This is a genomic window from Pseudomonas sp. SMV71 (genome assembly GCF_052042015.1).
Classification (GTDB): domain Bacteria; phylum Pseudomonadota; class Gammaproteobacteria; order Pseudomonadales; family Pseudomonadaceae; genus Aquipseudomonas.
The window spans coordinates 171,197-286,539 of record NZ_JBKGGU010000005.1; the positions used below are offsets into that span (position 1 = coordinate 171,197).

The following is a 115,343-nucleotide window of genomic DNA, read 5'->3' on the forward strand; positions in this document are numbered from 1 at the left end:
GCCCCGGTTGCTGACGTACAGGAACTTGCCATCCTTCGAGGCATGCAACGCCGCGGCCGCCCTGCCCGGCTGAGGCTTGCCGGCCGCCAGGTCCACCAGTTGGCGCTGGGTCAGGCGTCCATCCTGGTAATCGAACACCGCCACCTGGGCGCTCATCTCCATGGTCAGCCAGGCGTGCTTGCCGTCGGCGCTGAACAGCAGATGGCGCGGGCCGCTTCCGGGCGGCAATTGCACGAAGGCCGGGTCGGCAGCGGTCAACGGCAGTTCGGGGTTGGCTTTGGGGTCGTAGCGGTAGATGAACACCTTGTCCGCCCCCAGGTCATTGGCGAACACATACTTGCCATCGGGCGAGGACACCGCCGCGTGCACATGCGCCGACATTTGCCGCTCAGGGTTGACCCGGCTCGGCTGATGGCTGCTCAACTGCACCGGCGGCGACAGCTTGCCGTCAGCCGCGACCGGCAACACCGCCAGGGTGCCGCCCGGGTCTTCGACCACCGAGTAATTGCTGACCAGCAGGTGCCGGCCGTCGCCGCTGAGGCTGGAGTGGGTCGGCTCGTTGCCCAGGGACTGCACCTGGTTGATCAGGCTCAACTCATGGGTCTTCGGGTCAACGGCGTAGCTGCTGACTTTGCCCACCGGGTCTTTCTGTCCCGGCCCGTTTTCGTTGACCACGAACAGCCGACTCATGTCCGGCGAAAGGGTCAGCCACGAGGGATTGTCGGTCTTGATCACTTGCAGCGGTCTGGCATCGAGCTGGCCGGTGCTGCTGTCGAATTGCAGGCGATAGATGCCCTGGCTCTGGCCGGCGGTGTAGGAACCCACCAGCAATTGATGACGCTCCTCGGTGCCCGCCTGGACGCCCATGGCGCCCACGCTGCCGGCCATCAACAGCGGCCAGAGACTACGCATTTTCATCTTCATCGTCCTCATCGTCGTGGCCGCTGGTCGCTTCCACGCACTCCAGGTGGTGATCGCCCGAATCGCTGGTGATGATCCAGTGCTTGCGGGCCGGGTCAAACGTCGCGGCCTGCATCTGCGCCTGTGTGAAGCGCCAATGTTCGAGGGTGCGACCGTTCATGCATTCGACGTGCAGCTGGTCCTGCTCGTCGAGGGAGAAATCGAATGCGTGCAGCCCGTCAATGATCAGCATGTCGCATTTGTGAAGGGCGTCGAGCAGGGTGTCAGTTACGGCAGTCATGGGAAATCAGTCATTCATGGGGAAGTGGGCATGATAGCCCAATGTGGGCATGGGCCTTGGGCCATAACTTCAGACTCGATGTTGACCGGCCTATCGCCATCGCGAGCAAGCTCGCTCCCACAGTTGGATTTCCAGCGAACACAAACTCTATATTCACAAAAGATCCCCTGTGGGAGCGAGCTTGCTCGCGAAGAGGCCAGCACATCCAATCTCAATGCAACGGCCTCACCGCGCCCCTCAGAGCCCCTCGCGCCCCATCACCCCATCCACCAAGCGCAGGATCCCCAGCGGGTTGGCATTCTTCAGCGGCTCCGGCAACAGGCTGTCCGGATAGTTCTGGAAGCACACCGGCCGCAGGAAGCGATCGATTGCCAAGGTGCCGACCGAAGTGCCACGGGCATCGGACGTCGCTGGGTAAGGTCCGCCATGCACCATCGAATCGCACACCTCCACGCCGGTCGGATAACCGTTGAGCAGGATGCGACCGACTTTCTGTTCCAGCAGCGGGGTCAACTCGCCGAACTGTTCGAAGTCGGCTGGCTCGCCAATGATCGTCGCGGTCAGTTGGCCGTGCAGGCCATTGAGCGCAGCGCTGAGTTGTGCCTGGTCGGCCACTTCGACGAACACAGTCGTCGGGCCGAACACTTCTTCTTGCAGCGCCTCGTCACCGTTGATCAGCAGGCTGGCGTCAGCCTTGAACAGCTGCGGCTGGGCCTGGTTGCCCTGCTGCTCGCGCCCGGCCAGGTGCTCGATGCCCGGATGGGCCAGGAGTTTCTGCAGGCCTTTGCCATAGCTTTGCAGCGTGCCGGCGTTGAGCATGGTTTGCGGGGCCTGGTCGCCGATCAACGCAGCCACTTGTTGGGTGAACGCGGTGAACTGCGGCGAGCGGATGCCGATCACCAGGCCAGGGTTGGTGCAGAACTGACCGCAGCCCTGCACCACCGAGGCGGTCAGGTCACGGGCAACGGTTTCGGCGCGGTCTTCCAAGGCCTTGGGCAACACGATCACCGGGTTGATGCTCGACATCTCGGCGAACACCGGGATCGGCTGCGCACGTGCGGCCGCCATGTCGCACAGGGCCCGCCCGCCGCGCAGGGAACCGGTGAAGCCGACCGCCTGAATTGCCGGGTGCTTGACCAGCCACTCACCGACGCCACCGCCGTAGATCATGTTGAACACACCGGCCGGCATAGAGGTTTTCTCGGCGGCGCGGATGATCGCATCAGCCACCCATTCGGCCGTCGCCATGTGACCGCTGTGGGCCTTGAACACCACCGGGCAACCGGCGGCCAGGGCCGACGCGGTGTCGCCACCGGCAGTGGAGAATGCCAACGGGAAGTTGCTGGCGCCGAACACCGCCACCGGGCCCAGGCCGATGCGGTACTGGCGCAGGTCAGGCCGTGGCAGCGGCGTGCGCTCCGGCAGGGCGCGGTCGATGCGCGCGCCGTAGAAATCGCCGCGACGCAAGACCTTGGCGAACAGGCGCATCTGACCGCTGGTGCGCCCGCGTTCGCCCTGGATACGTGCCGCCGGCAAGGCGGTTTCACGGCAGACCACGGCCACGAAATCATCGCCCAGGGCGTCCAGCTCATCGGCAATGGCTTCGAGAAACTCGGCCCGACGCACTGCACTCAGGTTGCGATAGGTCGGGTATGCGGCAGCGGCAGCCTTGGCGGCGGCGTCGACTTCTTCTGCCGTGGCCTGGATGAATTCACCGGGCAGGTTTTCACCGGTGCTCGCATCGACGCTTTGCAGGCGGGTCTGGCCGGCCGCGCTGCGCGCCCCGCCGATATAGTTGTGGCCAAGGATCTGGTTCATCGCAAGTCTCCTCTTAAAGTGTGCCGATAGTACCCGGGTTGAACACCGCGTCCACCGGGGCAATGCCATTGACCAGCGGCGCACCGAACTCGGCCTGGCTGATCTCGAACACATCCCCCGGCTGGGTGCGGATGCCGTCGGCGAACGACAGGGTCGCGGTGCCGAAGAAGTGAACGTGGACGTCTCCCGGACGCAGGAACTGACTGTACTTGAAATGGTGGAATTCCAGGTTTTCGAGGCTGTGGCACATATTTGCCTCGCCGCTGAGGAATTCGTTCTGCCACAGCACTTCGCCGTTGCGCAGGATGCGACTGGTCCCGGACAGATGTTGAGGCAATTCACCGACGCGAAGTTCCGGACCGAAGCTGCAACTGCGCAATTTCGAGTGGGCCAGGTACAGGTAGTTCTTACGCTCCATCACATGGTCGGAGAACTCGTTCCCCACCGCGAAGCCCAGGCGGTACGGTTTGCCGTCGAAGCCGATGACGTACAGGCCGCTGATTTCCGGCTCCTCGCCGGCGTCTTCGGCAAACGGCGGCAGCGGGAACGGATGGCCCGGGCGCACGACAATGCTGCCGTCGCCCTTGTAGAACCATTCCGGTTGCACGCCGGCCTGCCCGGCCTGGGGCTTGCCGCCCTCCACGCCCCACTTGAAGATGCGCATGGTGTCGGTCATGGCGCTTTCGTCGCCGGCCTGCTGGTGCATCTTGTCCCGCGCCGAGGCACTGCCCAGGTGGGTCAGGCCGGTGCCGCTGACCAGCAGGTGCGCCGGGTCCGGGTGATCCAGTGGCGGCAACACGCGTAGTTCAGCGAGCAACCGTGGGTAGTCATGGGCAGCGCCCAAACCCAGGCCATTGACCTGCTGCTCAAGCTTCACCCCCGCCTCGATGGCCGCCAGCGCCAGCTCCCGTACCGTCTGCGCGCCCAACACTTCGCGCACCTGATCGCCCTCGACCACACCGACGCGGCGTTCACCGTTGGGCAATTCGAATTGAACTAAACGCATGGATTTTCTCCTGTGAAACCAATATGAACATGCAGTGAACTGTCGGTCCTCTTGCGCGCTTTTGTGGCGAGGGAGCTTGCTCCCGCTGGGGTGCGAAGCGCCCCCACTCGAAGCGCCAAGTGTATTGAAGCAATACACAATCGCCTGTCTTGCGACTGCTACGCAGTCGAGCGGGAGCAAGCTCCCTCGCCACAAAAGCTACTCCCCACAGTGATTGCAGTGACCTCAGTTGATTAGGATGACCTCAGCTACGCGTCGCCCCCCGGGCGCTGGCCGCGAACTGATCCGCCGGCAGCACGTGCTTGCGTTCCAGCAGCCGATACACCACACCGGTCAGCACCAGGCCGAACACCATCACGCACGACAGGAAATACAGCCCCGACGCCAGGCTACCGGTGTACTCCTTCAGCGCGCCGATCACGAACGGTCCGATGTAGCCACCCAGGTTGCCCACCGAGTTGATCAAGGCAATGCCCGCCGCCGCACTGGCGCCGGCGAAAAAACGTCCTGGCAAGGTCCAGAACACTGCGGTGCAGGAAAACAGCGCGAACGCCACCAGGCACAACGCCGCCAGTTGCAGTACCGGCACCGAGAGCCAGGCACTCAGGAACAAACCGATGGCGCCAAGCACGTAAAGCACGGCCAGATGACCGTAGCGGTCGTTCAAACGGTCAGAGCTGCGCGGGATGATCAGCAAGCCGATGATGCCGAAGATGTACGGCACGGAAGACACGAAGCCGGTCACCAGGTCGCTGCCGCCGAACTGCTTGATCAGCGTCGGCAGCCACAAGCCCAGGCCGTAGATGCTCAGGGTCACCGGCAGGTAGAACAGCGCCAGGAGCAAGACGCGCTTGTCCTTGAGCGCATGCAGCGGGTTGCCGTGGCGGGTCTGGCCGTATTCCTGCAGGTCTTTTTTCAGTTCACCGGTCAGCCAGTCCTTCTCGGCCTGGTCCATCCACTTCACCTGTTGCGGGCCGTCAGGCAGGTAACGCAGCACTGGCCAGGTCAGCAGCACCGCCGGCAGGCCGATGACGATGAACAGCCACTGCCAGCCATGCAGGCCCAATATCCCGTCCATGCCCAGCAAGCCGCCGGACACGGGACCGGTGATCATCATGGCGATGGGTTGGGAAAGAATGAACAGGCCGAGGATCTTGCCGCGGTGGCGCACCGGGAACCATTGGGTGATGTAGTACAGCACGCCAGGGAAGAAACCCGCTTCGGCGGCACCCAGCAAAAAGCGCATCACATAGAAGCTATGGGGGCCCTGGACGAACGCCATGCCGATGGTGATCGCGCCCCAGGTGATCATGATCCGGGCAAACCAGCGCCGGGCACCGAAGCGTTCGAGCATCAGGTTACTGGGGATCTCCAAGAGGAAATAGCCGATGAAAAACAGACCCGCGCCCAGACCGTAGGCCGCATCGCCGATGCCGATGTCGGCGCCCATGTGCAGCTTGGCGAAGCCCACCGCAGAGCGGTCCACGTAGGCGATCAGGTACAGCAGGATCAGGAAGGGAATCAGTTTCAGCGTAATGCGACGAATAAGCCGCAATTCCTGGCTCATGGGACCGGTCTCCGATTGTTGTTGTTATAGAACCTCGGGGGATTTCTCAGGTGAATGAGCACCCGGACAATCCCTCCGTTGAATCGGACTATATAGTAATACTATTTACCCAACAACACTTCCAAACCGGACAAATTGCGCTTATGTTACGCTTCATCTAGAACAATATAGTCATACAATAAGAGAATCGATCATGTCTGATAAGAAACCCTCCCTGCGCTCGGCCCAATGGTTTGGCACTGCCGACAAGAACGGCTTCATGTACCGCAGCTGGATGAAAAATCAGGGCATCGCCGACCACCAGTTCCACGGCAAGCCGATCATCGGTATCTGCAATACCTGGTCGGAGCTGACACCGTGCAACGCGCACTTCCGGCAGATAGCCGAGCACGTCAAGCGCGGCGTGATCGAAGCCGGCGGCTTCCCGGTGGAATTCCCGGTGTTCTCCAATGGCGAATCGAACCTGCGCCCCACCGCCATGCTGACCCGCAACCTGGCGAGCATGGACGTGGAAGAGGCGATTCGCGGCAACCCGATCGACGGCGTGGTGCTGCTCACCGGTTGCGACAAGACCACGCCGGCATTGCTGATGGGTGCCGCCAGTTGCGACGTGCCGGCCATCGTCGTCACCGGCGGACCGATGCTAAACGGCAAGCACAAGGGCCAGGACATCGGTTCGGGCACGGTGGTCTGGCAGTTGAGCGAACAGGTCAAGGCCGGCACCATCACCATCGACGACTTCCTCGCGGCCGAGGGCGGCATGTCCCGTTCGGCGGGCACCTGCAACACCATGGGCACGGCCTCGACCATGGCTTGCATGGCCGAAGCCCTGGGCACCTCGCTGCCGCATAACGCCGCGATTCCGGCGGTGGATGCACGCCGTTATGTACTCGCGCACATGTCTGGCATGCGTGCGGTGGAGATGGTCCGCGAAGATCTGCGACTGTCGAAGATCCTGACCAAGGAAGCATTCGAAAACGCCATCCGCGTCAACGCGGCCATCGGCGGCTCGACCAATGCGGTGATCCACCTCAAGGCCATCGCCGGGCGCATCGGCGTGCAACTGGACCTGGACGACTGGACTCGCATCGGTCGCGGCATGCCGACCATCGTCGACCTGCAACCGTCCGGACGCTTCCTGATGGAAGAGTTCTACTATGCCGGCGGCCTGCCGGCGGTGCTGCGCCGTCTCGGCGAGGCCAACCTGATCCCTAACCCGGATGCCCTGACCGTCAACGGCAAGAGCCTGGGCGAGAACACCAAGGACGCGCCGATCTACGGCCAGGACCAGGTCATCCGCACCCTGGACAACCCGATCCGCGCCGACGGCGGCATCTGCGTGCTGCGCGGCAACCTGGCGCCATTGGGTGCGGTCCTCAAGCCGTCCGCCGCGACGCCTGAGTTGATGCAGCATCGCGGCCGTGCGGTGGTGTTCGAGAACTTCGACGAGTACAAGGCGCGGATCAACGATCCGGAACTGGATGTGGATGCCAGCTCGATCCTGGTGATGAAAAACTGCGGGCCCAAGGGTTACCCAGGCATGGCCGAGGTGGGCAACATGGGCTTGCCGGCCAAGCTGTTGGCCCAGGGCGTGACGGACATGGTGCGGATTTCCGATGCGCGCATGAGCGGCACCGCCTATGGCACCGTGGTCCTGCACGTGGCACCGGAAGCCGCCGCCGGCGGACCACTGGCCGCGGTGAAGGAAGGTGACTGGATCGAACTCGATTGCGCCAGCGGCCGCCTGCACCTGGACATCCCAGACGCCGAACTCGCCGCCCGCCTGGCCGACCTCGCCCCGCCGCAACAATTGCTGGTGGGTGGTTATCGCCAACTGTACATCGACCATGTGCTGCAAGCGGACCAAGGCTGCGACTTCGACTTCCTGGTCGGCTGCCGCGGGGCCGAGGTGCCGCGTCACTCCCACTGACCCCTCAGGAGCAAGTTCCCACAGTGATTTTGAGGCGGTCCGGGAATCCATTCCGCCATCAATCCCCTGTGGGAGCGAGCCTGCTCGCGATGGCGTCGGATCAGTCACCTCGATCTTGACTGACACAATCACCTGTGGCGAGGGAGCTTGCTCCCGCTCGGTTGCGTAGCGACCGCCCCAAGGACTGCTTCGCAGTCCAGCGGGAGCAAGCTCCCTCGCCACAGAAGCTCGCCAGGCCTCAGCGTTTGATCTGATGAATGTTCGCCGCGCCTGCTATCATGCGCAGCACCCCTCTCGCACAGGATCGCTTCGCGTCCCATGGATTACCGCAAACCCTCCGACCGCAAAAGCATGCACGCGCGCATTGTCCAGGAACTGGGCATGCAGATCGTCTCCGGACGTTTCAAGCCGGACGATAAGCTGCCTGCCGAAGCCCTGTTGTGTGAAGAGTACGCCGTGAGCCGCCCGGTGCTGCGCGAAGCCACGCGGGTGCTGGTCGCCAAGGGCCTGGTGTATTCACGCCCGCGTGTCGGCACGGTGGTCAAGCCTCGGCGCGAATGGCACATGCTCGATCCGGACGTGCTGCACTGGCTGATGAAAAGCAGCCCGCAGAACGAGTTCTTCGGCCTGCTCACCAGCGTGCGCAGCATCATCGAACCTGCGGCCGCCGCCCTGGCAGCACAGTTCGCCACCGACGCCGACATCGCCGCGATTCGCGAAGCCTATGAGCGCATGGATGCCGCCCCGACGCCCGAAGCCTTGCTGCAACCGGACCTGGACTTCCACAGCCGCATCGCCGACGCCACCCACAACGACCTGCTCGCCAACCTGTGCAACATGCTGTCGGTGGCCATCGCCGAGGCGCTCAAGCATTCCAACCAACGGCCCAACCTCCATGAACTGGCCATGCCGCGGCACAAGGCGATCCTCACCGCCATCGAGAATCGCGACGCCCTCGGCGCCCGCCACGCCACGCTGGTGCAGCTGGACGACGCCCGCAGCGCATTGAACGTCGTGCTGGGGGCCGATCCCGCCTGATCAGGTCAAAAAGCGCAACGCCTGACTGAGCGGCATCGGTCTTGGCGGGCGGTATTTATGTACCGCCTGCCCACGCCATAGAAGTCGATACTTTTCTCGCCGTCATCCCGACGGCCATGTTTCGTGAAAAGGACTTCTCATGAATACCCCCTCCACCGCTGATTCGATCCCTGCGCTGGCCCAATGTGTCAGCCTGCAATTCGCCGGCCGCCCGACCCTCGAACAGGTCGCCCGACGGATGCTCGAACAGGCCCTCAAGAAAACCGATCCCTGGTTGGACATCGACCTTTCCAAGACCCAACTGGCGACACCGGACGGAACCGCACGCGGCTGGCAATTCCGACCCTTGATGAGCGTGGTCCTCGATTATCTGGCCAGCGGCACTCCCCCGGACTTCAGCCCGAAGGGAACGCTTGACTGCTTCCTTTCCGACGACCCGCCACGGCGCCTCTGGTCAGGCGAACAACGCCTGGACATGGAGGTCATTCGCAGAGCGATTCTTGAACTGCCCTGGAGCGTACCCATTGGCCTTGAAGATGCGCTGGTGCGTTACTGGAGTGACGACATCAGCAGCGTTGGTAAAGCCGATACAAGTGACCCCACCAGTCGCTGGCGCTGGCTCAGCGATGTGCTGCGCAACACCTTGAACCTGCGTGGCCTGCAACAACCCGGCCTCACCGACACCGCGCGCGAAGCCTTGGATCAGATCGTCCGGTGGCCGGACCGCGAGCAACGCTTGTGTCTCAACCGACAGACACCGGTGTACGCCTATCACCTGGAAACCCGGCTCACCACGGGCAGCGACCAGACGGTGCTGCTCGCAAGCGAGGTCCTGTTGACCCGCGCCTACCAGGGCACTGGCGAATTTCTGCTGTGCAGCCCCGGCAGCGCAGTGCAATCCTTCGCTTCCCTGGAGGCCTTCGAACATCATTGGGGAGCACGCATCGCCAGCCAGTACACCGTCGACACCATCACCTGCCAGCGCTACGAGATCAGCGGCAACGTCTTCGAAAGCCAGGCGGCCATGCTGCTGGAGCAGCAACTGGCCGACCTGCAAGCGGTGCAATTGCCAGCCGGGATCGACACGCAGGACCTCAAGCATCTCTACCACGACCTGAGCGACCCGGCCCGCTCGCTGCTGGACACTCCGCGACTTTCGCCCGACATGAAGGCCCGCCTTGAGCCCCTGCTGCCCGCCTGGCTGAAAAACGCCGCCATCGACGACCAAACGTCATTCCAGCAATACAGCTTGGCGCTGGCCAGCGCCAAGCGACGTCACCAGGGCCAGACTTTTCTCGGCGACATCGACGACATCCGGGCCTTTACCATCCATGCCTTGCTCGAACGCCTGAAAAAAGCCAACGACCGCAGCCCTGACCCGCTGCCAGCGAGCCAACTCCAGCCTGACGACGTGGTGCTGACGTTCAGTGTTTCGGCGGGTTATCCCGGCACTATCGGCCTCAGCGAAAAACGGCAGATGAGCCTGACCGAACTGGCCATCCACAACCTCGTCGGCCGTCCCAGTGGCACCTTCAGCCTTAGCCATCGTCTGGGCCACGCGCTGCCGACCTGGTTGACGCCGGCCTTCGTCACCCAACTGATCGAACAGGTCGACATCGGGGCGACCTATCCTCGCTATCTGCGCCAGCATCTGCTCGACGACTCTCTCAGGGCGAAGGAGCGGCAACGGATCTTCGCCGAACAGCTCCCGGCGCAACTGATGCTGGAAGCATTGAAACAGAAGCTGGCACGGGAGAATGGCATGACCGCCCAGGGCCTGCGCCTGCTGGCAGCCGTTCTGCAACCCGACACGGCGAGCCAACGGGCCAACGGTCGTCCGGTGGTCATTCGCCACTTGGCGGTGTTGCGCAAGGCCCAGGCCCAGCCCGACACCGTGGCCAATATGTTCGTCATCGAGGCGCAGGACATCGCCACCGGCCCGCACCTGTTGTATCGGCCATTCTACGCGCCCTCGCTACGGGAGTTCCCGACCCGCGAGGCGCTGATGCAAGCCATTGCTGCTCCCGGGGCCCTGCAAGACAGCATCCTGACCTGGCTGCCCGACGCCGCACGCCCGATCTACGCCAACGGTGGGTTCCTGGAGCCTCACATCGTGCGGTTCTTCAGCGGTGACGAATTCAGCGTTCCGGACAAGCCCGCCCCCGCGACCCTCGCCCTCAACGACGCCCATGGCGAATTGCTGCAATCGCTGCACCACGGTGAGCTCATGCAGTATCTCTATGGCTGCAACGCCCAGGCTCTGGTGACCCAGGCCGACCGGGATTCGGTGTCGAACCGCGAAAGCCGCTGGGCAGTGTTGCTCGAAGGCGGCGGCCTGTTGTTCAACACCTTACTGTTCCCTCTGCTGCGCGGCCCGGCAATGACCACCGTCTGGCTCTGGAACCTGATGGCCAGCGCCCAACAGGACATCCCGGCGCTGATCAGCGCAGACCCGGTGGCCCGGGAGTTTGCCGCGGTCGACCTGCTCGTCAATCTGGCCCTGCTGGTGAGCCAACTGCCTGCCGGCCATGGGCCTGTGGCGCGTGCCGCGCTGCCCGAATCGGTGCAGAAGGAGGCCATGCGTTCGCCCGCGCCGCGCGCCATCGCCGAACAATGGCCCGAAACGGCGGCGCCCACCTTCGTGGAGGGCACCGTGGCCGTGCCGGATGCCCACGCCGAGGCCGCCAGTCGGCGCCTGGACTTCAGTTTCGCCAGGGCCAGCGGCCAACCGACACCGCAACAACAGGCGCTATTGCAACGTTTGCGGGTGCCGTCCCCCAAGACCCTACCCGACCCCATTGAAAACGGCCCGTTCAAAGGCCTGTACGTGATCGACAGCAAATGGCATGCCCAGGTCGAAGGGGCCTTCTATCGGGTCACCCCCGAATACGATGGCAGTGCAACCATCGTCGACCCACTCGCTGCGCTCGACGCCGACAGGAACGGCCCGCCGCTGCGCGTCGATGCCCAGGGCCATTGGCACCTGGATCTGCGCCTGCGCCTGCTCGGCGGTTCACCGCCCAAGCGGGTGGAGGCACAGCGGCGTATCAACCTGGAGCGGGCCAAGCAGTTGATGGATGAATCCAAACGGTTGGAGGCGCAAGACGCCGACAGACAAAAAGCCTTGGACGTGGCCCAGCAAGTCATGACCCGGACCGAGGAAGGCGCTCAATACACCGAGGCCCAGCGGGCGGCCAAACGCCAGATTTTCTATGACCTGCTCAACGAACAGACTGAGATGTACCTGACGCTAGCGAACAGCGCGGCCGAACGCGCCAGTCTGGGCGTCAGCTTCCCGTCGGGCTACATGCATGTGCTCATGGAAAACGTGATCAACAATGCCCGCAAGGCGTTCCTGATCACCGAAAAGGAACGGGCGGCCATCCAGCGAGCCCATCCTCAGTTCCGAGAGCGTGCCAATATGAGTGAGATTATCGCCCGCGACTACGAAGGCTACATGAAGTACCTCGACGCTAAGAGCGACATCAACGACCGAGCGATCCACTGGCTGGAACTCAAGGACAATTACCTTGAGCGGCTATCGAACCTCGATGCCTCGGGCGCACGAGCATTCGAACGGCTGACCCGCAACCGTCCCCTGGATGAGAAGAACGCCATCGGCAGCAAGACCCTGCAACTCTCCACGCTGCCCGTGCTAGCGGTGAGAAACCTGCATTCCGCCCTGCCCGAACGCCTGCTTCGCATTCTCATGCCATTGATGGAGCACATGCGCTCCCATTGCGCCCTGCGAATATTCGATCTCTCCCCGCCGGAGAAACTCGAAGTACTGACCAGCCTGACCGAGCATTACGGCAAGATCCTGGATACGTTGGAGGGAACAAAAGCCCTTTATCTCGATGACATCAACGAATCCTATTTCGACAGGCTGGTCAAAATGATCGAGGGCCTCTACCAGGAGGTCTCCAGGGAACTCGCCGCAGAGATCAAACCCGAACCCAAGCCGCGCAAGCGTATGCCTAAACGGCCCAGGACAGGCACCGGGTTGCCGCAGAAGAAACTGATCAAGACACGCCACAATGGCACTCTGATCGGCGACCTGAAGCCCGCCGGCACGAGCCTGCCGATCGAAGTCGTCGAAATGCGCTCCGAAGGCGACAACCAGATACTCGCCACTTATTCGCGTCATGAGGATGTCTGGGATGTGGTCGATGTACGCCGCCCGACCTCGGTGCCCCAGACGCGATCGATCAAGGCGATCCGGGCCAATGGGCGAGAACTGCTCGACGACCTGGACAAGCGCATGAGCCGCGCCGAAAGCTACAAGACGCACTGCCGTCATCCTCAGGAAATCGAGGAAATCCTGAACAATGAGGCGAGTCACTTCCGCACGCTTTCCGAAGAACTCGACCGGGCACTCACCGCATCGCCAGCCTCCCGCACCCCGGCCAACGAGGAGCTGGGCCGACAGCTGGCAGGCGCCGCCAACCAACTGGCGACCAAGGGCAGCGACCTGCGTATCGAATTGAGCCTGAAATTGCCACCCACCGACGGCAACCTGCGGTTTCTGTTCGAGAAAAACCTGATACAGGTGGCCCGACTCGGAGATCGCACGGCCCTGCAAGGGGCCCGCAAGGATTTCCTGCAGGAATACGCCATCAACGACCGTGACGGCTTCCCGATCTGGTACGCGCATTTTCATTACGCCGCGGCCGACACACCGAAGGACAACTTCAGCGTCGCGCACCTCAAGACCAAGGAGCAACGCAAGGAGCACTACCACTCACTGCTGGCCAAGGCCACCAGCCCCTACGCGGTGGTGAATGTGCATCGAGGGCAGATCAGCAAGTCGTTGGCCCAGAGCCGGTTCTTGCCGTTGGCGCCTTGATCGCCGAACACTGCGAACAACCGTGGCGAGGGAGCTTGCTCCCGCTGGGCTGCGCAGCGGCCCCTTTAACAGTCAACCCGATGGATCTGGTGACCTGGGGCCGAAGGCTTTTGGGGCTGCTGCGCAGCCCAGCGGGAGCAAGCTCCCTCGCCACAGGGGGTCTGCGCCAGCCTTGATCCATCAGTGGGCAAACAACGAATTGCCCTTCTGCCCAGCGAGTTTTTCCGGCTTGATCAGGAACCGCGCCAGCGCCGGCAGCAGCCACAGCGCACCGAACATGTTCCACAGCAGCATGAACGTCAGCATCAGCCCCATGTCGGCCTGGAACTTGATGGCCGAGAAGATCCAGGTGCACACGCCGATGGCCAGGCACAGGCCGGTGAACAGCACGGCTTTACCAGTGGACTTCAGCGTCTGGTAATACGCTTCCTGCAACGGCAACCCGGCCCGCAGGAAGCTTTCCAGGCGACTGTAGATATAGATCCCATAGTCCACGCCAATCCCCACCCCCAGCGCCACCACCGGCAGGGTCGCGACTTTTACGCCGATGCCCATGAATGCCATCAGGGCGTTGCCCAGTACCGAGGTCAGTACCAGCGGCAGCACGATGCACAAGGTCGCCGCCCAGGAACGGAAGGTGATCATGCACATAGTCGCCACGCAGATGTACACCAGGATCAGGATCGTCAGTTCCGACTGCTTGATCACTTCGTTGGTGGCCGCTTCGATGCCGGCGTTACCGGCGGCCAGGATGAACTCCAGGCCGTCGCGGTTGTTTTCCTTGGCGAACGCCTGCACCGCCGTGACGGCGCGGTCCAGGGTCTCGGCCTTGTGGTCGTTGAGGAACACCAGCACCGGTGCCAGGGAACAGCTGTTGTTGTACAGGCCATCGGCCCGGGCAATGGAGTTGTTCAATACGTCAGGGTTGCGCGAGAGGGTTTCCCATTTCAGGTTGCCCTCGTTCATGCCCTTGATCATTTGCTTGGACACGGTCACCAAAGAGATCGCCGACTGCACGCCCTCGGTGTTCTGCATCTTCCACATCAGTTCATCGATGGGCGCCATGGCTTCGTAGCGCGAGCAACCTTCGGCCTTGGTCTTGACCATCACCACCAGCACATCGGAACTGGTGGAGTAATTGCTGATGATGAAATTGTTGTCCTGGTTGTAGCGCGAATCCGGGCGCAGTTCCGGCGCGCCCTGGTCCAGGTCGCCGATCTTCAGGTTCTGGCTGTACCACAGGCCGCCACCGAAGGCGATCAGCGCCAAGACAATGGACACCGGCGCGACCTTGGCACTGGCGAAGTTGGACAACCCGCGCCAGAACGGATGCTCGCGGTTCGCGTCCTTCTTGCTGCGCTCGACGGCGCGCTTGCTGATACCGACGTAAGAAATCGCCACCGGCAACAGGATCAGGTTGGTGAACACGATCACCGCCACACCGATGGACGCACCGATGGCCAGTTCACGGATCACGCCGATGTCGATGATCAGCAAGGTGATGAAGCCGACGGCGTCCGCCAGGATCGCGATCATCCCCGGCAGGAACAGCTGGCGGAAAGTCCGCCGCGCGGCGGTCAGGGCGTTGTCGGCCTCGCTGGACTGCAAGGCGATGCCGTTGATCTTCTGCACGCCGTGGGAAATGCCGATGGCGAAGATCAGGAACGGCACCAGCATCGAGTACGGGTCCAGGCCGAAACCGGCGGCGTGCATCAACCCCAATTGCCAGATCACCGCCACCAGCGTGGTGCTCAATACCGCGATGGTGCTGCGCATGCAGTGAGTGAACCAGTACAGCAGGATCAGAGTGATGACGAAGGCCACGCCGAAGAACATCACCACCATGACCAGGCCATCGATCAGGTCGCCGACCTTCTTGGCGAAGCCGACGATGTGAATCTGCACGTTCGGATTCTGGGCTTCGAACTTGTTGCGGATCTTGTCTTCAAGCTCGTGGGAAAACTTGCGGTAATCAAGGGCGAGCAGTTTGCCCTGGTCCTGCGGGTCCGGGTAGGACTCCAGCAACGGGATGTCGATGATGCTCGACTTGAAATCGTTAGCCACCAGGCGCCCGACCTGGCCGGACTTGAGCACGTTGTTGCGCAGCAGGTCCAGGCTGTCGGCCGAGCCGTTGTAGCTCTGGGGGATCACCTCGCCGCCGGCGAAGCCCTCTTCGGTCACCTCGGTCCAGCGCACGCTCGGGCTCCACAGCGACTTGAGGCCGGAACGGTCGACGCCGGAAATGTAGAACACCTCGTCGTGGATCTGGCGCAGGGTCTCCATGTATTCCTTGGAGAAAATATCGCCATCGGTGGCTTCCACCGAGATCCGCACGGTATTGCCCAGGTTCGCCAGGTCGTTGCGGTGTTCGAGCATCTTCTCGATGAAAGGATGCTTGAGCGGGATCATTTTTTCGAAGCTGGTGGACGGCCGGATCAGCGTGGCCTGCCAGAAAAGGAAGAGGCTGACCAACAGGCAAATGACGATCACTGCCGGGCGGTTGTTGAATATCAGGCGCTCGAGGAAGGTCGCCTTGTCTTGGTGATGACTGCTCATGGGGTCCGCCTTGTTGTTTTTATGCCCGTTATGCAGGCCTGACTCATTTGCTCAGTTCAGCGCCGGTGGCCGTGGTGGCGCGTACGCCGCCCTGCCCCGCCAGGATCAGATTGCCGTTGCCCGCCGCCGTGACCGCCGCCACCGAAATCCGGTCCGGGCGGTTGAACACGCTGAACGTCACGCCGTCGTCGGTGCTGCGCACCACGCTGCCGCCATTGCCGACAATCACGATGGACCCGTCCTCCAGCAACGTGGCCCCGGCCAGGCCGAACTCCAAGGCGCCCCGGGCAGCCTTGAGCTCCACCTGCTCCCAGGTGCTGCCGAAGTCGGTCGAGCGGTAGAGATTGCCACGCAAGCCGTAGGCCAGCAGCGTGGAAGGCTGGGCGGTGCCGATGACGCCGAACAACGAACCTTCGTACGGGCCTTCGAGTTTTTCCCAGGTCTGGCCCCAATCGCTGGAGCGGAACATGCTGCCGGACTCGCCGACAATGAACAGCCCGGCATCTTTCACGGCGGCGATTGCATTGAGGTGGAACTGGTCTTCGTTATCGAGGCGCTCGCTGGCGTCTTCCCAGTGCTTGCCGCCGTCGGTGGTTTCCACCAACGCTCCGTAGGCACCCACGGCGAAGCCGTTGTTGGCGTCCTTGAACCAGACATCCAGCAACGGTGCTTCACGGGTCAGGTCTTCGAACTGCTTGGTCCAGGTGCTGCCGCCGTCTTCGCTGGCGAGGATCTGGGAGTCGTGGCCCACGGCCCAACCGTGTTTGTCATCGACAAAGAACACAGCGGTGAGCAGTTGCCGGGTCGGCACCTTGGCCTGGGTCCAGGAGCGGCCCTGGTCGTCCGAGTACACAACGTGCCCCCGATCGCCCACCGCCACAAGGCGCTGGCCGGCATGGACCACATCGAGCATCAGGGTCTTGCTGGCCTTGGCCGATTCGACCGAATAAATGACATCGGACGTTGACGCCGCAACGGCCAGCACCGGTGCCGACAATACGGCAGAGCCCAGCAGCGAGAGCGCTGAAGCCAGCAACGCAACTCTGCGCAGCACCGGCGGGCGGCAGCGGCCCACAGCCATGACAGGCTCACTCATAGACCTTTCCCCCATTTCTTATTGTTAGGCTTCGTGCGTTGCCTGTTCTGGAGCATAGTCCTGAAACCTGCAATCTAGAGCCACTTCGGAAGCTGACCTATCCTATCGGGCTTTCGAAAGGTCTGACAATCGACGCCACGTTATCTTTTGTTAACCAGGAGGGCTGCGCGGGGAGTGAATGATGGGGTATTCGGTGGGGTGATGGCACGGCCATTACAACGACAGCCTATTTTCTCTATTCAAAATCAATATAAAACCCTGCTACTTCTGACAGTAGCCCGCTTCCCCTTCTTAATCGACACTCCCCACATGAACTGTGAATGACAAATATTGCATTAGCCATCACAAGAGGAGCGAGTGTCATGATCCCCCCTGAAAATGTTAATGATGAAAAAGGATTTGATGTAGAGCCCTATAACAGCTACGCCATGGACGTCCCTACTGTAGTCAAGCTACTGGAAGGAACAGGATATTTCTGGGACATGAATCTACCAGCATTCAATTTCACCAATAAATACAAGGGTGCAACGTTTATAAATTACAAAGTAATGGGGAGCATTGGTCATAGCAATAAATATTCTGCCAGTGTTACGTTCCATGATGACCTAAGATTCTCAAGCACTGAATTCATTAAGGAAACAGAGGAGCCCGCGCCAGGAAATGAAGAAGCCTTGGTCAATGCTCTCAGCCTGAACATTCTACTTGCCAGGCGCTATACGGCGGGTGTCGGCCTAGGGGCACTGGCCATTCATGGCTCTGGAAAAGAACTTAACTTTTCAAAAAGAAGCTTTTAGCCCGGATGGCTCATGAGCCTCGTCGACCAAGTCGAAAGCCTCACAGCACAGGTGTTCGCTGGAAATCTACTGTGGGAGCGAGCCTGCTCGCGATTGGGAGCGCCGCGGTCTGGAAGACAGACCGCGGCATCAAGCTCACGCCAAACTCTTGCTCACTACCTCAAACACGTCGCTGGACAACCCACCCGACGCCAGGATGCGTTCGAGCTCGGCCTTCATCAACGCCTGGCGGGCGCTGTCGTATTTGCGCCAGCGGGTCAGCGGCGCCAGTTGCCGCGAGGCGATCTGCGGGTTGAAGCCGTTGAGCTGGATGACGAGATCGGCCAGGAAGCGATAACCCGAACCGTCGGCGGCGTGGAAGTTGATCAGGTTCTGCCCGGCGAATGCACCGATCAGCGCCCGCACCTTGTTCGGGTTCTTGATGTTGAACGCCGGGTGTTCCATCAACGCCTTGACCCGCGCCAGACCGCCCGGCAGCGGGCTGCCGGCCTGGACGCTGAACCATTGGTCCATGACCAGCGGGTTGCCCTTGAAGTTTTCCGCGAACACTTCCAGGGCACGGGCCTTCTCGGTTTCAAAGGGCGAGTTGACCAACACCGCCAGCGCCGTCAGGCGTTCGGTCATGTTGTCCGCGGTGTCGAATTGCTCCAGGGTGGCACTGAGCACTTCTGGTTTGTCGGTGAGCATCAGGTACGACAGCGCGATGTTCTGCAAGGCGCGACGGGCAAAGTGTTCGGCCTCGGCCACATACGGCGTGCGTTTCGACAGGTCGCGGTTGGCTTCATAGCGCAGCCACAAGGCTTCGAACAGGTTGTCGGCCAACTGCTGGCGAGCGAACTCGCGAGCGGCATGGATCGCCTCGACGTCGGCCACTTCGCTGATTTCCGTCAGATAGGCTTCGCTTGGCAGCGAGAGCATTTCCGCGACCATGGCCTGGTCCAGGGATTCGTCCGACAGCACCGTGCGCAATGCGGTAACCAGACGCGGGTCCAGCGACAGGCTGGCGCCCTTCTGGTGCTGGGCGATCAATTCCTGCAACACCTGCACCGACAATTGCTGGCCGGCATCCCAGCGATTGAAGCCATCGCTGTCGTGCTGCATCAGGAACATCAACTGGTCGCGGTTGTACGGGAAGCTCAGCTTGACCGGCGCCGAGAAGCCGCGTAGCAGCGATGGCAAGGGCTTTTCAGCGATGTCGACAAAGGTGAACGTCTGCTCGGCTTCGGTCACCGAAATCACGCGGGAGGTGCCGCTGGCCGCCGCTTCGCCGCTCAGGCGCAGGGGAATTTCCGCGCCACTGCTGTCCAGCAAGCCCAGCTCCACGGGAATCACGAACGGCAGTTTTTCCGCCTTGTCCGGGGTCGGCGGGCAGCTCTGGCTGAAGGTCAGGCTATAAGTCCTGGCGGCGGCGTCGTAGGACTCGCTCACCACCAACCGTGGCGTGCCGGCCTGGCTGTACCAGCGTTTGAACTGCGTCAGGTCGACGCCGTTGGCATCCTCCATGGCCTTGATGAAATCGTCGCAAGTCACGGCCTGACCGTCATGACGCTGGAAGTACAGGTCGCTACCCTTGCGGAAGCCGTCGGCCCCCAACAGCGTGTGGAGCATGCCGACCACTTCCGAGCCTTTTTCGTACACGGTCAGGGTGTAGAAGTTGGAGATCTCGATGAAACTGTCCGGGCGCACCGGGTGGGCCATGGGGCCGGCGTCTTCGGCGAACTGATGGGTGCGCAGGTACGCCACGTCCTGGATGCGCTTGACGGTGGCGGAGTTCATGTCAGCCGAGAAGCCGGCGTCGCGGAACACCGTAAAACCTTCCTTGAGCGACAGCTGGAACCAATCGCGGCAGGTCACGCGGTTGCCCGACCAGTTGTGGAAGTACTCATGGGCGACGATCGCCTCGACCCGCTGGTGCGCGGCGTCGGTGGCGGTTTCGGCGCGAGCCAGCACAGCGCTGGAGTTGAAGATGTTGAGGCCCTTGTTCTCCATCGCGCCCATGTTGAAGTCGTTGACCGCGACGATCATGAAGATGTCCAGGTCGTACTCACGGCCATACACCTCTTCGTCCCAGCGCATCGACTTCTTCAGGCTGGTCATGGCGTGCTGGCATTTGTCGATGTTTTCCGGCTCGACGTAGATGCGCAACGCCACGGTACGCTGGCTCATGGTGGTGAAGGTGTCTTCGACGCACCACAGGTCGCCGGCCACCAGGGCAAACAGGTAAGCGGGCTTCTTGAATGGATCTTCCCAGGTCGCCCAGTGCCGGCCATCTTCGCCGGGACCACTGGCAATCGGGTTGCCGTTGGACAGCAGCACCGGATAACTGTGCTGCTCGGCCACCACGGTGGTGGTGAACTTGCTCATCACGTCCGGGCGGTCGAGGTAATAGGTGATCTTGCGGAAACCCTCGGCCTCGCACTGGGTGCAGAACATCCCGCCGGATTTGTACAGGCCTTCCAGGGCGGTGTTGGTTTCCGGGTGGATCCGCACGCTGGTGTCGACCGTGAAAGCCTGCGCCTTGGGGTGCAGGGTCAGGTGGCTGTCATCCAGTTGATAATCGCCGGCACCGAGGTCGGAATCATCGAGCTTGACCGAGATCAGCTCCAGGTGCTGGCCGTCGAGCACCAGCGGCGGCAGCCCGGCGCCGCGCTCGGGGTTGCGGCGCATCACCAGTTGCGCATGGACCAGGCTCTGGTCCTCGAACAACTCGAAGGTCAGGTGCGTCTCGTCGATCAGGTACTCGGGGGCCTGATAGTCCTTCAGGTAAATCATCTTCGGTTGTTCGGTGCGCATGGGTCGAGTCCTTCTACTGATGCACGGCGAGCTGGTAAGCCGTGTATTTACGAATGTTGATCACGCCGGTGTCGAAAATCAGGTACTGGCCCTTGATCCCCAGCAGCGTGCCTTCGGCAATCGGGTTCTTGTCCAGGTTGAAGCTCACGATCTTGGCCGGGTACTGCTGCACCGGGTAACGGATCTCGACCGGTTCGACGTCCGCTATGGTCTGGATCGCCTGTAGGCCGAATCGTTCCTGCAAGCCCTGCAATCCCTGGGCACAGCTTTCAAACAGCGAATCGCGGATCTGTGGCAGGTCGACGGCGGCGGCATCGCCCTTGAGCAAGGCGCGCCAGTTGGTCTTGTCCGCCACCTGGCTGCGAAACAGGTCCTCGACGAACCCCGACTGCTGCCGGGTCGCGACTCGCAGGATCGGCAACGCCTGGCTGGCACCCTGATCCAGCCAGCGGGTCGGCAGCTGCGTGGCGCGGGTGATGCCGACCTTCACGCCCGAGGAATTGGCCAGGTACACCACGTGATCGGTCATGCAGAACTGCTCGCCCCAGGCCGGATCGCGGCAAGTGCCGGCCTCGAAATGGCAGCGCTCGGGGCTCATGATGCACAGGTCGCACTGGGCCAGCCTGGTCATGCACGGGTAGCAGTAACCCTGGCTGAAACTGGTCTTGGTCCGGCGCCCGCAGTGGGTGCAATGGATCGCACCGAGAAACTCCAGGCGCACTGTACTGCCGATCAATGGGTTGACCGGCACCTCCGTATCACCCAGGCGAAAGGCGTATTGAACGGTCGGCCCGTCAAGGCGCGCCGACATCTTGCTCATTGCACCGCGGCCAATCTCGATCAATGGATGGCGTCCGACTTAAACAGGATGTTCGGCACTTCGGTGGACTTCGACTGGCACTCCTGCGGGCCCATGTAGCCGGTGCGCTCTTCTTCGGGCAGGTTCTGGATTTCCCAGGCGATCATCGCCTGCAACGACAACTCGCGCTGCTCGGCGGTGAGTCTGTTGCCATCGGCCCATTTACCGATTTCCACCGCCAGCTTCAGGCTGCGGTAGATGTCGGGGGTGATGTTCTGGATCATTTCGTTGAACGAGGACATGGGTTCTCCGCGCGTTCGTTTAGTGACAATAAAGATTAAGTGGGCTATTGGTCATTCGTGGCGAGCGAGCTTGCTCGCGCTGGGCTGCGTAGCGGCCCTCCTTGTGGGTGCTGCGCACCCAAGCGGGAGCAAGCTCCCTCGCCACAGGATCATTGTCGGGCCATTTTACGGCGAGCAAACAGCCCGCCCAACAATCCCGTGAAGCAACCGACGAGCAGCCCGCCGACATGGGCGCCGTTGGCGATTTCACCGAAACCGATCAGCGAGACCAGCCCGGACAGGCACAACAGCAGCCAGACCAGCATCATCACCAGCACCCCGCGGGGCAAGTGATAGGCCGGGGTCGGCGCCAGCAGTTGATAGATCCAGCAATGCCCCAGCAGGCCATAGAGCACACCGGACAAGCCGCCGAACAGCGTGGCCCCGCTGACAACATACTGGACGAAATTGGACACGAGACTGAACAGCAGCGTCAGCCCCAGCAGGTTGATACCGCCCTGGCGCGCTTCGATCCGCCGGCCCAGCTCCCAGTACCACATGCCGTTCATCGCAATGTGCAGGAAGCCGAAGTGCACCAGCATCGGTGTCACCAGGCGCCACCACTGCCCCGCCGCCAGGCTGTCGGCCAGGGGGGTGAACTGGATGTACTCGCCGACAACACGAAACTCCAGGAACGTCAGCCAGCGCAGGGTTTCAAGATTTTCACCCAGCAGGGTCACCGCACCGACGATCAGGCTCAACAGCAACACCAGCGCGGTCACCGGGCTGCGGGTCAGTTGTTCGACGAAACCCGGGCGCCGCGACGTGTTGCCGATAACCGGCAGGTCCAGCTGTCGGTCGGGATCGCCCGCCGGAAAACGCGCATACAAGGCGCGCACATCGTCGCCGACTTCATCCGGCACCCAGAGTACCTGTTCGCCGGCCTCTTCGCTGACGCGGTGCGGCACCTGCATGCGTTGCAGCAGCTTGACGAAGCCGCTCAAGTCTTCGGCCAAGGGCAAACGCAGGACGGCGACAACGCTCATCGCATCACCTCCGGGCGCTCGACATCGACCCAGACGAATTTATGCGGGTCCAGGCGGGTTTCCTGGTCCAGTCGATAGGCCGCCAGCTTGCCGTAGAGCACCGCGCTGTAATCCAGGCAGGCCAGGTTCGGACGGATCGGCGCCGGTTTGCCGCTGCGCCAGTAATGGCCGACAAACAGCATCGGTTCGTCGACGCCGTAGCGCAGCAGGTTGTTCTTTTCTTCCGGGGTCAGTGGCGTGCGGGCCACCGGCTCAGGCAAGGCATCGGGCTGGAACACGATATCGCCGTAGGTCTGCGGGTTGTCTTCCCAGAACTTAGTGCGGAAAAACGCCCGGGTCAGGCCGTCGCCACCGGTCAGGGTCATGCCGTGGGGCAGGCGCATGTCGGTGCCACGCAGCAGACGGTCGAACACCGTGCAGGCGAAGCTGCCCGATTGCGCCGAGGCCTGGAGGAAATGTTCGTCGACGCAGCCGTCCGGGAACAGTCCACGCAACGGCTCGATCAGGCCGGCGTCCCAACAGGCATGCACCACCCGGAAACGGCCGGCGTCGACGAACAGCGGCAGCTCATAGAACCACTTGAGGAAGTCCTGCCAGTCACCGGGGTGCTGCTCGAACTGGGTCAGGGTTTCGTTGAGCAGCCGGGCGTGGCGCGGCGTGTGCTCGCGCACATAGCGCTGGCCGCTGCCGGGCAGCGCCGGAGTGCTCCAGCCCAAGGCGTTGAACTCGTGGTTGCCCATGATGCACAGGGCCTGCCCGGCCACGACCATGTCATGGACGATGTGCAGCGCCTCGCGGATCCGCGGGCCACGGTCGATGATGTCTCCCAGGAACACGGCCATGCGCGACGGATGCCGCCAGACCCCGCCGTGCTTGTGGTAACCGAGTCGGTCCAACAGGCGTTCCAGGGTCAGGGCGCATCCGTGCACATCGCCGATCAGATCGTAACTGCGCGCAGGATCGAGCATCAGTCGCCCCTGCCTCCCAGCCGGCTGCCCCAACCGAGCTTGGTCCGGCAGACTTCGTAGTAGTTGTGATCCAGCGGATGGATCAGGCGCAGTTTCTGCGCTTTCTTGCTGACGGTGATGGTGTCACCCGGCGCGCAGGTGAAATGATTCTGGCCGTCACAGGACACTTGCGGGTAGATCTGCATATCCTTGGACACGACGATTTTCAGCTCACTGTTGCCATCGACCACGATGGGTCGCCCAGACAAGGTATGGGGGTACATGGGCACAATCACAATAGCGTCGAGCTTGGGATGCATGATCGGCCCGCCGGCGGACAGCGCGTAGGCCGTGGAACCGGTGGGCGTGGCGACGATCAGGCCGTCGGCCTTCTGGCTGCAGACGAACTGGCCGTCGATGTACAGCTCGAACTCGATCATCCGCGTGGACTTGCCAGGGTGCAGCACCACATCGTTGAGGGCATCGCCCTGGCCGATGGCCTCGGCGTGACGGCGTACCTCGGCTTGCAGCAGGAAACGGTTTTCCACCAGGTAATGGCCGTCCAGTACCTCGGCGACCTTGACTTCCAGCTCGTCGGGACGGATGTCGGTCAGGAAACCGAGGCTGCCCCGGTTGATCCCCAGCACCGGAATATTGTGCCGCGCCAGCGCCCGGGCGGCACCCAGCAGGCTACCGTCGCCGCCAACCACGATCACCATGTCGCAGACTTCGCCGAGCATCTTGCGCGACGAGGTTTGCAGGCCGTGGCCGGGCAGGACTTCGGCGATGGTGTCTTCGAGGATCACGTGCAGGTGCCGTTCCAGCAGGAACCGCTTGAGGCGGCGAACGGTATCCAACACCTGCGAACTGCCCAGGCGACCGATGATGCCGATATTGCGAAATTGCTCCATGGGGCTCCTGCGAGGGTCTGCGGCGGGCGAAAAACCCGATTATGGGCGAAAGCGCTCCGTAGACAAAATTCTTTAAGCCTTCACCGTAGCGGCTATGCTCGCAAAATGATCCTGTTCCCCGATTTACTCGACCTGCCCCGCCGCCTGCGCCATCCCGAAGTGCGGGACCTGGCGTGGGCGCTGCTGGCCCCACCGATGCTCATCGATACGCCATGGCCGCAACGCCATCCGCTGACCGGCAGCGACTGGGTGCGCGAGCCGGATCGGCTGGAGCATTGGCTGCGGCAACTGGACCGCGACAGCTACCCCTTGCTGCAGTGCCTGTCCCAGGGGCGGACGCGGCGCCTGGGTCTGTATTACGAGCGGCTTTGGCAGTTTGCCGCGCAACATGCGCCGGGCATCGAACTGATCGCTGCGAACCTGCCGATCCGCCACCAGGGCCACACCCTGGGTGAGCTGGACCTGCTGCTGCGCGACGGCGATGGCGTCCATCACCTGGAACTGGCGATCAAGTTGTACCTGGGCCCTCAGGGCGGTAACGGCCAGGACCCCGCGCAATGGCTGGGCCCGGGTAGCCATGACCGCCTGGACCGTAAACTGGCGCACCTGCGCGAGCACCAGCTGCCGATCTCGACCCGCCCGGAAAGCCGCGAAGCGCTGGCGGCACTGGGCATCGAATGCGCGGGCAGCGAGGTGTTTCGTTCCGAGCTATGGCTGGGTGGATACCTGCTCTACCCCTGGCCCGGCAACGCCGAACCGCCGGCGGGCGCCCATCCCCGGCACCTGCGCGGCCGTTGGTTGCATCAACGGGATTGGCCGGCGTTCGTCACCCAGCGCCCGCCGGGGCGCTGGCAACCCCTGCCCCGCGCCGCCTGGCTGGCGCCGGCCCACTATCCGGCCGACCAGACCTGGAGCGTTGCGCAATTGGCGGCTTGGTTGAGTGAGCTGGATCCGATGGCGCCGGCGCAGTTGATGGTGCGTTTGACTGAGAACTCTGGCGGCGAGTGGGAAGAGGCCGAGCGGGTGTTCCTGGTAGCGGATCGTTGGCCGGATGTGCCGGGTAATAGCTGAGTATTGCTGTGTCTGGAGCGACCTCATCGCGAGCAGGCTCGCTCCCACATTGGTTCTGCGGTGTTCGCGGATTTGGCGTGCACCTCAAATCCCTGTGGGAGCGAGCCTGCTCGCGATTAAGCCACCTCAGTCTAGAAAGACAACCGCAAAGCCAACGCCGCCAACGTCACCAACAACACCGGCACCGTCAACACAATCCCGACCTTGAAGTAATAACCCCAGCCAATCCGAATATCCTTGCGCTCCAGCACGTGCAGCCAGAGCAAGGTCGCCAGGCTGCCAATGGGGGTGATTTTCGGACCCAGGTCGCTGCCGATGACGTTGGCATAGATCATCGCCTCCTTCACCGCTCCAGTGGCCTGGCTGGCGTCGATGGACAAGGCGCCGACCAGGACCGTCGGCAGGTTGTTCATCGCCGAGGAGAGCAAAGCGGTCAACAGCCCGGTGCCCATCGCCGCACCCCACACGCCGTTTCCGGCGAAGCTGTCGAGCCAGTGCGCCAGGTACCCGGTCAGCCCGGCGTTGCGCAGGCCATAGACCACCAGGTACATGCCCAGGGAGAAGATCACGATCTGCCACGGCGCTTCTTTCATCGCCTTGCGGGTGGAGATTTTGTGTCCACGAGCGGCGACGCCCAGCAGCAGCACCGCACAGACTGCCGAAATCGCGCTGATGGGAATCCCCAGCGGCTCCAGGGCAAAGCAGCCCAGCAGCAGAATCACCAACACGGCCCAGCCGGCCATGAAGGTGGCCTTGTCGTGGATCGCACTGGCCGGTTCGTCCAGTTGCTGCGGGTCGTAGTCACGGGGGATGTCCCGGCGAAAGAACCACAACAGGATCGCCAGGCTGGCCGCGACGCTGACCAGGTTCACCGGCACCATGACCGCCGCGTAGCGGCTGAAGCCGATGCCGAAGAAGTCCGCCGAAACAATGTTTACCAGGTTCGACACCACCAGTGGCAGGCTCGCAGTGTCGGCGATGAAACCGGCGCCCATCACGAACGCCAGGGTCGCCGCCGGGGAAAAGCGCAGCGCCAGCAGCATCGAAATCACAATGGGTGTCAGGATCAACGCCGCGCCGTCATTGGCAAACAGTGCCGATACCAACGCTCCCAACAACACCATGAACCCGAACAGCTTGCGCCCGCTGCCCCGCCCCCAGCGAGCCACATGCAGGGCCGCCCAAGCGAAGAACCCCGCCTCGTCCAGCAACAGGCTGATGATGATCAGTGCGACAAAAGTGCCGGTGGCATTCCAGATGATCTGCCACACCAGCGGGATGTCCGCGAGATGCACCACCCCGCACAACAATGCCAGCAGCGCGCCGAACGTAGCGCTCCAGCCGACGCCGAGCCCTTTGGGTTGCCAGATCACCAGGGTAATGGTCAGCAGGAAAATCAATGACGCGATGAGCATGCGCAACAGCCTTGAAAGAGCAATGGGTAGGAGATAGTCAGCAGCAACGGGCCACCGGACGGTCAGTCATCGCGCCCAGGCGCTGTACATCCGCCGCCATCCAGCCCGCATTCGCCGCCAGCGCCTGCTCCAGCGAAGAGCGGACCCAGGACGGTAGCTGTGGATGCAGACGGTAATAAATCCACTGCCCCTGACGCCTGTCACTGAGCAGACCGGCGTTGCGTAACTGGGCCAGGTGCCGGGAGATCTTCGGCTGGCTCAGTTCCAGCGCGGCGGTGAGTTCGCAGACGCACAATTCACCTTCACGCGCCACCAGCAGCGCAATACGCGTGCGCGTGTCGTCGGCCAGCGCCTTGAAGACTTCGACGGGATTGTGGGAATCGGGCATGGCAATGAAGAGCCTGGGTGAACGAAGGGCGAATATATGGAAATCCGAATATTCGGTAAAGCCCGGATTGGTCACGCAACGTGCTCTTGTGGCGAGGGAGCTTGCTCCCGCTCGGTCGGTCCGACGTCAGGCGTAGCGACCGCCAATGAAGGGGCCTGCTGCGCAGGCCAGCGGGAGCAAGCTCCCTCACCACGGGGTCTGGCGGGCCGATCAGGCCTTTTTATGCTGTTCCACCCACCGACCATAAGCATCAATGAATTTCTGCAAGAACGGCTTCAACGACTCCGACAGGTTGCCCGCCTCGTCAAATGCCGTTCCGGCGCCGCTCAGGTAACCTTCGGGCTGTTGCATGCAAGGCACATCGAGGAAAACCAGGGATTGGCGCAGATGATGGTTGGCGCCGAAACCACCGATGGCGCCCGGCGAAGCGCTGATCACCGCGCCCGGCTTGCCACTGAAGCAGCTCTGGCCATACGGGCGCGAGCCGACGTCGATGGCGTTTTTCAACGGTGCCGGCACCGAGCGGTTGTACTCAGGCGTGACAAACAGCAACGCGTCCGCCGCACCCACCTGCTGGCGGAACGTGGTGTAGGCCGCCGGCGGCGTCACATCGATGTCTTCGTTATAGAGTGGCAACTCACCTATTTCGACAATACTCAAGTGCAGGTTGGCGGGAGCCAGGTCGGCCAGTGCCAGGGCGATCTTGCGATTGATCGATGCCTTGCGCAGGCTGCCCACCAGAACGGCCACTTTATAAACATTAGTCATGAGAGGCTTCTCGACTGTCGATTCAAAGGAGCCTGTAGTTATAGATGATCGGCGTGACAATTGGACCAGTGGAGCGACGGAAATCGGCCTCTTCGACTATTTTTTTCTTGTAGGAAAACTTCCCGCGCTTGACCAAGGTCTACAGAACCGCAAATCGAGTGATCTATTTCCAGAGGTTCTAAGCAATGGCAGCAGTACTTGTCGGACAATTTCATGCGCGGGACGCCGAAGGTCGCGTCTACTCGGTGCATGAGTTCCAGGAATCGACCCCGTCGCCCGACGGCAGCGGCAAGGAGCCTGTCACTACCTATAAGCTGGCCATCGGCGATCGGGTCAACAAACTCGACGAGGACCGATTCCTGCTGGTGCAATCGGGCATCGAACTGACGCGCGAACCTGAAACGCTGATCGCTTCATAATTGCTCTTATGAGCAGAAGTCATGCCCGGACTTGGGTTAGGATTCGGCCATTCAATGGCACACCCGCCGAACATGGACTTCTTGCATGCGTTTACGCCACATCGAAGTGATCCAGGCGCTGCTGCAAACCGGCCACCTCGGCACTGCAGCGCAGTGGCTGCAATTGCCGACGACGGAAGTCGAGGCGATCCTTCGCGACGCCGAGACGCAACTGGGCTTCATGCTGTTTGCCAGTGTGCGGGGGCGCTTGCAGGCAACACGGGAAACCCTTGAACTGCGCGACGGCATCACGCGGCTGTACGATACCCTGGAACCGGTGCAGCGCTTGGCCAGCAGCCTGAAACATCACCAGGCACCGCCCCTGCGCATCATCTGCACTCCGCCGCTGGCCCAGCAATTGTTGCCCCAGAGCATCGCCGCCCTGCGCCGACGTCACCCGGACGCGCCTTGCACCCTGCTCAGCCAGCCGACCCGCGAAATCGTCCGAAGCCTGTTATTGCGAGTAAGCGACCTCGGCCTGAGCCTGCATGACCCCGAACATCCCGACATTCAGTGCCGGATGATCGCCCAGGGCAAACTGCAATTGCTCGCGCCCCATGGCTGGCTGCAACCGCGACAAAAATACGTTTCGCTTCAGGATCTGGCGGGCCAGCCGCTGGTGGGACTCGATGGGCATGATCCGCTGAGCCCGGCGTTCGAACATAAACTGGGAGCACTGCGCCCGGCGCCGGTGATCCAGATCCGCGTGCAGACCCACCAGATGATGCGCGCCATGGTCGAAGCCGGCGAAGGCCTGGCGATCGTCGACCCGTTCACCGCTTCCGGCGCCAAGGGCGGCGGCCTGGACGTCTGTCCGGTATCACCTGCCGTCCCCATCAGCCTCTATGCGCTGACCCTGAATGGCACGACGCCCTCACCCGCCCTGCAAACACTGCTCGAACGAATTACGGAACAAGCCGAGGCCCTGCTGGGCCACTGATCGACATGCCCAGCGGATCGTCGAACAACCGGTACCAGAACAACGCCACCTCGGCGGTATGCCGGTCGATGCCGCGATAGCGCAGGTGGTCGATGCCGCCCAGCACGTACCCGCAGCGCTCGTAGAGCCGGCAGGCTCCCAGGTTGTTGTTCTGGGTTTCCAGCATCACGCCCGGCAGTTTTTTCTTGCGACTCCAGAAATGCGCGACATCGAGCAATGCCTTGGCCACCCCATGACGACGCGCCGGGGCGTGTACAGCCAGTTCGTCGATGTGGGCAAAGCCGTTCCAGTTGGTGCTGACGACCAGGTGTCCGACCGGCTGGTCGTCGAGATAGGCCATGAAAATCTCGCTGTCCGGCGCATCGCGGAAGCTGCTGAACTCCTCCGGGTCGATGCCGTAGCACTTGCTGTAAGGAACGATGGGCGTCACCGGCCATTGGCTCACGGGCCGGCCGATCTGCGCCGTACCGTATTCGCTGACCTCGAAACTGAAATCACTGCCCCAGATGTAGGCTGCAAAGCCATCATCGACAACGCGCACCGACAACCCGGGGTGCTTGGGATTCATGACCGGCTGCATACAGGAGAAGGTCCTCATTCCTTGAAGCAACCAACGGCGCATTGCCATCCATTGCCCGTGCTGTGCAAATCTTCAGACATCGAATTGGATCCAATAGCCTGCGTGTTACCTCAGGTTAGAAGGTCGCGGCGATTGTGGCGAGTGAAATGAACGATCGCCACGGCGGTTTACTCAAGGCTTCACTCAATCATGTGGCGAGGGAGCTTGCTCCCGCTCGGGCGCCGCGACCGCCAAAGAGGTTTGCGTCGCAGTCCAGCGGGAGCAAGCTCCCTCGCCAGAGGTTCGCCACTCCCCGGATGAATCAGCTCGCTGCCTGATTCTCGACCAACTGCGTCCACAATGCCGGAGCACCCGCCGACTTGGCGATGGCCTCCAGACGTGCGGCGTGTTCGGCCAGGTCGCTTTCGCTGGCGCGGATGATCCGCGACGGTTGACGGTCCGCAGGCAAACGGCGGATTTGCGTGACCTGGCTGCCGGCCCCTTCACCGGCACCGTCCGAGGCGTTACCGGCCAGGGATAGGCTGGTCTGGCCGCCGGTCATGGTCAGGTAGACGTCGGCGAGGATCTCGGAGTCGAGCAAGGCGCCGTGCAGTTCGCGGCCGGAGTTGTCGACGCCATAGCGTTTGCACAAGGCATCGAGGCTGTTGCGCTGCCCGGGGTGCCGCTCCCGGGCCATCATCAAGGTATCGAGGATGGTGCAGTGCCGGGTGATGTCGGCCCGGTCATGCTGGCCCAGCAAGGCGAATTCGTTGTTGATGAACCCCACGTCGAACGCCGCGTTGTGGATGATCAACTGCGCGCCCTGGATGAACTCGAAGAACTCATCGGCCACCTCGGCGAAACGCGGCTTGCCCACCAGAAATTCGTTGGTGATGCCGTGGACGCCGATAGCGCCCTCGTCGCTTTCGCGGTCCGGTTGCAGGTAGACGTGGAAATGGCGACCGGTAAGGCGCCGACCGATCAGCTCGACGCAACCGATTTCGATAATCCGGTGACCATCGGTCACCGGCATGCCGGTGGTTTCGGTATCCAGTACAACAGATCTGTTGGCCATCAGTGCTCAGCTCTCAACGGGTGCATGCTTGCAAAGGGGCGGATGTTAACACGGTCCAGTCGTGATGGAATTTCCCCGGATCCGGCTATTACAAATGAGTACAGGTGAGCAATGGCACTAAGCCAGTGAAATGCTAGCCTCATGCCACTGGTCGTTGCTCAACGCCAGTTACCATAAGGAGCGTGAAATGTGTCTCATCTCTCGACCCCATGAAAAAATACCCGGCTGCGGCGGAGCAAAACTGGCAACGCTCACCCTTGCATTACTGTCCGGTTGTGCATCACTCGATGACCGGCCTGACCTCGGTCGAACCGACGGCGAACAACCCGATCCGGCACGCTATGAGGAAAGAAGTGCTACCTTGAGAGCCGCCGAAAATTGCCACCTGCGCTCGTATCGCCAACAACTTCATGCGCAATCCGGTGCCAGCAATGATAGCTGTACAGGACAAGAACTTACCGGCTACCGTCCGGAACTTGGACTGTCGCTTTCCGGGGGCGGGATGCGCTCCGCTACATTTTCAATTGGCGTTCTGGCTGGGCTGCAGAAACAGGGTCTACTCGACCAGGTAGATATTGTTTCTTCCGTATCAGGAGGCAGTTACGCCAACTTATGGCTCACTCACCAGCTCTATGGCGCAAAACACTACCAGACGCCGGCGGCTGCCACCGACGAGTTGTTCAAAAGCTACTACGTCTATAAAGCCGTAAGAGACAACCCCGACATCGAACCCATGGCCCGGCCTCACCATGCCGATCAAACAAGCCGACGCTTCCAGACTTACATAGAAAACAACAGCTATCTGATTACCAGGACCCAGGACTCCTACTACGGTGCTTTTATCGACCAGAGTAGCTACATCGGCGAGATGACGGGGCGTACCGCACTCTGGGTCCCGTCCGTTCCACTCAATATCATCGCGAACGGCATCTTTCGCTGGCAGGTCAACGTGAACCCGTGGGAATCAGCCTACAAGAAAGGAATCGACCGAACCTTTGGCGCCTACCCGACTGACTGGCATTCGACTTTAGAAAACGCGTCACCCAGCTATAGCGAACTGGCTGGCGCGGCCAAGCGGGGCGAAATACCCTTCTTTATCGTCAACACGACGGCGGCCTATGGCGGGAAAGTGGAATGGCTACGCACCGCTGATTTCGCGGGTTTCAATTCTGACCTGGCAAGCGTCGTCTATGAGTTTTCCCCCCTGGCCTATGGCAATACCGCGTTTGGCTACTGTGATTATCAAGACAAAACAAACCGCCGTACCTATGGGGTACCTTGTTATCCCGCTGAAGCGCCGAAACTCTCCGAAGCCGTCATGATGTCAGGGGCCGCAGTCGACTCCCTCAAGCTATCCGACCTGCCTTTGGTGTACGTCCCGGTAGACGCATTCGCCGACGCCTTGAACTTGTCCCTGGGTCGGTACGTGGCAAATCCGAGGGTCGAGCCGGCCACTCGAGCCTGGCACAAAGTACTGCCGTTTCCCTTTTATTTTGCAACTAACCGTAGATATGACGAAACACGTGACTCGGTGTACCTGAGTGATGGTGGACATTCGGAAAACCTTGGGCTTTACGCCTTGGTTAAAAGACGAGTCAAAAACATCATTACGATTGATGCAGAGCACGAGGCGACCAGCAAGGGAGACCAACGCATGGCCGTGTTTGATGCATTACAGCGCCTGCGCTGCCATCTGGGCAAGGAAGAGGGATTGAAGTTCTACAAGGTGGAGGGCAGTGCTACCGTCCCTGATAGATTTCTGGACTCAGACGCCTGCGAAACTTTCACTCGGAAGGATATCGGGTTTAACTTCGTCAAATCCGACCCGTTCTTCCGTTTCGACATCTGCCCTGACCAGGGATGCACAGCTGAAAACCGGATCCGGGTCCTGTACGTCAAGTTGTCGACCCAAGAAGAGGCAATGCCACCGAACCCGGACTGGAGCGACAGGTTGGCGAACTGCGATGGCGACAATGACTTTTCCTGCGAAGCGATCTGGCTTTACAAGCAGGGATTGTCTGCCTGCAAGCACCAGTGGCTGGGCGAATGTGATCGCTTCCCCCAGGTCGCGACCAAAGATATCAATTACCCCAGAACGCAGGTCAACGGTCATCGGGCGTTGGGCTATGACATAGGGCGTCGTATTACCCTCTCCGAACAAGGCCCGGCTGGAAAACCATTCGCATCCTGGAATCCAAAAACGAGCGCTTCCATCCAATCCACAGGTTTCTGAAGCAGTTGGGCAGACCTTGAACCACGCCAGCCGGGCGAAGGCCGGCGTGGTGCCACGCTCGCGGTCAGCTCTGCTTGTAACCGCGCACCTCATCCACCCCACGATTGGCCAACTGGTCGGCCCGTTCGTTGCCGTGGTGGCCGATGTGGCCGCGCACCCATTTCCAGGTCACGTTGTGGCGGTTGACCTGCTCGTCCAGCAGCATCCACAGGTCGGCGTTTTTGACCGGCTCCTTCGCGGCGGTTTTCCAGCCGCGCTTCTTCCAGTTCGCCATCCACTCGTTGATTCCCTTCATCACGTATTGCGAGTCGGTGACCAGCAACACGTCGCAGGGCCGCTTGAGTTCTTCCAGGCCGCGGATGGCGCCCATCAGTTCCATGCGATTGTTGGTGGTGTTGGCCTCGCCGCCCCAGAGTTCTTTCTCCACGCCCTTGCACACCAGCAACGCCCCCCAGCCGCCCGGACCGGGGTTGCCCTTGCAGGCGCCGTCAGTGAAGAGTTCTACGCTATCGCTCATGCCAATCTATCCAGGAAAAATGCAAAGGCCTGCCGGCCAGGCCCGAAACCGCCTGCAACCGAATTGCCGGCCAGACCATCAGAAAAGGGTTAAGGCTCGATGTGGCGCCGGTTGACCTTGGCCATCGGCAGGGGGATCAACTTGCCCATCGGCTCGCGTCGAACCTGACGCACCGGGCGCAGCCCGACCGCGATCTTGCGCGCGACCAATAGATAGAAGCCGCCGCCGGACAGTTGCCAGTCACCGGCCTTGCGCTCCCAGCCAGCCAGGCGGGCCTGCCACTTGGGTGACGCAAGCGGCGGACGATAGCACCCGAAGCGGCGTTTCTCCAGCGCGAAGCCCAGCAGGTTGAGCCAGTCGCCCACCCTGGAAGCCGAGATACAACGGGCCTGGCGCAAGGCATCCTGAGCAAACACATGCCGCAGCCCCCAACTGCTCCAAGGGTTAAGACCGATGATCAGCAAGTGCCCACCGGGGCGCACGCTGCTGGCGGCCTCACGCAGCAAGCCATGGGGGGACAGGCAGAAATCCAGGCCATGCTGCATCACCACCACATCGGCGGCATGCTCGCTCAGCGGCCAGGCCTGCTCCTCGCAGACGATTTCCACGCCGGGCAACGGCGCTCCCAGCCGTACGTTGCGCTGGACCTGCGGCGCTGACGGCGGGGTCTGTGCCGAAGGCCCATAGTGCACAAGATAGCCGCCGAAGAACCGACCCAGCTCATCTTCGAGCATGCGTCGTTCCTCTTCCAGCAAAAACTGCCCGACCGGGCCGGACAGCCATTCACGGGCGGCGCTGATCAACGCCAGCCAGTCAGGATCAGCCTGAGCGAACGCTTCATCGGTCATTGCATTCTCCAACGCGCCAGGAAGTTCTAAGATGCGCCTTTGTTTACCGCTTGGCGAATTCCGCGATGATACAGATCAGTGCCCTGCCCGCGTTCACCGATAACTACATCTGGTTGTTACAGGATCACTCCACCCAGCGCTGCGCCGTGGTCGACCCGGGTGACGCCACACCAGTGCGAGCCTGGCTCGACGCCCATCCGGGCTGGGTCCTGAGCGATATCCTGGTCACTCACCATCATCATGATCATGTCGGCGGCGTCCAGGCGCTGAAAGACGCCACACAGGCCACGGTCCACGGCCCGGCCAGCGAGAACATCCCGGCACGGGACAGGGCACTGCACGACAATGACAAGGTCAACGTGCTCGGCTGGGACTTCGATGTCTACGCCGTGCCCGGCCACACGCTCGGGCATATCGCCTACTACCATCATGGCCTGCTGTTCTGTGGCGATACGCTGTTCGCCGCCGGATGCGGCCGGCTGTTCGAGGGCACGCCCGAACAGATGCACCACTCCCTCAGCCGTCTCGCCGCCTTGCCCGAGGATACGCTGGTCTACTGCACCCACGAATATACCCTCGGCAACCTTAAATTCGCCGCGGCGGTAGAACCGGACAACCAGAACATCGCCGCCCGCCTGGAAAAAGTCAGCCGGCAACGCGACGAAGGCGTCATCACCCTGCCCTCGACCCTGGCGTTGGAAAAACTCACCAATCCATTCCTGAGGGTGACTGAAACATCTGTTAAACAAAAAGCAGACGAACGGAACGGCCAGCGAAACCAGACGCCGAGTGAGGTTTTTGCAGCCTTGAGAGCTTGGAAAGATAAGTTCTAAGGGACCTACCGGTTGATACAAAAATTCTGAATGGTTGACCTGTTGGGGTGCGCTTTCTAGAATCGGCCGACATTTTTGCCCGGAACTTACTTCCAGCCAATGTCGTCATCTATACGCAGGTCCGCCCAGTCCGACACTTTGACCCGCCTGGCTCAAGCCATCGCGGTGGCTGTGTCCGCCACACTGGCGGGCTGCCAGAGCAGCGGTCAGCTGCCCCAGACCGATACGGCGCAAGTGCCGAAGAACATGGCCGCCCGTGCCAAGCAGAAGCCTGTCTGGCTCAGCGAAAAGCCCAGCCCCCAAGCGCCTCAGGACATCTGGGAGCGCATGCGCCAGGGCTTCCAGTTGCAGGAAACCGCCGGGGTCAACCCACGTATCGAGCAGCAACGCCTGTGGTTCGCCAGCAACCCGTCCTTTCTGGAAGGCGCCGGTGAACGCGGCAGCCTGTACATGCATTACATCGTCGAACGCCTGGAAGAGCGCAACATGCCGCTGGAGCTGGCGCTGCTGCCGGTGATCGAAAGCGCCTACAACCCGATGGCCTATTCCCGTGCCAACGCCGTGGGGCTGTGGCAGTTCATCCCGTCAACCGGGCGCTATTTCAACCTGCGCCAGACCCGCTTCTATGACGGGCGTCGCGACATCACCGCTTCCACCACGGCCGCCATGGATTACCTGACGCGCCTGCACGACATGTTCAACGGTGACTGGCTGCTGGCGCTGGCCGCCTACAATGCCGGCGAAGGCACGGTCAGCCGGGCCATCGAACGCAACGAGAAGCTCGGCCTGCCCACCGACTACTGGAACCTGCCGCTGCCGGCCGAAACCCAGGCCTACGTGCCCAAGCTGCTGGCGCTGTCCCAGGTCGTGCTGTCCCCCGATGCCTATGGCGTGAACCTCAACCCGATTGCCAACGAGCCGTACTTCCAGGTCGTCGAGATCAACCAGCGCATGGACCTGTCCAAGGTCGCGGCGGTGGCGAACATCGATGAAGACGAGCTGTTCCAGCTCAATCCGGCCTTCAAACAACGCACCACCATCGACGGTCCCCAGCACCTGCTGGTGCCCACCTCCAAGGCGCAACTGCTGTCCGCCAGCCTGTCGACCATGCGCCCGGAAGAGCTCATCAGCCAACGCTCGCTCAAACCAGTCTTCGAAACCGCCGACGACAGCGAAGTGGAAGGCGTACGCCGCACCTACCGGGTCAAGCGCGGCGACAACCTGGCCCAGATCGCCAAGGCCAACAACGTCCAGACCAAGGACCTGCAACGCTGGAACAAACTCAGCGGCAACAGGCTCAAGGTCGGCCAGACCCTGGTGATGCAGGACGCCAAGGCCACCAAGGCGGCCAAGAGCACTGGCAAGCGCATCAACACCGTGGTCGCCGCCAACAGCAAGAACGGAAAAACCAAGCAAACCCAATACAAGGTCCAGCAAGGCGACTCGCTGTACGTAGTGGCCAAGCGCTTCAACGTCGAGATGCAACACCTCAAGCGCTGGAATCCACGGATGGGCAAGGCCCTCAAGCCTGGGCAAATGCTTACGGTCTACTCCCCGCACTAAGCGCTGACAGCCTCCCTGTGGCGAGGGAGCTTGCTCCCGCTGGGCTGCGCAGCAGCCCCAAATCAGCCGCCTCGGTGAACCTGATAGATCAAGCCACTGCTTCGGGGGCTGCTTCGCAACCCAGCGGGAGCAAGCTCCCTCGCCACAGCTCCGGTGCCCGGCGGTGCCGTTCAACTGACGCCCCTCCACCCCCGCCTTTTTCCTGCCGATACAAGCTGTTACTGTACAGGCCATAAAAGCCCAAGCCGCCTGGATCGGATCTCAGACTTGATACGTCCCCTCCTCCTGTTCCTGATCAGCCTGGCCTTGAGCTATCCCGCCAGCGCAACCATCAGCGAAAGCCATGGCTACGCGCAGTTCGGTACGCTCAAGTACCCGGCCAGATTTACCCACTTCGACTGGGTCAACCCGCAGGCGCCCAAGGGCGGTACCTTGCGGGTCATGGCATTTGGCACCTTCGATACGCTCAATCCCTATACCTTCAAGGGCAGCAGCCCGGTATCCACACCGAACTTCCTGCAATATGGCATCAACGAGCTGAACGAACCGCTGATGGTCGGCACCGGCCAGTATGCGCCGTCCGGTGACGAGCCGACGTCGAGCTACGGCCTGATCGCCCGGTCGGTGGAGTACAGCGAGGATCGCAGTTGGGTGGTATTCAATCTGCGGCCCGAGGCACGGTTCCATGATGGCGTACCGATTACCGCGTACGACGTGGCCTTCTCCTACCGCACGCTGCTCAAGGAAGGCCATCCGCAATACCGCACCAACCTGCAGGAGGTGCTACGGGTCGACATCCTCAACCCGCTGAAAATCCGTTTTGTCTTCAAGCGCGCCGGCAACCCGCTGCTGATCCTGCGCCTGGGTGAGTTGCCGGTGCTGCCCCAACACTATTGGAAAGACCGCGACTTCAAGGCCACCACCTTCGAGCGGCCCCTGGGCAGTGGTCCGTACCGCATCACCAAGGTGCAACCGGGGCGCCAGCTGGTGTTCGAACGGGTCAAGGATTACTGGGGCAAGGACCTGCCGGTCAATCGCGGCAAATACAACGTCGACCGCATGGAGGTTGAGTTCTACCGCGACAGCGACGTCGCGTTCGAAGCCTTCAAGGCCGGTGAGTTCGACATCTACATCGAGCATCAGGCCAAGAACTGGGCCAACGGCTATGACTTCCCGGCGGTCCAGCGCGGCGATGTGATCAAGGCGCAGATTCCCCATCAGATCCCGACCCAGACCCAGGGCCTGTTCATGAACACCCGGCGCAATACCTTTGCCAACGTCAAGGTGCGAGAAGCCCTGGGGCTGATGTTCGATTTCGAGTGGACCAACCGCACGCTGTTCAGCAGTGCCTACAAACGCACCCTCAGTTACTACCCCAACAGCGAGTTCTCCGCCACTGGCGTTCCCGTGGGGCATGAATGGCTACTGCTCAAGCCCTACCGCGAGCAACTGCCGCCGCGCCTGCTCACCGAGCCCTTCGGGCTGCCCCAGACCGAGGGGCGCGGCATTCCGCGGGAAACCTTGCGCAAGGCGCTGGGACTATTGAAGGAGGCCGGCTGGACTCTCAACGGGCAGCGCCTGCTGAACGCGAACAGCCAGCCCCTGAATTTCGAGATCCTGCTGGTGAACCCGAACCTGGAGCGGATCCTGCAACCCTACGTCGAGAACCTCGCCAGCATCGGCATCCAGGCCCGACTGCGCACCGTGGATCGGGCCCAGTACAAACAGCGGCTGGACCAGTTCGACTTCGACATGATTCTGTTGACCTTGAACCAGACCCTCAGCCCGGGCCTTGAACAATGGCAGTACTTTCACTCCAGCCAAGTCGGGGTCAAGGGCAGCAAGAACTACGCCGGGATCGCCAACCCGGTGGTCGATCACCTTCTGGAAAAACTCCTGGCCGCCCAGACCCGCGACGAACAGGTCGCCGCCGGCAAGGCCCTGGACCGCGTGCTGCTGTGGCAGCACTACTGCATTCCCAACTGGTATATCAACTATCATCGCCTCGCGTACCGTAACCGGTTCGCCTTCGTCACCACGCCGCCCTATACCTTGGGCCTGAGCGCGTGGTGGCTGAAATCTTCGGAGAAAGATCAATGAAGCCTTTTCGCGCCCTGCTTCTACAGGCCGGCGGCCTGCTGTTCGCCGGGCTGGCCTGTGCCGCGCCGCAGCACGCCGTGACGCTGTACAACGAACCGCCGAAGTACCCGGCCGACTTCAAACACTTCGACTACGTGAACCCCGACGCGCCCAAGGGCGGGATCTTCCGCCAGGGCGGTTTTGGCGGCTTCGACAGCCTCAACCCATTCATCAGCAAAGGTGTGCCGGCCGATGACATCGGCCTGATCTACGACACCCTGGCCAAGCAAGGCCTGGACGAACCCTTCACCGAGTACGGCCTGGTCGCCGAAAAAATCGAAAAGGCCCCGGACAACGCCTGGGTGCGCTTCTACCTGCGGCCCGAAGCACGCTTCAACGACGGTCATCCGGTGCGCGCCGAAGACGTGGTTTTCAGCTTCCAGACGCTGACCAAGGACGGCGCGCCGATGTTTCGCGGCTACTACAACGACGTCGCCGAGGTCATTGCCGAAGACCCGCTCAAGGTGCTGTTCAAGTTCAAGCATACGAACAACCGTGAACTGCCGCTGATCCTTGGCCAACTGCCGGTATTGCCCAAGCACTGGTGGGCGGATCGCGATTTCAACAAGGGCAATCTGGAAATCCCTTTGGGCAGCGGCCCGTACCGGGTGGCCGAAGTGAAGGCCGGGCGCTCGATCCGTTATGAACGCGTGAAGGACTACTGGGGCAAGGACTTGCCGGTCAACCGCGGCTTCTACAACTTCGACGTGCTGACCACCGATTACTACCGCGACAACACCGTCGCGGTCGAAGCCCTGAAAGCCGGGCAGTTCGATTTCTGGCTGGAGATGACCGCCAAGAACTGGGCCAACGCCTACAACATCCCCGCCGTCACGGAAGGCCGGCTGATCAAGGAGCAGATCCCCAACGGCAACCCCACCGGCATGCAGGGCTTTGTCTTCAACCTGCGCCGCCCGGTGTTCCAGGACGTGCGGGTGCGCAAGGCCCTGAGCCTGCTGCTGGACTTCGAGTGGACCAACAAGCAACTGTTCAACAGTGCCTATGCACGCACCCGCAGTTATTTTGAAAACTCGGAAATGGCGGCCACCGGCCTGCCCGGCGAAGACGAATTGAAGATTCTCGAACCGCTGCGCGGCAAAATTCCCGAGCAGGTCTTCACCGAGGCGTTCCAACCGTCGGTGTGTGATGGCAGCGGCATGATCCGCGACCAGCAGCGCAAGGCCTACCAACTGCTGCAGGAAGCCGGCTGGCGCATCGTCGACGACAAGATGGTCGACGCCCAGGGCAAGCCGGTAGTGCTGGAGTTCCTGCTGGCCCAGACCGAGTTCGAACGGGTGCTGCTGCCGTTCAAGCGCAACCTGAGCGACCTGGGCATCGACCTGGTGATCCGCCGGGTGGACGTGTCCCAATACATCAACCGCGTGCGCTCGCGGGATTTCGACCTGGTGGTGGGCAGCTTCCCGCAGTCCAGCTCACCGGGCAACGAACAGCGTGAATTCTGGATGTCGGCCGCCGCCGACAAGCCCGGCAGCCGCAATACGATGGGCCTGAAGGATCCGGCGGTGGACCAACTGGTGGAGCAACTGATCAATGCCGATTCGCGCAAGAGCCTGGTGGCCCATGCCCGGGCGCTGGACCGGGTGCTGCAATGGGGCTACTACGTGATCCCCAACTGGCACATCAAGACCTGGCGCGTGGCTTACTGGAACCACATCGGTCATCCGAAAGTCACGCCGACCTATGACATCGGCACCACCACCTGGTGGGTCAAGCCGGACACCAAGCCTGCCGAAGAAGTGGAACAAGTGATCGAAAAACAGAACAACGCTGCTCCGGCGAGCGTGGAGTAAACCGATGCTGGCTTACATTATCCGGCGACTGCTGCTGATCGTTCCGACCCTGTTCGGCATCCTGGTGATCAACTTCCTGATCATCCAGGCCGCGCCCGGTGGACCGGTCGAACAGATGATTGCCAAGCTCGAAGGGTTCGAAGGCGCCACCAGCCGTATCGCCGGCGGCGGTGCGGAAGTCTCGGTAGCCGGTTCCTCCTACCGTGGCGCGCAGGGTCTGGACCCGGCGCTGGTCAAGGAAATCGAACGGATGTACGGCTTCGACAAGCCGGCCCCTGAACGCCTGTGGATCATGATCAAGAATTATGCCCACCTGGATTTCGGCGACAGCTTCTTCCGCGACGCCAAGGTCATCGACCTGATCAAAGAAAAGATGCCGGTGTCGATCTCCCTCGGGCTGTGGAGCACGCTGATCATGTACCTGGTGTCGATCCCGCTGGGGATCGCCAAGGCCACGCGCCACGGTAGTCACTTCGACGTCTGGACCAGTTCGGCGATCATCGTGGGTTATGCGATCCCCTCGTTCCTGTTCGCCATTCTGCTGATCGTGGTATTTGCCGGCGGCAGTTACTTCGACTGGTTCCCGTTGCGCGGGCTGACCTCCAACAACTTCGATGAACTGTCGCTGGGCGGCAAGATCCTCGATTATTTCTGGCACTTGGCGCTGCCCGTGACCGCCCTGGTGATCGGTAACTTCGCGACCATGACCCTGTTGACCAAAAACAGCTTCCTCGACGAAATCAACAAGCAGTACGTCGTTACCGCCAAGGCCAAGGGCCTGACCCGCCGCCGAGTGCTCTATGGCCATGTGTTCCGCAATGCCATGCTGCTGGTAATCGCCGGCTTCCCTTCGGCGTTCATCGGGATTTTCTTTACCGGATCCTTGCTGGTGGAAGTGATCTTCTCCCTTGACGGCCTGGGGCTGATGAGTTTCGAAGCGGCCATCAACCGTGACTACCCGGTGGTCTTCGGCACGCTGTTCATCTTTACCTTGCTGGGGTTGGTGGTGAAGCTGATCGGTGACCTGACCTACACCTTCGTCGATCCACGCATCGACTTCGAAAGCCGGGAGCACTGAGATGAACCTGTCCCCGCTCAATCGTCGGCGCTTCGAACTGTTCAAGGCCAACAAGCGTGGCTGGTGGTCGCTGTGGCTGTTCCTGATCCTGTTCGGGCTGAGCCTGGGCGCCGAACTGATCGCCAACGACAAGCCACTGGTGGTGCACTACGACAATGGCTGGTACTTTCCGGCCCTCAAGCGCTACCCGGAAACCACCTTCGGCGGCGAATTTCCTCTGGAAGCCAACTACAAGAGCCCGTACATCCGTGAACTACTGGCCGCCAAGGACGCCTGGGTGTTGTGGGCGCCGATCCCGTTCAGCTACCAGAGCATCAATTACGACCTGAAGGTCCCGGCCCCGGCACCACCTTCGGCGATGAACTGGCTGGGCACCGACGACCAGGGCCGCGACGTGCTGGCCCGGGTGATCTATGGCTTCCGCATCTCGGTGCTGTTCGCCCTGACACTGACGCTGCTCAGTTCGATCATCGGCGTGATCGCCGGCGCGTTGCAGGGCTTCTATGGCGGCTGGGTGGATCTGGCCGGCCAGCGTTTCCTGGAGATCTGGTCGGGGCTGCCGGTGCTCTACCTGCTGATCATCCTCGCCAGTTTCGTGCAGCCGAACTTCTGGTGGCTGCTGGGCATCATGCTGCTGTTTTCCTGGATGAGCCTGGTGGACGTGGTCCGCGCCGAGTTCCTGCGCGGGCGCAACCTGGAGTACGTGCGCGCCGCACGGGCGCTGGGCATGCAGAACGGCGCGATCATGTTCCGCCACATCCTGCCCAACGCCATGGTGTCGACCCTGACCTTCATGCCGTTCATCCTCACGGGCGCCATCGGCACCCTCACCGCCCTGGACTTCCTCGGCTTCGGCCTGCCACCCGGCGCGCCGTCCCTGGGCGAGCTGGTGGCCCAGGGCAAATCCAATCTCCAGGCGCCGTGGCTGGGCATCAGTGCATTCGCCGTGCTGGCCCTGATGCTGAGCCTGCTGGTGTTCATCGGCGAGTCCGCTCGCGATGCCTTCGATCCGAGGAAGTGAAATGAACCAGGATAATCTGATCGAAGTCCGCGACCTGGCGGTGGAATTCATTGTCGGCGAACGGCGCCAACGGGTGGTCGAAGGCGTCAGTTTCGACATCAAGCGCGGCGAAACCCTGGCCTTGGTGGGGGAAAGCGGCTCGGGCAAATCGGTCACCGCCCACTCGATCCTGCGCTTGCTGCCCTACCCGCTGGCCCATCATCCCAGCGGAAGCATCCAGTACGCCGGCCAGGATCTGCTGGGGCTGAAGGAGAAAACCATCCGCCACATCCGCGGCAACCGGATCGCGATGATTTTCCAGGAGCCGATGACCTCGCTCAATCCACTGCATTGCATTGAAAAGCAGATCAATGAAGTGCTTGGCATCCACAAGGGCCTGACCGGCAAGGTCGCGACCCGTCGCACCCTCGAATTGCTGGAGCTGGTGGGCATCCCTGAGCCGCACAAACGCCTCAAGGCGCTGCCCCACGAGCTGTCTGGCGGCCAGCGCCAACGGGTGATGATCGCCATGGCCCTGGCCAACGAGCCGGAACTGCTGATCGCCGACGAGCCGACCACGGCCCTGGACGTCACCGTCCAGCTGAAAATCCTCGAATTGCTCAAGCAATTGCAGGCACGATTGGGCATGTCGTTGCTGCTGATCAGCCACGATTTGAACCTGGTGCGAAGAATTGCGCATCGCGTATGTGTCATGCAGCGCGGTTGCATCGTCGAACAGGCATCGTGCGAACAATTGTTCCGCGCACCGCAGCATCCGTACACTCGGGAACTGCTGGGCGCCGAGCCCAGCGGCACCCCGGCAGACAATGTGATCGGGCCGCCATTGCTGGAGGTCGAGGACCTGAAAGTCTGGTTTCCGGTCAAGAAAGGCCTGTTCAAACGCACGGTAGACTACATCAAGGCCGTGGACGGTATCCGCTTCAGCCTGCCCCAGGGCCAGACCCTGGGCATCGTCGGCGAGAGCGGTTCCGGCAAGTCGACCCTGGGGCTGGCGATCCTGCGGTTGATCGGCAGCCAGGGCGCGATCCGCTTCGAGGGCCAGGCGCTGGACGGCCTGACGCAGCAACAGGTCCGACCACTGCGCCGGGAAATGCAAGTGGTGTTTCAAGATCCGTTTGGCAGCCTGAGCCCACGGATGTGCGTGAGCCAGATTGTCGGCGAAGGCCTGCGGATCCACGGGATCGGCACCGAAGCCGAGCGGGAACAAGCGATTATCGAGGCACTGAAGGAGGTAGGCCTGGATCCGGAAACCCGGAACCGCTACCCCCATGAATTTTCCGGAGGGCAACGGCAGCGTATCGCCATTGCCCGGGCCCTGGTGCTCAAGCCGGCGTTGATTCTGCTGGACGAACCGACGTCGGCCCTGGACCGTACCGTGCAACGCCAGGTGGTGGAGCTGTTACGGTCGCTGCAAACCAAGTACAACCTGACGTATCTGTTTATCAGCCATGACCTGGCTGTCGTCAAAGCGCTGAGCCACCAACTGATGGTGGTCAAGCATGGCCAAGTGGTCGAACAAGGTGATGCCCGCGGCATATTCGCCGCGCCGCAGCACCCCTATACACAGCAGTTGCTGGAGGCCGCCTTCCTGGCCCCAACGACTGCCGAATAACCTGAAAGAGGAGCAACACATGGGTTTTCTCGCCGGTAAGCGCGTACTGATCGTCGGTGTCGCCAGCAAGCTGTCCATCGCATCCGGCATCGCTGCCGCCATGCATCGCGAGGGCGCTGAGCTTGCCTTCACTTATCAGAACGACAAACTCAAGGGTCGTGTCGAAGAGTTCGCGCAAGGCTGGGGTTCGAGCCCTGAGCTGTGCTTCCCGTGCGACGTGGCCAGCGATGAAGAAATCGCCAAGGTCTTCGAAGAACTGAGCAAGAAGTGGGATGGCCTGGACTGCATCGTGCACTCCGTGGGCTTCGCCCCGGGCGACCAACTGGACGGCGACTTCACCGAAGCCACCACCCGTGAAGGTTTCCGCATCGCCCATGACATCAGCGCCTACAGCTTCGTGGCGCTGGCCAAGGCCGGTCGCGAAATGATGAAAGGCCGCAACGGCAGCCTGCTGACCCTGTCGTACCTGGGCGCCGAGCGCACCATGCCGAACTACAACGTGATGGGCATGGCCAAGGCCTCCCTGGAAGCCGGCGTACGCTACCTGGCCGGCTCCCTGGGCCCGGAAGGCACTCGCGTCAACGCCGTATCGGCAGGTCCGATCCGCACCCTCGCCGCTTCCGGCATCAAGAACTTCCGCAAGATGCTGGCCGCCAACGAGGCGCAAACCCCACTGCGTCGCAACGTCACCATCGAAGAAGTCGGCAACGCCGGCGCCTTCCTGTGCTCCGACCTGGCGTCGGGCATCAGCGGTGAAATCATGTACGTGGACGGCGGCTTCAACACCACCGCCATGGGCAACATGGAAGAGTAATCTTCAGCGCACCGCTGCGTAGAAACGCCGCTTGACCTGGACAGGGCAAGCGGCGTTTTTATGCCTGATTATTTGACTACATCGCAGATTCCCTGTGGGAGCGAGCCTGCTCGCGATAGCGGTGTGTCAGCCAGCAAAAATGTTGAATGTGCCTCAGCCTTCGCGGGCAAGCCCGCTCCCACAGGGATTTTGTTTGGCTGAAAATTGTGCGCACGCCTCAGATCCTGTGGGAGCGAGCTTGCTCGCGATAGCGGTGTGTCAGTCAGCAAAAATGTTGAATGTGCCTCAGCCTTCGCGGGCAAGCCCGCTCCCACAGGGGATTTTGTTTGGCTGAAAATTGTGCGCACGCCTCAGATCCTGTGGGAGCGAGCTTGCTCGCGATAGCGGTGGATCGGCTTGCATCGATCTGAATATGCCGCCGTCGTGGGCACGCCCCACTTTTTTACCGGCGTGCCGCCTGCTTTTGTGCATACATCGCCGCATCTGCATCGGCCAGAAGGTTGTCGATGGACTCATGGTGCGATGGGTCGTATTCGATCTGGCCCACGCTGAAGCGGATGTCATAGCCGCGCTGCAACGTTGCGTTGCGCTCGTCGAGGATTTCTCGCAGGCGGGCCATGATCGCCGTCGTCTCCACATGAGACGACCCCGTGAGCAGCGCCACGAACTCATCGCCGCCCAAGCGGCCAATTACGTCGCTTTCGCGAAAAGCGATGCGCAGCACGTCGGCGAAAGTTTTCAGCGCCGCATCGCCTTCGGCGTGGCCGAACCTGTCGTTGATGGGCTTGAAATCATTGAGATCGAAAAACAGCAGCGTCGCCGGGCGGGACAAGCGTGTGCACACGTTCAGCGCATGTTGGGCCAGCGTCCTGAAGCCGCGCCGATTGGACAGCAGAGTCAGTTCGTCCATGCTCGCCATCTGCACCGCGATCATTTCCTCCTCGGCCATGCGCGCCAGGTCGCGCAGCAGTTCGCGTTCCTCGTCGTCAAGTTTGCGCGGCCGGGTATCGATCAGGCACAGCGTTCCGAGTTTGCTGCCGTCAGCGAGCCCCAACGGCTGCCCGGCATAGAAGCGGATACCAGGACTGTCCGTGACAAACGGGTTGTCGTGAAACCGCTCATCCTGCCGAGCGTCGCACACTTCCATGATCTGGTCCTGCAGGATGGCATGCCCACAGAATGAAACATCGCGCCCGGATTCGCTGGCGTCCAGGCCCGCGTTGGACTTGAACCACTGACGGTTGGCGTCCACCAGGGTCACCAATGCAATCGGCACATTGAACAGACGCCGGGCAAGCCGCGTCAGGCGGTCGAACCGTTCTTCGGGCGCGGTATCGAGCAGCTTGAGCGAGTGCAGGCTGTTGAGCCGAGTGGCTTCATTTTCAGGTTTACCAGGCGCGAGCATCGACAACTCCTGTGAGGGCGGACTGCTGGAGTCTAGTCCAGACCCGTCGCACTTCAAACGACAAAATCCAACGGGCATTTGCCGACGAGGGCTAATACACTGGAGCACGATCCAAGACGAGGACCTTGACCGATGAAGCACGCCTCCCATGACGCTGCCCCACGTTTCTGGCGCGACGCGGCCCTGCCCTTCATCGAGGCCCGGGCAATCGCCGACGGGCGCAAAGTCTGCTATGGGCGCCACGCCCATGATCACTTCTCCATCGGGGCGATCACCGCCGGGCGCAGCACTTATGTCCACGAGCGTTCCCACTTCCAGGTCGAGGCCGGCACAGTGGTGCTGATGAACCCCGGCGATGTCCATGCCTGCAACCCCATCGACGATCAACCCTGGTCGTACGTGATGCTGTACGTCGATACCCAGTGGCTGCGTGACTTGCAACGCCGTATCGGCTTCGACGAAACCCTGGACTTCCAGGCCTTTGCCACGACCCACAGCCGCGATGCCGAGCTGTTCGGCGCCTTGCAGGAGCTGTATGAACGGCTGGTGGACGAACGGCTCGACCCGCGCCACAAACAGGCCGCCGCCGAGGCGTTTTTCAGCGACCTGCAACAGCGACTCAACCCCGCCGGACGCCCGGACCGGGGCAGCCATCCGGGATTGATGCGGGCCGCGCAGTTCATCCATGACCATTGCACCGAAGCCTTGAAGCTCGAGGACATCTGCGCCGCCGCGCAACTTTCACCGTCGTACCTGAGCCGCGCCTTCAAGCGCCATTACGGCATGACGCCCCACGCCTTCCTGGTCAATCGCCGGATCCAGTTCGCCCGCCACCAACTGCGCGAAGGCAAGCTGATCGCCGACGTGGCGCTGGACAGCGGCTTCGCCGACCAGGCGCATTTCCAGCGGGCGTTCAAGCAGCACCTGGCAGCGACGCCGGGGCAGTATCGCGGCTGACGCAGCGATTTCCGAGCCAGACAGATACCCGTGGCGAGGGAGCTTGCTCCCGCTCGACTGCGAAGCAGGCGCCTGGATTGTAAAGCGGGGGTTGCTTCGCAACCCAGCGGGAGCAAGCTCCCTCGCCACAGAAGCCTCGCCACAGAAGCGGATTTGTCAAGGCAATACCAGATAAACCGCACTCACCACCAACAACGCCGCCATCGCCCGGTTGAACAGGCGCATGGTCGACGGATTACCCAGCCAACTGCGCAGAAAGCTTCCGGCATAGGCCCAGCACCCCACCGAGACATAGCAGATCACCAGATAGATCGCCGCGAACTGCCAGACCAGCCGCGCCTCGCCATCGGCGACGAAGGCGCCCATCCCCGCCACGCAGGCCAGCCAGGCCTTGGGATTGAGCCATTGCATCAGCGCGCCGTAGAACATCGAGGGCGCCCGTCCCTCCTCGCCGCTACCCAGATGGCCGTTGTCCATCGCCAGTTTCCAGGCCATGAACAGCAGAAACCCGACGCCCCCCAGTTGCACCACTCGCGTAAGGCCGGGCCAGCGTTGCAACACTTCATGCAATCCGAGGCCCATCAGCACCAACAGCAGGACAAACCCCAGGGTCGCGCCGCCCACATGGCGCAGCGTCGCGCGAAACCCGTAGCGCGCCCCGGAACTGAGTGCCACGATGTTGACCGGCCCCGGTGTGATCGAGGCGACCAGGGCAAATGCCGCCATGGAAAAAATCAGACTCATTGCATACCTTCTTTCAATGTACGTGAGGTAGCGACCAAGGTAAGTGGCCCGAGGCCGAAGGTATTGAAGAAAACTGCCTACATCAGTGGCAATAAAAGCTTGCTCGCGACGAAGTCATCCGCGCCTCATGTGAACCGCACTGCCTGCATAGCGAGCAAGCTTTGCTCCCACAGGAGGCGGTTCCTCTACAACCGCAGGAAATAAAATTCACTGTCGATTTTCCGGTGGAGCCGTTCCGGCCCCGGCCTTATGCTCGACCCATGAACCTACAAGACTCGCTGCTCCCACCCCACGCCGAGATGGTCCGCGCCATGCTCGAACGAGACACCGCCTACGAGGGGGTGTTCTTCACGGCGGTCAAGACCACCGGTATTTTCTGCCGCCCCAGTTGCACGGCGCGCAAGCCGAAACCGGAGAACGTCGAGTTCTTCGCCCATGCCGATGAAGCCATGTCGGCCGGCTACCGCGCCTGCCTGCGCTGCAAGCCGCTGGACGCCGCCGCCATCGCCCCGGACTGGATCCAGACGCTGCTCAAGGCCGTGGACGCCGAGCCGGAGCAACGCTGGACCGACGCCCTGCTGCTGGAACAAGGCATCGAACCGCTGAAGTTGCGGCGCTGGTTCAAGCAGCATTTCGGCATGACCTTCCATGCGTACTTGCGCACGCGCCGCCTGGGTATCGCCCTGGGCGGCATCAAGCAAGGGAGCTCCATCGACCACGCGGCGTTCGATTCCGGCTACGAATCCCTGAGCGGCTTTCGTGACGCCTTCGTAAAATCGTTCCACATCACCCCAGGCCGGGCCGCCCTCAGCGAACCCTTGCTGTTCACGCGCCTGACCACGCCCCTGGGACCCATGCTGGCCATGGCCGAGCAGCGCGGCCTGGTACTGCTGGAATTTCTCGACCGCCCGGCTCTGACCCGAGAGATCGAAGAGTTGCAGCAGCGCTATGGCTACACCGTCGCACCGGGGCACAACGCGCACTTGCAGCAGATCGAAACCGAGCTGGCAGACTACTTCGCCGGCAAGCTCACCGCGTTCACCGTCCCGCTGCACATGCCCGGCAGTGCCTTTACCGTAAGGGTCTGGGCGCAGTTGCAAGCGATTCCCTATGGCGAAACCCGAAGCTACGGCACGATCGCCAGTGCCCTGGGCAGCCCCGGCGCCAGTCGCGCCGTCGGGCTGGCCAACGGCCAGAATCGCCTGGCGATTGTCGTCCCCTGCCATCGGGTGATCGGTGCCGATGGCGCGCTGACCGGTTATGGTGGCGGGCAACCGCGCAAAGCGTTCTTGTTGCGGCTGGAAAAAGCCGCCGTGCAGGTTTCCCTGCCCCTGGCGTTTTGATCGACCCGCAGAGCGAAGAGCCAATGCCCGTGCCGTACCACGATGCCAGTGTCTTCCTGGCAAGCCTCGATGAAGACTGGCAACGCCACGTCGAAGCGGTCGGCCCGTGCCTGCTGCGACCCAAGCCGGCCCGTGATCCCTACGAAGTGCTGGTGCGCTCCATCGCTTATCAGCAATTGCACGCCAAGGCCGGCGATGCGATTTTCGGCAGGCTATTGGCATTGTTTCCCGAGCAGGACTTTCCCAGGCCGGAACAGATCCTGGCGACGGATTTCGAGTTGTTGCGCGGCTGCGGATTCTCCGCCAGCAAGATTGCAACCATTCAAGGCATCGCCCAAGCGGCGCTGGACGGCGAGGTACAGGACTACGCCAGCGCCCTGGCCATGGAGGATGAGCAGTTGATCGAGCGCCTGGTCACCTTGCGCGGGGTCGGCCGCTGGACGGTGGAGATGCTGTTGATCTACAGCCTGGAACGACCGGACATCTTGCCGGTCGATGATTTTGGCGTACGCGAAGGTTATCGTCGGCTCAAGGGACTGGAGCAGCAGCCCAGCCGCCGGCAGATGATCGATATCGGCCTGGCCTGGAGTCCGCATCGGACGGTGGCGGCGTGGTATCTGTGGCGGGTGCCTGGCCGCGGTATGGCGTGATCGTTCATCGCCCCCTTGCGGAGGTGGCTGTGCCGGCCTCTTCGCGGGCAAGCGCGCTCCCACAGGGGCTTTGTGTCAGGCAGATATTCCGTGCCAGTCAGTGGACGGTGTGGGAGCGGGCTTGCTCGCGAAGCGGCCAGTGCTGTCGCAGATGATTTCACTGACTGCAAACACTGTACGTCCAGGCTCTCCTGAGCCCAACCCTTTCCAACCGGAGGCCCCCATGCACTTAGAAGGATCCTGCCACTGCGGCGCGGTATCGTTCAGCCTCAACTGTGTCCATCCCTACCCTTACCAGCGCTGCTACTGCTCGATCTGTCGCAAGACTCAGGGCGGCGGCGGTTTTGCGATCAACCTCGGGGGCGATGCCACGAGCCTGAAAGTACGCGGTCGCAAGCACATCTCGATCTATCATGCGCGGCTCAAGGAAGAAGGTCAGAAACGCGCCCACCGCAGCAGCGCCGAACGGCATTTCTGTTCAGTGTGCGGCTCGGGGTTGTGGTTGTTCAGCCCCGAATGGCCGGAGCTGATCCACCCATTTGCCTCAGCCATCGACACACCACTGCCGGTACCGCCGGAGCACACCCACCTGATGCTCGGCTCCAAGGCGCCGTGGGTCGAGGTCGAGGCGCATCCGCGTGACCAGCAGTTCGAGGTTTACCCTGAGGAGTCCATTGCTCAGTGGCATGAGCGCCTTGGGTTGACGGCTTGAGGCCCTCATCGCGAGCAGGCTCGCTCCCACAGGGGGAATGCATTTCCATGTGGGAGCGAGCCTGCTCGCGATGCGTCGGCACAGGCACCTCTATACCGCCGGCACCCCACTGTGAAACCGAAACTCCACATCCATCGACTCGATCAACTCACGCTCGGCCTCGCGGACCTTGTCGATCACCTGGGCGATGTCCTTGGAATCGCCGTACTGGTAGGCCAGTTTCAGGTACCCCTGGAAATGCCGGGCCTCGCTTTTCAGCAGGCCGAAATAGAATTTGCCCAGCTCTTCGTCCAGATGCGGCACCAGCGCTTCGAAACGCTCGCAACTGCGGGCCTCGATAAAGGCGCCGACCACCAGGGTGTCCACCAGCTTGACCGGTTCGTGGCTGCGCACCACCTTGCGTAGACCCGAGGCATAGCGCCCGGCCGAGAGCTGGCGCAAGCCGACCTTGCGTTTTTTCATCAGGCGCATGACCTGTTCGTGATGCACCAGTTCTTCCCGGGCCAGGCGCGACATCATGTTGATCAGGTCGACGTGGGAATGGTACTTGGCAATCAGGCTCAGGGCGGTGCTGGCGGCTTTGAACTCACAGTTCTTGTGGTCGATCAGCAGCGTCTCCTGGTCGGCCAGCGCGGCCTGGACCCAGGCATCCGGGGTGCGGCAGCCAAGGAACTCATGGATTTCGGGAAGGATCATCGGGCTCACGGTAAAAGGTAATCGAGCGAAGGGCGCCGATTATACCGGCCTGCCCCGAGACCACCAGCCACCGCTGTTGATATGGGTCAAGTCAACGACTCCCGCACAACCACTAGACTGCTCTACAAGGACTATAGTTGAGCAACGCTCGTGCCCTTTCTCGCTGGAGACGCCGATCATGCAAGCCATTCGCAGCATTCTGGTGGTCATCGAACCCGAACATTCGGAAAGCCTGGCGCTCAAGCGGGCCAAGCTGATCGCCGGTGTGACCCAGGCCCACCTGCACCTGCTGGTGTGCGACAAGCGGCATGACCATGCCAGCCTGCTCAGCGTCCTCAAAAGCGCACTGCAGGCCGACGGCTACAGCGTGACCACCGAGCAGGCCTGGAATGAAAGCCTGTACGAAACCATCATCGGCGTGCAGCAGGCCGAAGGCTGTGGCCTGGTGATCAAGCAGCATTTCCCCGACAGCCCGTTGAAAAAAGCCCTGCTGACGCCGAGCGACTGGAAACTGCTGCGCCATTGCCCGACGCCGGTACTGCTGGTGAAGACCGCCGGCTCATGGAAAGACCGGGTGATCCTGGCAGCGGTCGATGTCGGCAACGCCGACGGCGAGCACCGTCACCTGCACAACACCATCATCGACCACGGCTACGACATCGCCAGCCTGGCAAAAGCCCATCTTCACGTGATCAGCGCCCATCCCTCGCCGATGCTGTCGGCAGCGGACCCGACGTTCCAGCTCAAGGAAACCATCGAGGCCCGCTACCGCGAACAGTGCCGGGCGTTCCAGGCCGAGTTCGACATCGACGACCAGCACCTGCACATCGAAGAGGGCCCGGCGGACGTGCTGATTCCGTTCATCGCCCATAAGCTCCAGGCGGCGGTGACCGTGATCGGCACGGTGGCGCGCTCAGGGTTGTCAGGGGTCTTGATTGGTAACACCGCCGAAGCGGTGCTCGATACGCTGGAAAGCGACGTACTGGTGCTCAAGCCCCAGGAGGTCGAGGATCATCTGGTGGAGTTGGCGGTGAAGGAATAAAGCGGATTCGCTCTTGTGGCGAGGGAGCTTGCTCCCGCCGGGTTGCGAAGCGACCCTCGCTCCTGATCTTAAAAATCTCTGGTCCTGAAAAATCCAGGCGTCTGCTGCGCAGCCGAGCGGGAGCAAGCTCCCTCGCCACAGGGGCTGCAGCAGGTCCTCAACTGCGGGGTCAGCCGCCCATCGCATCCTTCAAAAACCCCGGCGCGATGTAACGCTGGTAATGCGCTTCGGACAGCAGGAAAAATTCCCGATCAATGGCATCGCGCAGGTCCGGCAGTTCCCAGTCGCGAAATTCCGGCAGCAACACCATCCCATAGGCTTCCAGGTTATTGATCACCCGAGCGCCCCGGGCGATCAGCTGATAAGCCCAGCAGTATTCCGATTGATGGGCCACGAAGCGAATCTTGCGTGTCTCCAGTTGCTGGCGCAGCAGCCCAGGGTCGAAAACCTCCAGCTTGGCCACCATCACCTGTACCAACAGCTGTTCCAGCCGCATCCATACCGCCCGCTTCTCGTCCTCGTTGTAGCCATTCCAGTGAATCACTTCATGGTGGAACCGCTTGCAGCCACGGCACACCAGGTCACCGTAGACAGTGGAGCACAGGCCGACGCAGGGGGTCTTGATTAGCTGGTTGGGCATGAGAAAAAACGCACACAAAAGCGAGACAGGCCGGCATGTTAGCCCTTTGTCTAAGATTGATCACCCCTCAAACTGGAGAGCCCAACTTACCTTTAATTTTTTTTTCCCGTAGAATCAGCCAGCCTTTTAAGGCGCCAATGTCCGTTAGAAGCTGTTTTCAAAGCGTCACGAGCACAGTCGTTCCTTCAGAGCGGTGTTGGCGAAGGGTCTTTCCAGCGGGGAAAGCCTGACGCCAACCCTCATCAGCTCCCCGTTCTGCAGGCGTAAAACTTTGAAAGCAGCTTCTGTGAGGAGCTCCGGGAACCCTGGCGTAGTGGCTCAAAAAGCCTCCGACGCGCATGGGTACCGTGAGTTTCTGGATGAGCGTCCCGGACACCCATTTGGGACCACTGATGAGGGTAATAACTGTGCTTGAAGCCTACCGCAAACATATCGAAGAGCGCGCAGCACTGGGTATCGTTCCCCAGCCGCTTAACGCCGAACAAACCGCAGGCCTGGTCGAGCTGCTGAAGAATCCTCCGGCTGGCGAAGAAGCTTTCCTCGTTGACCTGATCACCAATCGCGTTCCGCCTGGAGTCGACGAAGCCGCCTACGTCAAGGCCGGCTTCCTGTCCGCCCTGGCCAAGGGCCAGGCCCAATCCCCTCTGCTGGACAAGAAGCGCGCCGTCGAACTGCTCGGCACCATGCAGGGCGGCTACAACATCGTGACCCTGGTGGAACTGCTGGACGACGCCGAGCTGGCGCCAGTGGCCGCCCAGGAACTCAAGCACACCCTGCTGATGTTCGACGCCTTCCACGACGTGGCTGAAAAAGCCAAGAACGGCAATGTCCACGCCCAGGCCGTGCTGCAATCCTGGGCTGATGGCGAGTGGTTCAAGAAGCGCCCGGTGCTGGCCGACAAGATCAGCCTGCGGGTCTTCAAGGTCCCTGGCGAAACCAACACCGACGACCTGTCCCCTGCCCCGGACGCCTGGTCCCGTCCTGATATCCCGCTGCACGCCCTGGCCATGCTGAAAATGGCCCGCGACGGCATCGTGCCTGACGAACAAGGCAAGACCGGCCCGATGAAGCAGATCGAAGAGATGCGTGGCCAAGGCTTCCCGATTGCCTACGTCGGTGACGTGGTCGGTACCGGTTCGTCGCGTAAGTCGGCGACCAACTCGGTGCTGTGGTTCTTCGGCGACGACATTCCTTACGTGCCGAACAAGCGTGCCGGCGGTTTCTGCTTCGGCAGCAAGATCGCCCCGATCTTCTACAACACCATGGAAGATGCCGGCGCCCTGCCGATCGAGTTCGACGTGTCGAACATGAACATGGGCGACGTGATCGACCTGTACCCGCATGCGGGCAAGGTCTGCAAGCACGGCACCGATGAAGTCCTGACCACCTTCGAAATGAAGACCCCGGTCCTGCTGGACGAAGTCCGTGCCGGCGGCCGTATCCCGCTGATCATCGGCCGTGGCCTGACCGAGAAGGCCCGTGCCGAACTCGGCCTGCCGCCATCGGACCTGTTCAAGAAGCCAGAAGCTCCGGCTGAAAGCACCAAGGGCTACACCCTGGCGCAGAAAATGGTCGGCAAGGCGTGCGGCGTGAAGGGCGTGCGCCCTGGCACCTACTGCGAACCGAAGATGACCACCGTCGGCTCCCAGGACACCACTGGCCCGATGACCCGTGATGAACTCAAGGACCTGGCGTGCCTGGGCTTCTCCGCCGATCTGGTGATGCAGTCCTTCTGCCACACCGCGGCCTATCCAAAGCCGATCGACGTGACCACCCACCACACCCTGCCTGACTTCATCATGACCCGTGGCGGTGTTTCCCTGCGTCCGGGCGACGGCATCATCCACAGCTGGCTGAACCGCATGCTGCTGCCGGACACCGTCGGCACCGGTGGCGACTCCCACACCCGTTTCCCGATCGGTATCTCGTTCCCGGCCGGTTCCGGCCTGGTGGCCTTCGCCGCCGCCACCGGCGTCATGCCGCTGGACATGCCTGAGTCGATCCTGGTGCGTTTCAAGGGCAAGCTGCAACCGGGCGTCACCCTGCGTGACCTGGTGCATGCCATCCCTTACTACGCCATCCAGAAAGGCCTGCTGACCGTCGAGAAGAAAGGCAAGAAGAACGCCTTCTCCGGCCGCATCCTGGAAATCGAAGGCCTGGAGACCCTGACCGTCGAGCAAGCGTTCGAACTGTCCGACGCCTCGGCCGAGCGTTCGGCTGCCGGTTGCACCATCAAGCTGTCCAAGGAATCGATTGCCGAGTACCTGCAATCGAACATCACCCTGCTGCGCTGGATGATCGGCGAAGGCTACGGCGATGCCCGCACCCTGGAGCGTCGTGCCCAGGCGATGGAAGCCTGGCTGGCCAACCCGGAACTGCTGGAAGCCGACCAGGACGCCGAGTACGCCGAAGTCATCGAGATCGACCTGGCCGACGTCAAGGAGCCTGTGCTCTGCGCGCCGAACGACCCGGACGACGCTCGCCTGCTCTCCAGCGTGGCTGGCGAGAAGATCGACGAAGTGTTCATCGGTTCGTGCATGACCAACATCGGTCACTTCCGCGCGGCCGGCAAGCTGCTGGATCAGGTCAAGGGCCAGCTGCCAACCCGCCTGTGGCTGTCGCCGCCGACCAAGATGGACGCTCACCAGCTGACCGAAGAAGGCTACTACGGCATCTACGGCAAGGCCGGTGCACGGATGGAAATGCCAGGCTGCTCGCTGTGCATGGGTAACCAGGCACGCGTCGAGCCGAACTCCACCGTGGTGTCGACTTCGACCCGTAACTTCCCGAACCGTCTGGGCGACGGCGCGAACGTCTACCTGGCCTCGGCCGAACTGGCGTCCGTCGCGTCCATCCTGGGTCGCCTGCCGACCGTCGAGGAGTACATGGAATACGCCGGCAAGATCGACAGCATGGCAGCGGACGTATACCGCTACCTGAGCTTCGACCAGATCGCCGAGTTCCGTGAAGCGGCTGCGAACGCCAACATCCCGGTCGTTCAAGCCTAAGGCTTAGACGCTCGACTAAAAACGCCGCCCTTCTTGCGAGGGGCGGCGTTTTTTTATGCCTGGGATTTGATGCCTCAATCGCTCTTGTGGCGAGGGAGCTTGCTCCCGCTGGGCTGCGCAGCAGCCCCAACCACTGCCTGACACACCTGGTCGTCAGACCCCAGGGCCGCTTCGCGCCCCAGCGGGAGCAAGCTCCCTCGCCACTGGGAATGGTGTCGATTGGCAGATTTGGACACGCCACCCCACCATTGTGGGCCGATCAGGCCGTCAGGGAATAAACCAACGCCGTAATCGCCACCAAACCCACCAACACAACGAAGACATTGGAAGCCTGGCCGCGATAGCGGGCCATGGCCGGGACTTTACGGATCGCGTACATCGGCATCAGGAACAGGATGGCCGCGATGACCGGACCGCCCAGGGTTTCGATCATGCCCAGGATGCTCGGGTTGAGCGTGGCGACGATCCAGCACACCACCAGCATGAACGCCGCGGTAAGGCGGTCCAGGGTCTTGGGCGCTGGACGACGGCCACTCTTGACGATCAACCCTTTGAGGCCTTCGCTGGCGCCGATGTAGTGACCGAGGAAGGACTTGGCAATCGCCACGAAGGCAATCAACGGCGCGGCGAACGCGATGGTCGGGTTGCTGAAGTGGTTGGCCAGGTACGACAGGATCGACAGGTTCTGGGCCTTAGCCTCGACCAACTGTGCCGGGGACAAGGTCAGCACGCAACTGAACACGAAGAACAGCACCATCACCACCATCAGCACATGGGCGCGGGACAGGATCTGCGAGCTGCGTTCCTCGGCGTTGGCACCATAACGGCGCTTCTGATCCACCGCGAAGGCCGAGATGATCGGCGAGTGGTTGAACGAGAACACCATCACCGGGATCGCCAGCCACAGCGTGTGCAGCAAGGCCGAAGGCTCAGGCGCAGTGGTCGCCGTGGTCAGGATGCCGCCGTTCCAATGCGGAATCAGGAACACCGCCAGGAACAGCAGCGCAACGATAAACGGATAGACCATCAGGCTCATGGCCTTGACGATCGCCTGTTCGCCGCAGCGCACCACCGCCAGCAGGCCCAGGATCAGCAGCAATGACAACACCGCCCGTGGTGGCGGCTGGATATGCAGTTGATGCTCCAGGAAGCTGCCCACGGTATTGGTCAGGGCCACACTGTAGATCAACAGGATCGGGAAAATCGCGAAGAAGTACAGCAAGGTGATCAATGCCCCGGCCTTCAGACCGAAATGCTCTTCCACCACCTCGGTGATGTCCGCACCGTCACGCCCGGACAACACAAACCGCGTCAGGCCGCGGTGCGCATAGAACGTCATGGGGAACGCCAGCAACGCCAGGACCAGCAGCGGCCAGAAGCCGCCCAGGCCCGCATTGATCGGTAAAAACAGCGTGCCTGCACCGATGGCGGTGCCGAACAGGCCGAGCATCCAGGTGGTGTCGTGGCGACTCCACTGGCTGAGGGTGGCTGGGACGGTCGTTTCAAAACGCTCTTGGACGCTGTTGGCCTGGTCATTCATCCGGTCGGATCTCCGCTTTCCGGTCACGTGCACCCGGCCAGGACGAGTCGGAAAAGCCCGACAGGCAGCGCCCTGGCCGAAACAGGGCCGCGATTGTCCGGGATTAGCGAGCAGAAGCAAAGACTTAGCGGAGGAGCGGTGGTCATGGGTAGAAAAAGTGTTGAGAACGACATGGCTGGACTATCGCCGTTATTCGCCAACTCTTACACTCAGGACAGCACGCACAGCCCCCCTGTGGGAGCGAGCTTGCTCGCGATGGCGGTGGGTCAGCCAGAATCGATATGACTGACACCGCCATCGCGAGCAGGCTCGCCCCCACAGGATTTGCCCGCAAGATCCTCAGGAGCCCAGCATGACCGCGACCGTCCTGGTACTGGTTGAAACCGTCAACGAATACCTGCCCATTCTTGAGCACCAGGGCTATCACCTGGAGTTGGCGCCGACGCCGGCCGAACGCAAGACGGCGATTTTCGAGCATGGGGAGCGGTTCAGCGCGGTGTTGACTCGTGGCCCCTTGGGGCTGACGGCCGAGGAAATTGCCGCCCTGCCCAATCTGCGGATCATCTGTGTGATCGGTGCCGGTTACGAGCAGGTGGACCTGCAAGCCGCACGCCAGCGCGGCATCGTGGTGACCAACGGTGCCGGGGTCAACGCCTCTTCGGTGGCCGACCATGCCATGGCCCTGCTGCTGGCGCTGGTCCGGGATATTCCCCGGGCCGACGCAAGCGTGCGCCGGGGCGAATGGGCGAAGATCATGCGTCCATCCCTGGCCGGCAAGCGGCTCGGCGTGCTGGGCCTGGGGGCGGTGGGGATGGCGATCGCCAAGCGTGCCGCCCTCGGGTTCGACATGAGCGTCAGCTACCATAATCGGCGGATGCGCAACGACGTGCCCTACAGCTTCTGCTCCACGCCCACGGAACTGGCGCGAGCTTCGGACTTTCTGGTCGTCGCCGCCCCCGGAGGCCTGGACACCCGGCAACTGATCAACAAACAGGCCCTCGATGCCCTGGGCCCCCATGGGTTCCTGGTGAACATTGCCAGAGCCAGCGTGGTCGCCACGGCCGAGCTGATCAGTGCCCTGGAACATCGACGCATCGCTGGGGCCGCGCTGGATGTCTTTGATGACGAGCCGCACGTGCCGGATGCACTGAAAAAACTGCCGAACGTGATCCTGACGCCCCATGTCGCCGGCCTGTCGCCGCAAGCCACCCAAGGTACCGTGGAGCTGGTGGGACAGAACCTGAACGCGTTTTTCTCTGGTAAGCCGGTGCTGACGCCGGTGCCGTTACCCGACGCGCCGTACTAAAGCACACCCAGCAATGTCCACAACCGCCGGGACTCGGCATCGGCGCTGATCAGTTCGCCCAGCAGCTCACTCAACGGCTTGTTGCCCCATTCCACGCCGCGCCGGATCAGGTACGGCACCGGGCTATGGGGTTCGGTGCGCGCCAGGTAGCCGGCAATGACCATCAATTGTCGATAGGCCTCCTCGCGATTGGCCGGCTCCTGGAAGACCTGGGCGGGTGCCGCCTGGGGTTCGGCAGTCGGCGTCGTTAGCGCGGATGTCGCCTGCACCGGTGCGACACTGGGTTGTTGTGGATGCATCGCGATGAACTCCTCGACCAGCGCCAACAGGGCCTGGATCACATCCTGCAGGGATTTGTAGCCTGGGGCCAAATTGCCCAGGTAGGCGTCGCTCCAGGCCTCGAGCCGCTGCAAATGTTGCAGGCTCAACATCAGGCTGCCCTGGCGATGCAACCAGAACGACAACGGTGTGGCACGAATCAGTTCGGCGACTTTCTTCTGGTCGGTGCGCGCCGCCTCCGCTGAAGCCTTGGCGTTCTTGCTGTCATTGACCGGCACTTGCTGGCGTTGCAAGCGTTGCCAGTCGTCCAGGCAAAACCCGGCGAAAGCCTGCTCCCGGCCCTCGAACAGGGGCACCCGCGTCAACAGCACTTCGCTGTAGCGTCGGGCCAGCCATTCCAGGGGAATCACCCGCCACGACTGATCACCCTCCTCGGCCTGGGGATGCAACTGCTCGGGATAACGCTCGCACAGCCCGGCCACCAGCGCCAGGCTACCGGGCAAACCCTCCAGCCCCGCCAGGTGCAACCAGGCCTCCCCCAGCCAGGCACTGATCATCAGGTCCTTGCTGCGCTCCCGCAAAAGCGTGGTCGCGAGCCGCTCCAGTTCCGGCCATTGGGCACGCTTGATGGACGACTGCCACACCCCCGTGGGCAGGCTGGTGTCGTCCTCGCGGCGCAACTCGCGCAACTGGTCGTATTCGGTCTCGTAGCGCAGGTCCTGGCCGCAGGGCGATTCGGCACTCAACGGCTCGAGCAACTGCGTGACCAATTCGGGCAACGCTGATATCGGCAGGCTCACAGGCCCTCCTCACGGGTGGCGATGGCAGGACTCGATGGGGTCGCCATGAACGGTGAACGGGGCGCACGGGTCGGCAACGGCGGGATCGACAGCGGCAGCTTCGACCCCTGGCTCATCAGCGAAAGGCGTACGAACATCAGGGTCTGTTCGGCTGTCCGGGCCTGGGTCCGGGCTGTCACCGGCAATTGCAAGGCCAGGGGAAAGTCGGTGTAGTCGACATTCGGCTGACGCTGGGCCGAGCCCAACGAGCGCATCAACCGCAGCAATGCCCACGGCCCCTGGTATTCCCAGCCGGCTTCCAGGTCGCGCACCACCAGGTCCGGTTGCAACGGGTCGTTGACCGGGCGCTGGTAACCGTTGCGGGCCCAGCGCAGGGTCAGGCGCACCGGTTGCCCGACCATCCAGCGCAGGTTCGGCTGCTCGGCGCCGGGGTAGCTGATCTGCTGGTTGCCGGCATTCAGGCCCCAGGCAATCACCTGGTCGGCACCGCGCTCTTCATCGCGGTCGGTGCGCCAGCGCACGTCCATCTCCACTCCCAGGATGCCGCTCTTGTCCCGCACGAACAACGGCCCGAGCCAGGTTCCGGCCTGTTTCAAACGGTTGAGAAAATCTTGCGCCGCCAACCGCTCCGGCGTCTGGCTCAGCGTCAACCCGGCCTGGGCCAGGGGCAGTCGGGTGTCGATCAACTCCAGCAGATGCTGGACCCGTGCCGGATCGGCATCGCTGGCCCGCACATCCGTGGAAAACGGAAAACGCCCCGCCAAGTACTGATTGAAATAGTTCACCAGGTCGTTCCAGGCGGTCGCGGCCTGGTTCTGTTGCAGATACAGGCAGCGTTGCAGGGCACTCTGTTGCAGCGCCACGGTGCGCTGGGCCAGGTCACCGCGTCCGGCGGACAGGCTGGCCGTCTTCAGGATCTGTGCGCAGGAGCTGATGTCCATCTCGATGAAATCCCGGCTCACCAGTTGTTCCAGTTGGGCCGCCGAACTGGCCGGGTTCTGGTTCTTGTACTTGAGCAGTTCATCGTTGAGGGCCATGAACCGCGCCACCTGGTCGTGCTCGCTGGCCGACAGGCTGTCCTGTTGGACGATCAGCCATTCCAGCGCCGGCATCCGCTGCTCGGCGATCTGCACCATGGCGCCGAATTGCTGGTTCAGGTTCAGCTTCAGTTCTTGCGGATCGCTGGCACCGTAGAGCTGCAAACCGAAATTCTTCGCACCGTTCCAACGCTGCAAATCAGCGCGCTGGCTGAACAGCGGCTGCGCATCGATTTCATCCAGGGCGCGCCTGATCTGCGCCAGGGCCCGGCGATTGAGCAGCCGCTGGAAACGTATCGCCAGGTCATTGCGATGCACGTCCATGAAGGCTTTTTGCAGCGCCACGGCCTGGGTCGTCTGCACGTTGAAGCCCATGCCGGGCAATTGCTCGTCGCTCTCGTCCAGGCTCAACCACATGGCTCGCGCCGCCGCGCCTTCAGCCGCTTGCATCAGCGCGTCGCGGTAGTCCGGCGGGATCCGCGGCAGTTCTTCATTGGCGTAGCTTTTGAAACTGGCAAAGTAGTTCAGGGCGACGCTGAAATCATCGCTGCCATCGCCCTGGCCCGTCGAATCGGCGCTGCTGTCCGAAGGATCTTTCTGCAAGGCCAACGCCACGAAGTCGCGCTTGAACAGTGCCTGGACCGCGCCATCCAGTGCGGTGACGTGTTCCTGCAACACCAGCAGGCCGCTGCCCTGTTGCACCAGCAGGTTGTCCCGCGAACCGGTCTGGACGATCCACTGATCGCGAAAACTCTGTTGCAGTTTCGCCGCCTGGCTCTCCAGGTCCTGCTCGATGTCCGGCCCGAGCAAGCTGCTGTGGCTGACCTTGTCCATCAGTTGCGTGTAGCCGGGCACCAGGTCCTGGCCCTTGCCGCGGCCCCAGGCGGAATTGGTCAGGCTGACCAGGGTCTGCAAATCGTCGATCAGCGCCATCAGGTCTTCGAGCTCACTCAAGGAATTGCCGCTGCCGGCCTCCAGCCGTTGCAGGTGCAGCTTGAGATAGCCGGCCTGGCGCACGAAGTTGTCGGCCAGGAAATAATGATCGAGCCAGCGCTGCATCAGGCCGGTGAAGTTATCCGAGATCACCGGGCGTGCGGCCTCCAGGTCCAGGCCTTTGAGGTCAGCGTTCTGGGAGTCGAACAGTACCCGGTTATAGAACCGGGCCCGGCTCAAGGTGCCGGTGTTGAGGTTCAGCGACAAGGCGCTGTTGCTCAATTGCACCAGTTCATCCAGCGGCGCCTTGGGGTTGTTCACCGCCTGATTGAACATCTGGTTGTACTGCTCGAGCCGGGCCGCCAGTTCAACCAATTGCCGGGCTTTCACGTAGCTCTGCCATTGCGCCGGGTCTTCACTCTGCGAGTTTCCCCTACGCTCGGTGTTGCGGATGGCCTTGAGCTGTTCCAGGTCCGATGCCAGCAGATCACGCAACGGCAGGACCCAATGGTGCCGGGCGGTCAGGCGCAGGCCGGCCTGCAACTGATCGTCCAGGTCGGAGAACCACGAGGTCGGGAAGACCACTGAGACGAAGCGCCAGCGCGGGGCCTTTTCCAGCACGTTCCAGTAGTTCTGCACGTTGTGCCGGGTCAGCTCCAGCTGCGGCTTGTCAGGGTCGACGGCGAGGTGATTCTTATGGGCGCTCAGAATCAGGTGGGACAGCTCGCCGGCCTGTTCCACCGAATCCTGCCAGACCCAGATCATCCCCCCCAGCCAGAGCAGGCCAACCACCAGCGCCACGCCGCCGGCCAACCGATGCCAGCGTTGGCGCAAGCGCAGCAGGCGCGGCACCGACTGGGCCAGGCCGCGCTCGGCCACCAGCCTGCGGGCCCACAAATGGCGGGCGAACACGGTTTGCCGCAGGGTACCGTCATTGGCCGCGAGCCCATCGCCGCTGACCGCCGGCGCCTGGCTGGCGGTGAAATACACCCCGCGAAAACGCGGCGCCTCGCCCTGGGCATTGCCTTGGAACACCGGTTCCAACAGGATCTGCAAGGCCCGGCGCAGGCCTTCGAAGCGCTCCGGCAAGCCATACAGATCGGCGCTCAATTGCCCCGACAGCGCGCCGATCTCGATGATCGACTGCGCCAGCGCGGCATGAACCTGGTCCAGCGCCTGGTCACTCCATTGCGACTGCCACGCCGCGTCGGGCGCGTAAGGCGATGACCAGCCCAACATCGACTCGCGGGCCTCGGCTGGCAAGGCACTGACCAGTTCCTGGAAGCCGGGCAGTTCTTCCATTCCGGTGACCACCACATACACGGGCAGGCTGAGACCGAACCGTTGCAACAGATCAATGAAACAGCGCCGGACCTTGAGGCTCAGGTCGGCGGTGTGTTCGCTGTCGTCGAGGCGGGCGAACGGCACGGTCCAGATCACCGCGTCCAACGGTCGCTTGCTGCGCAGCCGCAGGATCAGCCCCAACAGGCGCCACCAGTTGCCCCGTTGCCGGTTCATGCCCTCCTCAGGCAGGAACAACGCCTGGGGCACCACCAGCACCGCGCCTTCGGCATCCGACCACCAACGACCGAACCACGCCGCCTTGTCCGTCGGTTGCAGGCGCCATTGCGCGCACAATCGGGCACCGTCGGTTTCATTGCCGAGCATCATCAACCAGGGCATCTGGTACCGGTCCCGGGTACCCTGCTCCTGCTCCATGTGGCGCACCGCGCCGTAGAAGCTGCGAATGGCCGCGCCACCCTGGGTGCGCAACCACCAGAGCAGCGCGGCGAGGAGCAGCACCAGGACGAAGGCGAGCAGCACCAGTGCAACGAGACTCAGGGTGCTCATGAGTCCTGCTCCTGGACTACCGACTCGTTCAGTTGCAGGACCGGTTCCAGCGCCGAGCGGATGTCACGCCAGAACACCTGCCCCAATCCGGTCAGCAACAGCACCATCGCCAGGATCGCCAACCCCAGGCGCAAGCCGTCGGGCAGCGATGTCTGCGCCGGCATGCGCACCGGTGGTGCCACCGCCGATAGCGCCAGGCGCTGGCTGACATCGATATAATCGGGGTCGTGCTGCCAGGCGAAGGTGAACAGCGCCAGGCGCCATTTTTCGTGCTGGACCTGGCCGGGCTCACCGCGCAGTCGTCCCTGGAAGCCGAGGATCAGGCATTGCAGGTAGACATTGGCCAGGTCCCGGGTGCCGGGCATCTGTTCATCCAGCAGTTTCTTGATGGCGGCAGGCAACCGCTCGCCGGCCTGGCGACTGGAATACATGCGCGATTCAAGGGGGTGTTGCTGCCAGGCCAGTTGCCCGGGCCATGGGCTGAACAGCAAGGTTTCGTCCACCAGCGCCACGAAGGCGTAGACCACAGCCTTGACCTGCTCGGTGGCAGCGTCGCCGACGGTGGCGAACGCCACCCGCCACAAACGCTGGGCGCTGCGCCCGGAAAACTCCACCACGCGGTTGACCAGCGCGGCCGGGTCGCTGTCCTTGGGCAGGTCCTGCCAGTCCTGGGACCATTTAAGCCAGGCCTGACGAAACGCGCTGCTCAGCGGCGCCTCATGCAGACTCCGAACCGCCCCGCCACTTCCGTCAGGCATACGACTCCCCTTTACGATCAGGCACTCTCACCGGCTTGCGCGACGAACAACACCACCTGCCATGGGCCGCTGGCCTGTGCCGACGCCGGCGCGACAATGTGCAACGGCAGCTGGCCGTCGAACCATTGCCCACTGGCGGCCACCACGAACAAGCGGGTGTCGTCGCCCACGCTGTAGGCCACCTGTTCGTTGCGGCTCATGGCCTGATGAGGCAGGCCACTCATGCGTTGCCGGCTCAGCAGCGGGACATGCGGCGCGGAGGCGATGATCGCCCCCCGCAACCACTCGGCGGCGGCCTGCTCGCTGGCGCCGTTGGGCATGCGCAGGCCGATCACCAGGCGCTGGCTCGGTTGATCGTCGGGCAGTTGGATCGAAAACACCGGGTCATTGCGTTCGAAGGCCAGGCTGCGGTAGCCGGCGCGGACCCGCTCCAGGGTGGTTTCCAGCCAGTCGAGCAGCGGCTCGTAACCGCGCTGCAATTCGAGGAAATCCAGCGGGGCGAAGGCCGGGACACCCGCCAGCAGATCGAGTGCCGACCAGCTGCCGGCCAGCCCCAGCAACAAACCGTACAGCGACTGCGGTGTCGCCACTCGGGTGTTCAACGCACCCTCGACTTCCGGCAAACGCGCCCACAGTGCGGTCAGTTGTCGGCGGATCTCCAGCGCATCGTCCTGATTACCGGCCGCTTGAGCCTGGCGCAGCCGACCGGCCAGGAACAGGCACTTTTCCCGGGCCCGTGCGCACAGCCCGGCAACGCGCCGCCCGAGCAACGATTCGGGTAGCAGGACCGGAGTCGGTGGCGTGTAGGGCACCCGCAGAAAGCCACCGCCTTCCTTGCGGATGCGCAACAGCGGCAGGCAGATCGAATCGGCCTTGCTCAGCTGCGTGCACAGCCGTGGGTTGGGGCGCCAGACAGTAATCGATTCCGGAAATTCGCCGCTGGTAAGGTCCGGCAGCGCCTCGCCGACCACCGATTGCAAGCGACCCTTGAGCGGCAGCAGTTGCCCGGCGCGCCACAGCGGGCTGACGGCCAAGTACACGGTCACGGTGGCGTCGTCGGTCTTGTCCACCGCCTCGCTGATGTCCAGCTCCAACGTCGGCCCGATCCCCGCCTGCAAGTTGACCGGCAGGCCATCGGGCAAGGTGCCTTGCAATTGCAACAACCGCACCTGCCCGGCACTCAGCGCCGAAGGGTCGACTTCCAGTTGGCTGACGCCCCAGAACCAGGGGTTGCAGGCCACAGCAAAATGCGCCGCCAGGGCCTCGGCGCGTAGCCCTTGCAATTGAAAATGCTGGGGCAGCAATTGCATGCCCTCGTGCCAGCACACCGCGTCAGGTAACAGACTCATACGACTCCCTTCGACCTTCCAATATCGCCGCGCCAGGGCGGCATGCGGTCACTCAACGCTGGCCTTGCGCTGGTCATCGTTGACCAGGTTCATCTCACGACTGTCGAACTTCAGCCACGCCTCGCGCTGGTCGTCCAGCCGAAGCCGGTGGGCTCCGGGAGTGTTATAGCTGGCGAAGACCAAAAGTCCAGCGGCGCGCCGGCCCTCCAGCGGGAAGGGTTGGCGGTCGATGAACTGCCCCGGGACCAGCTCCAGCCCCCACACCGACAGGAGCTGGCGATAGTCGCGCTGGTACTGTTCACGCCCGGCGAACCATTGGCTGGCGGTAATGCCCGACAGTTGCTTGAGCAGATCAGGGTCGTTCACCGCGATAAAATCCACCGCGATCGGTGTGTCGTCATTGGCACGGGGCGCCACGTCCAGCGTCAGGCTGTCGAGTTCGACGTCAGGGGCGAAAAGCGAGCAACCGCTGAGCGCCAGGCTGAAAAAAAATCCACAAAAAAACCCACGCAAAATGAATCTTCCTTTTCTCAGCGGTCAAAAATTGTTTTCGCTTGCATTTTTATAGACCTGTTCTAGCGTCTTGGGTAGTTCGACCAACACGGTCGAATGGACCAGGTTCGTCAAGGGAATGACAGGTTTTCTGCCCTCCGTTTGCAACCTGCGGATCAGCAAGGGAATGCGATGAGCGGGCCTCCCGATGCATTGCTTCCCATACGCATCGGAGTCGGCCGCCATGGCAGAAAGTACCCAGCACAAGCTCGACAGAATCCGCCCTCCCCGCGTCCAGATCACCTATGACGTGGAAATCGGCAACGCCATCGAGAAAAAAGAACTGCCACTGGTCGTCGGCATTCTGGCCGACCTTTCGGGCAAGCCACTGGAGCCGTTGCCCAAGCTCAACGAGCGGCGCTTCACGGAAATCGACCGGGACAATTTCAACGAGGTACTCGCCTCCATCTCCCCCCGCGCCACGCTCCAGGTGAACAACACCCTCAGCGGCGACGACAGCAAGCTCAACATCGAACTCAAGTTCCGTCACATCGATGACTTCGACCCGGTCAAGGTCGTGGAGCAGATCACTCCGCTGCGTCGGCTGTTCGAAGCACGCCAGCGGCTGCGCGACCTGTTGACCAAGCTCGACGGCAACGACGACCTGGACAAGCTGCTGCGCGACGTGATCGCCAACACCGAAGGCCTGCAAGAAATCAAATCCTCCCGGCCCCAGGACGCATCGCCAGAGCTGCCGACCGTGGCCGCCAACGATGACCCAGCCCCGACCGAACCACAGGCCTGATCGTGCTCATCATTCAAGGGAGATAAAGCCATGCCTGCTTCATCCAGCGCTCAAACCAGCGAGAGCACGACCCAGACCCTGTCCCTGCTGGACAAAATCATCGCCGAAGGCCGCATGGCCCACGACGACAGCCAGCAGGACTACGCCCGCGACATGCTGGCCGAATTCGCCACCCAGGTCCTCGACGAAGGCATGGCCATCGACAAGGACACCGTGGCGATGATCAACGACCGCATCAGCCAGATCGATCAGTTGATCAGCGCCCAGCTCAACGAAGTGCTGCACCACCCCGACCTGCAGAAACTCGAAGCCTCCTGGCGCGGCCTGCACTTGCTGGTGCAGAACACCGAGACCAGCACCCGGCTCAAGTTGCGCTTGCTCAACGTGACGCAGAAAGAGCTGCAGAACGATTTGGAAAAAGCCGTCGAATTCGACCAGAGCGCGCTGTTCAAGAAAATCTACGAAGAAGAATATGGGACCTTCGGCGGGCATCCGTTCAGCCTGCTGGTGGGTGACTACACCTTTGGCCGGCACCCGCAAGACATCGGCCTGCTGGAAAAACTGTCGAATGTCGCGGCTGCCGCCCATGCACCGTTCATTGCCGCCGCCAGCCCACGCCTGTTCGACATGACCAGCTTCACCGAACTGGCAGTGCCGAGGGACTTGTCGAAGATTTTCGAGAGCCAGGAATTGATCAAATGGCGCTCGTTCCGTGAAAGCGAGGACTCGCGCTACGTGTCGCTGGTGCTGCCGCACTTCCTGCTGCGCCTGCCCTATGGTCCGGACACCTTGCCAGTGGAAGGCATCAACTACGTCGAGGACGTCAACGGCACCGACCACAGCAAATACCTGTGGGGCAACGCCGCCTGGGCGCTGTCGCAACGCATCACCGAGGCCTTCGCCAAATACGGCTGGTGCGCGGCGATTCGCGGCGCCGAGGGGGGTGGTGCTGTCCAGGGGCTACCGGCACACACGTTCCGCACCAGCTCCGGCGACCTGTCGCTCAAATGCCCGACCGAGGTGGCGATCACTGACCGGCGCGAGAAAGAGCTCAACGACCTGGGCTTCATTTCCCTGTGCCACAAGAAGAACAGCGACGTGGCGGTGTTCTTCGGCGGCCAGACCACCAACAAGGCCAAGGTCTACAACACCAACGAGGCCAACGCCAACGCGCGGATTTCGGCGATGTTGCCCTATGTGCTGGCGGCCTCGCGCTTCGCCCACTACCTGAAGGTGATCATGCGCGACAAGGTCGGCAGCTTCATGACCCGCGACAACGTGCAGACCTACCTCAACAACTGGATTGCCGACTACGTGCTGATCAACGACAACGCGCCGCAAGAGATCAAGGCGCAGTATCCGTTGCGCGAGGCGCGGGTGGACGTGACCGAAGTCGCCGGCAAGCCCGGGGCGTACAAGGCCACGGTGTTCCTGCGGCCGCACTTCCAGCTCGAGGAACTGACCGCATCGATCCGCCTGGTGGCGACATTGCCGCCACCGGTTGCTGCCTGACGACGCATAGGACCGTGACAGAGAAACCTGTGGCGAGGGAGCTTGCTCCCGCTGGGTTGCGCAGCAGCCTTGGAAAACAGGGCCGCTTCGCGCCCCAGCGGGAGCAAACTCCCCCGCCACAATAAGCTCGCTCGCCACAGGTTCAGTGCTTGTCCTTTACCCATCGGTATCTCTTTTTCAGGAGCTGCACACAATGGATGCAATCATTCTCGACCTCGGCGGCGACATCAAGGGCGACAGCCTGCTGGAGGGCTTCACGGACAAAATCGAGGTCATGTCCTACAGCCACAATGTGGCGATGCAGGTCACCAACGACGTCAGCAACTCGGAGCGCACTTCCGGCCGACCGCACATCGGCGAATTCACCCTGACCAAATTCATCGACAGTTCCACCCCGTCCCTCAATGAATACTGCTGCGCCGGCAAGCCGATCCCGCAAGCGGTGATCACCATCGGCCGCAACGCCGCCGAAGGCAGCGGGCAGATCATGCCGTTCATCGTCTACACCCTCACCAATGTCGTGCTGTCGAACGTCAGCGTCAGCGGCGGTACCGGTGGCAAGCCGGTGGAAACCCTGTCGCTGAACTTCACCAAGATCAAGTGGGAGCTCACCGCCCAGAAAGACGACGGCACCAAGGAAGGCACCGCCGGCACGACCTGGGACCTGGCGGCCAACAAAATGACCAAGTGACGGAGCGCACCCATGGCAGGCTTCGGCCTTCGTCCGCCGCTGTTCGAACGCCTGGCCGGCACGGCGGACGATGCCGGCCGGGTGTTCGACCGGCAGGCGTTGCAGGATTCGGTTCACGCCGAACTGCTGCGCCTGTTCAACACACGGCGCGGGCCGAAAGCGCTCACCGAACCGCCGAGCATCCTGGACTATGGCATCGCCGACTGGACCGCACTTCAACAACAGCGCAGCGATGACCGACGCCAGCTGACCCGGGAAATCCGCCAGGCCATCAGCCAATTCGAGCCACGCCTGCGCCTGGGCGAGGTGGAGGTCTGTCCGGTACCGGGCCATCCGCAGCAGCTGTGCATACGATTGTCGGGCGAGCTGCGCGGCGACTCGCATCCATGGCCCGTGGCCTTTGTCATCGAGCACGCCGGCGACGGCGTCGAGGTACGCCATGAGCGACTCGATTGACCCGCAACTGCTGGACTACTACCAGCGTGAACTGACCTGGTTGCGGCACGCCGGGAGCCTGTTCGCCGAACGCTACCCCAAGGTTGCCCGGCGTCTGGAATTGTCGCCCGGCGAATGCCCCGACCCGCACGTCGAACGCCTGCTCGAAGGATTCGCCCTGCTGGCCGCCCGCCTGCAGCGCCGGCTCGATGACGACTACGCCGAGTTCAGCGACGCCCTGCTCGAACAGCTCTACCCGCTGGCCATGCGCCCGTTGCCGTCGTGCGCCATCGTCCAGTTCGAACCCGACCCCAGCAAAGGCAACCTTGACCAGGGCTATCCGCTGCCCCGGGACACGCCGTTGTTCGTCACCACCGACAAGGGCCAGAGCATTCACTTTCGCACCACCGCCGCGGTGCAGCTGTGGCCGCTGGAAGTCTGCGAAGCGTTGCTGCTGGGCGGCGACGAAGCCCAGGCATTGACCGGAGTAGTCCAGGCGCGCTCGGCCTTGCGCCTGCATCTGCGGTGCCTGGGGGACAGCCAATGGTCGACGCTGGGGATCGAGCAGTTGCGAATACACCTGGCCGCCTCGCCGATGATCAACGCCTGGCTCTACGACCTGCTCGGCGCCCACGCCGTCAAAGTCCTCGCCGGCCCGCCGGGCAGTGTGCCGGAGCCGCTGGCAGGCTTGCCGGGCATCGTCGGCTTTGCCGGCGACCAGGCGTTGCTGCCCGACGAAGATGGCGTGCACCCAGGCATGCGGCTGCTGGCCGAGTACCTGGCCTTTCCCGACAAGTTCGGCTTCTTCGACCTGCCGCTGGCCGGGGCGGTCAGCGACAGCCCGTCGTTGTATCTGTACATCGTCTTCGACCGGGCGCCTGCCAGCCGTTTGCCGCTGCAAGCCAGTGACATCGCCCTGGGCTGCGCGCCGGTGATCAACCTGTTTCCCCGGACCTCCGAACCGCTGCGACCGGACGGCACCCGCAGCGAATATCGCCTGGTGGCTGACAGTCATCGGGAAAACAGCGTCGAGATCCACAGCATCCGTGGCATGCGCGCCACTTCCAGCGAGGGCGTGCGCAACGTGCCGGCCTACTATGGCAGCCAGCACGGCGGCGCTTCGTCCTGCTACTGGCACGCCCGACGGGTCAGCGGCATGAGCCCGAACCGGCTGGGCACCGACCTGATGGTCAGCCTGGTGGACACCGGGTTCGACCCGTTGGCCGAGACCCGCGACTACAGCCTCACCGCCGAACTGCTGTGCACCAACCGCCACCTGGCCCAGAGCCTGCCGGCGGGTACGCCGCTGGGTTTCGAGCGTCCGGGACCGGTGGCCTGGGCGCGCCTGCGCAACCCGCCGAGCCCGCAAAGCCTGCCGCGCCTGGACGGTGAGTCGCGCTGGCGACTGGTGTCGCAGTTGACCCTCAACCACCTGTCACTGGTCGAAGGCCCCCAGGCACTGGATGCGTTGCGCGAGATCCTGGAGCTGCACAACCTGCGGGACGAGGCCAGCGCCCGGCGGCAGATCGAAGGGGTATTCGGGCTGGGTTGCGAGCGGGTCATCGCTCACGTCGGTGAAGACGCCTGGCGGGGCTGGCGCAATGGCCTGGAGGTGCGCCTGCAACTGGATCCGCAACACTTCGTCGGCAGCAGCGCCGTGCTGTTCTCCGGGGTGTTGGCGCAGTTCTTCTCGCTGTATGCCACCGCCAATCGTTTCGTGCGCACCGTGCTGGTCCAGTCCGACAGGGAGGTGAAGACATGGCAACCCCAAGCCGGCAAACCCCTGACGCTCTGAACCTGAGTCAGCGCCTGCGCCGCGATCCGCAACGTTTCGAATGGCTCCAGGCGTTGTTGTTGCTGGAGCGCGAGCAGCCCCAGGCCGAGCCGCTGGGCAGCGGCACCGCGCCCCACGCCGAGGCTTTGCGCCTGCGCGGGCCGTTGACGCCGTTGTTCGCCGCCAGCGAAATCGAAAGCCTGAATCAGGAAGCCGACGCACCACCGGTGCTCACCACGCCCATCTTCGGCCTCGGCGGCCCGGACGGTCCGTTGCCCTACGCCTATCAGGAATGGCTGCAACAACGGGCGCGGGCTCGCGATCATGCCCCGGCAGAATTTCTCGACCTGTTTCAACATCGCCTGCTGAGCCTGCTTTACAAGGTGATGCGCAAGCATCGCATCGCCCTCGGTTTCACCACCCCCGGCGCCTCGGCCGTACAAGCGCAACTGCGCGCCTTGACCGGCCTGCTACCCAAGGCCTTACAGGAACGCCAGGCCGCGCCCGACTCCGCCGTGCTCGCGTGCAGCGCGCTGTACGCCGATGGGCGTCGCTCCCTGGCCGGGTTCGCGGCGATTGTCCGCGAACAGTTCAGCTTGCCCGTGGAGCTGACCGCCTACGAAGGCGGCTGGCGCGAAATACCGCCGGCCAGCCGCAGCCGTCTGCAAGCGGGCGGCCGCAACCTGTGCCTGGGTCGCAGCGCAGTGGCCGGTATCCGGGTCTGGGATGAACATGCCGGCGTGCGCTTGACCCTCGGCCCGCTGAGCGCCGCCCAGGCCAATGCACTGCTGCCCAACGGCGAGACCCACCCGCTGCTCGCCAGCCTCTATGCGTTGTATTTCGGCCCGGACCTCGATTGCACCCTGGTGCTGTTGATCCGTGGCGCCGGTCCGTTGCAGCTGGGCCACCAGGCTCCACCGCGCTTGAACTGGAACGGTGGCCTGCAGCGCCAATCGACCCTTGCCGTGCAACGGATCGAAACCCGCCTTCGTCAGCCGGAGATCGCTTGAAATGGAACTGGCCAGCCTGATCGGACGCCTCAACCCGGACAACCGCCGAGCCCTGGAACGGGCGGCGCAACGCTGCATGCAGCGCAGCCACCATTACGTGGAAATCGAACATTTGTTGTTGGAACTGCTGGACATCGAAGGCGGTGATTTCGCTTGCCTGCTGCCGCGCTTCGGGCTGGAGCGTGACGCGGTGGCCGCGGAAATCAACAAGGCCCTGGAGCTGTTCAAATCCGGCAGCACTCGCACACCTGCGCTGTCGGCGCAGACGATTGGCCTGCTGGAAGACGCCGTGGTCCAGGCCAGCGTGCTGGGCCAGGACAGCATCCGCTCCGGCTTGCTGTTGCTGGCGCTGCTGGACCGCGACGAGCGTCGTAGCCTGTTGCTCAACAGCGCTTCGTCGCTGCTGCGCATCCCGCGCGACGCGTTGCGCACGCACCTGCTGGAATGGACCGAAAGCTCTCGCGAGCATGTCGGTGGCGTGCGGCCGGCCAAAGCGGTTGAAGCCGCGCAGCCACAGGACCCGGTCCTCGACCAGTACACCCAGGACCTGACCGCCGACGCCCGGGACGGGCGCATCGACCCGATCGTCGGGCGTGACGGGGAGATTCGCCAGTGCATCGATATTCTGCTCAGGCGCCGGCAGAACAACCCGATCCTGGTGGGCGCGCCGGGGGTCGGCAAGACTGCGGTGGTGGAAGGCCTGGCCCTGCGCATCGCCGCCGGAGACGTGCCGCCGTCGTTGCAGGAGGTCACGCTGCGGGTGCTCGATCTGGGCCTGTTGCAGGCCGGTGCCGGGGTCAAGGGTGAGTTCGAACAACGCCTCAAGGGCGTGATCGATGCGGTGCGCAGCGCCGAAAAACCGATCATCCTGTTCATCGACGAAGCCCACACGCTGATCGGCGCCGGTGGCGCAGAGGGCGGCAGCGACGCCGCCAACCTGCTCAAGCCGGCCCTGGCCCGGGGCGAACTGCGCACCCTGGCCGCTACCACCTGGCTGGAGTACAAGAAATACTTCGAGAAGGACCCGGCCCTGGCCCGACGCTTCCAACTGGTGCAGGTTGAAGAGCCGGACGAACTCACCGCCGTGGAAATGCTCCGCGGCGTCGCTACCAAACTGGAGCTGCACCATGGCGTGCAGGTGCTGGACGCGGCGATCCACGAAGCGGTGAAGCTGTCTCACCGCTACATTTCCGGACGGCAGCTACCGGATAAAGCCATCAGCGTGCTCGACACCGCCTGCGCCCGTGTCGCCCTCGGCCAGCATGACGTGCCGCCGCCCCTGGAGAGCCTGCGCCACCGCCAGAACAGCCTCAAGGATGAAGTCGAACGCCTGCGCCGGGAACAGGCCACCGGGCTCGATCACCGCGAACGCATTACCCAGCTGGAAGCCGAGTCGAGCAGCAACGTCCAGGCCATCCGCGAGCTGGAAACCCGTTGGGGCGAAGAGCGCGAGGCCGTGCGTGAACTGCTCGATGCCCGCCGTGAATTGCTGACCTTAAGCGAACGCGCCGACGGCGAAAAAGCCGACACCGACATCGATAACCGCATCGATCACCTGGCCGCCGAACTGCTGCGCCTGGAGGCCGGCCTCGACGCCATTCGCCAGGACGATCCGCTGGTGCCCGAGCAGGTGGACAGCAAGACCGTCGCTGCCGTGATCGCTGGCTGGACCGGTATTCCCGTCGGCAAGATGCTCGCCGACGAAGCCCACGCCGTGCGTACCCTCGGCCAACGCATGGGCCAGCGAGTGATGGGCCAGGACAGCGCGCTGAACACCATCGCCCAGCGCTTGCAAGCCTACCGCGCCGGCCTGACCGATCCGCAGAAACCGGTCGGGGTGTTCCTGCTGGTCGGCCCCACCGGCGTGGGCAAGACCGAAACCGCCTACGCCCTGGCCGATGCCTTGTACGGCGGCGAGCGCAACCTGATCAGCATCAACCTTTCGGAATACCAAGAAGCCCACACCGTCAGCCAGCTCAAGGGCGCCCCGCCCGGCTACGTCGGCTACGGCAGCGGCGGTGTGCTCACCGAAGCGGTGCGGCGCAAACCCTATTCGGTGGTGCTGCTGGATGAAATCGAAAAGGCCCACCCGGATGTGCTCGAAGCCTTCTACAACGTTTTCGACAAAGGCCTGATGGAAGACGGCACCGGGCTGGTGGTGGATTTCAAGAACACCGTGATGCTTGCCACCAGCAACGTCGGCGCCGAACTGCTGCTCGACACCCCCGCCGCGCAGCTGGGCACCGACGCCTTCAACGAAACCTTGCACAAGGTCCTGCTGCAAGCGTTTCGCCCGGCGTTCCTGGCGCGCATGACGGTGGTGGCGTACCGGCCGCTGGATGAGGCAACGCTGGAGGGGATCGTGCTGGCGAAACTGGAAAAACTGCGTGGGCGCTACAAGGCCGCGACCGGCAAACAGTTCGAGTTCGATGCCGGGATCGTCAAGGCGGTCCTGGCCAAGTGCAGCGCAGCCGGAGCGCGGGATATCGAGAATGTGCTGATGACGCAAGTGACGGGCAAGTTGGCACAGTGGGTCCTGGAATGAACGCGAGGCCGATGCGGCACGGGGAGATTGTCTGATGAGAATTGGCAGTTTCAATGTCGAGAAAAACGGCAAGTCCTCCACGCTGGAAAAACAGACGCAGGTGGACATCTTTCTCTACAACTGCTGCTCCAGCAATTACTGGGATGCGGACATCGTTTTCCTGTGTGAAATACATTCGGCGCAAATCGATAATTACCGCTCCAACCTAGCTGCCATCTACAAAAACTACAGCGTCTACTCCTTCACCGGCGGCCACTCCAATGCCTACATTGTCCTGGTCAAGAGCTTCGAGAAACTGCAAGTGGTCAGCCAGGGCAGCCTCTTCACCTTGAACAGGGATTTGATCGCCATCGAAGCCCAAAGCGTGAACGGCTACACCGGCTATGTATTCCTCGCCCATTTCAAGTCGGGACAGAACGGTGTGACCAAAAGCCAACTCATATCCTGTACGTCCCTGGGCGGTAAGTGGGTCGCGACCGGCGATCTGAACCTCGATTACCAGAAGGTCGGAGAACTCGATACCCCCGGCCTGGCCTATGAATGCTGGGGCGGCCAACAGACCCAAAGCAAGGGCGGCATTCTCGACTGGGTGTTGGCGTCAGTGGATGTCACCGTCACGCCGGTCGACATCACCGGGCTTGCCCATGTGTTCGATATGTCCGGCCCCGATCACCGCCCGATCCTGTTCGACGTCAAAGGCTGACCGCATGCCCCGCTCCACCGACAGCAACACCACCCTCTCCCTCACCGCCGCTACGCTGGCGGCGCTGTACCCGGATTCGCTGTCCGGCGAAGAGCGCCTCAACGCATTGGGCTCGCACATCCTCAACGGCATCAACGATGGTGCTTCGCTGACCCTCACCACGGCCGTCGCCAGCCATGTCACCACCACCCTGCACAACGACGCACTGTTGCGCCCGATGGATTGGCTGGTCGCCGAGATCCGCCAGCTTCCCGCCGACGCCACCGCCGAGCGCTACCAGCTGCTGCTCCGGCCCTGGCTCTGGTGGCTGAGCCTGGCGAGCAACAACCGGGTGTTCCAGAACCTCACCACCTCGGACATCGTCACGACGATCTTCAAGGCCCACGGCTTTACCGATTTCCAGCTCAAGCTCAGCGGCAGCTACACGCCACGGGAATATTGCGTGCAGTACGCCGAGACCGACCTGGCATTCGTCTCACGGCTGATGGAAGAAGACGCAATCTTCTGGTTTTTTGCCCACGAGGAAGGCAAGCACACCCTGGTCCTGGCCGACAGCAACGATGCCTTCATGCCTATCCCCAATGGGCCGACGGTGAATTATCTGGGACAGAAACCGGGCGAACGTGAACTGCACGGCATCCGCTCGGGACAGGTGTGCCTGCAAGCGGTGGCCGGGGTCTACCAGGCGACGGATTACGAATTCACCACGCCGACCACCTCGCTGTTCAGCCAGGCTGAGGCCGTGGCCGGACCCGCCTCGATGTACGAGCACCCCGGCGGCTATACGGCCAAGGCCCAGGGCGACTTGTTGACCAAACAACGGGTGGACGGCCTGCGCAGCCAGGAGAAACGCTTTGTCGGTGAAAGCGATTGCCGTTGGTTGGTGCCTGGGTACTGGTTCACCCTCGCCGGTCATGAAGACACGACGCTGAATATCGACTGGGTGGTGGTTTCGGTCAGCCACGAAGCCAGCCACGATGGCTATCGCAACCGCTTCGAAGCGATCCCCAAGGCCACGACCTACAGGCCGGCCCGGATCACGCCAAAGCCGCGCATGCACACCCAGACGGCATTGGTGGTGGGCAAGGCCGGCGAGGAAATCTGGACCGACGAATATGGGCGGATCAAGTTGCAGTTTCCCTGGGATCGTACCGGCAAGAACGACGAAACCTCGTCCTGCTGGGTGCGGGTGGTCCTGCCTTGGAGCGGCAAGGGCTTTGGCATGCAATTCGTGCCGCGCATTGGTCAGGAAGTCATCGTCACCTTCATCGATGGTGACCCGGACCGTCCGCTGGTGACCGGCTGCGTCTACAACGGCGACAACGCCCTGCCCTATGCGCTGCCGGCGAACCAGACCCAGTCCGGGATCAAGACCAACTCGTCCAAGGGCGGCGGCGGTTTCAACGAGTTGCGCTTCGAGGACAAGAAGGATGCCGAGGAAGTGTTTCTCCAGGCCCAGAAAGACTTCAACATCAACGTGCTCAACGACACCACCGCCACCGTCGGCCACGACGAAACCCTCACCGTGCAGAACGCCCGCACGCGCACGGTCAAGGATGGCGACGAAACCGTCATCCTGGAGAAAGGCAAGCGCAGCGTGACGATCCAGACCGGCAGCGACAGCCTCGATGTGAAAGACACCCGCACCGTCACCGTGGGTTCGGACCAGAACCACAGCACCGGCGGCAACTACACCAGCAAGGTCAGTGGCAATTATGAACTCACGGTGGACGGCAACCTGACGATCAAGGTCAGCGGCACCCTGACCCTGCAAAGCGGCGGCAGTTTCGCGATCAAGAGCGGCGCGGACCTGGCAGCCCAGGCCAGCACGTCCATCAGCCAGAAGGCCGGCACGGCCTTGAGCAACCAGGCCGGTACCTCACTGGAAAACAAGGCCGGCACCACCTTGACCAACGACGCCGGCATCAGCCTGGTGAACAAGGCCGCCGCCGAACAGACCGTGGACGGCGGCGGCATGCTGACGATCAAGGGCGGCCTGGTGAAGGTCAACTGACGGGAGCGCACGATGGCGTCGAAAAAACTCGAGGTGGAACGGGGCGACAGTCAACTCGATGGGCAGTTGCTGGACGGTCGCCTCGACGGCCCTTTGAAAATAGCGGAAGCCGGGCGCACGCAAGCGAAACTCAACTACCAGCACGGCGAGCTACAAGGCAGCAGCACCTTGTATCACCCGAACGGGAAGGTCTCGGCGGTCTTGCCATTTGTGAACGGCAAGCTGCACGGTATGGCGAGTTTCTATGCCGCCGAAGGCGGGTTGCAGCGCCAGGCCAGCTACCGCGCCGGGCTGCTGCACGGCGAGGCGAACAATTACTTTCCCGATGGACAACTGGCCGAAGCCGAGTTCTACCGCGACGGCGTGCGCGACGGCCACTACCGCCGCCTGCACCCCAACGGCAAGCCCGCCGTTGAGGCTCGCTACCTCAACGGTCAGCTACTGGAACCGGCCCACACCTACGCCGAAGACGGCCGGCCACTGGATGCCGACGGCAAACCGATCTCCCGAGTGCGCTGGTGGTTCCGGCGCTGGAACGACCCGGCGCAGGCCTGAGTGCACCGGGGATCGGTCTTCTTACCGCAGATCCCCTGTGGGAGCGAGCTTGCTCGCGATGGCGGTGGGTCAGTCGATATCGCTGTGGCAGATACATCGCTATCGCGAGCAAGCTCGCTCCCACAGGGGATGCGCATGGATCAGATTTTTTCCCACCACATTTGAGCTACATGATGGCCGCCGGCTTTCCTTCAGGGAATCAACATCTGCACCTGCCCCGGCACCACGATCTTGATCACCCCGGCCCAGGTGCACATCAAGGTGCTGTTGGCGTCGATGGCCGGCATGTTGCCTAGCAGCAAGGTCGGGGCGCCGCCGGGGATCCACGGGGTGGCGGTGGCCGGGATGCAGGGCATGGGGGTCAGCACACCCAGGGCCGCCGCGGTGGCCGCGGCCACGGTCGGGTTGGCCAGGCTCGTGCACATACCAAACGTAGTGACGTTCACCAGCGGAATGTGATCCATGATGTTCGCCGCCGGCATTCCACCTGTCAGCATTCGATTGACCGGCAATACATTGAGCACCGCCGGGGCCGCGCCGAAGCTGCATTGCAAGGTCGCGGTGGCACAGACTTGCGGGCATCCCATCGTGGTAACTCCTCCTTCAAGAGCGACCCCGAAACCATAGCTCACCCGAGCACATCAAGCCCGCTGATCATCCGGCAACACGCTAACCTATAAGACCCTGGCGTACTTGTGACGCCTCCCACGCGCCATTAGATTAGCCAATGATCGATGGCCTCCAAAATAAGCAGAAGGGATAAGCATGGCGTTTACTGATCAGTCCACCCGCGTGCGCGACGGTGAAGAACTCGATGCCAACCTGATCGACCCGTACCTCAAGGCCCACATTCCAGGCCTGACCGGGCTGCCGCGGATCAGCCAGTTTCCCGGTGGTGCATCGAACCTGACCTACCTGCTGGAATACCCCGGGCAGGAGTTTGTCCTGCGCCGCCCGCCGTTCGGCCACAAGGCCAAGTCCGCCCACGACATGGGCCGTGAGTTCCGCATCCTCAATCAACTGCGCGACGGCTTCCCGTACTGCCCGAAAGCCTATGTGCACTGCACCGACGAATCGGTGATAGGCGCCGAGTTTTATGTGATGGAGCGAGTCAAGGGCATCATCCTGCGCTCCGACCTGCCGCCGGAACTGGGTTTCGACGCGGCCCGCACCGAAGCGCTTTGCAAGAGTTTCATCGACCGGCTCGTCGAGTTGCATCGGGTCGACTACAACGCCTGCGGCCTGGCCGACCTGGGCAAGCCCGAAGGCTACGTGACCCGGCAGATCCGGGGCTGGAGCGAGCGCTACGAAAAAGCCCTGACCCCCGACGCGCCGAAATGGGAGGCAGTCAAGGCCTGGCTCAACGACAAGATGCCGGCCGACCACCCGACCTCGAGCATCGTCCACAACGACTATCGCTTCGACAACGTGATCCTCGACCCGCAAAACCCGATGCAGATCATCGGCGTGCTGGATTGGGAGCTGACCACCCTGGGCGATCCGTTGATGGACCTGGGCAACAGCCTCGCCTACTGGATCGAGGCCGACGACCCGGCACCGGTGCAATTGATGCGCCGCCAGCCCAGCCATGCGCCAGGCATGCTGACCCGCCGCGAGTTCGTCGACTACTACGCCGAGCGCGCCGGGATCCGCATCGACAATTTCGATTTCTACTACACCTACGGCCTGTTCCGCCTGGCCGGTATCGTCCAGCAGATCTACTACCGCTTCTTCCACGGCCAGACCCAGGACAAACGCTTCGCGCAGTTCGTTCAGATGAACACACTGCTGGAGCAGATGAGCTTGCAGGTCATCGGCAAATCCACGCTTTAAGCGCACCCAGAACAAGGAAACAGCATGTCCAAGACTCAGTTGTTCGACCTCGACGGTAAGATCGCTTTCGTGTCCGGTGCCAGCCGCGGCATCGGCGAAGCCATCGCCAAGCTGCTGGCCCAGCAAGGCGCCCATGTGATCGTTTCCAGCCGCAAGCTCGACGGTTGCCAGCATGTGGCCGACGCCATCATCGCCGCTGGCGGCAAAGCCACCGCCATCGCCTGCCATATCGGTGAAATGGAGCAGATCAGCCAGGTATTCGCCGGCATCCGCGAGCAGTTCGGACGCCTGGACATCCTGGTGAACAACGCCGCCACCAACCCGCAATTCTGCAACGTGCTGGACACCGACCTGGGCGCCTTTCAGAAAACCGTCGACGTGAACATCCGCGGCTATTTCTTCATGTCGGTGGAAGCCGGCAAGCTGATGCGCGAAAACGGCGGTGGCAGCATCATCAATGTGGCGTCGATCAACGGCATCTCGCCGGGGATTTTCCAGGGCATCTACTCGGTGACCAAGGCCGCGGTGATCAACATGACCAAGGTCTTCGCCAAGGAGTGCGCACAGTTCGGTATTCGCTGCAATGCCCTGCTGCCGGGCCTGACCGACACCAAGTTCGCCTCGGCACTGGTCAAGAACGACGCCATTCTGAAAACCGCACTGGCTCAGATCCCGCTCAAACGCGTGGCCGACCCGAGCGAAATGGCCGGCGCAGTGCTGTACCTGGCCAGCGATGCGTCGAGCTATACCACGGGTGTGGCGTTGAACGTCGACGGCGGGTTTCTCTCCTGACAACGAGCGCCATTGAGGCTTTTGAGAAACCTGTGGGAGCGAGCTTGCTCGCGATGGCGTTGTATCAGTCACACCAGTGCTGCTGACCCACCGCTATCGCGAGCAAGCTCGCTCCCACAAGGGATCCACCGCGATCGAGGAAATGAATATTTATTCCAATATTTGCAATTAGAGAATATTTATTCCATAAAGAGCCCTCCTGAAAATAATTATTCAAAGGGCTCTTCTCATGCATGATCTCGGCATCGGTCTGATTGGCACCGGCTTCATGGGCCGTGCCCATGCCTTGGCATTCAACAATGCCAAAACGGTGTTCGATCTTCCCCTGAACCTCACACTGGCAGCACTGGTCGACGCCGATCCGCAGCGTGCCCGGCAATGTGCCCAGAGCTGGGGCTTCGAGACGGCTCACAGCGACTGGCAACAACTGATCGACGACCCGAAGGTCAATCTGATCGCCATCACCACACCCAACCACCTGCATTTCCCAATGGCCATGGCGGCGTTGGCGGCGGGCAAGCCGGTCTATTGCGAAAAGCCACTGGCGGTGTCCCTCGAACAAGCCGACCAGATGCGCCAGGCGGCCATGGCAGCTGGCGTGGTCACACGAGTCGGCTACAACTACCAGCACAACCCGATGATCCAGCTGGCGCGAGAGCTGATCCAACGCGGGGAGCTGGGACAAATCATCAGTTTCCAGGGCGAGTTCAGTGAGGACTTCATGGCCGATCCGGAATCGCCATGGTCATGGCGCTGCGAGGCGGCCCACGCCGGTGGTACCTTGGCCGACCTGGGCAGCCACTTGCTGGCGATGGCCCGTCATCTCGTGGGCGACATCGAGGCGGTGTGCGCCGACAGCCAGACCGTGCACACTCAGCGCCCAGCCAGCATCGGCAATCCCGAAAAACGCACCATCGCAGTGGATGACCAGATTCACGCCCTGCTGCGTTTCACCAATGGCGCCCGTGGCACGGTGAGCAGCAGCTGGCTCAAGCACGGCTACAAAAACCACCTGAGCTTCGAGATCAGCGGCACCCTGGGCACATTGGCGTTCGATCAGGAACGACTCAATGAACTGCGCCTGTGCCGCGCAGGCCAGCCCGGCTTCCAACGCCTGCTGGCCGGCCCGGACCTGCCGGGCTACGCCGCGTTCAGCCCGGCGGCGGGTCATCAACTGGGGTACAACGAATTGAAAACCCTGGAAGTCCAGGAGCTGCTCATGGCCCTCGCCGGCCTGGGTGGCAGCGGGACTGATTTTGAAGAGGCCTGGGAAGTGGAACGGCTGGCGAGCGCGATTCGAATGGCGGCGCGGGAACAGCGTTGGGTGAAAATCAGTGAGCTATAGCCTCGCACTTAAGTGAACACCCGTGGCTAGGGAGCTTGGTCGGAAAACGGGCATCTTACGCACAGGTTTCGCACGGGCTGACAGCCAACGGGCGCTGACTGGTTGACGCACACCGTTCTTGTGGCGAGGGAGCTTGCTCCCGCCGGGCTACGCAGTAGCCCCAGAACCATCCACCCTGGCGTGTCAGGTTGATCGCATTCAGCCCGTTGGGTCGCTGCGCGCCCCAACGGGAGCAAGCTCCCTCGCCACGAGGAAACGCGTTCAGCCGTAAGTTTGATTTTGTAGTTCGGCCAACCGCCCCGCCAACGCCTTAGCCTGACTCGCCACATCAGTCACAGCCGTACTTTCCCACCACATCCCCCGCAACGGCGCTCCCATGGCGAACAGGCGTTCGGCGGGTTCGCCGCGGGCGTTGAGGACCGCGCCGTCGGCACGGGCGGCGATGCCCAGGGCCAGCGGGCCGGGCTGGATCAAGCCACGAACCAGCAGTTGCTGCGGCAACGGTCGGGCAACCCGGCGCCAGTCATATTCGATGCCACTGGAGTTGATCAACGCAGCGCCGTGCACCACCGTCGCCTCAGCCTCGCCCCGCCGGCGGATGCGAATCCCCAGCGTTCCTTCGGAACACGCCACCAACCCTTCGAACGATGCTGCCTGGATCCGCAACCGCCCTTGCTGGTGCAAACGCGCCACCAGTTCAGCACTCAACGGCGGCGAACGATGGTGATGGCTTTCCCACCACGGGCGGATATGCCGGACGAATTGCCGACGCTGCACATCGCTGGCTTGGCTCCACAGGCGGCCAATATGCGCACGCACGGTGTCCAGCGGCGCCTGCCAATCGATGCCTTGGGCCTGGGCCTGACGGCATTGCTCGCGCAGGGCGCGCATCAACTGGCGCGGGGAACGCAAGCTGTGGTCTTCGGCAAGAAAATCCGCCCAAGCTGGCGGCTGACGGCGCACATGCGGCAACAGCCCATGACGGGAAAACACTTCAATGGGCCCACGGTGCCCGGCCTGTTCCAGGGACACGACGGCATCGACCATGGTCAGCCCCGAGCCGATGATCAGCACCGTGGACTGCGGATCGAGCTGGCGCATCGCAGCCACGTCCCACGGATCCAGGGCCGCGGCGTTCAAGCCGCTGGACTCGGTTTGCGGCGTCCGTGCCGCCGGGAACATGCCCGTCGCCAACACGGCGAAACGCCCGCGCAAGGCCTGGCCGTCATCCAGGGTCAGCAACACCGCACCCTCGACGAATTGCAGATCCACCACCTCCCCGCGCACGTGCTCGGCCACGGAGCCGTGCTGTGCGCCGACCGCCCGGGCCTCGTCCAGGCGTTGTTGCACATACAGGCCAAATATTCCCCGCGGTGGAAACAGCTCGCTGACCGGCACATGCTGCTGGTCCGATTCAGGCCAGCCGCCGGCCTCTATGAATCCGGTGAGCCATTGGGTCAGGTCGTCGGCGTTGTCCGGGTCGACACTCATCCGCGCCGCGTTGCCGTTCAAGGTGTGGCCCAACTCCACGGCACTGTAGGCCTCGCCCCGGCCCAGTTCAGCGCGCGGCTCGACGATCAGCACCTGACGCCGGCCGGGCAAACGCAGCAACTGTGCCGCCAGCATGGCGCCACTCAGGCCGCCGCCGACAATCAGGATATCGGCTTCGCGGGCCGGGCCGCCCTCGTGTTGATCCAGCGCTGTGTCCATACCGCTCTCCAGGGAATCAGATCACCACATTACGGACGAATCTCGCCGCCACCGGACCATCGTTACGATAGGCATGGGGCTGGTTGCTGGCGAACATGAAAAACTCACCGGCAGCGACCCGTCGCTCTTCGCTGCCCAACAATAACGTCAGGCATCCCTCAAAGACGTAGAGCTGTTCGCTCCAGCCCTCGGCGTCGGGTTCCGAATGGTAATGCTCGCCGGGCTCCAGGCGCCATTCCCAAAGCTCGACTTCGCGACTGGCCATGGCTTTTGCCAGCAACACCGCTTTACTGCCCGGGATCGCACCGGCCCAGGCCAGCTCGTTGATGCGACTCGGGTCGCGGGCATCGGGCGCCTGGATCAAGTCACTGAACGCGACGTCCAAGGCTTCGGCGACCCGGTCGAGGGTGGTCAGGCTGACGTTTTTTTCCCCTGCCTCAATGGCCACCAGCATCCGCCGGCTGACCCCGGAGCGTTCCGCCAGTGCCGTCTGGCTGAGCTGCGCGGCGTGCCGCAAACGGCGGACGTTCTGGCTGACGTGTTGCAGGACAGACGCCCGCTGGCCGATATCTTTGTGCACTATATTGCTCACATGCTAGGGCTGCGCATTATACTGCCCAACTTCGGACGCATTGTGCGTCCGCCTCAAGTGGCGCGCAAGGTCATGGCTACAGTGAACTCCCCCCAGGCTTCGTCCCGTTTTGCAAAACTCAGCAGGGCCGAATGCGTGCTCGTGCTGATTACCATGATCTGGGGCGGGACCTTCCTGCTGGTGCAGCACGCCATGACTGTCAGCGGACCGATGTTTTTCGTTGGCCTGCGATTCGCCGCCGCAGCGGGGTTCGTGGCGCTGTTCTCCTGGCGGCACCTGCGCGACCTGACCCTGTTCGAACTCAAGGCCGGTATGTTCATAGGCGTGGCGATCATGCTCGGCTATGGCTTGCAGACGGTCGGCCTGCAAACCATTCCCAGCAGCCAGTCGGCGTTCATCACCGCGCTTTACGTGCCCTTCGTGCCGTTATTGCAATGGCTGGTACTGGGCCGCCGGCCGGGGTTGATGCCGAGCATCGGCATCATGCTGGCCTTCACTGGACTGATGCTGGTCTCGGGGCCGGCAGGCGCTTCGCTGAATTTCAGCGCCGGCGAGATCGCCACGCTGATCAGCGCCATTGCGATTGCCGCCGAGATCATCCTGATCAGCGCTTATGCCGGCCAGGTCGATGTGCGCCGGGTCACCGTGGTGCAACTGGCAAGCACCGCCGTCCTGGCATTTCTGATGGTGGTGCCGACCCAGGAAACCCTCCCGGATTTTTCCTGGCTGCTGCTCGCCAGTGCCGTGGGCCTGGGCGCCGCCAGCGCAGCCATTCAGGTGGCAATGAACTGGGCACAGAAAAGCGTCTCGCCCACCCGCGCCACGCTGATCTATGCCGGTGAACCGGTGTGGGCCGGCATTGCCGGGCGGCTGGCGGGCGAGCGCTTGCCGGCGATTGCCTTGTTCGGCGCGGTATTGATCGTGGCGGCGGTGATTGTCAGTGAATTGAAGATCCGGAACAAAGAGGCAGTCCATGCCAACGTGGAGCTGGAACGTGAGGGCTGAAAACCGGCGAAGTCGGAAAACTCCACCTATCTTGTAGGATTCTGCGACACCCTCGCGGTTGGTGATCCGGGATGCGCCACGTATGATCCCTCATAACCTTCCGCCGAATAGAAGCCTATGTCACTGATAGTTCTATTGCTTTTACCCTTCATCGGCAGCTGTGTCGCGGCGCTGCTGCCGCATAACGCCCGAAACGCCGAATCCTTGCTAGCGGGCCTTGTCGCCCTGGTCGGTGTTGTTCAGGTGGCCTTGTGGTACCCACAGATCGCCGACGGCGGGGTGATCCGCGAAGAGTATTTCTGGCTCCCAAGCCTGGGTCTCAATTTCGTGCTGCGCCTGGACGGCTTCGCCTGGCTGTTTTCCTTGCTGGTGCTGGGCATCGGTACGCTGGTGTCGTTGTATGCGCGCTACTACATGTCGCCGGACGATCCGGTGCCGCGTTTCTTTGCGTTTTTCCTGGCATTCATGGGTGCCATGCTCGGATTGGTGATTTCCGGCAACCTGATTCAGATGGTGTTTTTCTGGGAGCTGACCAGCCTGTTCTCGTTCTTGCTGATCGGTTACTGGCACCACCGTGCCGACGCCCGACGCGGCGCGTACATGGCGCTGATGGTGACCGGTGCCGGCGGCCTTTGCCTGTTGGCGGGGGTGATGCTGCTCGGCCATGTGGTGGGCAGTTATGACCTGGACCAGGTCCTGGCCGCCGGGGACCTGATCCGTGCCCATGCCCTCTACCCTGTCCTGCTGTCACTGGTCCTGATCGGCGCGCTGAGCAAAAGCGCGCAATTTCCTTTCCACTTCTGGCTGCCCCACGCCATGGCCGCGCCGACGCCGGTGTCGGCGTATCTGCACTCGGCGACCATGGTCAAGGCCGGGGTGTTCCTGCTGGCGCGGTTATGGCCATCGCTGTCAGGCAGTGAACAATGGTTCTACATCGTCGGCGGTGCGGGTGCCTGTACCTTGATGCTCGGCGCCTACTGCGCGATGTTCCAGAACGACCTCAAGGGCCTGCTGGCCTATTCCACCATCAGCCACCTGGGCCTGATCACGCTGCTGCTGGGCCTCAACAGTCCGCTGGCGGCGGTGGCGGCGGTGTTTCATATCCTCAACCACGCCACCTTCAAGGCCTCGCTGTTCATGGCCGCCGGGATCATTGACCATGAAAGCGGCACCCGAGACATTCGCAGGCTCAGTGGTTTGGTGCGGCTGATTCCGTTCACCGCGACCCTGGCGATGGTCGCCAGCGCGGCCATGGCCGGGGTGCCGCTGCTCAATGGCTTCCTGTCCAAGGAAATGTTCTTCGCCGAGACCGTGTTCATTTCCGCCACCGCCTGGGTCGAATGGGCGCTGCCGATCATCGCCACCATCGCCGGCACCTTCAGCGTCGCCTATTCCCTGCGCTTCACCGTGGATGTGTTCTTCGGCCCCACCGCCACCGACCTGCCGCTGATACCCCACGAGCCACCGCGCTGGATGCGTGCACCAGTGGAGTTGCTGGTGTTCACCTGCCTGCTGGTGGGGATTTTCCCGGCCCAGGTGGTCGGCTCCTTGCTGGCGGCCGCCGCGCTGCCGGTGGTGGGCGGCACGCTGCCCGAGTACAGCCTGGCGATCTGGCACGGCCTGAATGCGCCGATGATCATGAGCCTGGTGGCGATGTCCGGCGGCATCGTGCTTTATCTGTTGCTGCGCAATCAGTTCAAGCAAGGACACATCAAGCACCCGCCGTTCGTTGGTCGGTTCAGCGGCAAGCGCCTGTTTGAACGCTGCCTGGTACTGATGATGCGCCAGAGCCGACGCCTGGAACGGCGCATCAGCACGCGGCGCTTGCAGGCCCAGTTGTTCTGGCTGGTGCTGGCGGCAGTGCTCGCCGGCTTGATCCCGATGCTGCACAGCACCCTGGTATGGGGCGACCGGCCGAAGATCCCCGGCTCCATCGTGTTCGTCACCCTGTGGTTGCTGGCGATTGCCTGCGCCCTCGGCGCGGCCTGGCAAGCCAAGTATCACCGGCTCGCGGCCCTGACCATGGTCAGCGTCTGCGGCCTGATGACCTGCGTGACCTTCGTCTGGTTCTCGGCCCCCGACCTGGCGCTGACCCAGCTGGTGGTGGAAGTGGTCACCACGGTGCTGATCCTGCTGGGCCTGCGCTGGCTGCCGCGGCGGATCGAGGACGCCCTGCCGCGCCCCAACAGTGAACGGCGGGCGCGCATCCGTCGCCTGCGGGACTTGCTGCTGTCCATCGCCGTCGGCGGCGGCATGGCACTGCTGTCCTATGCGATGCTGACGCGCCAGACGCCCAACGACATTTCTTCGTTCTACCTCAGCCGGGCCCTGCCCGAGGGCGGGGGCAGCAACGTGGTCAACGTGATGCTGGTGGATTTCCGTGGCTTCGACACCCTCGGGGAAATCACCGTGCTGGTGGCAGTGGCCCTTGCAGTGTTTGCCCTGCTGCGACGTTTCCGTCCACCGAAAGAAAGCATGCAGCTTCCGGCGCAGCAACGCCTGTTGGCGCCGGACGTGGTCACCGACCTAGTCAACCCGCGTCACGCCAGCGACACCGCCCTGGGCTTCATGATGGTGCCTTCGGTGCTGGTGAGGCTGCTGTTGCCGATCGCCCTGGTGGTGTCGTTCTATCTGTTCATGCGCGGCCACAATCAACCAGGCGGCGGCTTCGTCGCCGGGCTGGTGATGTCGGTGGCGTTCATTCTCCAGTACATGGTGGCCGGCACCCAATGGGTCGAGGCACAAATGAGCCTGCGACCGCTGCGCTGGATGGGCACCGGGCTGCTGTTCGCCACGGCGACCGGACTGGGGGCGATGGCGGTGGGTTATCCGTTCCTGACCACCCACACCTGGCACTTCAAGCTGCCGTTGCTGGGGGACATTCACCTGGCCAGTGCGCTGTTTTTCGACATCGGCGTGTATGCGGTGGTGGTCGGCTCGACGCTGTTGATCCTCACCGCCCTCGCCCACCAATCGGTGCGGGCACACAAACCGAGCCTGCAAGCCAAATCCGCCCCTCTCAACGGAGCCACGGCCTGATGGAAGAAGTCATCGCAATCGCAATCGGGGTCCTGGCCGCCTCTGGAGTCTGGCTGGTGTTGCGGCCACGGACCTTCCAGGTGGTCATGGGCCTGTGCCTGCTGTCCTACGGCGTCAACCTGTTCATCTTCAGCATGGGCAGTCTGTTCATTGGCAAGGAACCGATCATCAAGAACGGCGTGCCCCAGAACCTGTTGCATTACACCGATCCGCTGCCCCAGGCGCTGGTGCTGACCGCCATCGTGATCAGCTTCGCCATGACGGCGCTGTTCCTGGTGGTATTGCTGGCCTCCCGAGGCCTGACCGGCACTGACCACGTGGACGGTCGGGAGCCCAAGGAATGACCTTGACGCCTCATCTGATCGCCGCCCCCATCCTGCTACCGCTGCTGACCGCCGCGTTGATGCTGATGCTCGGGGAAAAACACCGCCCGCTCAAGGCTCGCATCAACCTGTTTTCCACCCTCCTGGGCCTGGGCATCGCCGTGCTGTTGCTGCTCTGGACCCGGGACCAGGCCTTGCCGGCGTCCATCGGCGTGTACCTGCCCGGCAACTGGCAAGCGCCGTTTGGCATCGTATTGGTGGTGGACCGGCTGTCGGCGCTGATGCTGGTGCTGACCGGAATCATCGGCGTCAGCGCCCTGCTGTTCGCCACCGCCCGTTGGGACCGGGCCGGGGCGAGTTTCCATGCGCTGTTCCAGATCCAACTGATGGGGCTTTACGGGGCATTCCTGACTGGCGATCTGTTCAACCTATTCGTGTTTTTCGAAGTGCTGCTGGCGGCATCCTACGGCCTGATGCTGCACGGCTCGGGCCGGGCGCGAGTGTCGTCGGGCCTGCATTACATCGCGATCAATCTGCTGGCCTCCTCGCTGTTCCTGATTGGCGCAGCGCTGATCTATGGTGTCACCGGCACCTTGAACATGGCCGACCTGGCCTTGAAAGTGCCTCTGGTGCCGGAAGCCGACCGCGGCTTGCTGCACGCCGGCGCAGGCATCCTGGCGGTGGCGTTCCTGGCGAAAGCCGGCATGTGGCCGTTGAATTTCTGGCTGGTGCCGGCCTATAGCGCCGCCAGCGCACCCGTGGCGGCGCTGTTTGCGATCATGACCAAGGTTGGCGTCTACACCCTGCTGCGCCTGTGGACCCTGCTGTTTTCCGGCCAGGCCGGCGCCTCGGCGTATTTCGGCGCCGATTGGCTGGTCTACGGTGGCATGGCGACCATCGTCTGCGCGGCCATTGCCATTCTCGCCGCCCAGCGCCTGGAGCGCATGGCAAGCCTGAGCATCCTGGTCTCGGCCGGAATCCTGCTGTCGGCCGTCGGCTTTGCCCAGCCCAACCTGGTGGGCGCGGCGCTGTTCTACCTGGTGAGCTCAACCTTGGCGCTCTGCGCACTGTTTCTGCTGGCCGAGTTGATCGAACGCTCGCGCTCGGCCAATGAGTTGTCCCTGGACGAGGATTTCGACACCCTGCCAAGGCCGCTGGAATCCCTGCAACCGCCCAAAGGCACCAACCTCGATGACGAGCAGAAGGCCGTGGTCGGGCAGGTCATTCCATGGACCATGGCCTTTCTTGGCTTGAGTTTCATCTTCTGTGCGTTGCTGATTATCGGCATGCCACCGCTATCAGGCTTCATCGGCAAGCTGGGGCTGTTGAACGCCCTGCTCAATCCCCACGGCCTCGGGGCGAGCGCCGGTGAGCCGGTGTCATACCAGGCCTGGGGCCTGCTGGCGCTACTGATCCTGTCGGGCCTGGCCTCGTTGATCGCCTTCTCCCGCTTGGGCGTGCAGCGTTTCTGGACGCCCCAGGAGCGTCCGTCACCGTTGCTGCGACCGTTCGAGTGTCTGCCGATCATCGTGCTGCTGGGCCTGGGCATCGCCCTGACATTCAAGGCCGAGCCGTTGCTGCGCTACACCCAATCCGCCGCCGAAGCGCTGAATACGCCGGAACATTACGTGATGTCGGTGCTCGCCACCCGTGCGGTGCCCAGCCCCGAGGCCCGTGCCGCCTTGCAGGAGCTGCAACCATGAAGCGCCTGTTTCCCGCACCCTGGTTGTCCCTGGCGCTCTGGTTGTTGTGGCTGGTGTTGAATCTGTCGCTAAGCCCAGGTCATCTGTTACTCGGGGCCGCCTTGGGTTTCCTGGCGCCGCTGATGATGCGTCCGTTGCGCCCCCGCCCGATCCGGATCCGCAAGCCATGGGTGGTGCTGCGCCTGTTCCTGCTGGTGGGCCGCGATGTGTTGATCTCCAACCTGGCGGTGGCGTGGGGCGTGCTGAACGCTGGTCGTCGCCCGCCTCGCCCGCAATTCGTCAAGGTGCCGCTGGACCTGCACGACGCCAATGGCCTGGCCGCGCTGTCGATGATCACCACGGTGATACCGGGGACGGTCTGGTCGGAGCTGGCCCTGGATCGCAGCATCCTGTTGATGCACGTGTTCGACCTGCAGGACGAGGCATCATTCATCGCGCACTTCAAGGCCACCTATGAGCGCCCGTTGATGGAGATTTTCCAATGAGCCCGTTGCTATCCAACGCGATCCTGTTGAGCCTGTTCCTGTTCTCCCTGGCGATGGTGTTGACGCTGTGGCGACTGTTCCGGGGACCTTCGGCCCAGGACCGGGTATTGGCCCTGGACTACCTGTACATCGTGGCCATGCTGATGATGCTGGTGCTGGGCATCCGTTATGCCAGTGACACCTATTTCGAAGCGGCGCTACTGATCGCCCTGTTCGGCTTTGTCGGCTCGTTCGCCCTGGCCAAGTTCCTGCTGCGCGGTGAGGTGATCGAATGACCGGCCAATTGTCGATGTGGGTGGAGATTGCGGTGGCGATCCTGCTGCTGCTCAGCAGCGCTTGTGCCCTGGTCGGGGCCATCGGCCTGGTGCGCCTGAAGGATTATTTCCAGCGCATGCACCCACCTGCCCTGGCCTCCACCTTGGGCGCCTGGAGCGTGGCGCTAGCCTCGATCATTTACTTTTCGGCTCTCAAGTCCGGGCCGGTGCTGCATGCCTGGCTGATCCCGATCCTGCTGTCCATCACCGTACCGGTGACCACCCTGCTGCTGGCGCGGGCGGCTTTGTTTCGCAAGCGCATGGCAGGGGATGACGTGCCGGCGGAGGTCAGTAGCCGCCGGAAGGACTGACCGTTCCCTTGAGCCGAACACACCCCTGTGGCGAGGGAGCTTGCTCCCGCTGGGCTGTGAAGCAGCCCCAAAACCTGCGACCGCGGTGTGTCAGGCAGATTGTGTTCGGTGACGTTGGGAGGGCTGCGCCCTCCAACGGGAGCAAGCTCCCTCGCCACAACAGCGTTCGATCGGGAAATCAATGGCTCAAGCCCACGCCACCGTCAGCAACCCTGCCCCCAGCACGACGCACAACGGCGAATAGACCCAGGTATCCAGCCGGGCAAACGTTGATTCCTTGAACTCCTTGAAAAAGCCCACCAGGTTCGACTCGCCGATGGCCCGGGCGAACAGCAGCAAGGCAATCGCGCTGATCAGCCATTGCAGCGCCCGGTGGGTGACCGGCGGTGCCAACAGACCGCCCCGAAGGCTCACCAGGACCGCGATCAACAGCAGCGCCAGGGCCACCAGCAGTGTCAACCAGCCCGACGGATCGAACGCCGGGCGCAGCGCCCGCCCTTGCTGCACCGGCACCTGGGGCACCACTGCCAGGGCTGCCCAGCGCCCGCCCAGGGCCCAATACAAATGAATCAAGCTGATGGCCGCAAATATTGCGACCAGCGACCGAGCCACTAAAAGCATCATTCGCCAGCCTCCTGAAAAAGGTTGAACAATCATCCTAGCTGGAATCTGGCATTTCGCCGGACGGGCGCAGAATGCCCATTTGCGCTGAAAGACTCATTGCTCAGGATCAAGTGTTCAACCCGCTGGTCTCGATTTCGCTAAAGGGCGGCGGAGACCTTGTCTGCCACCTCCTTGGGCAACCAGGCTTGCCAGACCTGGGGATGCGCCTTGAGGAAGGCTTCGGCGGCCTCACGGGGCGGCGTGCGTTTCTCGCTCATGTCTGCCAGCGCCTTGTTCAGCGGCTCGATGGGCAGGTCGACCTTGCTGAAGAACTCGGTAATGTCCGGGTGCTGCTTCTGGAACGGCGCGGATACGCCAATCGACAGTTTCGATGCCAGGGAACGGGTCGGTTTCGGATTGGGGTTATCGGCGTCGGTCAAGGTCTTCCAGGCCTCGGCATCGAACGGCGGTTCTTGCAACTGCACCAGCTTGAACCGCCCCAGCAGCGGCGTGGGTGACCAGTAGTAGAACAGGATCGGCTTGCCGCGGCGGATCGACGAATTGATTTCCGCATCGAGTGCCGCCCCCGAGCCGCTGCGGAAATTGACGAAACTATCGTCCAGGCCATAGGCCTTGAGCTTCTGCTTGTTGACCACTTCGGAGGTCCAGCCGATGGGGCTGTTGAGGAAGCGGCCCTTGTCGGGGCTCTCCGGGTCCTTGAACACATGCTTGTAGCGCTTGAGGTCCTGGACGCTGCGCAAATCCGGCGCCAGCGGCTTGATGCCTCTGGCCGGGTCGCCCTTGATCACATACTCGGGGACCCACCAACCTTCGGTCGCACCCTTGACCGTGTCGCCCAGGGCGATCACCTTGCCTTCGGCTTCAGCCTTGACCCACACCGGGCTGCGGCCGGCCCACTCCTCGCCGATCACCTGGATGTCGTTATTGGCCAGGGCGGTTTCCAAAGTAATGGTGGTGCCCGGCAGTGTGTCGGTCGGCAGTCCGTAGCCCTTTTCGACGATAACCCGCAGGATATCGGTGATCAGGCTGCCGCTTTCCCAATTCAGGTCGGCAAAGTGGATCGGGGTGGACGCGGCGGACGCCGGAAATGGCGAAGCCAATACAGCGAAGGTGGCCAAGGCAGCCAGCCACTGTCGAACTCGTTTCATGCTTTGCACCTCGTGCCAGTACAGCAATAGCTGAACGGTCCTGCGTCACCGGACGCAAGTCCCTGAATCATTCAGTCAATTGACTGTAGCCGAGGTTCCGGCCCGCCCACGGAAAACTGGTTTCCAGTTACGACACAGACGCTGCGAGGCTGCTTCCTAGGATGTTCTTACGAACATTAAACGCATCACTCGCTGGCCTTGAAGGTCACCAGCTCGCCCTTGCGCCATTTGGCGGCCTTGGCGGTCACGGCCTTCAGGGTCTTGGTCAGGCCTTCCTGCAATTGTTCATTGGCCGCGAACACCGTCACCACGCTGTGGCCTTCCTTGAACAGGATCGCATGGCCCCCGGGCGTCTCGACAAACGCGTAGTCACCCAACCCATAGACGGTCATCTTGATTTCGCGGAAGCGGATTTCGAACTTGCCACCTTCGCGGCTTGGCAATACGCAGGCGCGAAAATGATCGCCGACCTTGAGTTCGAGCCTGGGCTTGTCATCGACCACCAGGGCCGATTCCGTGTCGATTTCGGCGACATAGATACCTTCGGCGGTCTGCTCGGTGATGTAGACGAAACGTGACTGGAATTGCTTGACCAGTTTTGCCCGCAGGTCACCGAGTACAAATAACGCATGCATGTCGAGATTACTTACTGCCAAGGAAACATCCCCATCTTTGAAAACGACCCGCCCCCTGAAAAGGACGGGCCACGAGAACCCGTGCCGACTGTATTGTCGCAATGGACCTGTAACTGAAATTCGAAGTAAACGGCGCGCCCTGTCCCGGGCCGAGAGCAGACTAAAGGTTGTCAAGCTCCCCGTCTTTCCCGATAGGGCGTCAGAGGCTGAAGGAAAACGCCACTCTGAGCATCGGAAAAGGTGGGACTACTAACTTTAGGGAAATTTCTCACTTAAAAAAGCATTTTTCTGACATCGAGCCTAAAAAAAATTGCTTTAGATAGGCACAGCGCTCCCCACAATGCCGCCGATTCTAGAGCAGCCGGAGGCGCTGGCACCACTCCATGCCCGGCAATTCGTCGGTAACCCATAGAAAAGGAATTCACATGAACGCTTCCCCAATCCTGAACCCTACCGTCGCCCCTTGCTTCGTTGACGCCTACGGCCCCTTCAACAGAGCCGATTGCCTGCCAACCTCACTGATCCAGCCGCGTTATCGGGTCGTGCTGGCCGGTAAGTGCTTTTTTCATATCGAGGAAACATCGACTGGGCGTGTAAGAGGATTCCGCACCGATCATAACGAAGCCTGCCGCCTGGCCAAATGTCTGGAGCGCAACGCTTGACCGTTTCCCTCTTTGCCTGAGTCAAATCGAACTCCTGGCGAGCGCCTGCCTCAGATAAAGGAACGCAACCGAAGCGCCCTGGCGGCGCACGCCCAAGGAGACTCCCATGGAACAGCCTTCCCACGAACTCAAGACCCTGTTCGACCAACTCGGCCTGCCCTCGGATGGAAAAGCCATCGACACTTTCATCATGGCCCATCCCCTGGAGCCGGAGATCAAACTGGTAGAGGCTGACTTCTGGTCGGACCAGCAGAAGGAACTGCTGCGTGAATGGCTGCTGGCTGACGGGGAAGAGGCGGTGCTGGTGGACCAGTTGAACGTGCGGTTGCACGACGGTAAATAGCTTCAGAAATCGTACACCGATGACCGAGCGCCGCTTTTGTGGCGAGGGAGCTTGCTCCCGTTCGGCCGGTCCGCGTTCGGGCGCAGCAGTCGCTTAATGGAAGGCCCGCTGCGCGGTCCAGCGGGAGCAAGCTCCCTCGCCACCGGTTTGGCGTTTATTCATAGGGAGAGCGTCACCGCGGTTTCTCGGGTTTGTAGCCCAACCGCAAGCCTCCCCAATGACGTCCCTTGACCATGATCGGCACCGAAAGGTCGTGCATCAACTCGCCGGTGTCGCGAGTGTAGGTCTGCAGCAGCACCGGTTGCTGGTGGCTGCCGCAACGGATCCCCGTGCGGTCGGAGAATTTGCGCTTGGTGCGGTTGTTCAGCGTGTCCACCTGAGGGTCGCCGGTCAGCGGCTGGCTGAATACGTTGTTGTGGGTCGGTACATAACCCTGCTGTGTGCAGGCAATCGCAAACACCAGACCTTCATGGCGGCTGAGCAGCGGCTCCTGGATCGGCGGCAGTACCTGGTCGGTGTAGCGGTCGAAACGGGTCTGGTACTTGGCCGGCTGGGTATTGGGAATGGCCTGGTAATTACGATCGAACAGATCATCCACGCTGATCCTGCCCTGGTCGATATCGGCCTCGAACTGCGCCGCGATCCGGCTCGCCCCTTCCCGGGCCAGGTCATAGACCCGCTGGTGATAATCGTCCAGACCCACCTCAGCCAGGCGCTCGCTGATGGTTTCGGCCTGGCCTTCCATCTGCACGGCCGCCTCGGCCAGGCGCTGGGTCTGCTGGTCACTGACGGACAGGTCGCTGCGCATCTGCTCGATGGCATGGAACAGACTATCGAGTTGCTCTCGATTGGTGTCGGTGCCTTGAGCGATGGCGCTGACCTGGGTCTCCACTCCCTCCGCCAGCCGGGCGATGTTCTCCAAGTGCTGGCCGGTGTGCTCGACCTGCTGCACGCCGCTGTCCAGGTCGCCGGCCAGCTGGCGGATCTGCTCCACCACCTGGGCAGTGCGCTGCTGGATATCCGCCACCATCACTCCAACCTCGCCGGTCGCCGCCGCCGTGCGCCCGGCCAGGCCACGGACCTCGTCGGCCACCACCGCAAACCCGCGACCATGCTCACCAGCCCGCGCCGCCTCGATGGCCGCGTTCAGCGCCAGCAGGTTGGTCTGGCTGGCAATCGACTGGATCACCAGGCTGACCCGTTGGATTTCATCGCTGCGCACGCTCAGGGCCTCGATCAACTCGCGGCTATCGTTGGCCCGCTGGCTGAGTTGGTGCATGCGACTGATGGACTCCACCAGCTCGCTGCGCCCGGCGACGCTGCTGCGATGAGCTTCGCTGGCGGCACCCAGGGCCTGCTGGCTGAGTTGCGAGGTGGCCTGCTCGGTAACGATCATCGATTCGGCGCTGCTGACGATCTGCGCCGCCGCATCGAGCTGGGACTGGACCTTACCGGCCAATTGCTTGACCGAATAGGCGACACCAGCCGCCGACAGAGCGTTATGGCTGGTGGTGTAGGACAAATCACGAGTCAGTTCGGCCAGGCTGTCGGTCGCAGGCACAGGCGCGGCGGCGATTCGCGAGCGCAGGCGGGGCAACCAGACAGTCAGCATGGCGAACGGCAGGACCAGGTATAACGACCACCCGCCCAGGGCCATGCCACACAACAGCACGACCAGGGCGAGACTCTGCAAGGTTGGCGTGAGCCAACGCACCGTGTTTATCGCCCCAGGCACCGAGGCCGGCACCGCACCCGTCAGAGATCCGTCTGTCGCCATGTTCGTCACCCACACTTCTCGTTGTTATGACCGCATTAAACGCCACTACCGAGCCATTATCCATGGTCCATTAGTCGCGTTCTTGCAGCAAATCAACGGTAGTAGAGAAACCGCCGGGAGACGAAAACAAAAGATCGCAGCCTTCGGTGAAAGGCTGCGATCCTTGGCTGGAACGAATCAGGCCTGACGCTGGTGCTTGTCGATCTGCTCGTGACGTTCCTGCGCTTCGATGCAGTACTTGGTGGTCGGGCTGATCAGCAGGCGCTTGAGGCCGATGGGCTCGCCACTGTCGTCGCACCAGCCGAAGCTTTCGTCGTTGATGCGGTCCAGGGCCTGCTCCAGCTGGGGCAGCATGCGCTGGTCGCGATCGATGGCGTTGACCAGCCAGGTGCGCTCTTCTTCTACGGAAGCAGCGTCGGCCGGGTCAGCCGGGGAATCCAGGCTCTCAATGGCGATTCGGTTCTGTTCGATGCGCTCGTGGGTTTCGACTTTCATGTTCTGCAACAGCTTGGTGAAGAAGGCCAGCTGCTCGGCATTCATGTAGTCATCCGCCGGCATGGCCAGCAACTTTTCCTTTGTCATTGATATCTCTATAAAAAACGTGCATTAAGGCGAATTATGGAGCGTCCCGCAGCGCAGCAGCCACGCTCATCGGGAAAGGCGCCGTCGATTCCAAGCGCCACCCGGCACTCAATTTACGAGGGGCGGCAGTCTAAGGCCGAGTCGAGGCGTCAGCAACCGAAAACGTAGGGAAAATATCCGACAACCCCTTCAAATGTTTTCTGACAAGCTCTCGGCGGTCATCGGAGTGCGTTTATAACAAGAAATTCGTTGTAATGGCTGTATTAAGAAGACAAATGGCAACGCCACGCGGGTCAGGCGTGGCGCTTTGTCGCAGCGAACAGATGTTCAGCGCTTGAGTTTGCGCTTGTTGCGGTACTGGTCGATGACCACCGCCACCACGATGATCAACCCCTTGATGATGTCCTGGATGTAGGCATCGACGCCGACAAAGGTAAATCCGCTGGCCATCACCCCGAGGATCAGCGCGCCGATCACAGTCCCGGTGATGCGCCCCACCCCGCCGGCCAGGCTGGTGCCGCCGATCACTGCCGCGGCAATCGCATCCAGCTCGTAGGACATGCCCATGCCGGCCTGCCCGGTCGCCGCCCGCGCCGAGGCGACCACGCCGGCCAGCCCCGCGAGCAGCCCGGCGATGCTGTACACGATCACCAGGTGCCGCTTGACGTTGATGCCCGACGTGCGTGCCGCCTGCATGTTGCCGCCAATCGCATAGGTGTACTTACCGTACTTGGTGTAGCGCAAGGCGATGTGGAAAATCACCGCCACCACCAGGAAAATGATCACCGGCATCGCGCCATGGCCAATGGCGGTGTAGGAGTCGGATAACATGCTCACCGGCTGGCCTTCGGTGTAGTAGCGCGCCAGGCCGCGGGCCGAGACCATCATGCCCAGCGTGGCGATAAACGGCGGGATACCCGTGACCGCAATGATGCTGCCGTTGATCGCCCCCGCCAGCAGCCCCACCCCGAGCCCCGCCGCCACCGGTATCCACACCGGCAGGTCGGTCAGCGAGGGAAACACCGCCCGGGCGAAGTCCGAGGTCTGGGCCAGGCTGGCGGCTATCATCGCCGACAGCGCCAGGACCGAGCCGGACGACAGGTCGATACCGGTGGTGATGATCACCTGGGTCACGCCGATGGCCAGCAGGCCGATGATCGACACCTGCAGGATCATCAGCACCAGACGCTGGGAGTTCATCAGGAAACTCTGGTCGCGCATGATCCAGCCAAACAGTTCGAACACCAGGCCGATGCCGATCAGCACCAGGAAGATACTCAGTTCCGTAGGCAAGCGCCGGCGCGTCCTGGCCGGGGCGGCCGCGGGTTTGTTTTCCAGTATCGCGTTCATAGCCATCCACCTTTTATTCTCTGGCGAGGGGTTGTTCTTTGCCGGGAGGTGTCGCGGCTCGGAAAACGGGGCCGCTTCGCGGCCCAGCGGGAGCAAGCTCCCTCGCCACAATTGTGCTCGACTTCATTTTTTTGAACTGGCTGCGTCAGCAAAGGCCCGAGGCCAGTTGCATGACCCGCTCCTGGGTCGCTTCGCTGCGGTCGAGAGTGCCCATCAGGTCGCCTTCGTGCATCACCAGCACGCGGTCGCTCATGCCCAGCACCTCCGGCAGTTCCGAGGAAATCATGATCACCGCCATGCCTTCGCTGGCGAGGTAGGCGATCAGCCGGTAGATCTCGGCCTTGGCACCGACGTCGATGCCGCGGGTCGGCTCGTCGAGGATCAGGATCCGCGGGTTGGTCATCAGCCAGCGGGCGAGCAAGGCCTTCTGTTGATTGCCCCCGGACAAGGTGTCGATGCACTGTTCCAGGGACGGGGTCTTGACCCGCAGTTTCTTGCACATGTCTTCGCACAAGGCGCGCAGGGCCTTCTGCTGGATGAAACCGTTGCCGACGTAATGTGGCAGCACGGCCATTTCCATGTTCTCCAGTACCGACAGGCACGGGAACAGGCCGCTGAGCTTGCGATCCTCGGTCAACAGGGCAAAACCCTTTTCGATCGCCATGTGCGGGTCGCTGATGCGCACCGGCTGGCCGTCCAGGAGGATTTCACCACCGGTGGCCGGGGTCACGCCGAAAATCGCCTCGGCCACGTTGGTCCGGCCCGAGCCCATCAACCCGGCGATGCCAAGGATCTCGCCGGCATGCAGGTCGAACGACACCCCTTGGAAGACGCCGTCCAGGCTCAAGTCGCGCACCGACAGCACGCGCTCGCCAATGGGTTTCTCCCGCTCCGGGAACAGTTGGCTCAGTTCACGCCCGACCATCATCGAGATCAGGCTGTCGCCGTCCATGCTGTCGGCCCGTTGCAGGCCGATGTAGGCGCCGTCGCGAAACACCGCCACTTCATCGGCGATGGCGAACACTTCGTTCATTTTATGGGTGATGTAAATGATGCCTTTGCCCTGGGCCTTGAGGTCGGCAATGATCGAGAACAGGTGGGCGACTTCGGTTTCGGTGATGGCCGAGGTCGGCTCGTCCATGATCAGGATGTCGGAGTCGTAGGACACGGCCTTGGCAATCTCCACCATCTGCCGCTCGGCGATGCTCAGGCTGCCCACCTGCTCCTCGGGATCGAGGTTGATCCGCAAGCGCTCCAACAACCGGGCCGTGCAACGGTGCATCTCGCCATGGTCGATCATGTGCAGGCTGTTGAGCTGCTCACGGCCGATCCAGATGTTCTCGGCGATGCTCATGTGCGGCATCAGGTTCAGTTCCTGGTGGATCATCGCAATGCCGGCCTGCAGGGCCGCCAGGGGCGTGTCGAAGGTCACCGGCTTGCCCCGCAGGCGCAGCTCACCGGCGTCCGGCTGGTAGATGCCGGCGATGATTTTCATCAGGGTCGATTTGCCTGCGCCGTTTTCCCCCATCAGCGCCAGCACGGAGCCGGGGCGTACCCGCAGCTGTACATCGGACAAGGCCACCACACCGGGAAAGCCTTTGCTGACATTGACGACTTCCAACAGGTAGGGCTCGTCAGGCTGTGCGTACGGCTGGGCAAACATTGCCGGGGCGCTCGATGCAATCGCTGAAGCAAACATGACCAGGTACTCCCTCGGCAAGGCCGCCGTGGCGACCTTGCCTGCTTGTTATTGGGGTGAGGCTTTATTTGAATTGATCAACGTTTTGCGGAGTGATCAACCGATACGGCACCCAGACGGCCTGCTCGACCGGCTGCTTCTTGACCATTTTCACCGCCGTATCGATCGAACCATCGGCCTGACCCTTGGCGTCCTGGAACACCGAGACGGTCATTTCGCCCTTCTTGATCGCATTCAAACCATCCGGCGTACCGTCGACCCCTGCGATCAACACGCTGCCCTGCTTGGTGCCCGCCTGCTTGAGCGCCATGGCCGCGCCAATCGCCATCTCATCGTTATTGGCGACCACCGCCTGGAACTCGCGGCCCTGGGTCAGCCAATCATTGACCAGGGTCATCCCCTTGTCCCGCAACCAGGTGCCGGTCTGCTCCTGCTCGATCTTGATGTCGGGATACTTGGCCAACACCTCCTTGACGCCCTTGGTGCGGTTGGTGGTGGAGTTGTTCGCCAGGTCACCCAGCAGGATCACGATGTCGCCCTTGCCGCCCATCTTGTCGGCCAGATACTGCATCTGCATGCGCCCGGCTTCCAAGTCATCGGAAGCCACGGTGACCACGCCCGCCGGCAGTTTCAGGTCGTCGGGACGGCGGTTGACGTAGACCAGTGGAATCCCCGCCGCTACTGCCGCCTTGGTGATGCGTTGCGTCGCGGCGGTGTCCACCGGGTTGACGATGATCGCGTCGACCTTCTGGCTGATGAAGCTTTCCACCTGGCTCAGTTGCTTGACCACATCGCTGCGGGCGTCTTCGAACTGCAAGGCGACCCCTTCCGGGAACGACTTGGCCTTCTTGTCCATGGATTCGCGCAGGTAGGTCAGCCAGGTGTCATCGAACTGCGACATGCTGACGCCGATCTTCAGGTCCGCCAGGGCAGCGCCGCTGGTGAGCATCAATGACAGGGCCAGCGAGGCGATACGGGTCTTGGTCTTCATGAACGGTCTTTCTCCACATTCTTGTTGGTTTTTATGGATAAGGCGTGACGGATCAGCGACGAGGCAAACAGACGATGGGCGCACCGGGCATGCAGCACACCACGGCGCCGTTGCGCTGGATGCACAAGGATTCGAACAGAGGAAGGATGGCGGATAGGCGACGCAGTTTGAACGCAGAACGGTTGAAGGTTTTCATCGACGGTACCTGCTGTGTTTCTTGTTTTTGTTTAATTCCTCACCCGTAGACGCACACTTGCGCGGGGTGGGAAAAGGATGTCGGTAACCTGGAAAAGACTTTATTGGAAAATATTTTCCACATCAACTCATTTTAGAATTTATTTCGTTTTTTGTTCCGTGGCCCACTGGCACGGGTAAAACCATGACTTTGCCCTGCTCGGCGCTCTGCCGGGCGGCATCGAGAATGCGGGTATTCGCCAGAGCATCGCGGGCCTCCACCGGCAGCGTTCCGACGCCTTGCAATGCGGCTTGCAGGCCTTGATAGAAGGCCATCCAGCACCCTCGCTCCGAGGTCACGCGCTCACGCTCGGCGCCCTGTTCGAACCAACCCCAGCGCCGATGTTCTTCGGCGCCCCAGCGTTCACCTTCGGTCGCCGGGCTCAGACCAGCCAGGGCCTGGGCCTCTTGCCCATCCAGGCCCTCCACGGTGTAGGAGCCCTCAGTGCCGCTGACGCGAAAACGCGGCCGCGGGGCGTTCTGCAAGCAATGGCCGCTCAGATGGGAAACCACACCGTTGATGTGGCTCAGGGACATGAAGAAACCGTTGTCGAACACCTGGCTTGGCTCCCGGTACTCCATCTCGGCGTAGACCCGCACCACCGGCCCGAACAGTTGCAGCGCCTGGTCCACCAGATGGCTGCCTAGGTCGCGCAGCAATCCGCCTCCGCTGGCCTTGCCAACCGATGACGGCGAGTAGCGCTCGATGCTTGATTCAAAACGCGTGACTTGCCCCAGTGCGCCGGAGGCCAGGAGCTTGCGTAAGGTCAGGAAATCGGAATCCCAGCGACGGTTCTGGTAGACGCTCAACGGTACGTTGCGCTGTTCGGCAGCACGTACCATGGCCTCGGCCTCTGCAGCGTCATGGGCGAAGGGTTTGTCACTGACCACCGCCACACCCGCCTCGATGACTTGCATCACCACGGCCGGACGCGCGTCCAGCGGCGTCGACACCACCACCGCATCGACACCGGCGGCGAGCAATTGCTCAAGGGTGTCGAAGGCCTGGACGTGCGGATGATCGCCGGCCAGTTGTTGGCGCCGCTCGGCGGAGCGGGTCACCACCCCGACGAACGTCGCCCCCGGCAGGCTGCGGATCAGCGGCGCATGAAAAAACCGCCCTCCCTTGCCATAGCCCACTAGTCCGATTCGCATGCAAGCTCCTTATTAATCACTGCATCAACTCAAGCTCTGTGGAAGCAGCTCCACCTGGGAAAACCCAGTCCCCCTGTGGGAGCGGGGTTGCTCGCGAAGGCTGTGGGTCAGCCGACATCTTTTTTGAATGTCAGGCCGCTTTGGCGAGCAAGCTCGCTCCCACAGGGATTGGGGTCAGCCGTAGAAACGGGGGCGCTCGGGCAGTTCGATCCTGACAATCTCCCCGCTCTGCTGCGCGGCGATGCAGGCGTCCGCCGCCACGGCCGCGGCGTAGCCGTCCCAGGCCGACGGGCCGCCTACCTGGCCGGCGCGGACGCCGTCGATGAAGGCTTGCAATTCCACGTCATAAGCCGCAATGAAGCGGTCCTTCCAATCCATCAGGATCGCATTGGACAGCTTGGCGCCACTGCGCAGTTGTACCTGGGACGGTTCCGGCAGCCTGGCGATGCCGGTCTCTCCTACCACCTCGCACTGGATGTCATAGCCGTACTGGCAGTTGACGAACACTTCCACATCGATGCGCGTACCCCGGGCGGTTTCCAACAAAACGATCTGCGGGTCGCGCAGGTGAGCCAGGGCCTTGCTGGTCTTTCGCGGGAAGACCACCTGCACCGAGACATAGTCATCGGCCAGCAGCCAGCGCAGCACATCCAGCTCATGGATCAAGGTGTCGGTGATCGCCATGTCAGTCTTGTAGTTTTCCCCCACCCGCGGATTGCGATGGGCACAGTGCAACATCAGCGGCTCACCGATCTGGCCACTGTCGATCACTGCCTTGAGCGCCCGATAGCCTTCGTCGTACGGGCGCATGAAGCCGACCTGCACCAGGCGCGTGCCATGGGCCACCTCAGCCTCGACGATGTTACGGCAACCTTGCGCGGTGACCGCCAGGGGCTTTTCACAGAACACCGGTTTGCCGGCCGCGATCGCCGCCAGCACGAACGCTTCATGGCTCGGTCCCCATGACGTGACCAGGACCGCCTCCACTTCCGGCGCCTTGATCAAGGCATGGCCGTCCGGGTAGACCTCGGCGGTCAGCTTCAGGTCCGCCACCACCTGCGCCGCCTGGGCGAGGTTGATGTCGGTCACCGCCACCACCTCGCTATTGAGCAAGGTCTGGCTGCAACGACGGATATGGTCCTGGCCGATGGCCCCGGTGCCGATGACGCCCAGCTTCAAAGACATGAAAAACTCCTTTCCTAGGGATGGGGCAATTAGTACTGACGGGCCTGGGCCAGTCGCTCGTTGAGTGCCTTGGCAGCGGCTTCGGTGCGGGCGCTGGTGGAGACTTGCGCCACGCCGACCCGCCACCACGACAGGTAGCCGTGGATCATGGTCTTGGGCAGGACCTTGATGTCGATCAGGGTCGAGACCGTTTGCAACCGCGCATCGGCCAAGGCCGCGTGCAGTTCGTCGAGGTTTTTCACCTTGTAGGTCTTGCAACCGTAGGCCGCCGCGCTCATGGCGAAATCCACCGGCACGAAGCCACCGTCGAGCTTGCCGGTGTCCGGGTTGCGGAAGCGGAACTCGGTGCCGAAGCTGTCCATGCCGTTGCCCATCTGCAGGTTGTTGATGCAGCCGAAGGTCATGTTGTCCAGCAGCACCACGTTAATCTTGCGCCGCTCCTGGATCGAGGTCGCCAACTCCGAGTGCAGCATCATGTAGGAGCCATCGCCCACCAGGGCATAGACCTCTTTGTCCGGCTCGGCGAGCTTGACCCCCAGCGCGGCGTTCACCTCATAGCCCATGCACGAATAGCCGTACTCCAGGTGATAGGTGTTCACGCCTTTGCTGCGCCAGCTGCGCTGCAAATCGCCGGGCAGGCTGCCGGCGGCGGCGACGATGATCGCGTCGTCCGCCATCACTTCATTGAGGGTGCCGAGCACGCGGCTCTGGGTCAGGCAGGAGCCGGTCAGTTCGATGAATTCGCGCAACACCGCCGGGTCCATGCCGTCGTTGATCTCGGGGACGAAATCCTGGGTCTGATAATCCGCCTGATAGACCCGGTCCACCTCGGCTTCCAATTGAGTCTTGGCCTCGGCGACCCGCCCGCCCCATTCTGCGCGGTAATCCCCCAGCGCGGCAGACAGCGCTTGCAGCCCCGCGCGGGCGTCGGCGAGCAGTTGCACGCCGTCCAGTTTCAGGGCGTCGCACGGGCTGATATTGAGATTGAGAAACTGCACCTCCGGATGCTGGAACAGCCACTTGGACCCGGTGGTGAAATCGCTGTAGCGGGTACCGATGCCGATGATCAGGTCCGCCTCCTTGGCCAGCAGATTGGCCGCCAGGCAGCCGGTCTCACCGACGCCGCCGACATTAAGCGGATGGCTGGACAACACCGCGCTCTTGCCGGCCTGGGTCTCGGCGAACGGAATGTCGAAGCGCTCGGCGAAGGCTTGCAGCTCAGCATTGGCGCCGGAGTAGCGCACTCCGCCGCCACAGATGATCAAGGGTCGGCGCTTGCCCTTGAGCAGCGCCAGGGCATCACCGAGCATCGCTTCGGTGGCCGGACGCCGATCAATGCGATGCACGCGTTTCTGCAGGAAATAATCCGGGTAGTCGTAGGCCTCGGCCTGGACATCCTGGGGCAGTGCCAGGGTCACCGCGCCGGTCTCGGCCGGGTCTGTCAGCACGCGCATGGCGTGAATCGCGGCGCTCATCAGTTGCTCGGGACGATTGATGCGATCCCAGTATTTGCTCACCGACTTGAACGCATCGTTGGTGCTGATGCTCAGGTCATGGAACTGTTCGATCTGTTGCAGCACCGGGTCCGGCTGGCGACTGGCGTAGACATCGCCGGGTAACAGCAGTAACGGGATGCGGTTGGCCGTCGCGGTGGCGGCGGCCGTCAGCATGTTCGCCGCGCCAGGGCCGACCGACGAGGTGCAGGCGTAGATCTTGCGCCGCAGGTGCTGCTTGGCAAAGCCGATGGCGGCATGGGCCATGCCCTGCTCGTTGCGCCCCTGATGCACCAACAGCTCGCCGCTGTCCTGCTCCAGCGCCTGGCCCAGGCCCAGCACGTTGCCGTGGCCGAAGATGGTAAAGACCCCGGCGACGAACTTGCTCTGGACGCCATCGACCTCGACGTACTGGTTATCGAGGAATTTCACCAGGGCCTGGGCCATGGTCAGTCGTGTTGTGGTCATGCTTGCACCTTGTCTGGAATGCAAATGGCTGGCCGACTCATTTCCCCTGTGGGGATTTCATTGTCTGGAGGCCTGCGGATTTTGCAGGTGGTTCATACTCGCCCCCAACGCCTGGCGAATGTCGGCCAGTTCATGGACGCTCCTGGCGAACGGTTCGAAGGACAGGTAGCCGTCGTAGCCACCGGCCCGTAAGGCTTCGATCTGCGCGGCGTTGCCCAGGATGTCGTCCGCGCCGACCAGCACCCGATGGCCGTCGCGGATGGTCGCCAACGGGGCCTGGGCATCCTCGACGCCGGAAATGTGCACGAGCGCGGTCAGTTCGGGGAACAGCTCCTGTTCCCCCGCCAGGTGATGGTGGAAGGTGTCGTGCACCAGGCGAAACACATCCAGCCCGCCGATGGCCTTGATCGCTTCCACTGCCGGGCGCTTGTGCCGCAGCGAACACTCTTCGAACCCCAGTGGCTCGATGAAGCCGTAGATGCCAAAGGCCCGCAGGATCGGCGCCAGCTCGCTGAGGGCCTTGCGCAACCCCGCCGCACGCTCAGCCTCCGTGCGTGAGTCAGCGGGGTCGTTGAGCGGACACATCACCAGCCCCTCGGCACCGCACTCGCGGGCATAGTCAGCCAGGCGCACGGCCTGGGCCCGACGCTCGTCGTTCCACACATCGAACGGGTAAAGGGCATTGATCGACAGCACCTTCACGCCGCGCTCTTCGCACAGCTGGCGAACCCGGACCGGCGACATGCCGTCCTCGATCTCGATGCCCTTGAGATCGTTGCGGATCTCGATGGCGTCGGTTTTCAACGCCAGGGCCAAGTCAATGAACGCGGGCAGCGACAGGCGCGGAGCGACCATTCGGTTCAGGGCAAAACGCAGGGGCTTGTTCATTGTTGTTATCCCTCCGGCATTCGACAAAACAGGTTATTGGGCGGTCGGCATACTGAACTCGGGGCCCTTGGCGATGCTGTCGGGCCAGCGTTGCATCACGCTTTTGTAGCGGCTGTAGAAACGCAGGCCTTCCTCGCCATAGGCGTGATGGTCGCCAAACAGCGAGCGCTTCCAGCCACCGAAGGAATGCCAGGCCATGGGCACCGGGATCGGCACGTTGATTCCCACCATGCCGACCTTGATGCTGCGGGCGAACGCCCGGGCGATCCCGCCGTCACGGGTGAAGCAGGACACGCCGTTGCCAAATTCGTGGGCATTGATCAACGCCACGGCGCTGGCGAAATCCGGCACGCGGACGATGCCCAGCACCGGGCCGAAAATTTCCTGCTGGTAGATGCTCATCCCAGGGGTGACTTGGTCGAACAGCGTCGCGCCAACGAAAAAGCCCTGTTCGGCGCCCGGCACTTTCAGACCTCGCCCATCGACAATCAATCGGGCGCCTTCAGCCACCCCGGCGTCAATGAAGCCTTCTACCTTGGCCTTGTGCTCGGCGGTCACCAGCGGTCCCATGTCCGTGCCGGGTTGCTCGCCATTACCCACTTTCAATTGATCAATGCGCGGCAACAGACGTGCAATCAATTCGTCTGCCACGTCGCCCACCGCCACCGCGATGGAGATTGCCATGCAGCGCTCGCCGGCCGAGCCGTAGGCCGCGCCGATCAGCGCGTCGGCGGCCTGATCCAGGTCGGCATCGGGCATGACGATCATGTGATTTTTCGCACCGCCCAACGCCTGCACCCGTTTGCCGTGGGCCGTGCCTTGCCGGTGGATGTATTCGGCGATGGGGGTCGAACCGACAAAGGAAATCGCTTCGATGTCCGGGTGCTGCAACAGCGCGTCCACCGCCATCTTGTCGCCCTGGACCACGTTGAACACACCGTCCGGCAACCCGGCTTCGGTCAGCAGTTGGGCCATCAGCAGGCTGGCCGACGGGTCGCGCTCCGACGGCTTGAGGATGAAGCAGTTACCGACCACCAGTGCCAGGGGAATCATCCACAGCGGCACCATCACCGGGAAGTTGAACGGCGTGACGCCAGCGCACACGCCAAGCGGCTGGCGCAGGTTCCAGTTGTCGATGCCGCCGCCGATGTTGTCGCTGAAATCGGTCTTGAGCAGGCTCGGCGCACCGCAGGCGTATTCGACGATCTCGATGCCACGGGTGACTTCACCATGGGCGTCGGACAGGACCTTGCCATGTTCGCGGCTGATGATCCGCGCCAGCTCGTCGTGATGGCGGTCAAGCAGTTCCTTGAACTTGAACATCACCCGCGAGCGGCGCAGCGACGACTGCTCGGACCAGGCCGGGAACGCCGCCAGCGCCGAGGCCACCGCTGCGTCGACGGTGCCGGGCTCGGCCAGGGCGACCCGGGCCTGCACCGCGCCGGTGGCCGGATTGAAGACGTTGCTGAATCGCGCGCCGGTGCTGTCCTGCACCTGGCCGTTGAGATAATGGCCGACTATCGGGAGCTCACTCATTGTTCTTGTTCTCCGTGAAAAGGGGCGATTCAGAGGTCCAGCAGCCAACTGTGCTGCGGATCGTTATGGAACTGCCAGATGCGCTTGGGGCCGGCCATGACGTTCAGGTAATAGGACTCGTACCCATAGGGCACGCTGACCGGGTGGTAACCCTTGGGCACCACCACCAGGTCGCTGTTTTCCACGGCCATGGCCTGGTCGATGCTGCGGTCGTCGGTGTAGACCCGCTGGAACACGAAGCCCTGGGAAGGGTTGATCTGGTGGTAATAGGTTTCTTCCAGGAAGCTCTGGTGCGGCAGGTCGTCGGTGTCGTGCTTGTGGGGTGGATAGCTCGACGAATGTCCCGAGGGCGTGCGCACTTCGACGACCAGCAGCGAATGGGCCGGTTCGCTGTCCGGCAGGATGTCGCAGACATACCGGGTATTGGCGCCCTTGCCGCGCACGCTGCGCTTCATGCTGTCGGGCCGGATCAGCCGCGGGCGGTACTCGTTGGCGGTGGAACCCGGCGCGGCGCACACGGCTATCTGCACATCGCTCAGGGCAGTCACTTGGGCCTGGCTGCCGGGCGGCAGGTACGCGGCGTAGGGGGATTTGTCCTCGAACACCGACTGGCGATCGCCGAGGTTGTCCCAGTCGAAGGCGCCCTGCCCCGGCGCTTCGCCCTTGAGGCCGATGCGGCCGCTGAGCAGCACCAGGCAGAGCTCCTGATCGCCGGCCGCCACCGGCAGGGTTTCGCCGAGACTCAGGCGGTAGGCGGCGAACCCGACATACTCCAACTCGCCCGCCGGCAGTTGGACCATGGTCCGACCGCTGGCCTGGCTCTTGATCAACAGGCTCATGGCAGGTTCCTCTCTTTCAGCAGGGCGTCTTGCAGCAGAGCGTCTTGCAGCAAGGCGCGCAGGGTGTCGTAGCCCTTCTTGGCGTAGACGAAACTGGGTGCCACGGCGGGGTCCTGTTCGGCTTCCACCACCAGCCAGCCTTGGTAACCGGCGGCTAGCAGCACGTCGAGCAACGCGGCGAAATCGATGTCACCGTCCCCGGGCACGGTGAAGGTGCCGTTGATGATGCAGTCGGGGAAACTCCAGAGGTTGTTGCGCGCCAGTTGCACCACCGCCTTGCGCACGTCCTTGAAATGCACATGGCAGATGCGCTCGATGTGTTTGCGCAGCACCTGCAACGGCTCGCCACCGCCCATGTAGCAGTGACCCGAGTCGAACAGCAGACCCACTTCGCTGCCGGTCAGGGCCATCAATTTGTCGATGTCCGAGGGCGATTCGACGTAGGCGCCCATGTGATGGTGATAGGCCAGGCGCACACCCCGGGACAGAGTGAAGCGCGCCAGCTCGGTGAGTTTGTCGGCGTAGGCCTGCCAGGCTTCGTCGGTGTGGAAACGCGGCCGTTCGATCAACGGGATTCGCTGGCCCTGGATGGAGTCGGCGACTTCGCCGTACACCAGCACCGTTGCGCCGTTCTGCGCCAGCAACTCGACATGGCTGGCGATGGCGTCGATCTCCTCGGCCGCCGAGCGCCGGGCCAGGCGACTGGAATACCAGCCGGAAACCAGTGCCAGGTCGTACGGACGCAGCACATCGCCGACGCCCTTGGCGTCCTTGGGAAACTTGCCATTGAGCTCGAAGCCTTCATACCCGATGGCCTTGCCTTCGCTCAGCGCGGTACTCAACGGCGTCTCGCCGCCCAACGACGGCAAGTCGTCGTTGCTCCAGGAAATCGGGTTGATGCCAATTCGAATAGCGGGCATGGCTGCACCTTTTATTGTTTTCTCTAATGTTCAACCGATCACTGTGGCGAGGGAGCTTGCTCCCGCTCGGCTGCGAAGCAGTCGTAGAACTGTGTTTGCGGTGTGCCTATCGGACCGGGTCGGCTGATCGAGGGGCTGCTTCGCAGTCCAGCGGGAGCGAGCTCCCTCGCCACAAAAGCCCTGTATGACCCTCAAGCCCGTGCAGCCCGCCACGCCTCGATCAACTCCACAAACCGGCCCTGCACCTGCCGGATCAGCGTTTCGTCATCGATTTCCCCGGCCAGCCAGGCCCGGCTCGGCTCCTGGAAGATCGTCCGGCCCACGGCAAAACCCCGGCAGGTGGTACTCTGGCTGGCCTGGCGAAAACCTTCGGCCAGGGCCTCGGCCGGGGCATTGAGGCCGAGTAGGACCACGCCACGGCAGTACGGGTCGCGTTGCTGGATCAACTCGTCGAGCTGCTTCCATTGCTCCGCACTCTGGGCTTCGATCTTCCACCACGCCGGGTAGATGCCCAGGTTGTAGAGGCGCTTGAGGGCGCGGTACAACACATCCGGGTGCGGCGATGGATGATCCTTGGGCGGGATGACTTCCAGCAGCAACTCATGGCCGCTGACCTGAGAGGCTTTGTACAGGCCCATCAACTGCGCTTCCTGTTCCAGGCGCAGCAGCGGTTCGTCGTCGGGATGGAATTGCACCAGGCACTTGATGATCTGTTCCTGCGGCCAGGCGATCAGGTTGCTGCCGATGGAGCGTCCGTGTTCGAACGCCAGCGGTCGCGAGTTCTGCACTTCCACCGGGCGCGCCACCCACCAGCCACGACCGGTCGCGGCGTTGAGCGAGTCCTGGCCGAAACGCTGGTCGGCCAACAGACCGACATCGGCATCGACGCCCTCGCGTCGCAGATCCGCTTCGACCCGCTCCACTGCCTTGATGAACAGTTGCTTGAGTTCGCCGATGCTGCTCAAGTCGCGACCACCCTTTTGCGCCAGCTCCACCAGTTGCCAGCGATGGTCAAAGGCAAACACGAACAGCTGCTTCCATGCCTTGCGTGGCACGCTGACCTGATGCAAGCGTTGCAGCACCGCGTCCTGATCGGGCCGGGTGATCGGCACCGGGCTTTGGAACAGGTAATCGAGTTCTGCCCGGGTCGGCATCGCCGGGGCGCAGGCATGGCGTGACACCACCAGACCGCCGCAGGCGTTGGCCAGTTGGCAGCAGCGCTCATCGCTGGCGTCCTCCAGCCAACCGGCAAGGAACCCGGACATAAAGGCATCGCCAGCCCCAAGCACGTTCAGGACTTCGACCCGCACGCCGGGATACAGCGCACCGTCTTCAAGCCGGGCCGGAATGGCGCCGTGGATCACCGTGCACCCCAACGGGCCCAGCTTGACCACCAAGGTTGCCGCCGTCAGCGAGCGCACGGTGCGTAGCGCGGTCAGCAGGTCTTCGCTGCCACCGGCGATGAGGAATTCTTCTTCGGTGCCGACGATCAGGTCGAAACGCGGCAAGATGCCTTGCACGTGCTGGCTGACCTTCTGGTCGGCAACGAACCGGGTCTCGCCGTCGGCCTTGCCCGCCAGGCCCCAGAGCACCGGGCGATAATCGATGTCGAGGACGCGCTGGACCTGATGCTTATGCGCATAGTCCAGGGCCTGGATGCTGGCCTGATAGACGCCCTCGGCGGAGAAATGGGTGCCGGTGATCAGCAAGGCCTTGCTGGAGGCGATGAAGTTTTCGTCGATGTCTTCGGCGCGTAGCGCCATGTCGGCGCAGTTCTCCCGGTAGAACACCAGCGGGAAGGTTTCCCGATCCTTGATCCCCAGCAGGACCATGGCCGTCAGCCGTTCGGGATCGGCCTTGATCGCGCTGACATCGCAGCCTTCACGGGCCAGGGACTCCACCAGGAAGCGTCCCATGTGATCGTCGCCTACCCGGCTCAGCATGGCCGACCGGAGCCCCAGGCGCGCCGTGCCGAAGGCGATGTTGGCGGACGAGCCGCCCAGGTACTTGGCGAAGCTGCTCACGTCTTCCAGACGCGCTCCGACCTGCTGCGCATAAAGGTCGACACCCAGGCGTCCCAGGCAGATCACATCCAATTGACGCCCACTGGCAAAACGAGTCTGGCCCATGCTGGCTCCTGTTATTTTTATCAGCCCGCGCTGGGTGCCGGAACCGACGCCAACGCTTTGGTGGGTGCAGACTAAAACGAGCCGCAGGCAACAATCAATATTTATTCTATAAATTTTTTACGTGGAATATTTTTTCCAATACGCTATGACTCAGGGTAGTCAGACACGGTGGATCGTTTCAGCCAATGTCGCAATGAGGTCCGCCCATGATTTTCCCCGCGCCTACGCTGTAGACTGCGATCAGCCAACCTATTGTCGAAGGCCGGCGCTTTTTTGCGCCGGCCTATAAGAACAAGCCAGAAGGATTTCCTATGACCCGCCCCGATGATCTGCCGGCGCTGTCCGAGCGCGCGTCCGAGCCCGCCCTTCCCAGCCCTCCGATCAATGCCGAGCGCCTGTTGCAGCTGATCACCGAGGAATACGAGAGCCTGCCGCGCCAGCTCAAGCGCATCGCCAGCTATATGAGCCAGCAGAGCGACCGGATCATGGTCGATCGCATCAGCGACATCGCCCGGGAATGCGAAGTGCACCCCTCGGCGATCGTCAGGTTCTCCCAGCGCTTCGGCTTCAGCGGGTTCAGCGAGATGCAGGCGTTGTTCCGCGAGGCCTACACCCACAAGACCACGCCGGTGCAGAACTACCAGCAACGCATACGCAGCATGATCGCCAACAAGTCGCAGAAAGCCAGCGGCGGCGACCTGGCCCGTGAATGCGTGAATGCCACGCTGTCGGGCATCGAACGCCTGGGGCTGGAACTGGACGACCAGACGTTCGAAAAAGCCGTGGATCTGGTGGTCAACGCCGACAACATCTATGTGGTAGGCGTGCGTCGCTCGTTCGCGGTCGCCGATTACCTGGTCTACAACCTGCAACACACCAACAAGCGCATTCACCTGGTGTCCGGCCTGGGGGGCAGCTATCGCGAGCAGATGCGCAGCGTGCGGGCCAACGACCTGGTCATTGCCATCAGCTTCACGCCCTACGGCAAAGAAACCCAGCACTGCCTGCGCATCGCCCAGCACCACCAAGCCAAGACGCTGATCATCACCGACAGCAACCTGTCGCCCCTGGCCAAGCGAGCCAATGCGGTGCTGCTGGTGAACGAAGGCAGTTCATTCGCCTTCCGTTCGTTGAGCGCCACGCTGTGCCTGTGCCAGGCGTTGTTCATCGCCGTGGCCTACCGGCTGGAACTCAAAGTTGATGAAATTCATGAACAGGTAGGCTTCGAAGATTAATACGCTCGCCCACTACAGACCGCTGGAGGAGAAGCCATGAAACTGATCGGCATGCTGGACTCGCCCTACGTACGACGCGTCGCCATTTCCGCCAAGTGCCTGGGCATTCCCCTGGAGCACGACTCGGTTTCGGTGTTCCGGCATTTCGATGAATTTCAGCGTATCAACCCGGTCGTCAAGGCGCCGACCCTGGTGCTCGATGACGCAACCGTGCTGATGGACTCCACGCTGATCATCGATTATCTCGAAGCCCTGGCTGCACCGGGCAAGAGCCTGATGCCAACCGATCTCGGGCAACGGATGCGCGCATTGCGTCTGCTCGGCCTGGCGCTGGCGGCGTGCGAGAAATCGGTGCAGATCTATTACGAGCGCACCCTGCGACCGACGCAGATCCAGCACGCGCCCTGGGTCGAACGCGTGGAAGGTCAATTGGCGGCAGCCTACGCAATGCTGGAAAAGGAGCTGGAGCAACAGCCATTGAGCACCGACGGCTCGATCGACCAGGCGGGCCTCACCCTCGCGGTCGCCTGGAGCTTCACCAACCTCGTGGTGCCGGATCAGGTGGAGGGGAAGTCATTCCCGTTGATCAGCGCGTTTACTGCCTATGCCGAAGGGCTGGAAGCGTTTGTCAGCACGCCGA

97 protein-coding genes (2 of these 97 running past the window's edge) are annotated in these 115,343 nt (G+C 62.5%); 47 read left to right on the plus strand and 50 right to left on the minus strand.

Translation table 11 applies throughout. The features are described 5' to 3' along the window. The 5 genes from ACLEJQ_RS06755 to ACLEJQ_RS06775 form a co-directional block, all read right to left on the minus strand. Positions 1–918, minus strand: partial view of a lactonase family protein gene (locus ACLEJQ_RS06755; protein ID WP_440793362.1) — the 5' portion only. The gene continues 258 nt to the left of window position 1, outside the view; 918 of the gene's 1,176 nt are visible here — the first part of the coding sequence; its start codon is at positions 916–918; its stop codon lies off the left edge, out of view. Further along, positions 905–1,201 carry a DUF5629 family protein gene (locus ACLEJQ_RS06760; protein WP_440793364.1) on the minus strand — a complete coding sequence of 99 codons (297 nt, stop codon included), beginning with the start codon at positions 1,199–1,201 and terminating at the stop codon, positions 905–907. Before ACLEJQ_RS06760 ends, ACLEJQ_RS06755 begins: the two co-directional genes overlap by 14 nt. 237 nt (positions 1,202–1,438) lie before the next feature. Next, a complete protein-coding gene (locus ACLEJQ_RS06765; protein ID WP_440793366.1) occupies positions 1,439–3,019 on the minus strand; it encodes an aldehyde dehydrogenase (NADP(+)) in 1,581 nt (526 codons plus the stop codon). A gap of 13 nt (positions 3,020–3,032) precedes the next feature. Then, on the minus strand, positions 3,033–4,025 hold the full coding sequence (gene araD1, locus ACLEJQ_RS06770) for an AraD1 family protein (RefSeq protein ID WP_440793368.1): 993 nt from the start codon (positions 4,023–4,025) through the stop codon (positions 3,033–3,035). Between the two features lie 244 nt (positions 4,026–4,269). Beyond that, positions 4,270–5,592, minus strand: coding sequence for an MFS transporter (locus ACLEJQ_RS06775; protein ID WP_440793370.1), 1,323 nt, complete (start codon positions 5,590–5,592; stop codon positions 4,270–4,272). A gap of 193 nt (positions 5,593–5,785) precedes the next feature. Here ACLEJQ_RS06775 and ACLEJQ_RS06780 point away from each other — a divergent pair, with 193 nt between their 5' ends. The 3 genes from ACLEJQ_RS06780 to ACLEJQ_RS06790 all read left to right on the plus strand — a co-directional run bounded on the left by ACLEJQ_RS06780 (position 5,786) and on the right by ACLEJQ_RS06790 (position 13,406). Beyond that, positions 5,786–7,522, plus strand: a complete 1,737-nt coding sequence (locus ACLEJQ_RS06780; RefSeq protein ID WP_440793372.1) for an IlvD/Edd family dehydratase — start codon at positions 5,786–5,788, stop codon at positions 7,520–7,522. 318 nt (positions 7,523–7,840) lie between these two features. Further along, positions 7,841–8,560, plus strand: coding sequence for a FadR/GntR family transcriptional regulator (locus ACLEJQ_RS06785; protein WP_440793374.1), 720 nt, complete (start codon positions 7,841–7,843; stop codon positions 8,558–8,560). Positions 8,561–8,699: 139 nt separating this feature from the next. Then, a complete protein-coding gene (locus tag ACLEJQ_RS06790; protein WP_440793376.1) occupies positions 8,700–13,406 on the plus strand; it encodes a dermonecrotic toxin domain-containing protein in 4,707 nt (1,568 codons plus the stop codon). 180 nt (positions 13,407–13,586) lie between these two features. Here ACLEJQ_RS06790 and ACLEJQ_RS06795 read toward each other — a convergent pair whose 3' ends face one another. Together ACLEJQ_RS06795 and ACLEJQ_RS06800 are read right to left on the minus strand one after the other, a co-directional pair. Further along, complete coding sequence (locus ACLEJQ_RS06795) at positions 13,587–15,962, minus strand: efflux RND transporter permease subunit (RefSeq protein WP_440793378.1); 2,376 nt, start codon at positions 15,960–15,962, stop codon at positions 13,587–13,589. A 43-nt stretch (positions 15,963–16,005) separates the two neighbouring features. Beyond that, the gene (locus tag ACLEJQ_RS06800; RefSeq protein ID WP_440793380.1) at positions 16,006–17,058 is read right to left on the minus strand and encodes a WD40/YVTN/BNR-like repeat-containing protein; all 1,053 of its coding nucleotides are present in this window, start codon (positions 17,056–17,058) and stop codon (positions 16,006–16,008) included. A gap of 320 nt (positions 17,059–17,378) precedes the next feature. Between ACLEJQ_RS06800 and ACLEJQ_RS06805 the strand changes: the two genes are divergently transcribed. Beyond that, a complete protein-coding gene (locus ACLEJQ_RS06805) occupies positions 17,379–17,852 on the plus strand; it encodes a hypothetical protein (protein WP_440793382.1) in 474 nt (157 codons plus the stop codon). A gap of 135 nt (positions 17,853–17,987) precedes the next feature. Here the strand turns inward: ACLEJQ_RS06805 and pepN are convergent, their stop codons facing one another. The 6 genes from pepN to ACLEJQ_RS06835 form a co-directional block, all read right to left on the minus strand. Next, positions 17,988–20,645 (minus strand): aminopeptidase N, encoded by a 2,658-nt coding sequence (pepN, locus tag ACLEJQ_RS06810; protein WP_440793384.1) that lies wholly within the window; start codon positions 20,643–20,645, stop codon positions 17,988–17,990. Positions 20,646–20,658: 13 nt separating this feature from the next. Then, positions 20,659–21,489, minus strand: a complete 831-nt coding sequence (locus tag ACLEJQ_RS06815; RefSeq protein ID WP_440793386.1) for a DUF2797 domain-containing protein — start codon at positions 21,487–21,489, stop codon at positions 20,659–20,661. After that, entirely contained in the window at positions 21,486–21,746 is a 261-nt protein-coding gene (locus tag ACLEJQ_RS06820; protein WP_440793388.1) for a YeaC family protein, read from the minus strand. The genes ACLEJQ_RS06815 and ACLEJQ_RS06820 overlap by 4 nt, the downstream gene beginning before the upstream one ends. A gap of 149 nt (positions 21,747–21,895) precedes the next feature. Further along, positions 21,896–22,771, minus strand: a complete 876-nt coding sequence (locus ACLEJQ_RS06825) for a rhomboid family intramembrane serine protease (protein ID WP_440793390.1) — start codon at positions 22,769–22,771, stop codon at positions 21,896–21,898. Then, entirely contained in the window at positions 22,768–23,742 is a 975-nt protein-coding gene (locus tag ACLEJQ_RS06830; protein ID WP_440793545.1) for a metallophosphoesterase, read from the minus strand. Before ACLEJQ_RS06830 ends, ACLEJQ_RS06825 begins: the two co-directional genes overlap by 4 nt. After that, positions 23,739–24,629: an NAD(+) kinase gene (locus ACLEJQ_RS06835; protein ID WP_245144498.1), complete on the minus strand. Its 891-nt coding sequence runs from the start codon at positions 24,627–24,629 to the stop codon at positions 23,739–23,741. The genes ACLEJQ_RS06830 and ACLEJQ_RS06835 overlap by 4 nt, the downstream gene beginning before the upstream one ends. Positions 24,630–24,734: 105 nt before the next feature. Here ACLEJQ_RS06835 and ACLEJQ_RS06840 point away from each other — a divergent pair, with 105 nt between their 5' ends. Further along, complete coding sequence (locus ACLEJQ_RS06840) at positions 24,735–25,700, plus strand: DUF1853 family protein (protein WP_440793392.1); 966 nt, start codon at positions 24,735–24,737, stop codon at positions 25,698–25,700. 131 nt (positions 25,701–25,831) lie between these two features. Here ACLEJQ_RS06840 and ACLEJQ_RS06845 read toward each other — a convergent pair whose 3' ends face one another. From ACLEJQ_RS06845 to ACLEJQ_RS06855, 3 genes are all read right to left on the minus strand, one after another. Further along, positions 25,832–27,115: an arsenic transporter gene (locus ACLEJQ_RS06845; protein ID WP_440793393.1), complete on the minus strand. Its 1,284-nt coding sequence runs from the start codon at positions 27,113–27,115 to the stop codon at positions 25,832–25,834. Positions 27,116–27,152: 37 nt separating this feature from the next. Continuing rightward, complete coding sequence (locus tag ACLEJQ_RS06850) at positions 27,153–27,503, minus strand: metalloregulator ArsR/SmtB family transcription factor (RefSeq protein WP_440793395.1); 351 nt, start codon at positions 27,501–27,503, stop codon at positions 27,153–27,155. Positions 27,504–27,713: 210 nt separating this feature from the next. Next, the gene (locus ACLEJQ_RS06855) at positions 27,714–28,271 is read right to left on the minus strand and encodes an NADPH-dependent FMN reductase (RefSeq protein ID WP_440793397.1); all 558 of its coding nucleotides are present in this window, start codon (positions 28,269–28,271) and stop codon (positions 27,714–27,716) included. A gap of 185 nt (positions 28,272–28,456) precedes the next feature. Here ACLEJQ_RS06855 and ACLEJQ_RS06860 point away from each other — a divergent pair, with 185 nt between their 5' ends. After that, positions 28,457–28,690: a hypothetical protein gene (locus tag ACLEJQ_RS06860; protein ID WP_440793399.1), complete on the plus strand. Its 234-nt coding sequence runs from the start codon at positions 28,457–28,459 to the stop codon at positions 28,688–28,690. Positions 28,691–28,775: 85 nt separating this feature from the next. Beyond that, positions 28,776–29,669: a LysR substrate-binding domain-containing protein gene (locus ACLEJQ_RS06865; protein WP_440793401.1), complete on the plus strand. Its 894-nt coding sequence runs from the start codon at positions 28,776–28,778 to the stop codon at positions 29,667–29,669. Here ACLEJQ_RS06865 and ACLEJQ_RS06870 read toward each other — a convergent pair. Continuing rightward, entirely contained in the window at positions 29,635–30,249 is a 615-nt protein-coding gene (locus ACLEJQ_RS06870) for a GNAT family N-acetyltransferase (protein ID WP_440793403.1), read from the minus strand. The genes ACLEJQ_RS06865 and ACLEJQ_RS06870 overlap by 35 nt on opposite strands. A 301-nt stretch (positions 30,250–30,550) precedes the next feature. Continuing rightward, a complete protein-coding gene (gene dnaQ / locus ACLEJQ_RS06875; protein WP_440793405.1) occupies positions 30,551–31,303 on the minus strand; it encodes a DNA polymerase III subunit epsilon in 753 nt (250 codons plus the stop codon). A gap of 187 nt (positions 31,304–31,490) precedes the next feature. Here dnaQ and ACLEJQ_RS06880 point away from each other — a divergent pair, with 187 nt between their 5' ends. Then, complete coding sequence (locus tag ACLEJQ_RS06880) at positions 31,491–33,536, plus strand: patatin-like phospholipase family protein (protein ID WP_440793407.1); 2,046 nt, start codon at positions 31,491–31,493, stop codon at positions 33,534–33,536. A 64-nt stretch (positions 33,537–33,600) separates the two neighbouring features. On the opposite strand, the gene rnhA is transcribed toward ACLEJQ_RS06880, so the two are convergent. Both rnhA and ACLEJQ_RS06890 read right to left on the minus strand, forming a co-directional pair. After that, complete coding sequence (gene rnhA, locus ACLEJQ_RS06885; RefSeq protein WP_440793409.1) at positions 33,601–34,053, minus strand: ribonuclease HI; 453 nt, start codon at positions 34,051–34,053, stop codon at positions 33,601–33,603. Between the two features lie 89 nt (positions 34,054–34,142). After that, positions 34,143–34,901 carry a class I SAM-dependent methyltransferase gene (locus ACLEJQ_RS06890; RefSeq protein WP_440793411.1) on the minus strand — a complete coding sequence of 253 codons (759 nt, stop codon included), beginning with the start codon at positions 34,899–34,901 and terminating at the stop codon, positions 34,143–34,145. Positions 34,902–34,966: 65 nt separating this feature from the next. On the opposite strand from ACLEJQ_RS06890, the gene gloB reads away from it, so the two are divergent. The 8 genes from gloB to fabI all read left to right on the plus strand — a co-directional run bounded on the left by gloB (position 34,967) and on the right by fabI (position 45,772). Continuing rightward, a complete protein-coding gene (gene gloB / locus ACLEJQ_RS06895) occupies positions 34,967–35,734 on the plus strand; it encodes a hydroxyacylglutathione hydrolase (protein ID WP_440793413.1) in 768 nt (255 codons plus the stop codon). A gap of 99 nt (positions 35,735–35,833) precedes the next feature. After that, the gene (locus tag ACLEJQ_RS06900) at positions 35,834–37,297 is read left to right on the plus strand and encodes a transglycosylase SLT domain-containing protein (protein WP_440793415.1); all 1,464 of its coding nucleotides are present in this window, start codon (positions 35,834–35,836) and stop codon (positions 37,295–37,297) included. Between the two features lie 267 nt (positions 37,298–37,564). Beyond that, positions 37,565–39,397 (plus strand): extracellular solute-binding protein, encoded by a 1,833-nt coding sequence (locus ACLEJQ_RS06905; protein WP_440793417.1) that lies wholly within the window; start codon positions 37,565–37,567, stop codon positions 39,395–39,397. Continuing rightward, positions 39,394–41,247 (plus strand): extracellular solute-binding protein, encoded by a 1,854-nt coding sequence (locus tag ACLEJQ_RS06910; RefSeq protein WP_440793419.1) that lies wholly within the window; start codon positions 39,394–39,396, stop codon positions 41,245–41,247. Before ACLEJQ_RS06905 ends, ACLEJQ_RS06910 begins: the two co-directional genes overlap by 4 nt. 4 nt (positions 41,248–41,251) lie before the next feature. Beyond that, positions 41,252–42,325 carry a microcin C ABC transporter permease YejB gene (locus tag ACLEJQ_RS06915; protein WP_440793421.1) on the plus strand — a complete coding sequence of 358 codons (1,074 nt, stop codon included), beginning with the start codon at positions 41,252–41,254 and terminating at the stop codon, positions 42,323–42,325. A 1-nt stretch (position 42,326) separates the two neighbouring features. Next, on the plus strand, positions 42,327–43,346 hold the full coding sequence (locus tag ACLEJQ_RS06920) for an ABC transporter permease (RefSeq protein WP_440793423.1): 1,020 nt from the start codon (positions 42,327–42,329) through the stop codon (positions 43,344–43,346). A 1-nt stretch (position 43,347) separates the two neighbouring features. Continuing rightward, positions 43,348–44,958 (plus strand): ABC transporter ATP-binding protein, encoded by a 1,611-nt coding sequence (locus ACLEJQ_RS06925; RefSeq protein WP_440793425.1) that lies wholly within the window; start codon positions 43,348–43,350, stop codon positions 44,956–44,958. Positions 44,959–44,977: 19 nt separating this feature from the next. After that, on the plus strand, positions 44,978–45,772 hold the full coding sequence (gene fabI, locus ACLEJQ_RS06930) for an enoyl-ACP reductase FabI (RefSeq protein ID WP_440793427.1): 795 nt from the start codon (positions 44,978–44,980) through the stop codon (positions 45,770–45,772). 442 nt (positions 45,773–46,214) lie between these two features. Here the strand turns inward: fabI and ACLEJQ_RS06935 are convergent, their stop codons facing one another. After that, positions 46,215–47,177: a diguanylate cyclase gene (locus tag ACLEJQ_RS06935; RefSeq protein ID WP_440793429.1), complete on the minus strand. Its 963-nt coding sequence runs from the start codon at positions 47,175–47,177 to the stop codon at positions 46,215–46,217. Between the two features lie 132 nt (positions 47,178–47,309). On the opposite strand from ACLEJQ_RS06935, the gene ACLEJQ_RS06940 reads away from it, so the two are divergent. Further along, complete coding sequence (locus tag ACLEJQ_RS06940) at positions 47,310–48,134, plus strand: AraC family transcriptional regulator (protein ID WP_440793432.1); 825 nt, start codon at positions 47,310–47,312, stop codon at positions 48,132–48,134. Positions 48,135–48,290: 156 nt separating this feature from the next. Here the strand turns inward: ACLEJQ_RS06940 and ACLEJQ_RS06945 are convergent, their stop codons facing one another. After that, on the minus strand, positions 48,291–48,878 hold the full coding sequence (locus ACLEJQ_RS06945; protein WP_440793434.1) for a LysE family translocator: 588 nt from the start codon (positions 48,876–48,878) through the stop codon (positions 48,291–48,293). 260 nt (positions 48,879–49,138) lie between these two features. Between ACLEJQ_RS06945 and ACLEJQ_RS06950 the strand changes: the two genes are divergently transcribed. From ACLEJQ_RS06950 to ACLEJQ_RS06960, 3 genes are all read left to right on the plus strand, one after another. Then, the gene (locus ACLEJQ_RS06950) at positions 49,139–50,221 is read left to right on the plus strand and encodes a bifunctional transcriptional activator/DNA repair enzyme AdaA (protein WP_440793436.1); all 1,083 of its coding nucleotides are present in this window, start codon (positions 49,139–49,141) and stop codon (positions 50,219–50,221) included. Between the two features lie 23 nt (positions 50,222–50,244). Then, the gene (locus ACLEJQ_RS06955) at positions 50,245–50,871 is read left to right on the plus strand and encodes a DNA-3-methyladenine glycosylase family protein (RefSeq protein ID WP_440793438.1); all 627 of its coding nucleotides are present in this window, start codon (positions 50,245–50,247) and stop codon (positions 50,869–50,871) included. A gap of 223 nt (positions 50,872–51,094) precedes the next feature. Continuing rightward, on the plus strand, positions 51,095–51,583 hold the full coding sequence (locus tag ACLEJQ_RS06960; protein ID WP_440793440.1) for a GFA family protein: 489 nt from the start codon (positions 51,095–51,097) through the stop codon (positions 51,581–51,583). Between the two features lie 90 nt (positions 51,584–51,673). Here ACLEJQ_RS06960 and ACLEJQ_RS06965 read toward each other — a convergent pair whose 3' ends face one another. Then, positions 51,674–52,279, minus strand: coding sequence for a tRNA-(ms[2]io[6]A)-hydroxylase (locus tag ACLEJQ_RS06965; protein WP_440793442.1), 606 nt, complete (start codon positions 52,277–52,279; stop codon positions 51,674–51,676). A 178-nt stretch (positions 52,280–52,457) separates the two neighbouring features. On the opposite strand from ACLEJQ_RS06965, the gene ACLEJQ_RS06970 reads away from it, so the two are divergent. Then, positions 52,458–53,321, plus strand: coding sequence for a universal stress protein (locus tag ACLEJQ_RS06970; protein ID WP_440793444.1), 864 nt, complete (start codon positions 52,458–52,460; stop codon positions 53,319–53,321). 169 nt (positions 53,322–53,490) lie between these two features. Here the strand turns inward: ACLEJQ_RS06970 and ACLEJQ_RS06975 are convergent, their stop codons facing one another. Beyond that, positions 53,491–53,961, minus strand: a complete 471-nt coding sequence (locus ACLEJQ_RS06975; protein WP_440793446.1) for a DUF1289 domain-containing protein — start codon at positions 53,959–53,961, stop codon at positions 53,491–53,493. Positions 53,962–54,368: 407 nt separating this feature from the next. Here ACLEJQ_RS06975 and acnB point away from each other — a divergent pair, with 407 nt between their 5' ends. Beyond that, complete coding sequence (gene acnB, locus ACLEJQ_RS06980) at positions 54,369–56,969, plus strand: bifunctional aconitate hydratase 2/2-methylisocitrate dehydratase (protein WP_440793547.1); 2,601 nt, start codon at positions 54,369–54,371, stop codon at positions 56,967–56,969. Between the two features lie 259 nt (positions 56,970–57,228). Here the strand turns inward: acnB and ACLEJQ_RS06985 are convergent, their stop codons facing one another. Further along, positions 57,229–58,509: a serine/threonine transporter gene (locus ACLEJQ_RS06985; protein WP_440793448.1), complete on the minus strand. Its 1,281-nt coding sequence runs from the start codon at positions 58,507–58,509 to the stop codon at positions 57,229–57,231. 352 nt (positions 58,510–58,861) lie between these two features. Between ACLEJQ_RS06985 and ACLEJQ_RS06990 the strand changes: the two genes are divergently transcribed. After that, positions 58,862–59,815, plus strand: a complete 954-nt coding sequence (locus ACLEJQ_RS06990) for a 2-hydroxyacid dehydrogenase (protein ID WP_440793450.1) — start codon at positions 58,862–58,864, stop codon at positions 59,813–59,815. Here the strand turns inward: ACLEJQ_RS06990 and tssA are convergent. From tssA to ACLEJQ_RS07015, 5 genes are read right to left on the minus strand one after another with little or no spacing between them, the layout of a single operon-like run. Next, complete coding sequence (gene tssA / locus ACLEJQ_RS06995) at positions 59,812–60,894, minus strand: type VI secretion system protein TssA (protein WP_440793452.1); 1,083 nt, start codon at positions 60,892–60,894, stop codon at positions 59,812–59,814. The two genes, ACLEJQ_RS06990 and tssA, sit on opposite strands and share 4 nt — an antisense overlap. Next, on the minus strand, positions 60,891–64,715 hold the full coding sequence (locus tag ACLEJQ_RS07000; RefSeq protein ID WP_440793454.1) for a type VI secretion system protein: 3,825 nt from the start codon (positions 64,713–64,715) through the stop codon (positions 60,891–60,893). Before ACLEJQ_RS07000 ends, tssA begins: the two co-directional genes overlap by 4 nt. Further along, positions 64,712–65,473 carry a DotU family type IV/VI secretion system protein gene (locus ACLEJQ_RS07005; protein ID WP_440793456.1) on the minus strand — a complete coding sequence of 254 codons (762 nt, stop codon included), beginning with the start codon at positions 65,471–65,473 and terminating at the stop codon, positions 64,712–64,714. The genes ACLEJQ_RS07000 and ACLEJQ_RS07005 overlap by 4 nt, the downstream gene beginning before the upstream one ends. Before the next feature lie 17 nt (positions 65,474–65,490). Next, positions 65,491–66,822: a type VI secretion system baseplate subunit TssK gene (tssK, locus tag ACLEJQ_RS07010; RefSeq protein WP_440793458.1), complete on the minus strand. Its 1,332-nt coding sequence runs from the start codon at positions 66,820–66,822 to the stop codon at positions 65,491–65,493. Between the two features lie 48 nt (positions 66,823–66,870). Continuing rightward, complete coding sequence (locus tag ACLEJQ_RS07015) at positions 66,871–67,335, minus strand: type VI secretion protein (protein ID WP_440793460.1); 465 nt, start codon at positions 67,333–67,335, stop codon at positions 66,871–66,873. 223 nt (positions 67,336–67,558) lie between these two features. Here ACLEJQ_RS07015 and tssB point away from each other — a divergent pair, with 223 nt between their 5' ends. The 10 genes from tssB (at position 67,559) to ACLEJQ_RS07065 (ending at position 79,358) form a co-directional block, all read left to right on the plus strand. Then, on the plus strand, positions 67,559–68,119 hold the full coding sequence (gene tssB, locus ACLEJQ_RS07020) for a type VI secretion system contractile sheath small subunit (protein ID WP_440793462.1): 561 nt from the start codon (positions 67,559–67,561) through the stop codon (positions 68,117–68,119). 30 nt (positions 68,120–68,149) lie between these two features. Then, on the plus strand, positions 68,150–69,631 hold the full coding sequence (gene tssC, locus ACLEJQ_RS07025) for a type VI secretion system contractile sheath large subunit (RefSeq protein ID WP_440793464.1): 1,482 nt from the start codon (positions 68,150–68,152) through the stop codon (positions 69,629–69,631). A gap of 193 nt (positions 69,632–69,824) precedes the next feature. Then, the gene (locus tag ACLEJQ_RS07030) at positions 69,825–70,322 is read left to right on the plus strand and encodes an Hcp family type VI secretion system effector (RefSeq protein WP_014337905.1); all 498 of its coding nucleotides are present in this window, start codon (positions 69,825–69,827) and stop codon (positions 70,320–70,322) included. A gap of 12 nt (positions 70,323–70,334) precedes the next feature. Continuing rightward, entirely contained in the window at positions 70,335–70,778 is a 444-nt protein-coding gene (gene tssE, locus ACLEJQ_RS07035; RefSeq protein ID WP_440793467.1) for a type VI secretion system baseplate subunit TssE, read from the plus strand. Further along, a complete protein-coding gene (gene tssF, locus ACLEJQ_RS07040) occupies positions 70,762–72,552 on the plus strand; it encodes a type VI secretion system baseplate subunit TssF (protein ID WP_440793469.1) in 1,791 nt (596 codons plus the stop codon). The genes tssE and tssF overlap by 17 nt, the downstream gene beginning before the upstream one ends. Further along, complete coding sequence (gene tssG / locus ACLEJQ_RS07045) at positions 72,516–73,541, plus strand: type VI secretion system baseplate subunit TssG (protein WP_440793471.1); 1,026 nt, start codon at positions 72,516–72,518, stop codon at positions 73,539–73,541. Before tssF ends, tssG begins: the two co-directional genes overlap by 37 nt. Position 73,542: 1 nt before the next feature. Further along, complete coding sequence (gene tssH, locus ACLEJQ_RS07050) at positions 73,543–76,086, plus strand: type VI secretion system ATPase TssH (protein ID WP_440793473.1); 2,544 nt, start codon at positions 73,543–73,545, stop codon at positions 76,084–76,086. 34 nt (positions 76,087–76,120) lie between these two features. Beyond that, on the plus strand, positions 76,121–76,789 hold the full coding sequence (locus ACLEJQ_RS07055) for an endonuclease/exonuclease/phosphatase family protein (protein WP_440793475.1): 669 nt from the start codon (positions 76,121–76,123) through the stop codon (positions 76,787–76,789). A 4-nt stretch (positions 76,790–76,793) separates the two neighbouring features. Continuing rightward, positions 76,794–78,803, plus strand: coding sequence for a type VI secretion system tip protein TssI/VgrG (gene tssI, locus ACLEJQ_RS07060; protein ID WP_440793477.1), 2,010 nt, complete (start codon positions 76,794–76,796; stop codon positions 78,801–78,803). Between the two features lie 12 nt (positions 78,804–78,815). Continuing rightward, the gene (locus ACLEJQ_RS07065) at positions 78,816–79,358 is read left to right on the plus strand and encodes a toxin-antitoxin system YwqK family antitoxin (RefSeq protein WP_440793479.1); all 543 of its coding nucleotides are present in this window, start codon (positions 78,816–78,818) and stop codon (positions 79,356–79,358) included. A gap of 191 nt (positions 79,359–79,549) precedes the next feature. Here ACLEJQ_RS07065 and ACLEJQ_RS07070 read toward each other — a convergent pair whose 3' ends face one another. Continuing rightward, entirely contained in the window at positions 79,550–79,945 is a 396-nt protein-coding gene (locus ACLEJQ_RS07070; protein WP_440793481.1) for a DUF4280 domain-containing protein, read from the minus strand. Positions 79,946–80,123: 178 nt separating this feature from the next. Here ACLEJQ_RS07070 and ACLEJQ_RS07075 point away from each other — a divergent pair, with 178 nt between their 5' ends. The 3 genes from ACLEJQ_RS07075 to ACLEJQ_RS07085 all read left to right on the plus strand — a co-directional run bounded on the left by ACLEJQ_RS07075 (position 80,124) and on the right by ACLEJQ_RS07085 (position 83,328). Beyond that, complete coding sequence (locus ACLEJQ_RS07075; RefSeq protein WP_440793483.1) at positions 80,124–81,191, plus strand: phosphotransferase family protein; 1,068 nt, start codon at positions 80,124–80,126, stop codon at positions 81,189–81,191. Positions 81,192–81,215: 24 nt separating this feature from the next. After that, positions 81,216–81,983, plus strand: a complete 768-nt coding sequence (locus ACLEJQ_RS07080) for an SDR family oxidoreductase (protein WP_003180553.1) — start codon at positions 81,216–81,218, stop codon at positions 81,981–81,983. Between the two features lie 229 nt (positions 81,984–82,212). Further along, complete coding sequence (locus ACLEJQ_RS07085; RefSeq protein WP_440793485.1) at positions 82,213–83,328, plus strand: Gfo/Idh/MocA family protein; 1,116 nt, start codon at positions 82,213–82,215, stop codon at positions 83,326–83,328. A 261-nt stretch (positions 83,329–83,589) separates the two neighbouring features. Here the strand turns inward: ACLEJQ_RS07085 and ACLEJQ_RS07090 are convergent, their stop codons facing one another. Continuing rightward, positions 83,590–85,038 (minus strand): FAD/NAD(P)-binding protein, encoded by a 1,449-nt coding sequence (locus ACLEJQ_RS07090; protein ID WP_440793487.1) that lies wholly within the window; start codon positions 85,036–85,038, stop codon positions 83,590–83,592. Positions 85,039–85,054: 16 nt separating this feature from the next. Then, positions 85,055–85,618: a helix-turn-helix domain-containing protein gene (locus ACLEJQ_RS07095; protein WP_440793489.1), complete on the minus strand. Its 564-nt coding sequence runs from the start codon at positions 85,616–85,618 to the stop codon at positions 85,055–85,057. Between the two features lie 12 nt (positions 85,619–85,630). Between ACLEJQ_RS07095 and ACLEJQ_RS07100 the strand changes: the two genes are divergently transcribed. The 7 genes from ACLEJQ_RS07100 (at position 85,631) to ACLEJQ_RS07130 (ending at position 92,810) form a co-directional block, all read left to right on the plus strand. Then, a complete protein-coding gene (locus tag ACLEJQ_RS07100; protein WP_440793549.1) occupies positions 85,631–86,635 on the plus strand; it encodes a DMT family transporter in 1,005 nt (334 codons plus the stop codon). Between the two features lie 117 nt (positions 86,636–86,752). After that, a complete protein-coding gene (locus tag ACLEJQ_RS07105; RefSeq protein WP_440793491.1) occupies positions 86,753–89,674 on the plus strand; it encodes a monovalent cation/H+ antiporter subunit A in 2,922 nt (973 codons plus the stop codon). Next, complete coding sequence (locus ACLEJQ_RS07110; RefSeq protein ID WP_440793493.1) at positions 89,674–90,018, plus strand: Na+/H+ antiporter subunit C; 345 nt, start codon at positions 89,674–89,676, stop codon at positions 90,016–90,018. The genes ACLEJQ_RS07105 and ACLEJQ_RS07110 overlap by 1 nt, the downstream gene beginning before the upstream one ends. Further along, the gene (locus ACLEJQ_RS07115; RefSeq protein WP_440793495.1) at positions 90,015–91,700 is read left to right on the plus strand and encodes a monovalent cation/H+ antiporter subunit D; all 1,686 of its coding nucleotides are present in this window, start codon (positions 90,015–90,017) and stop codon (positions 91,698–91,700) included. The genes ACLEJQ_RS07110 and ACLEJQ_RS07115 overlap by 4 nt, the downstream gene beginning before the upstream one ends. Further along, positions 91,697–92,185: a Na+/H+ antiporter subunit E gene (locus ACLEJQ_RS07120; protein WP_440793497.1), complete on the plus strand. Its 489-nt coding sequence runs from the start codon at positions 91,697–91,699 to the stop codon at positions 92,183–92,185. Before ACLEJQ_RS07115 ends, ACLEJQ_RS07120 begins: the two co-directional genes overlap by 4 nt. After that, positions 92,182–92,460 (plus strand): K+/H+ antiporter subunit F, encoded by a 279-nt coding sequence (locus ACLEJQ_RS07125; protein ID WP_440793499.1) that lies wholly within the window; start codon positions 92,182–92,184, stop codon positions 92,458–92,460. The genes ACLEJQ_RS07120 and ACLEJQ_RS07125 overlap by 4 nt, the downstream gene beginning before the upstream one ends. Next, entirely contained in the window at positions 92,457–92,810 is a 354-nt protein-coding gene (locus ACLEJQ_RS07130; protein WP_440793501.1) for a Na+/H+ antiporter subunit G, read from the plus strand. Before ACLEJQ_RS07125 ends, ACLEJQ_RS07130 begins: the two co-directional genes overlap by 4 nt. Before the next feature lie 186 nt (positions 92,811–92,996). Here the strand turns inward: ACLEJQ_RS07130 and ACLEJQ_RS07135 are convergent, their stop codons facing one another. From ACLEJQ_RS07135 to ACLEJQ_RS07145, 3 genes are all read right to left on the minus strand, one after another. Beyond that, positions 92,997–93,434 (minus strand): DUF3995 domain-containing protein, encoded by a 438-nt coding sequence (locus tag ACLEJQ_RS07135; protein ID WP_440793502.1) that lies wholly within the window; start codon positions 93,432–93,434, stop codon positions 92,997–92,999. A 137-nt stretch (positions 93,435–93,571) separates the two neighbouring features. Beyond that, positions 93,572–94,582: an ABC transporter substrate-binding protein gene (locus ACLEJQ_RS07140; protein WP_440793504.1), complete on the minus strand. Its 1,011-nt coding sequence runs from the start codon at positions 94,580–94,582 to the stop codon at positions 93,572–93,574. 185 nt (positions 94,583–94,767) lie between these two features. After that, positions 94,768–95,217, minus strand: coding sequence for a hypothetical protein (locus ACLEJQ_RS07145; protein ID WP_440793506.1), 450 nt, complete (start codon positions 95,215–95,217; stop codon positions 94,768–94,770). Between the two features lie 425 nt (positions 95,218–95,642). Here ACLEJQ_RS07145 and ACLEJQ_RS07150 point away from each other — a divergent pair, with 425 nt between their 5' ends. Both ACLEJQ_RS07150 and ACLEJQ_RS07155 read left to right on the plus strand, forming a co-directional pair. Next, positions 95,643–95,879, plus strand: a complete 237-nt coding sequence (locus tag ACLEJQ_RS07150; protein ID WP_440793507.1) for a hypothetical protein — start codon at positions 95,643–95,645, stop codon at positions 95,877–95,879. Between the two features lie 106 nt (positions 95,880–95,985). After that, complete coding sequence (locus ACLEJQ_RS07155; RefSeq protein ID WP_440793509.1) at positions 95,986–96,222, plus strand: DUF2789 family protein; 237 nt, start codon at positions 95,986–95,988, stop codon at positions 96,220–96,222. Positions 96,223–96,394: 172 nt separating this feature from the next. On the opposite strand, the gene ACLEJQ_RS07160 is transcribed toward ACLEJQ_RS07155, so the two are convergent. The 14 genes from ACLEJQ_RS07160 to ACLEJQ_RS07225 form a co-directional block, all read right to left on the minus strand. Beyond that, positions 96,395–97,999, minus strand: a complete 1,605-nt coding sequence (locus ACLEJQ_RS07160; protein WP_440793511.1) for a methyl-accepting chemotaxis protein — start codon at positions 97,997–97,999, stop codon at positions 96,395–96,397. Between the two features lie 177 nt (positions 98,000–98,176). Then, positions 98,177–98,581 (minus strand): TraR/DksA family transcriptional regulator, encoded by a 405-nt coding sequence (locus tag ACLEJQ_RS07165; RefSeq protein ID WP_024780047.1) that lies wholly within the window; start codon positions 98,579–98,581, stop codon positions 98,177–98,179. 327 nt (positions 98,582–98,908) lie between these two features. Beyond that, positions 98,909–99,931 carry an ABC transporter permease gene (locus tag ACLEJQ_RS07170; RefSeq protein ID WP_245144579.1) on the minus strand — a complete coding sequence of 341 codons (1,023 nt, stop codon included), beginning with the start codon at positions 99,929–99,931 and terminating at the stop codon, positions 98,909–98,911. A gap of 145 nt (positions 99,932–100,076) precedes the next feature. Further along, a complete protein-coding gene (locus ACLEJQ_RS07175) occupies positions 100,077–101,630 on the minus strand; it encodes a sugar ABC transporter ATP-binding protein (protein ID WP_440793514.1) in 1,554 nt (517 codons plus the stop codon). Between the two features lie 64 nt (positions 101,631–101,694). Beyond that, a complete protein-coding gene (locus ACLEJQ_RS07180; RefSeq protein ID WP_440793516.1) occupies positions 101,695–102,621 on the minus strand; it encodes a sugar ABC transporter substrate-binding protein in 927 nt (308 codons plus the stop codon). Between the two features lie 52 nt (positions 102,622–102,673). Then, positions 102,674–102,817, minus strand: coding sequence for a hypothetical protein (locus ACLEJQ_RS07185; protein WP_440793517.1), 144 nt, complete (start codon positions 102,815–102,817; stop codon positions 102,674–102,676). A 122-nt stretch (positions 102,818–102,939) separates the two neighbouring features. After that, positions 102,940–104,010: a Gfo/Idh/MocA family protein gene (locus ACLEJQ_RS07190; protein WP_440793519.1), complete on the minus strand. Its 1,071-nt coding sequence runs from the start codon at positions 104,008–104,010 to the stop codon at positions 102,940–102,942. Positions 104,011–104,184: 174 nt separating this feature from the next. Beyond that, complete coding sequence (locus tag ACLEJQ_RS07195) at positions 104,185–105,195, minus strand: Gfo/Idh/MocA family protein (protein ID WP_440793521.1); 1,011 nt, start codon at positions 105,193–105,195, stop codon at positions 104,185–104,187. Positions 105,196–105,224: 29 nt separating this feature from the next. Continuing rightward, positions 105,225–107,156, minus strand: coding sequence for a 3D-(3,5/4)-trihydroxycyclohexane-1,2-dione acylhydrolase (decyclizing) (gene iolD / locus ACLEJQ_RS07200; RefSeq protein WP_440793523.1), 1,932 nt, complete (start codon positions 107,154–107,156; stop codon positions 105,225–105,227). A 57-nt stretch (positions 107,157–107,213) separates the two neighbouring features. After that, positions 107,214–108,044 (minus strand): TIM barrel protein, encoded by an 831-nt coding sequence (locus ACLEJQ_RS07205; RefSeq protein ID WP_440793525.1) that lies wholly within the window; start codon positions 108,042–108,044, stop codon positions 107,214–107,216. Between the two features lie 33 nt (positions 108,045–108,077). Next, complete coding sequence (locus ACLEJQ_RS07210) at positions 108,078–109,580, minus strand: CoA-acylating methylmalonate-semialdehyde dehydrogenase (RefSeq protein WP_440793527.1); 1,503 nt, start codon at positions 109,578–109,580, stop codon at positions 108,078–108,080. Between the two features lie 29 nt (positions 109,581–109,609). Then, entirely contained in the window at positions 109,610–110,419 is an 810-nt protein-coding gene (iolB, locus tag ACLEJQ_RS07215) for a 5-deoxy-glucuronate isomerase (RefSeq protein ID WP_440793529.1), read from the minus strand. Then, complete coding sequence (iolE, locus tag ACLEJQ_RS07220) at positions 110,416–111,339, minus strand: myo-inosose-2 dehydratase (protein ID WP_440793531.1); 924 nt, start codon at positions 111,337–111,339, stop codon at positions 110,416–110,418. The genes iolB and iolE overlap by 4 nt, the downstream gene beginning before the upstream one ends. A 191-nt stretch (positions 111,340–111,530) precedes the next feature. Further along, positions 111,531–113,468 carry a bifunctional 5-dehydro-2-deoxygluconokinase/5-dehydro-2-deoxyphosphogluconate aldolase gene (locus ACLEJQ_RS07225; RefSeq protein WP_440793533.1) on the minus strand — a complete coding sequence of 646 codons (1,938 nt, stop codon included), beginning with the start codon at positions 113,466–113,468 and terminating at the stop codon, positions 111,531–111,533. A 311-nt stretch (positions 113,469–113,779) separates the two neighbouring features. On the opposite strand from ACLEJQ_RS07225, the gene ACLEJQ_RS07230 reads away from it, so the two are divergent. After that, complete coding sequence (locus ACLEJQ_RS07230) at positions 113,780–114,703, plus strand: MurR/RpiR family transcriptional regulator (RefSeq protein ID WP_440793534.1); 924 nt, start codon at positions 113,780–113,782, stop codon at positions 114,701–114,703. A gap of 36 nt (positions 114,704–114,739) precedes the next feature. Further along, positions 114,740–115,343: the 5' portion of a glutathione S-transferase family protein gene (locus tag ACLEJQ_RS07235; RefSeq protein ID WP_440793536.1), read on the plus strand. The gene runs 8 nt beyond the window's last position; only the first 604 of its 612 coding nucleotides appear in the window; its start codon is at positions 114,740–114,742; the stop codon falls past the right edge of the window.

Excerpts from the sequence above, each read along its gene's own strand:
- ACLEJQ_RS06760 (WP_440793364.1), bottom strand. The coding sequence starts at position 1,201 with ATGACTGCCGTAACTGACACCCTGCTCGACGCCCTTCACAAATGCGAC.
- ACLEJQ_RS06765 (WP_440793366.1), bottom strand. The coding sequence starts at position 3,019 with ATGAACCAGATCCTTGGCCACAACTATATCGGCGGGGCGCGCAGCGCG.
- araD1 (WP_440793368.1), bottom strand. The coding sequence starts at position 4,025 with ATGCGTTTAGTTCAATTCGAATTGCCCAACGGTGAACGCCGCGTCGGT.
- ACLEJQ_RS06775 (WP_440793370.1), bottom strand. The coding sequence starts at position 5,592 with ATGAGCCAGGAATTGCGGCTTATTCGTCGCATTACGCTGAAACTGATT.
- ACLEJQ_RS06780 (WP_440793372.1), top strand. The coding sequence starts at position 5,786 with ATGTCTGATAAGAAACCCTCCCTGCGCTCGGCCCAATGGTTTGGCACT.
- ACLEJQ_RS06785 (WP_440793374.1), top strand. The coding sequence starts at position 7,841 with ATGGATTACCGCAAACCCTCCGACCGCAAAAGCATGCACGCGCGCATT.
- ACLEJQ_RS06790 (WP_440793376.1), top strand. The coding sequence starts at position 8,700 with ATGAATACCCCCTCCACCGCTGATTCGATCCCTGCGCTGGCCCAATGT.
- ACLEJQ_RS06795 (WP_440793378.1), bottom strand. The coding sequence starts at position 15,962 with ATGAGCAGTCATCACCAAGACAAGGCGACCTTCCTCGAGCGCCTGATA.
- ACLEJQ_RS06800 (WP_440793380.1), bottom strand. The coding sequence starts at position 17,058 with ATGAGTGAGCCTGTCATGGCTGTGGGCCGCTGCCGCCCGCCGGTGCTG.
- ACLEJQ_RS06805 (WP_440793382.1), top strand. The coding sequence starts at position 17,379 with ATGACAAATATTGCATTAGCCATCACAAGAGGAGCGAGTGTCATGATC.
- pepN (WP_440793384.1), bottom strand. The coding sequence starts at position 20,645 with ATGCGCACCGAACAACCGAAGATGATTTACCTGAAGGACTATCAGGCC.
- ACLEJQ_RS06820 (WP_440793388.1), bottom strand. The coding sequence starts at position 21,746 with ATGTCCTCGTTCAACGAAATGATCCAGAACATCACCCCCGACATCTAC.
- ACLEJQ_RS06825 (WP_440793390.1), bottom strand. The coding sequence starts at position 22,771 with ATGAGCGTTGTCGCCGTCCTGCGTTTGCCCTTGGCCGAAGACTTGAGC.
- ACLEJQ_RS06835 (WP_245144498.1), bottom strand. The coding sequence starts at position 24,629 with ATGGAGCAATTTCGCAATATCGGCATCATCGGTCGCCTGGGCAGTTCG.
- ACLEJQ_RS06840 (WP_440793392.1), top strand. The coding sequence starts at position 24,735 with ATGATCCTGTTCCCCGATTTACTCGACCTGCCCCGCCGCCTGCGCCAT.
- ACLEJQ_RS06845 (WP_440793393.1), bottom strand. The coding sequence starts at position 27,115 with ATGCTCATCGCGTCATTGATTTTCCTGCTGACCATTACCCTGGTGATC.
- ACLEJQ_RS06850 (WP_440793395.1), bottom strand. The coding sequence starts at position 27,503 with ATGCCCGATTCCCACAATCCCGTCGAAGTCTTCAAGGCGCTGGCCGAC.
- ACLEJQ_RS06855 (WP_440793397.1), bottom strand. The coding sequence starts at position 28,271 with ATGACTAATGTTTATAAAGTGGCCGTTCTGGTGGGCAGCCTGCGCAAG.
- ACLEJQ_RS06860 (WP_440793399.1), top strand. The coding sequence starts at position 28,457 with ATGGCAGCAGTACTTGTCGGACAATTTCATGCGCGGGACGCCGAAGGT.
- ACLEJQ_RS06865 (WP_440793401.1), top strand. The coding sequence starts at position 28,776 with ATGCGTTTACGCCACATCGAAGTGATCCAGGCGCTGCTGCAAACCGGC.
- ACLEJQ_RS06870 (WP_440793403.1), bottom strand. The coding sequence starts at position 30,249 with ATGCAGCCGGTCATGAATCCCAAGCACCCCGGGTTGTCGGTGCGCGTT.
- dnaQ (WP_440793405.1), bottom strand. The coding sequence starts at position 31,303 with ATGGCCAACAGATCTGTTGTACTGGATACCGAAACCACCGGCATGCCG.
- ACLEJQ_RS06880 (WP_440793407.1), top strand. The coding sequence starts at position 31,491 with ATGTGTCTCATCTCTCGACCCCATGAAAAAATACCCGGCTGCGGCGGA.
- rnhA (WP_440793409.1), bottom strand. The coding sequence starts at position 34,053 with ATGAGCGATAGCGTAGAACTCTTCACTGACGGCGCCTGCAAGGGCAAC.
- ACLEJQ_RS06890 (WP_440793411.1), bottom strand. The coding sequence starts at position 34,901 with ATGACCGATGAAGCGTTCGCTCAGGCTGATCCTGACTGGCTGGCGTTG.
- gloB (WP_440793413.1), top strand. The coding sequence starts at position 34,967 with ATGATACAGATCAGTGCCCTGCCCGCGTTCACCGATAACTACATCTGG.
- ACLEJQ_RS06900 (WP_440793415.1), top strand. The coding sequence starts at position 35,834 with ATGTCGTCATCTATACGCAGGTCCGCCCAGTCCGACACTTTGACCCGC.
- ACLEJQ_RS06910 (WP_440793419.1), top strand. The coding sequence starts at position 39,394 with ATGAAGCCTTTTCGCGCCCTGCTTCTACAGGCCGGCGGCCTGCTGTTC.
- ACLEJQ_RS06915 (WP_440793421.1), top strand. The coding sequence starts at position 41,252 with ATGCTGGCTTACATTATCCGGCGACTGCTGCTGATCGTTCCGACCCTG.
- ACLEJQ_RS06920 (WP_440793423.1), top strand. The coding sequence starts at position 42,327 with ATGAACCTGTCCCCGCTCAATCGTCGGCGCTTCGAACTGTTCAAGGCC.
- ACLEJQ_RS06925 (WP_440793425.1), top strand. The coding sequence starts at position 43,348 with ATGAACCAGGATAATCTGATCGAAGTCCGCGACCTGGCGGTGGAATTC.
- fabI (WP_440793427.1), top strand. The coding sequence starts at position 44,978 with ATGGGTTTTCTCGCCGGTAAGCGCGTACTGATCGTCGGTGTCGCCAGC.
- ACLEJQ_RS06935 (WP_440793429.1), bottom strand. The coding sequence starts at position 47,177 with ATGCTCGCGCCTGGTAAACCTGAAAATGAAGCCACTCGGCTCAACAGC.
- ACLEJQ_RS06940 (WP_440793432.1), top strand. The coding sequence starts at position 47,310 with ATGAAGCACGCCTCCCATGACGCTGCCCCACGTTTCTGGCGCGACGCG.
- ACLEJQ_RS06945 (WP_440793434.1), bottom strand. The coding sequence starts at position 48,878 with ATGAGTCTGATTTTTTCCATGGCGGCATTTGCCCTGGTCGCCTCGATC.
- ACLEJQ_RS06950 (WP_440793436.1), top strand. The coding sequence starts at position 49,139 with ATGAACCTACAAGACTCGCTGCTCCCACCCCACGCCGAGATGGTCCGC.
- ACLEJQ_RS06955 (WP_440793438.1), top strand. The coding sequence starts at position 50,245 with ATGCCCGTGCCGTACCACGATGCCAGTGTCTTCCTGGCAAGCCTCGAT.
- ACLEJQ_RS06960 (WP_440793440.1), top strand. The coding sequence starts at position 51,095 with ATGCACTTAGAAGGATCCTGCCACTGCGGCGCGGTATCGTTCAGCCTC.
- ACLEJQ_RS06965 (WP_440793442.1), bottom strand. The coding sequence starts at position 52,279 with ATGATCCTTCCCGAAATCCATGAGTTCCTTGGCTGCCGCACCCCGGAT.
- ACLEJQ_RS06970 (WP_440793444.1), top strand. The coding sequence starts at position 52,458 with ATGCAAGCCATTCGCAGCATTCTGGTGGTCATCGAACCCGAACATTCG.
- ACLEJQ_RS06975 (WP_440793446.1), bottom strand. The coding sequence starts at position 53,961 with ATGCCCAACCAGCTAATCAAGACCCCCTGCGTCGGCCTGTGCTCCACT.
- ACLEJQ_RS06985 (WP_440793448.1), bottom strand. The coding sequence starts at position 58,509 with ATGAATGACCAGGCCAACAGCGTCCAAGAGCGTTTTGAAACGACCGTC.
- ACLEJQ_RS06990 (WP_440793450.1), top strand. The coding sequence starts at position 58,862 with ATGACCGCGACCGTCCTGGTACTGGTTGAAACCGTCAACGAATACCTG.
- ACLEJQ_RS07000 (WP_440793454.1), bottom strand. The coding sequence starts at position 64,715 with ATGAGCACCCTGAGTCTCGTTGCACTGGTGCTGCTCGCCTTCGTCCTG.
- ACLEJQ_RS07005 (WP_440793456.1), bottom strand. The coding sequence starts at position 65,473 with ATGCCTGACGGAAGTGGCGGGGCGGTTCGGAGTCTGCATGAGGCGCCG.
- tssK (WP_440793458.1), bottom strand. The coding sequence starts at position 66,822 with ATGAGTCTGTTACCTGACGCGGTGTGCTGGCACGAGGGCATGCAATTG.
- tssB (WP_440793462.1), top strand. The coding sequence starts at position 67,559 with ATGGCAGAAAGTACCCAGCACAAGCTCGACAGAATCCGCCCTCCCCGC.
- tssC (WP_440793464.1), top strand. The coding sequence starts at position 68,150 with ATGCCTGCTTCATCCAGCGCTCAAACCAGCGAGAGCACGACCCAGACC.
- ACLEJQ_RS07030 (WP_014337905.1), top strand. The coding sequence starts at position 69,825 with ATGGATGCAATCATTCTCGACCTCGGCGGCGACATCAAGGGCGACAGC.
- tssE (WP_440793467.1), top strand. The coding sequence starts at position 70,335 with ATGGCAGGCTTCGGCCTTCGTCCGCCGCTGTTCGAACGCCTGGCCGGC.
- tssF (WP_440793469.1), top strand. The coding sequence starts at position 70,762 with ATGAGCGACTCGATTGACCCGCAACTGCTGGACTACTACCAGCGTGAA.
- tssG (WP_440793471.1), top strand. The coding sequence starts at position 72,516 with ATGGCAACCCCAAGCCGGCAAACCCCTGACGCTCTGAACCTGAGTCAG.
- tssH (WP_440793473.1), top strand. The coding sequence starts at position 73,543 with ATGGAACTGGCCAGCCTGATCGGACGCCTCAACCCGGACAACCGCCGA.
- ACLEJQ_RS07055 (WP_440793475.1), top strand. The coding sequence starts at position 76,121 with ATGAGAATTGGCAGTTTCAATGTCGAGAAAAACGGCAAGTCCTCCACG.
- tssI (WP_440793477.1), top strand. The coding sequence starts at position 76,794 with ATGCCCCGCTCCACCGACAGCAACACCACCCTCTCCCTCACCGCCGCT.
- ACLEJQ_RS07065 (WP_440793479.1), top strand. The coding sequence starts at position 78,816 with ATGGCGTCGAAAAAACTCGAGGTGGAACGGGGCGACAGTCAACTCGAT.
- ACLEJQ_RS07070 (WP_440793481.1), bottom strand. The coding sequence starts at position 79,945 with ATGGGATGCCCGCAAGTCTGTGCCACCGCGACCTTGCAATGCAGCTTC.
- ACLEJQ_RS07075 (WP_440793483.1), top strand. The coding sequence starts at position 80,124 with ATGGCGTTTACTGATCAGTCCACCCGCGTGCGCGACGGTGAAGAACTC.
- ACLEJQ_RS07080 (WP_003180553.1), top strand. The coding sequence starts at position 81,216 with ATGTCCAAGACTCAGTTGTTCGACCTCGACGGTAAGATCGCTTTCGTG.
- ACLEJQ_RS07085 (WP_440793485.1), top strand. The coding sequence starts at position 82,213 with ATGCATGATCTCGGCATCGGTCTGATTGGCACCGGCTTCATGGGCCGT.
- ACLEJQ_RS07090 (WP_440793487.1), bottom strand. The coding sequence starts at position 85,038 with ATGGACACAGCGCTGGATCAACACGAGGGCGGCCCGGCCCGCGAAGCC.
- ACLEJQ_RS07100 (WP_440793549.1), top strand. The coding sequence starts at position 85,631 with ATGCTAGGGCTGCGCATTATACTGCCCAACTTCGGACGCATTGTGCGT.
- ACLEJQ_RS07105 (WP_440793491.1), top strand. The coding sequence starts at position 86,753 with ATGTCACTGATAGTTCTATTGCTTTTACCCTTCATCGGCAGCTGTGTC.
- ACLEJQ_RS07110 (WP_440793493.1), top strand. The coding sequence starts at position 89,674 with ATGGAAGAAGTCATCGCAATCGCAATCGGGGTCCTGGCCGCCTCTGGA.
- ACLEJQ_RS07115 (WP_440793495.1), top strand. The coding sequence starts at position 90,015 with ATGACCTTGACGCCTCATCTGATCGCCGCCCCCATCCTGCTACCGCTG.
- ACLEJQ_RS07120 (WP_440793497.1), top strand. The coding sequence starts at position 91,697 with ATGAAGCGCCTGTTTCCCGCACCCTGGTTGTCCCTGGCGCTCTGGTTG.
- ACLEJQ_RS07125 (WP_440793499.1), top strand. The coding sequence starts at position 92,182 with ATGAGCCCGTTGCTATCCAACGCGATCCTGTTGAGCCTGTTCCTGTTC.
- ACLEJQ_RS07130 (WP_440793501.1), top strand. The coding sequence starts at position 92,457 with ATGACCGGCCAATTGTCGATGTGGGTGGAGATTGCGGTGGCGATCCTG.
- ACLEJQ_RS07135 (WP_440793502.1), bottom strand. The coding sequence starts at position 93,434 with ATGATGCTTTTAGTGGCTCGGTCGCTGGTCGCAATATTTGCGGCCATC.
- ACLEJQ_RS07140 (WP_440793504.1), bottom strand. The coding sequence starts at position 94,582 with ATGAAACGAGTTCGACAGTGGCTGGCTGCCTTGGCCACCTTCGCTGTA.
- ACLEJQ_RS07145 (WP_440793506.1), bottom strand. The coding sequence starts at position 95,217 with ATGCATGCGTTATTTGTACTCGGTGACCTGCGGGCAAAACTGGTCAAG.
- ACLEJQ_RS07150 (WP_440793507.1), top strand. The coding sequence starts at position 95,643 with ATGAACGCTTCCCCAATCCTGAACCCTACCGTCGCCCCTTGCTTCGTT.
- ACLEJQ_RS07155 (WP_440793509.1), top strand. The coding sequence starts at position 95,986 with ATGGAACAGCCTTCCCACGAACTCAAGACCCTGTTCGACCAACTCGGC.
- ACLEJQ_RS07160 (WP_440793511.1), bottom strand. The coding sequence starts at position 97,999 with ATGGCGACAGACGGATCTCTGACGGGTGCGGTGCCGGCCTCGGTGCCT.
- ACLEJQ_RS07165 (WP_024780047.1), bottom strand. The coding sequence starts at position 98,581 with ATGACAAAGGAAAAGTTGCTGGCCATGCCGGCGGATGACTACATGAAT.
- ACLEJQ_RS07170 (WP_245144579.1), bottom strand. The coding sequence starts at position 99,931 with ATGAACGCGATACTGGAAAACAAACCCGCGGCCGCCCCGGCCAGGACG.
- ACLEJQ_RS07175 (WP_440793514.1), bottom strand. The coding sequence starts at position 101,630 with ATGTTTGCTTCAGCGATTGCATCGAGCGCCCCGGCAATGTTTGCCCAG.
- ACLEJQ_RS07180 (WP_440793516.1), bottom strand. The coding sequence starts at position 102,621 with ATGAAGACCAAGACCCGTATCGCCTCGCTGGCCCTGTCATTGATGCTC.
- ACLEJQ_RS07185 (WP_440793517.1), bottom strand. The coding sequence starts at position 102,817 with ATGAAAACCTTCAACCGTTCTGCGTTCAAACTGCGTCGCCTATCCGCC.
- ACLEJQ_RS07190 (WP_440793519.1), bottom strand. The coding sequence starts at position 104,010 with ATGCGAATCGGACTAGTGGGCTATGGCAAGGGAGGGCGGTTTTTTCAT.
- ACLEJQ_RS07195 (WP_440793521.1), bottom strand. The coding sequence starts at position 105,195 with ATGTCTTTGAAGCTGGGCGTCATCGGCACCGGGGCCATCGGCCAGGAC.
- iolD (WP_440793523.1), bottom strand. The coding sequence starts at position 107,156 with ATGACCACAACACGACTGACCATGGCCCAGGCCCTGGTGAAATTCCTC.
- ACLEJQ_RS07205 (WP_440793525.1), bottom strand. The coding sequence starts at position 108,044 with ATGAACAAGCCCCTGCGTTTTGCCCTGAACCGAATGGTCGCTCCGCGC.
- ACLEJQ_RS07210 (WP_440793527.1), bottom strand. The coding sequence starts at position 109,580 with ATGAGTGAGCTCCCGATAGTCGGCCATTATCTCAACGGCCAGGTGCAG.
- iolB (WP_440793529.1), bottom strand. The coding sequence starts at position 110,419 with ATGAGCCTGTTGATCAAGAGCCAGGCCAGCGGTCGGACCATGGTCCAA.
- iolE (WP_440793531.1), bottom strand. The coding sequence starts at position 111,339 with ATGCCCGCTATTCGAATTGGCATCAACCCGATTTCCTGGAGCAACGAC.
- ACLEJQ_RS07225 (WP_440793533.1), bottom strand. The coding sequence starts at position 113,468 with ATGGGCCAGACTCGTTTTGCCAGTGGGCGTCAATTGGATGTGATCTGC.
- ACLEJQ_RS07230 (WP_440793534.1), top strand. The coding sequence starts at position 113,780 with ATGACCCGCCCCGATGATCTGCCGGCGCTGTCCGAGCGCGCGTCCGAG.